This window comes from Cobetia sp. 3AK (assembly GCF_029846335.1).
In the GTDB taxonomy this organism is placed as follows: domain Bacteria; phylum Pseudomonadota; class Gammaproteobacteria; order Pseudomonadales; family Halomonadaceae; genus Cobetia; species Cobetia marina.
The window spans coordinates 115,343-230,685 of the sequence record NZ_JARWKR010000005.1; the positions used below are offsets into that span (position 1 = coordinate 115,343).

Below are 115,343 nucleotides of genomic sequence, written 5' to 3' on the forward strand. Positions count from 1 at the left end.
GAAGCCTATCGTGAACGACTTGAACTCCAGTCCTGGATAGAGCGTAATCGTTGGCATAGCCTCGAGTCGCATCAAGAAAATCATTATGATTATGTCAAGTCTATTCCCAACAAGATGTTGGTGCTGATAGGCTCTGACACTCTGGCCAAACAGGCTGCCCTGGCTGAGCTTGACAAGCTCGACAGCACCGTGGTCTATGGCGACCTCTTTGATGATAATGAGGTGGGTGCTGGCTACCGCAGCAAGTCATCGCTGCCAGTGGCCGCCGATGACACGACGTTGATGCAACACAAATGGCATCAGCAGTTAGGAGATATCGCTTACCAGCATCCAGACAAGATCATCGTCTTCTCCTTGGGGGCCAATGCGCTCGATTATATCGAAGTCCTGCGCTGGCATTCCGGCTGTAACCTGTTGATGGTCGATCGCGACAATATTGATCACATCGACAAGCCGGTAACCAAGGACCTCTACTTGAAGAGCAAGGTGCTGCATCTTCTGGAAGACCGGGCCTGTGAGCTGAACCGGGTCTCTACCGGTATCATCAGGCGTGTCGTGGAAGAGTTTCTCGACAAGCCCTGGAGCGTGCGCTCTTTCAAACGTACATTGTCGCGTCATCAGGCGCGTGTCCGTTGGCCTGCACTGCTGACGGATAATTTCAATCATTGGGATTTCTTGAAGGCGATCTACTCAAAGATCATCATTCTGGTCTACGACAAGGCCGAACATGTCACTCCCATTGAGACCTACCTGAAGGATACCCACGGGATCGAGCTGTATCATGATGCCCTGGGCGTGATCCCTGAAGGGGATGACACACTTGATTGGCACTACTACCTGGCGGATCTGGCGCATCTGAACGCCAAGGTTGGCAATGGGGTCCTGGTCATGACCATGGACCATGCCACCATCAAGCGCCTCGATACGCTACGCTGGAAGCGCCATCTTCTGGTGCTGGCGCTGGAAAGTGAGGGGGATGACCAGGCAGACCACCTCAAGATTGAGTTCCAGCCTGAAGGGGCCAAGGTGGAAGGCCGTAGTTATTCTCATGGAGAAGTATTGCGTGAAGTGGACGCGATCATTTCCGATCGCCGTTGCAGTTACTCTGCCGTGCCCTATCACGATGACTTCTGGCTTGATGAAGTCATTACCGACTTTATCCAGATTACCCCTGTATCCAAGGCTTCATTGGCTTCTGCTCATGGCTTGAGAGCTGACAAGGGCGAGAAACCCATGCCGACGATGAAGTCGCAAAAGGCGAAGGCGCCAGCAACAGCTCTTGCTACCAAGCGGTTGTAGAAGGATTCTCCAGGCTCTTGTGTCATTTGCAGATGCAGTGGTGGAGAAGCACCTCACGAGATGTAAAGAGGCCATTTCATGTCGAGCCATCTCAAGACATTGTCTGCCAGTCTAGCGGTCCTGACAGGTGCCAAGTCCTTCGTGGCCAATCCAGTGCTGGGCAGTGCTGAGCTCAATCGGCGTGGTCTTCACCTGGCACGCCTGCGCGCTGCGCATTGGCTGATGCGTGTACGCCAGGCCTGGTTTGCCTATGGCGTTCCGCGAGAGCAGCGCAAGGCCTTTCAGCGTGATGGCTATCTGATGCTGGAAGATTTCCTGCCTGCGGAGCAGTATCAGCGGCTGCTCACTGAGGCTGAGGGGGCACGTGGCGAGATTCGTCAGTGTCGGCAGGCAGATACCTTGACCCGTCGCCGGGTGATGTCACCGGAAAATGTTGAAGCCTTGCCGGAAATGCAGGCCTTGATGCGTGACAGACGATTCCGCCGTCTCATGCGTTACTGCAGTGGTCATGCTCGCCAGCCCATCATGCATCTGGAGCGCATCCACAATGGTGTACTGGAAAGTCACGAGCGCGATCCTCAGAAATCACTGCACGTGGATACCTTCCAGCCCACCATGAAGTTCTGGCTATATCTGCAGGATGTGACGCCTGCACAGGGCCCCTTCATGTTCGTGCCTGGTTCCACTCGCCTGACGTCAGCCCGATTGACGTGGGAGAAGCACATGAGCCTGATCGCCCGTGATCATCCCAATCGCTATACCCAGCGAGGCTCGTTCCGGGTGGATGAGGGGGATCTGGAGCGCTTCGGGCTGGGCGAGGTCAAGCACTTTGCCGTGAAGGCCAACACCCTGTTGATCGCCAATACCTACGGCATGCATGGCCGAGGCGAGGCAGAGCAGGGCAGTACACGGTTCGCGCTGTGGGGAATGAGTCGTACGACTCCCTTCTCTCCGTTACCGGGACTGGGTTTCGAGTGGTTGAATCGCGTGCAGTACAAGGTACTGGAGGCTGAACGGCAGCGTGATGATCGCAAGGCCGCCGTCCGGGGAGAGCAGGCTTCCTGGTTCGTTCCTTCTGACAACGGTGAGCTGTGAGATAGGTCTACTGACGTGCCGGACGCCTGGGCAAGGTATCCGGCCATGGTTCCTGACAGACACGAGAAAGCCTCGTTCGCTTCGCGTTCGGGGCTTTCTTGTGTCTGTCATACCTCGGGAGGAGGTTTCTCCCTCGTCATATGAGAATTGCCTCATCATATTGAGGTGACATTCGGCGCAGGAATTTCAGCTGGGCGACGGCAAGTGAATCGGGCGAGGGCCAGCGATGGCGTGACGTATCATCTAGGGACAAGGAGGGTGGTGGCGCGATGCATTGTCAGCGCCAGCTGGTCGGCGTTGCCATGACTGACAGCACTCTCACATTTTCTTTCTGCGCCGAGTGCGTGGCCGAGGTGAAGCATGAAGTTCCTGATTACCGGTGGTGCCGGTTTCATTGGCTCAGCCGTGGTGCGTGAGTTGATCCATTCGACAACCCATGAAGTGGTCAATCTCGACAAGTTGACCTACGCGGGCAACCTTGACTCGCTGGAGTCCGTCAGTGATCACCCACGGTATGTCTTCGAGCAGGCGGATATCTGTGATGCCAAGGCATTGGCGCGCATCTTCCGTGAGCATCAGCCGGATATCGTCATGCACCTCGCCGCCGAGAGTCATGTGGACCGCTCCATCGATGGGCCGGAAGCCTTCATCGAGACCAATGTCATGGGCACCTGCCGTCTGCTGGAAGCCGCACGTCGTCATTGGAAGCAGCTGACGATGGTCAATCCGGAGAAGGCCGAGAGATTTCGTTTTCACCATATCTCGACCGATGAAGTGTTCGGGGATCTCGATGATGATGCCCCCGGTTTCCACGAGCAGACACCTTACGCACCGAGTTCTCCCTATTCGGCGAGCAAGGCGGGCTCGGATCATCTGGTCAGAGCCTGGCAGCGCACTTATGGCCTGCCCACGCTGATGACCAACTGCTCCAACAACTATGGCCCCTATCACTTCCCCGAGAAACTGATTCCCCTGACGATCCTGAATGCGCTGGAGGGCAAGGCATTGCCTGTCTATGGCAGCGGCCATCAGGTGAGGGACTGGTTGTACGTGGAGGATCACGCCCGCGCCTTGATCAAGGTGGCGTGTGAGGCAGAGGTGGGGCAGAGCTACAACATCGGGGGCCACAACGAGCAACGCAACATCGATGTCGTCCGCATGATCTGCGCTCTGCTGGAAGAGATGGTGCCGACACGGCCAGAAGGCGTCGCACATTACGCGGACTTGATCACTTTCGTCTCTGACCGGCCGGGGCACGATCTGCGCTACGCCATCGATGCCGCCAAGATTGACCGGGAGCTTGGGTGGCGCCCTCGGGAAACTTTCGAAAGTGGCCTGCGCAAGACAGTGCACTGGTACCTGGAGAACCCTGAATGGTGGCAGCGTATCCGTGATGGCCATTATCAAGGAGAGCGCCTGGGCGTCAGCGCCTGATCCGTCGTTCTCATGTGTCTGTAAGGCCTGGAGTATGGCGTCACGTCATGGTGGCATGGGGCGTCTGGATGAGCGGCATCATGCAAGGCATGACTGACACTTGATCCAAGTATGTTAATTAAATGATGTTGGTAACGTCAGCCAAACATGGGGTAAATGGGGATGAATATCGGTGAAAACCATGCTGCGTGACAGGTAAGGGGCACGTACTCTGTTCTGCGACACGGACTGATGAAGCAAGGCATTTTCAAAGCCATGATGCTCGATGCCCATTTGTCGGTCGGTGTTCGCTATCCGCGGTGACAGCGGAATGACGTCAAGGGACAGGGAGATCAGCATGGCACGGAAAGGCATTATTCTCGCGGGTGGTTCGGGTACACGGCTGCACCCGATCACGCTCGGCGTCTCCAAGCAGTTGTTGCCCATCTATGACAAGCCGATGATCTTCTATCCGGCCTCGGTACTGATGCTGGCGGGAATTCGCGACATTCTCATCATCTCGACGCCTGAAGATCTGCCGCAATATCAGCAACTGCTGGGGAGTGGAGAGCAGTATGGCGTGCACTTCGAATACGCCGTACAGCCCAGCCCGGATGGCCTTGCTCAGGCGTTCCTGATCGCCGAGGACTTCATCGGGGAAGACGATGTCTGCCTGGTGCTGGGCGACAATATCTTCCATGGCCCCAATTTTACCGGCCAGCTCAAGCACGCGGCGTCACGTGCTTCCGGGGCTACCGTATTCGGGTATCTGGTTCAGGATCCGGAACGCTTTGGTGTCGTGGAATTCGACGAAGAGGGCCGGGCGCTGTCCATCGAGGAGAAGCCAGCTCATCCTCGTTCTCCCTTCGCGGTGACGGGACTGTATTTCTACGACAACGATGTCGTGGAAATCGCCAAGCAGGTCAAGCCTTCTGCGCGCGGCGAACTGGAGATTACCTGCATCAACAATGCCTATCTGGAACGTGGGGATCTGCATGTCGAGCGCCTCGGCCGTGGCTTTGCGTGGCTGGATACCGGTACCCACGATAGCCTGTTGGATGCAGGGCAGTACGTGCAGACCATCGAGCATCGTCAGGGACTCAAGATTGCCTGTCTGGAAGAGATTGCCTGGGGCAATGGCTGGATCAGCGATGAGGAGTTGCAGGTGCTGGGCCAGCGTCTCAGCAAGACGGGCTATGGGCAGTACTTGCTCAAGCGTCTTGAGGATGTGAGAAGGGCGACCTCACAAGGAGAGGATCGACACGAGCTGATCAGGGTCGCATGAGGCAAGCCCCATGAGGGCCGGTCGATGAGTGATCGGCCGGTCATTTGAGGTATCGATGAGTCAAGGCCCACAGCTTACCCTGTGGGCCTTGTCGTTGCTGGAAGGGCTGTCAGCGGCCCTAACGCATGTAACACGTTGATTACCTCCGCTACATGTTGGCAGCATTCGGGTGGTGTCTGGCTCAGAATTCATTAAGCTCAGAGGAAGCGTCCCAGAGACAATGTGTGCTCTTTCGCGCGCTTGCCTCCCTTTTTGGCCTCCGTGCCAGACGCGCCGGGACCATGAATGCCTCGTGTAAAGGAGACTGTCATGACCGCCTTCCCGACAACCCCACGCTGGATCGTACTCAGCGATGATGCTCTGGCACTGGAAGACATCTATTTCTTCCTGCCTGCCATGGGCGCCTTGCGCAAGGAAGGCACTCGCGTCGAGCGTTTCGAGACGCGTCGCTGGAAGTTCTCGCCCAGGCTGGCTCAGGCGCGTCTCGGCGGTGCCTGTCTGCTGATCGCCCGCACCCTGGGAGAGGAGTGGATCGAGATGCTGGAGGCTCACCGCGAGCAGCATGGCCGCATCTGCTATCTGCTGGATCATGATCTCGTTACCGCGCAGCCTCAGGAGGAAAGCGAGAGGCAGGCTCGTGAGTTGCAGCAACGCCTGCTGGCGCTGGCGGATGAGGTGGTGGTGGTCAGCGAGCAGTTGCAGACTGCTCTGGCAGGCCTGCATCCCAAGGTCAGCCTGCTGACGCCGCCGCTGACAGGGGCGCTGCCGGACCTTCGCCATCTCGACAGTCAGGACTGGTGCATCGGCTTTCATGGCACTCTGGCGCATCGCGACGATATCGTGGCGCTGGCACCGGTACTGCGCGATATCCAGACGCGTCACGACGATACCGAGGTGGAGTTGATGATGGGGCGTCATCTGCCGCTGGCGCTGAGTGACATTCCGCGCCTCAAGTCCATGGAGGCGTTGGGCTGGGAGGCTTTCCAGGACTATTGCTCGCGGCGGCGGATCGCCATCGGTCTCGCGCCCTTGATGGCGGATTCGGTCAATCACGACATGTCGTGGCGGCGTTTTCTCGATATCACGCGCATGGGCGGGGTGGGGGTCTACAGTCGTCGCGCTCCCTATCATGAGCTGATCGAGGATGGCGTCGACGGCCTGCTGGTCGGGGATGACCCGGCAGAGTGGCTGGCGGCGCTGGAGCGTCTGTTGAGTGATCGGGATGCCACCCGCGCCATGGCGCACAACGCCCAGCACAAGGCCCATGAGGTAGGGGATCCCCTGCGGGTGCTGGATTTCTGGCGGGCCCGCAGCACGATGGCCCCGACACGCTGAGGCGTGCCATCGCGATCTCCCTGCATGTCGTCAAGCGCCGCGCCCCATGGGGTGCGGCGCTTTGGTATGATCACCAGCCTCAGTCTGTCAATGGAGCAGGGCATGACCTCGTCAGCATTACCGGAACACCCCAAGGACCCAGCACGCCACGCGGCCCAGAAGGATGTCGCACTGGAGAACTCCCGACGGCTGGCAAGCCCCGCGGTCGAGCGCAATCGTGACGTGATTCTCGATGTCTTGCGTGATGTCCTCGCCGAGCGTCGTCAGGTGCTGGAACTGGCCAGTGGCAGCGGCGAGCATGCCGTGCACTTCGCGCGTGGCCTGCCTCATCTTGAGTGGCAGCCCAGTGACGCCAGCCCACGTGCGCTGGCGTCGATCGCGGACTGGCGCGAAGAGACAGGATTGGCCAATCTCAAGGCCCCCATCACGCTGGATGTGCTGGCCGAGTGGCCTGAAGTGGCCTGCGATGCGCTGGTGGCGATCAACCTGATCCACATCTCTCCGTGGCGCGTCACGTCCGAGTTGATGGCACGGGCAGGGCGACGCCTCCCGGTGGGCGGCGTGCTGTATCTCTACGGCCCTTACAAGCGAGAAGGTCAGCACACGGCACCCAGCAACGAAGGCTTCGATATCCAGCTCAAGAGCCGCAACCCACTATGGGGCGTGCGCGATCTGGAAGCCGTGATCGAGGAAGCGAAGCGTAACGGCCTGACGCTCGACAGGGTGGTCGAGATGCCGGCCAATAATCTGAGTGTCGTCTTCCACATGAAAGGTTGAGTGAAACTGTGAGGGCGGCTTCATCTTCCTGCATTCAATGAGCCAAGCCATTTTCCTGGTCACGAAACGTCACGGGCCCCGTTATCTGATAGCAAGATAACGGGGCCCGTGACGCTCAGGAGGTACTGTGGCAGTTCAGACATCTCGTTCTATGAGAAGAGACCGATCTCCATGATTCGCCTCAGGATACCTTGTCGTCCTGATAACGGGTCAACAGCTCCCGGAAGCCTTCTCCAAACTTCGGGTGACGCTTGGCAAAGGAAAGCGTGGCTTCCAGATAGCCCAGTTGATGGCCACAGTCATAGGTATCACCCACCATGCGATAGGCCGCAACCGACTTGCCATTGCGCAAGGCATCGATGGCATCGGTCAGCTGAATTTCGCCACCGGCACCCGGAGGAGTCTGCTCAAGCAGCTCGAAGATATTACCAGGTAGCAGGTAACGTCCGATGACTGCCAGGGTAGAGGGTTCAGTTCCCGGTTTGGGCTTCTCGACCATGCCAGTGATCTGGGCAGACTTGCCAGGCTGAGGTGTATCACCTTCAAGCGCGACAATACCGTACTTGTACGCCATGTCTTGCGGTACGTTTTCCACCATGATCTGGGCAGCACCGGTATCCTCGAAGGCTTCCATCATGCGGGCCAGGTCATTTGTCTCAAGTCCTTCACCATCCACCAGTACGTCTGGAAGCATCACGACGAAAGGATCATCACCGACGATGGGTTTGGCGCATAGCACGGCATGGCCAAGGCCCAGTGGTTCCGGTTGACGCACACTGATTATCTTGACGTCATCAGGGATGAGATTGCGAAGTTCTTCGAGCAGTGCCAATTTGCCCTTGGCTTCCAGTGTGGTTTCCAGTTCGAAGTGCTTGTCGAAGTGGTTCTCGATGGCATTCTTGCTGGAATGCGTCACCAGGACGATTTCCTTGATACCTGCTGCCACCGCTTCTTCCACCACATATTGAATCACCGGTTTATCGACGATGGTGATCATTTCCTTGGGGATGGCCTTGGAGGCGGGGAGGCATCGAGTTCCCAGGCCTGCCACTGGCAGTACAGCCTTGCGTATCATGAATCGTCTTCCTTGTTGATATGTCTCGCTGGTACTTCGGATACCAGCTGGATGTCAATGTCACGAAAGTGATGTCAGCCCATCGCAACATGAGAAATGATTATGCCAGTCGACGGTGAGCGGGTGAAATCCTGCCCAATCTCCGATGAGGACCATGCTGGTATAGCGCGGAGAATAGCGATCTTTTGGCGCAGGCAGTTGACCCATATGCCTTCCCCCAGCGCCAATCATCGCCGTGACAGGCAATAGGGCAGCAATGTGGCTCTCGGATTGTCTTGAGGGCAGTAACTTGAGTCGCGATAACTTGAGGGGCAGTAACAGATACCCGAAGACTTTCAGCTGCCTTGCCTGTCAGGCCGTAGAGCTAGTGCGGGGGGCCGTGCCGATTGAGGCAGAATTGCCCCGGGAGCTTGCGGGCATTCCCCGGGAGCACAAGCGAGCTTACTAGCGCCCGCGAGCGTCGGGTTCGCGCTCGGTATCATTCCAGTCGATCACGTGACTGATGATCTTCCAGCCGGCCTTGCGGGCAGCCTTTTCGGCCTGAATGCGCGCTTCCACCCGGGAGATGCTGTCAGTCTGCACCGTGAAGGGTTCTTCCAGTGCCAGACGTTTCTGCTTGACGCCCAGCGTCACTCTGAGTCCCTTGAGCGGAGTGGTCGTCTTTCTGGCGCGTGGTGCCTCAGGGCGAACGCGCGGCGAGGTGCCGGGAGAGGTTGAGCTGGCGGGGACAGTAGAGGAGCGGACATATCGCTCCAGCTCACGCTTCATGTTTTCTTCGAATTGTTGGATAGTGGTATCACTCATATCAGCAGTCTCATTCACGTCCGTAGAGAAGTACGATGATGGCGAAATGGCTCAACACGCATGACGGGCAATGAGTCGTGAGATGTCGGTCAATGGCGTAGACCCGGTAAATTCAAATCTGACGGTGCCCAGGGCGGAGGAGAATATCGTGAGCTCAGAGTCGAGGTCGAAGGTACCGGAGGTTTCAATCGAGAAGGCGTCAATCTTCCTGTAAGGGAGCGAGGTGAAGTCCTTCTTGCTCCCGGTAAGGCCCTGCACATTCACCGCTATGACGCGCTTGGTGGTAAAGATGACCCCATCACGCATCGATTTGTAGGCCGCGACAATCTCTTCCCCTTCACACAACAACGCTTCCACCTTTTCTGCGTATTCGGCGTGTGGCTTGAGCTTGAACACGCCCTTGTTATGGAAGTCGATCATGGAATACTCCAGCCTGCTGCTCAAGTCTCTGACATGAGTCTCGCGAACAGGATATCGAGGGGGTGAGACGCCGTCAGTGAGTCAGTCGCTCATGAATCATGCATCGTGACACGTGGTATAGGCTCAAGGATAAGGGATTCCAGCGCCTGAGGATAGCGTCGTGCTCACGCCTGGCAAGGGGCGTCAGCGCACCCTGTTGCGGTGGTTGCCAACGAGCGTGCCATTGGCGAAACAGGATGCGCTTCTGACTTCTAAGCAGGGTGAGACTTTCACGAACCGGCTTTCACGGACACAAAGGCCGAGTGCGCCTTCAGCGTTCAGCCATTGACGACGGTGCCGCCATTGGGGTGCAGGGTCTGGCCGCTGATGAAAGAGGAATCCAGTGATGCCAGGAAAACATAGCAGGGCCCCAGCTCACAGGGTTGCGCGGCACGTCCCATCGGGGTGTCGGCACCGAAGTCTTCCAGCATCTGCGGGTCATGCGCGCCGAGTGTCGCCGGCTGCAGCGGTGTCCAGACCGGCCCTGGCGCGATGGCGTTGACGCGAATCCCGCGGCCGACCACCTGATTGGACAGTGAGCGGGTGAAGCTGACGATGGCGCCCTTGGTGGCGGTGTAATCGACCAGAAAGTCCGGGCCGATATAGGCATTGACCGAGGTGGTATTGATGATGGTGTCATCTTCTCCCAAGTGAGGCAGTGCCGCCTTGGTCAGGTAGAACATGCTGTGCATGTTGGTGGCGAAGGTCTGCTCCCACTGGACATCCTCCAGGGTGGTCAGGTCCTCGCTGACCCACTGGGTGCCGGCGTTATTGACCAGCACATTGAGCCCGCCGAAGGTCTCGACCACCTGCGCCACGGCGTCGCGGCAGAACTCGGCGTCGCGCAGGTCACCGGCGATCAACAGGCAATGGCGCCCCTCCGCTTCCACGAGTCGCTTCGTTTCCTGAGCGTCCTCTTCTTCGCTTAAATACATCACCGCCACATCGGCACCTTCGCGCGCGAAGTGAATGGCGGCGGAGCGGCCGATACCGCTGTCGGCACCGGTGATCAGCGCCACCTTGTTCTCGAGCTTGCCGCTGCCGCGATAGTCGTCGCGGATGAAGATCGCCTGTGGCTCCATCAGGCGCTCCGTGCCCGGCAGTGTCTGCTGTTGGGCATGAATCTCGGTCTTGGCCACCATCTCATCCTCCTTGACGACGCCGTACGCCGTAGCTGTGTAAGTCGTGTGAGCTGTGTAAGTCGTGTGAGCTGTGTGAGCTGCGTCAGTCGCGTGGGCGGTCGTGACCGGCATGACACACCGCGCAGTCTCGGGCACATCAGATATCACGCATGCCCTTGGATAACCTTGTGACAGTGGGCGCTGGAGAAAACGGGCGAGACAGGCAACGCTGCGTCCCGCTCAGAGCAATCCTGCCAGTGAGGGGAGGTGGAGAGGTCATGAGGATGCAAGGTGAGGAGAGAAGGGCAAAGAGCGTGGCGCTAAGCGCAGAGAAAAGAGGGAAGAAAGAAGAGAGAAGAGAGAAGAGAGAAGAGGCCGGCGTGACCCGCGAAGGGCGCAACCTGGCACGACACTGGTCACTCTACCGGCCAGACATTGGCCAGGCTCTGCAGTGCCGCCTGAACGCTGGGATCAGCGGCCTTGTCACGGCGCCATACCACGCTGAGTGCGCAGGGCAGGCGGGTGTCCGGTACGATATTGAGCCCACGCTCCTGACGCTCGGCCAGCGCCAGCACATCACGCGCCAGTGACAGCCCGACCCCCGCGCGTACCAGGTCCAGCATGCAGACTTCCTGATCCACCTGGGCGACGCGATGCAGCGTAGCTTCCACGCCGCGCATGGCATGTGCCAGCAGGCGGGAATGTACCGAGTTGGGGGGCGTGACGATCCACGGCAGGGCCGCCAACGAGGCCCAGTCGGTCGCGGTCAGCCGCGATGACCAGCCCGCCGGTGCCAGCACGTAGTACTCGAACAGCGCCAATTCCCGGTAGTCGAGGGCGCTGTCGCCCGGCCCTTCTCCCGGTGGGGCGAGATAGAAGCCGATTTCCAGCTCATCCTGCTTGAGTGCCTTGAGCACACATCCACTCATGCCATGTTGCAAAGACGTCTCGATCCCGGGTGCCTGTGCCAGCAGATGCCGCAGGAAACTGCCGAGACGAATGAATTCCGGGTCGATGATGGTGCCGATGCGCAGGGTGCCACGCAGGGTGCTGTGCAGGGCAGAGGCAGCCTGCTCGAACTGGCGGGCACTGGCCAGCGTGCTTTCGGCACTGGAGAGCAGGGCCTGTCCATCGGCGGTCAGCTGCAATCCGTGGGGGTGGCGATCAAACAGAGAGAGGCCCAGGCTTTCCTGAAGCTGTTTGAGCTTGAGGCTGACGGCAGGCTGGGTGAGGTGCAAGGCCTCAGCGGCTCGTGACACGCTACCGGTGCGCGCCACGGTGACGAAGGCGTGAAGACGGGACAAATCCTGCATCGAAGGCTCTCTGGGCAAGGGGGCGAAGGATCAACAGCGACATGGTTCATGTACCAGGCCGCCTGCATTCTTGTCTCAGTGTCCCGCCGATGACCTATTCCCCTTTGGTCTAGCGATGCCACCGAAAGCGCTGCCATGACGTTCGAACATTCCCTCCACCGTATCCCACCCCTCACTCTCACACGCCCGCAACCCCCGCCATGACTGGGCTGGTGAGCGATGGCGGCTGTCTGCGTTCGGGGGCGGTCGTGATATCAGTAATCGTTATATCGCACCCAAGAATAACTCAATTGAACGTTCCGGCCGGCGGGGTAGATTCAAGGTACAGCTTCATGAATTCAGCTCTCATGAGCAGCCCTCATGTCCAGCCCTTATGACCAGCCCCTATGGCTGAGCCGCCGGGATGCTCCCCGCGCACGCTTCAGTCACAACGCCAGCGGAGACGATTCACGCCATGACCACGCCCCAGCAGACCATCGCCCATTTCATCAATGGCCAGGTGACCCACGGTGACTCCAGTGCCACACAGGATGTCTTCAATCCCGCCACCGGCCAGGTGACCGGCCAGGTCGCGCTGGCACGCGACAGCGACATCGATGCTGCCGTGGCGGCCGCCGACGCCGCCTTCCCGGCCTGGGCCGACACCCCGCCGATTCGTCGTGCCCGGGTGATGTTCAAGTTCCTCGCGCTGCTCAACGAGCACAAGGACGCGCTGGCGGAGGCGATCACCCGCGAGCACGGCAAGGTGTTCACCGATGCCCAGGGCGAGGTGGCACGTGGCATCGATATCGTCGAATTCGCCTGCGGCATCCCGCAGCTGCTCAAGGGTGACTTCACCGACCAGGTCAGCACCGGCATCGACAACTGGACGATGCGCCAGCCGCTGGGCGTCGTCGCCGGTATCACGCCGTTCAACTTCCCGGTGATGGTGCCGATGTGGATGTTCCCGGTGGCCATCGCGGCAGGCAACTGCTTCGTGCTCAAGCCGAGCCCGCTGGACCCCAGCGCCTCGCTGATGATGGCGGACCTGCTCAAGCAGGCGGGCCTGCCGGATGGCGTCTTCAACGTGGTGCAGGGCGACAAGGATTCCGTCGAGGCGCTGATCGATCATCCCAAGGTGCGCGCCCTGTCCTTCGTGGGCTCGACCCCGATCGCCAATCTCATCTACGAGCGTGGCGCACGTCACGGCAAGCGCATTCAGGCACTGGGTGGCGCCAAGAACCATATGGTGGTGATGCCGGATGCCAACCTCGACAAGGCGGTGGATGCCCTGATCGGCGCGGCCTACGGCTCCGCCGGCGAGCGCTGCATGGCGATCAGTGTGGCGGTGCTGGTGGGCGATGTGGCGGACACCCTGATGCCGCGTCTGGCCGAGCGTGCCCGCGAGCTCAAGATCAAGGACGGCATGAATCTGGACGCCGAGATGGGGCCGATCGTCACCCGCCAGGCGCATGAGCGTATCTGCGGGTATATCGAAAAGGGCGTCGCGGAGGGCGCCGAGATGATCGTCGACGGGCGTGAGTTCACCGGCAACGACATCGGCGGCGACAGCACTGAAGGCTTCTGGATGGGCGGCACGCTGTTCGATCACGTCACCCCGGACATGACCATCTACAAGGAAGAGATCTTCGGCCCGGTGCTGGCCTGTGTCCGCGTGCCAGACGTCGCGACCGCCATCCAGCTGATCAATGATCATGAATTCGGCAACGGCGTGAGCTGCTTCACCGAGAGCGGCAGTGTCGCGCGTGAATTCGGGCGTCGCATCCAGGTGGGCATGGTCGGCATCAATGTGCCGATTCCGGTCCCGATGGCCTGGCACGGCTTCGGCGGCTGGAAGAGCTCCCTGTTCGGGGATACCCACGCCTACGGTGAAGAGGGGGTGCGCTTCTATACCAAGCAGAAGTCCATCATGCAGCGCTGGTCGGATTCCATCGATGCCGGTGCCGAATTCGCCATGCCGACGGCCAAGTAAGTCGCTCACACTTTCGGTCATCTGCACCGGCGTCATCAGCATCGTCGCCATCTGCATTCCTGTCATTGGAAAGTACACGCCAGCTGTCTGGAGAGGGACGCGCCATGTCAGACAACAAGAACAATCAGCATCGACCCCCGGGGGGCGAGCAGGACGCTCGCCCCGTCAAACCGGGAGACGATCTGTCGGAATTCGATTTCATCATCGTGGGGGCCGGTTCCGCCGGCTGTCTGATGGCCAATCGCCTCAGCGCCAACCCTGACCACCGCGTGCTGCTCATCGAGGCGGGTGGGCGCGACAACTATCACTGGATCCACATTCCGGTGGGCTACCTGTACTGCATCAACAATCCGCGCACCGACTGGCTGTACCGCACCGAGCCGGACAAGGGGCTCAACGGACGTTCGCTGATCTATCCGCGCGGCAAGACGCTGGGGGGATGTTCCAGCATCAACGGCATGATCTACATGCGCGGTCAGGCGCGGGATTATGACCACTGGGCCGAGGTGACCGGCGACAGCGAGTGGCGCTGGGAGCAATGTCTGCCGGCCTTCATGCGCCATGAGGATCACGCGCGCCTCGACGAGGGCGGGGATGCCGGCCCCGAGCATCGCCAGTTCCATGGTCACGGTGGCGAATGGCGAGTCGAGCGGCAGCGCCTCAACTGGGAGGTGCTGGACGATTTCGCCAGTGCCGCCGAACAGGCCGGCATCCCGCGCACCGAGGACTTCAATCGTGGTAGCAACGAGGGGGTGGCCTATTTCGAGGTCAACCAGCGTTCCGGCTGGCGCTGGAATACGGCCAAGGCCTTTCTGCGTCCGGCACTCAAGCGCGGCAACCTGACGCTGTGGCACTCCACCCAGGTCAATCGTCTGCTGTTCGCGGGCGGCGAGCAGGGCGCAGGGGATGGCACAGGAGCTGGCACAGGGGCGGATGCAGCGAAGGACGCCTCCAGTCTGCGCTGCACCGGGCTGCAGGTCGTGCGTGATGGCAAGCTCATCAACCTCTCGGCGAAGCGTGAGGTCGTGCTGTGTGCCGGCGCCATCGGCTCGCCACATCTGCTGCAGGTCTCGGGGGTCGGGCCCAAGGCATTGCTGGAGCAACATGGCGTCGAGGTGGTGAAGGACCTGCCCGGCGTTGGCGAGAATCTGCAGGACCACCTGCAGATCCGCTCGGTCTACAAGGTCACCAATGCCAAGACCCTGAACGCCATGGCCAGCACGCTGCTGGGCAAGATGGGCATCGGCATGCAGTACCTGTTCAAGCGTTCCGGACCGATGAGCATGGCGCCATCGCAGCTGGGGGCCTTCACGCGCAGCAGCGAGGACTACGCCCATCCCAATATCCAGTATCACGTCCAGCCGCTGAGTCTCGAGGCCTTCGGGCAGCCCTTGCATCCCTTCCCGGCGATCACGGCGAGTGTCTGCAATCTCAACCCCACCAGCCGTGGCTCGGTGCGTCTGCAGAGTGCCGACCCGCGCCAGGCCCCGGCGATCGCGCCCAACTACCTGAGCACGGAGGAAGACCGCAAGGTCGCGGCTGATTCCTTGCGGGTCACGCGGCGCATCGCCTCCCAACCGGCCTTTGCGCGCTACCAGCCCGAGGAGATCAAGCCGGGGGTCGAGTACCAGACTGATGACGAGCTCGCCAGGCTCGCCGGCGATATCGGCACCACCATCTTCCATCCGGTGGGCACCACGCGCATGGGGCGCGCGGATGACCCGATGGCGGTGGTCGACAGCCGCCTGCGAGTGCGTGGCATCCAGGGATTGCGAGTGGCGGATGCCGGCATCATGCCGACCATCGTCAGCGGCAATACCAACTCGCCGACCCTGATGATCGCGGAGAAGGCCGCTGGCTGGATTCTGGAGTCTGCTGTCAGTACCGATTTGGCCGAGCCACTGCCGAGATCGGCCTGACAACGGCCATCTTCCTCCACCCATATCACGGCCTTGCCGATACGCCATGCATGGAGACCTTGCGATACGCCAATCGCAGGGAACTCCCCGTGTCTCAACACCGAACCGCATAACCACAATAACGGTGATCAACATGAGCAGTTCTGCGCCCAAGGCGGCTTCCGGTAGCGAAAGCCAGCCACGCGATTCCCGCGCCTCCCACACGGCCCGCGACGAGATTGACTGGCGGGTATTCCTGCCCTCGGTGCTCGTCATCGCCGGCCTGATCATTCCCATCATCCTGTTTCCTGAGTCCGGTGAGGCTGCCGTCAATACGGCCTTCGCCTTCGCGACCGGCAATTTCGGCTGGCTTTACCTGCTGGCGGGCTTCTCCGTGGTCGTGTTCCTGATCGGTCTGGCGTTCAGCCGCTACGGCAATGTCCGTCTGGGTGGCCCGCAGGACACGCCGGAGTTCTCGTATTTCAGTTGGGTGGCGATGATCTTCGCCGGCGGGATCGGCATCGCCATCGTCAACTGGGCGTGGGTCGAGCCGATCTACTATTTCACCGGCCCTCCCTTCGACGTCAAGGCCGGCAGCGATGCGGCGGCCGAGTGGGCGCTGGCCTATGGGCAGTTTCACTGGGGGCTGACGCCCTGGGCGTTCTACTGCCTGCCGGCGATTCCCATCGCCTATTCCATGTATGTGCGCAACCGCCCGGGCGTGCGTCTTTCCGTGGCCTCAAGCGGCGTGCTCGGTAAGCGTGCCGAGGGGTGGTGGGGCGTGCTGCTGGATGCGGTGGTGGTATTCGGCATCGTCGGCGGTGTCGGCACCTCACTGGGACTGGCGGTGCCACTGGTTTCCCGGCTGGTCAGTGATCTGCTCGGCATCGAGCCGTCCTTCGCGCTCAATCTGGGGGTGCTGCTGATCTGGACGGCGATCTTCTCGGCCAGCGTGTGGTTCGGCTTGGCCAAGGGCATCAAGATTCTCTCCGACATCAACGTGATCCTGGCCATCGTGCTGCTGGCCTTCACCTTCATCGCCGGGCCATCGCTGTTCATGGTCGAGGGCTGGGTCAACAGTCTCGGCACCATGCTGTCGAACTTCGTGACCATGAGTCTGTGGACCGACCCGGTGGGCGATTCGACCTTCTGGAAGGATTGGACCGTCTTCTACTGGGCCTGGTGGATCGCCTACGCGCCGATGATGGGGCTGTTCGTCGCCCGTATCTCGCGGGGACGCACCATTCGTGAGCTGATCATCGCCGAGCTGGTGTTCGGCTCGCTGGGCTGCTGGGTGTTCTTCGCGGTCTGGGGTGGCTATGCGCTGGATTTGCAGGTCAGTGGCACCCTGGATGTCGCGGCCGTGCTCAGCGACGGCGGTATCCCCGGTGCGGTGTCCGCGATTCTCGCCACGCTGCCGTTCTCAGAGCTGATCACCGCAAGCTTCATCCTGCTGTGCTTCATCTTCCTCGCCACCACCCTGGACAGCTCGGCCTATGTGCTGGCGTCGGTGACCACGCGTGAGCTCTCTGGCTATCAGGAGCCCAGGCGCAGCGTGCGTCTGATCTGGGCCTTCCTGATCGCCGGTGTCGGGGTGGCATTGATCCAGCTGGGCGGCCTCAAGGCGGTTCAGACTTCCACCATCGTGGTCGCGCTGCCGATGATCCCGGTGCTGTTCATCCTGACCTGGTCGCTGGTGCGCTGGTTGCGCCAGGACTTCGCGCGCAAGGTGCTGGAACCGCATCTGGTGCTGGAGACCCCCAGCCCGCGCGATGACGCCAAGCCTCGCTGAGTGCACTTTTTCCTGTCTCTCTCAACACATGACGCTCACCGGGGCTGACGCAACCCGCATGCCCCCCGGACAGAAGGACCGCACCGATGACAATCCACTCCGAAACCCGCCTGCCGCTGACTGACGTCAAGGTCATCGATTTCGGTCAATACATGGCGGGCCCGGCCGTCGCCATGATCCTCGCCGACCTGGGCGCCACCGTGGTTCACGTCGACCCGCCCGGCGGGCCGATGTGGCAGTCGCCGGCCAACGCCACGCTCAATCGCAACAAGCTGATCGTCTCGCTGGACCTCAAGTCAGAGGAGGGCGTCGAGCAGGCGCTGGCGCTGATCGAGGAGGCCGACATCGTGATCGAGAGCTTCCGCCCCGGGGTCATGAAGCGGCTGGGCATCGATTTCCAGGCCCTGCGCGAGGAGCGCAATGAGCTGATCACGCTGTCGATTCCCGGCTTTGCCTCCAATGACACCCTGCGCCGCGACTGGCGTGCCTTCGAGAGCGTGATCGCGGCCAACTCCGGCGTCTTCACCGACATGGGCCTCAACCGCGTGCTGATGGGCATCAACCCGTCCTTCTCGCCGCTGCCGCTGGGCTCGGCCTACGGCACCATGCTGGCGGCTTCCTCGGTGGTGCTGGCGCTGCAGGCCCGCGAGCGCACCGGCATGGGCGACGAGATCGAGGTGCCGCTGGTCTGCGCGCTGATGGAAGGGCTCTGCTACAACTCGATCAAGATCGAGGGCCTGCCGGAACGCTACAAGACCCAGCGCGAGAAGGAGATCGAACGTCGGCGTATCGAGGGCCAGCCGATGAATCTCGACTACGACGAGCTGCAGGAGCTGCTCGATCCCTTCTATCGCAGCTACAAGTGCAAGGATGGCCGCATGTTCTATGTGGTCTGCCCGAGTCACCGCGAGCACGCCAAGCGCTGTCTGAAGGTACTGGGCCTCTACGATGAGCTGGTCGCCGAGGGCATGAGCGAGGAGCCGGATACCTATCGCCCGAGCAGCGAATGGCAATCCGACATGTCGCTGGGTGTCTACCCGTTGCCCAAGTCCTGGGCGGACCATATCGCGGCGCGCATGAAGGAAGTCTTCCTGACGCGCACCTCCAAGGAATGGGAGAAGATCTTCGGCAAGGGCAAGTTCCCCGGCGCGCCGCAGCGCTGGCTGCAGGAGTGGATCCACGATGACCACGCCGAGACGGCGGGCCTGATGGTCGAGGTCGAGGACCCGGAATTCGGACTGATGATCCAGCCCGGCCCGATGGTGTGGATGGCCGACAGCGGCCAGGAGATGCTGACGCCCAGACCGCGCCGCTGGGTGAGTGTCACTCATGCGCTGTCGGTGCTGACCCGCATCGAGACCAAGCTGCCGCGGGTGCGGGCACGCAATGCCCGCGATGGCTGGCTGGAAGGCGTCAAGATCCTGGACCTGTGCAATGTGATCGCCGGGCCGCACTCGGTGGCGTATCTGGCGCGCTTCGGTGCCGAGGTCATCAAGGTCGACCCGGCCAAGCCGTTCTATGACTGCTGGAATACCGTCATCTTCGGCCTGTCGCACATGCGCTCCAAGCGTTCGCTGCTGACCGACGTCAGACAGCCCCGCGGGCGCGCCATCCTGGATGAGCTGATTCGTCAGAGTGATGTGGTGGTCTGGAATGCCACCGACCGGCAGGTGGCCTCCATGGGCCTGAGCGAGGAGGCCATGCGCGAGCTCAACCCGGACGCCGTCTTCTGCCAGTTGGACTGCTTCAGCGGCGTGCTGCCCGGGCCGCGCACCAACTACCTCGGCTATGACGACCTGGTGCAGGCCACTACCGGCATCATGCTGCGCTTCGGCGGCAGCATGGATACCCCCGAAGAGCACGCCCACGTCGGCACCATCGATGTCATGTGCGGCTTTGGCGCGTCGCTGGGGATTGCCACCGCGCTGTATCGCAAGCTCAAGACCGGCCGCACCTCGCGCATCAAGACCTCGCTGTCGGCGCTGAGCGGTCTGGCCCAGCTGCCGTTCTGCTATGACTATGAGCGCCGTGGCCTGTTCGACGAGCCGTCCGGTCGTGAGGCGACCGGCTACGATGACCTGGCGCGTTTCTATTCGGCCTCCGATGGCATCCTGCTGGTCAGTGCCTATGAGTCGGAGCTGGAGAAATTCCGCAAGGTCGAGGGATTGGAAGAATTGCCGGAAATCCCGCGTGAGGAGCGTGCCGCCTACCTGGCACCGCGTTTCATCAGCGCGCGAGCCAATGACTGGGTCGAGCGACTGCAGGCGGCGGATATCGCCGCGGCCGTGTGCGAGAACCTGGAGACATTGCGCTCCTACAACGTCCACCCGGCTGGCGAGCGGGCCGGGATCGATGCCGGCAGCTATTCGTTCTCGGTCTACTCGGACCACCCCAGCGGTCACGAGATCACCCAGCTTGACCCCTACGCCATCCGTCCGCGGCGTGGGCGCATCTACCCGCTGTCACCGGCCGAGAAATACGGCGCTTCGACTCGCTCGGTGCTCAGGGAGCTTGATCACAGTGATGAAGAGATCGATCAGTTGATCGAGGAGGGCGTGGTGTCCGAAAGCTGGAGTGAGGAGTACCTGCCGAGCTGAACCCGCCATGCGGTGCTTGTTCACTGAGGGCCGCCGGCTGCAGGCAATCGATGGCGCCCTGGATGTTCAAACGCCCCATCTCGTGATTCACGAGGTGGGGCGTTCTTGTGACTCAGCACGTCAGCCATTGCTGATCGCTCAAGGCCGACTCATCTGACTCTGAGCTTGCATGGGTCAGCTCGAGCCAGGCGCATGAGAAGTGATCAAGCGCTGAGCGTCTTGTGACACGAGGTCAACGTCGAGGCTTCTGCGTGTGACGTTGGCGCATCGGCTGGCGTGATCCTCGCGATGCAAGGGACGGAAAGACTGCCGCGTCAGGTATTGGCTTCTGCGGGACAGTCGCCGCCCATGAGCGTTTGAGACCCACAGGCCGCCGACATTGACGTGTCGGCGGCCTGTTCGCATCTGGCGGAAACATTGTCGAAGAGGGCACAAGGAAGGCGCGAGAAGAGTGCAGGAGGGGGAGTGTGCAGCGCAAGCTTGATGAATGAAATTCATGTATGCATGAGAAAATACTGTGTCGTGATTCGTGCTCCCCGCGGTTGCCGGGAAAGTATAATGCGCGTGGAATAAAAAAATGTATAATACCGCGCTCTTTTCATTACGAAAAATTATTGAACACAGCGAACTGCCCGAGCAAGAGCGACGTCTCGCCCCTCTTGCTCGGGCTTTCTCACTAAGGTGGTAGCCGTGCAAGAAGCCGTTCCCCCCGCCAGTGATGGCGATCATCTGGACCCCCGTGTCTTCATCCCCGCCGTATTGGTCATCCTGGCCTTCATCGGCCCGGTCATCCTGTTCCCGGAGGCCAGCACCGCGCTGATCAATGCCGCTTTCTCCTTCGCCACCGGCAAGTTCGGCTGGCTGTATCTGGTGGCCGGCCTGAGCGTCGTCGGCTTCCTCATCTGGTTGGCCTTCAGCCGCTACGGCAACGTCCGTCTGGGCGGGGCAGAGGATACGCCCGATTTCTCCTACTTCAGCTGGGTGGCGATGATCTTCACCTGCGGGATGGGGATCGCGATCGTCAACTGGGCGTGGGTCGAGCCGATCTACTACTACACCTCGCCGGCCTACCACGTGGCGGCCAAGAGTCGTGAGGCTGCGGAGTGGGCGCTGGCCTTCGGTCAGTTCCACTGGGGGCTCACGCCGTGGGCTTTCTACTGCCTGCCGGGCCTGCCGATCGCCTACTCCATGTACGTCAAGAAACGTGATGGCGTGCGTCTTTCCGTCGCCTCGCGCGGTGTACTGGGCCGTCATGCGGATGGTGCCTGGGGCGTGTTGCTGGATTCCATCGTCGTGTTCGGGATCGTCGGCGGCGTCGGCACCTCGCTGGGGCTGGCGGTACCGCTGGTCTCGCAGCTGGTCAGCGGCATCCTCGGCATGGAGGCCAACTTCGGGCTGGAAGTCGCGGTGCTGTGCATCTGGACGGCGATGTTCTCGGCCAGTGTCTGGTTCGGCCTGGCCAAGGGCATCAAGATTCTCTCCGACGTCAACGTGATCCTGGCGATCTTCCTGCTGGCCTTCACCTTCATCGTCGGTGACTCGCAGTTCATGGTCGAAGGTTTCGTCAACAGCCTCGGCAAGACCCTGGGCAACTTCATCCCGATGAGCCTGTGGACCGATCCGGCAGGGGATTCCACCTTCTGGAAGGACTGGACCGTCTTCTACTGGGCCTGGTGGATCGCCTACGCGCCGATGGTGGGGCTGTTCGTGGCGCGTATCTCACGCGGTCGTACCATCCGTGAGCTGATCATCGCCGAGCTGGTATTCGGTTCGCTGGGCACCTGGGTGTTCTTCGCGGTGTGGGGCGGTTACGCGCTGGATCTGCAGATCAGCGGCGCGCTGGATATCAAGGCGCTGTTGGACAGTGGCGGTATCCCGCTGGCGGTGGAAGGCATCCTGCAGACCCTGCCGTACGCCAAGCTGGTCACGGTGGCCTTCATCCTGCTGTGCTTCATCTTCCTGGCAACCACGCTGGACAGCTCGGCCTACGTGCTGGCCTCAGTGACCTCACGCAAGCTGTCCGGGTATCAGGAACCCAAACGCTCGTTCCGTTTGATCTGGGCCTTCCTGATCGCGGCCGTCGGCGTTGCGCTGATCCAGTTGGGTGGCCTGCAGACCGTGCAGACCTCGACCATCGTGGTGGCGCTGCCGATGATTCCGGTGATGCTGATACTGGCACTCTCCATGCTGCGCTGGCTCAAGAATGACTTCCCCAAGGAAGAGCTGAATCCGGTGCTGGTCATCGATGACATGCCGGCGTTCCAGCGCAAGTCGAAGAAGGCGAAGCGCCAGGCGTAGTGGCTGGATGCGCTGAAAGATCTGTCGCAAGACTTGATGACAACGGCTCCTCACTTACGGCTCCTCAACATGAGGGGCCGTTGTCGTTTCTGGCAGTGGAGCGAATCAGGGTGCCTCCGGGGTGTTGATGGGCCATGACCTGAGACTACGCGATGCCTGGATTGCATGCCTGGATTGCATGACGGGTTTGTATGACAGGAATGTATGCCTGGATTGTATGACTGGATTGTATGACTGGGTGCAACAATCGTGGCCTGCTCTGCTGGCGTTCAGGCCATGGGAAAGCTCTCGCTCAAGGCAGACGATTCTCACCTCTGGCGTGAAAGCCTCGTCATCGGGACATCTGGCTCAAGGCACACGCGGCAAGCTTGGCCCGCGAACAGGAAACCACGCCACAGTCCTTGCTTGAGAGTGGAAGTAATTGGTGCTGATTCTGCATCATGTTAGTTTTTCGCTATTTCAGGGTTAGCTATTATTTATTTTTGCTATGGGAACTTCTCGCGAATACTCCTCGCCTCGTTACTCCCTGATTTGACGAGGAATTTCCGAGATGCTGAGCGTACGTTTTCCCATGAAGACCCTGACAGCCGTGATGGCGCTGGGGCTTTCTGCAAGCAGTCTGGCGCAGCAGGAAGTGATGACACGTTCCAATGGTGCGCCGATCGGCAACAACCAGGACTCCCTGACCGCTGGTCCGAATGGCCCGACATTGCTGCAGGATCACCACCTGCTGGAAAAGCTGGGGCACTTCGAGCGTGAGCGCATTCCGGAGCGCGTAGTTCACGCGCGCGGTATCGGGGCCTACGGTGAGTTCCGTGCCACCGCGGATCTGACCGACCTGACCGTCGCGGCACCTTTCCAGGACAAGGGCCAGGTGACGCCGGTCTTCGTGCGTTTCTCCAGCGTGATCAACAGCAAGGGCTCGCCCGAGACTCTGCGCGACCCGCGTGGCTTCGCCGTCAAGTTCTATACCGACCAGGGCAACTGGGACATGGTCGGCATCAACTTCCCGGTGTTCTTCATCCGCGATGCGATGAAGTTCCCGGACATGATCCATGCCCTGAAACCGGACCCGCGCACCAACCTGCAGGACCCGAATCGCTACTTCGATTTCTTCAGCCATATCCCGGAAAGCACCAACATGCTGACCTATCTGTACTCACCGCTGGGCGTGCCTGCCAGCCTGCGTGAGATGGATGGCTCCGGGGTCCACGCCTTCAAGTTCGTCAATGACGAAGGCGACTGGAAATACGTGAAGTTCACCTGGAAGTCGCGCCAGGGCAACCATGGCATGTCGCCGGAAGAGATCGCCAAGGTGCAGTCCACCGACTTCAATCACCTGACGGATGATCTCTACACCCATCTCGACGAAGGCGATGACCCGGTCTGGGATCTCTATATCCAGACGCTGGACCCCAGCCAGCTGAACAGCTTCGACTTCAACCCGCTGGATACCACCAAGCTGTGGCCGCAAGACCTGATCCCGGCACGCAAGGTCGGTGAGCTGACGCTGAATCGCGTCCCGGACAACTTCTTCCAGGAAACCGAGCAGGCGGCCATGTCGCCGGCCAACCTGGTGCCGGGCATCGAGCCGTCGGAAGACCGTATGCTGCAGGGGCGTCTGTTCGCCTACGCCGATGCCCAGCGTTATCGCCTGGGGGCCAACTACTCTCAGCTGCCGGTCAACGCCCCCAAGGTGGCGGTCCACAACAATCATCAGGATGGCGCGGGCTACTCCGCTCCGCGTTCCGGCTCCATCAACTACCAGCCGAGCCGCAACGCCGACTCGCTGGTGGATGACAGCCAGTACGAATACAAGCGTTACACCCTCAATGGCACTACCCAGCAGCAGCCCATCGGCAAGGAGCAGAATTTCGCTCAGGCCGGGGAGCTGTACCGCTCCTTCTCCGAGGAAGATCAGGATGACCTGATCGAGGTGCTGGGTGGGGATCTGGGCAAGGTCAAGAACGACGAGATCCGCAACATCATGGTCAGCTACTTCTATCAGGCCGACCACGAATACGGCGAGCGTCTGGCCAAGGTCGCTCACGTGGACATGGACGATGTCGAGGAGCTGATCGAGGACTGAGGCATCTGAGGCAGCGGGCTGACAGTAGAGCTCAGGAAGCTGAGCCCAGAAAGCTGAGCTCAGAAAGCAGAGCTCAGAAAGCAGAGCTCAGAAAGCAGAGCTCAGGAAGATAAGCGTGATGCGATCGCGATCAACCGCTGCCCGGAAGTCCCGGGCCTGTTTCACTCGGCAGGGGAGCTTGCGCTCCTCTGCCGGCCGCAACACGAGAGCAACATCAGAGCATTATCAGAGAGGAGCGCAAGATGCACCATGCGATGCGAGCCACAGACCACAGCGGGCCGCAACACGGCCTGGGCAGAAGATGGCTGGCGGTGTTGGCCAGTCTGCTGCTGATGGTCATGGCGGGTCAGGCTGTCGCGGCTGACGACATCGATATCTTCGATGCCGCACGCGACGGCGACAATGCCGCGATCCAGGAATATGTTCAGCAGGGCGGTGACCTTTCCGTCACCAACTCGCGAAGCTATACACCGTTCATTCTCGCGGCCTACTACGGGCATACCGACACCCTGGCGCTGCTGAAGTCCGCTGGTGCTGATGCCTGTGCTCTGGATGAGAAGGGCAGCAATGCCTTCATGGGCGTAGCGTTTCGTGGCTTTGACGAGACAGCCAAGTGGCTGCTCGCCAATACCGACTGTGATGTGAATCATCGCAATTACAGTGGCCAGACGGCACTGATGATGGCGTCCCTGTTCGGCAACGAAGACATCATCAAGCAGCTGCTGCAAGCCGGTGCGGACCCTTCGCTCAAGGATGCGCGTGGCAATACTGCGCAGTCATTGGCAGCGGCCCAGGGCCTGTCACGTATCGTGACGCTGGTGAAGTTCAATATGTGAGGCAAGGCGTGGCCAGGGCTGGCCGGTGAAGTCTGTTCGGGGAATCTATCGGCTGACAACGCAACTGGCTCACAGGCCTTGAGTGCCACGAACCTGACGTATCAATTCCGTATTCCATCAATTTTACGTTCTATCAATTTTACGCTCTATCCATCTTGCGTTGCATCAATCTGACGTTTGGAAAATCGCAAGTTTGATAGATCTTATCTACCCATCGAAAAGACGAGAAGTGACATCATGAAAGCCATGAAAGTACTGTGTGTGACAGCTGCCCTGTGTGCTGCGAGCAATGCAGCGCTTGCCGACAATGGCGAAAGCGACACCCGTGTCCGTGAGGCATTGAGCGAGAGCCGTATCATGGGGCAGGCGCAGCCAGCCGAGCGTAGCACGCAATTTTATGTGGAAAGCGGCATGAGCGTGGCGGCAGGCAGAGTGCAGCATGCCTTGAGTGAGGAAGGCAGCCGCGGACATGCTCGCAAGTGGGCCATTGAAGACAAGAATCACGCGACGGATTTCGTGAATGATGCCGGCAAGAGTGTCCCTGCTACCCGCATCGAACATGCCTTGAGCGAGAGCGCCTGATAGCCGATATCACCTCCGGGATGGAGGTGCGTGACACCCCGGTCGAGTCTTTCTGAGCGCTAGCTGCCAGCCTGCAATGATCAGCACGATACAATAACGTGAAGCCCGCCATTTGCGGAAAGACGCTTGACCATGACGATGTCATCTTGCTCCCGGAACCGGCAGGAACCCTTCAGCAAGGACTTTCATTGAATCACGCTTGCAATCGCTGATGCCCGAATGTCTTCAATCAGCGTGACTCAGCGGCCCAGAGTCCTTGCTCAAGCGCTCCTTGCGCCTATCTCGCTACCGGCTGTGCCCCTCCACCTACCCCCAGTATTGTGACCTGATCACTCCTTTACGCATCTCACCGAGAACATGCCATCCTTGCCCAGTGTCGCTCGGCGGATCTCGCCCTTGTGGGTATTCCACCAGGAGTAGGCCAATGTTCTGGCAAACGCTTTCGCCGGTGTGGCCTCCGTGCGGGTCCAGAATTCCGTGTACGCCCCTTGGGTGATATACCAGCCCTTCCACTTGACGCCCGCCGGCCTGGCAGAAAAGCCGGTGAGGTTGATGCGTGCCTGATCAAAGGACCTCAACAGGGAGTCAGGTTGAGCCGCCTTGAGCGTGATGGCGATATCGTCATCGCCACGCCATCCCGTCGACTCGATATCCTTCTCCGCAATGCCAATGGTGCGTTCCAGTGTCTTCCAGTCTTCATCCGAGGCGACTCTCCAGCCCACCGGGCATAGATTGCGTTCATCACTGACATCGTGCCAGTCATATAGACGGCCATATGGCAGCAGATTGTCGGGATCATCCTCGGGGATGAAGGCCGTCCTGATGAGAGAGCCATCCTGGTAGCGAGTCGTTTTGAGGTTGTCGGCAAGCCAGGTCTGATCGCCGATCTTCACGGTGCGATAGAGATTGCCTTCACTGTCCTGAATGGACGTCTCCGGGGCATGCATTTCCTCGTAAAGGCTGTCGGCAAGCGAGAGGTTCGTGTGCAACATGAGGGCTCCTGCCAAGAATATTGCCGCGGTCATCGTTTCGACTCCCAGGGTGTCACTTCCCATAGGTACACAGCTTATGACTACGCGTCCCTGAAGATGGGCGGGAAGGGCGATGGTCAGCAAAAGATCAGATTGACCAGCGAAACCGCGTTGCCTGCTCAGAGACTTGCCAGAGCCGGGTCATGGTGCGCTTATCGAGAACGAATTCCCCCAATTCACACTCGCCCACCGGACCGCCAAAATTCATGAGCCCTGTCGGGCCGTAGTAGGCTCGCTGCTTGAGGGGCTCCTCGGTGGCGCACATGACCTCCGGGTAAGCGCCTTTCTCTGCCGTCTGCGCCATCCCTGTCTTCACCATCAATGCCCAGCTGAGTCGAGTCGCCAGGTTGGCGTTGTCTCGAATCAATGAGGTGTTGGACGCGCCTGGATGGCAGACAAGGACGTTTACCTGGCGGTCGGCCGCCTCAATCCTGTCCTGCAATTCATAGGCGAACATCATCTGTGCCAGCTTGCTGTGGCTATAGACCTTGTTCGGGTGATAGTTGTGCTCCCAGTTCATGTCGTCGAACTGGATGGTTTTGAGGCCCATCTTGTGGCCTTCACTGGAGACCACGACGATTCGCCCGTGGGAGGCATCGATGCGCTCGAACAGCAGCCCGCACAGCAGGAAATGCCCGTAATGATTCACGCCCAGCTGACTTTCGAAACCATCGACGGTGAGTTGCTGTCGGGAGACCTGAGCGATGGCGCCATTGCAGATGAGGGCATCGATCTGCGGAACCTTCTCCAGCACTTCCGCGGCCGCGCTGCGTACGCAGGCCAGTTCCGCCAGATCCATGCGGATATGTTTGACATTCGCCGCGGGGCCAAACTCCTCTTGCAGCGCCGCGATGGCGACCTCTGATCTGGTCGGGTTGCGATTCAACATCACGACGCCCGCCCCCTTGCTCAGCAATATGCGCGTTGCCTGAAAACCCGCGCCGCTATTGGCGCCGGTGATGACATAGGTCTTGCCGACAAGCGAGCCGATTCTGTCCGGGGTCCAGCCCTGGGGGCCAAAGGGAGTATTGCGAGTCATGGTCATGATCCTGATATCAGGTGTGCGGCGGTTGCGCTCTGATCACGTCAGGGACGCGCATGACAGCTGCGTCTGGCTGTCCGTGCGGTCGTGTCCTGCGAGCCTTGCGTGTCTTGCGCGGGTTTGCTGTAGAGGCACTATAGATATCGGGAAGGGTGATATATAGGCGCTTTAGTCGCTAAAAATTGCCTATTTGTATCAGGAGGGCGGGTTGCGATATTCGCGAACGGGCGTATTGGTAGCTGCGACAGGCAAGGCGAGTCACACCATGAGCAGCAGGCATGAAAATCCCGCCTCGAGGGACGGGATTTTCATGGAGCGGGATTTGAGGGAGAAGGCGCGACGACGACTAGTACTGCGCAGCGAGCCGTTGTGAGATCTGCGCTACCAGCCTCGGCAGCTCGCGCGCGTGGTGCATGCGCAATGCACCATGCGGCGTTTCATGGCCGTCGTCGTGGTGGGCGAAGTGGATGACCTGCATGCCGGCATCCAATCCTGCCTGTACCCCGACGATGGCGTCATCGATCACCACGCAATGTGAGGGCGCAAAGCCCATCTGCTCGGCGGCGAGCCGATAGATTCGCGGGTCCGGTTTCCACACTCCCAGGGTATAGGCACTGAAGATATGCCCATCGAAGAAGCGTGCCAGCCGCGTCGTGTCCAACGCCAGACGCACCTTGCGCTCGGGCCCATTGGACACCACGCCACAGGGATAGCCTTCAAGTTCCATCAAGGCGGCTGACATGCCGGGCATCGCTGTCAGGCGCGCCCTCATCAACTCTTCCAGCAGCGCTCGCATCTCCCGCTCCATGCGCAGTGTGGGCTCTTCTTCCAGAACGCCATGAGCTGCCTCCAGCGTGCGCACGATACTCATGAAACGCATGCCGCGAAACTCGTTCATATAGCGGTCGCTGGTAAACGGCAGACCATAGCGGGGCAGGGTGCTGGACATGGCCTCGGCGAGGAGGACTTCGCTGTCTACCAGAGTCCCGTCGGAGTCAAACAGCAGGCAGAGTTCGGCCATTGATGCCTCGTGGAGTGTCGGAAGTGATAGTCACGACATTAGCAGTTTCCTGAGGGTGGCGGCCATGGGGCAAGTCGTTGAATTCACGCCTCTCATGGCGCATGAAATGCGTCCGGGTGGCGGAGTTGCCAGGCGGGACTGAGTTGGGCGACTGAGTTGGGCGAGCCAATGAGAATACGTCCTCTTTGGATATTTGTTGACAGTGTCAACCAACCGCCCATATAGTTGCCCTTTAGCAACCAACTGATGGAAGACCATGGCAACGACCGCTTTGCATGAAGTGCTGCATCGTCTGATGCACGTCTATCGCAAGCAGCTGCGCGATGGCATCCAGCAGCACGGCATCGACTTGCCTGTCCTGCACATCCGGATGTTGAAGAGCATTGTCCGGGTTCCCGAATGCACCGCCCACAAGGTCGGGCAGCTGCTCGGGCAGGACAAGGGGCGTGTCACTCGCGTCCTGAACGAGCTGGAGACCCGCGGGCTGGTGTCACGACACCAGAATCCGCAGGACCGGCGCAGTCAGCTGCTGCAGGTATCCGCGGCGGGGAGTGACATGCTGGAGCGAGTCAAGGTGCTGGAACAGGAGACGGCCCAGCGCATGGCCGGTGATCTCGGTGATGAGGAGATCGCGGCCTTTCTGAACACGGCGACTCGCATGATGGACAACGTCTCCGCATGCGGGGATTTCAGTGCTGATGTGCCCAATGGCAACGACGACAGGAGTGCGTGAGATGGCCAAGCCCGCGATGCGAGACCTCGAGGTGATTCGTACCCAGCGTGTCACCGAACACATGTTGCGCGTGACGCTGGGGGGCGAGAATATCGGCTCCCTTCCCGAAGGCCAGGAGAGTGCCTACATCAAGCTGGTCTTCGCGCGTGGGGAAGGTGAGCGACCGATGATGCGCACCTACACCATTCGTCATCAGCGCGCGACCGAGATCGATGTCGATTTCGTGCTGCATGAAGAGGCAGGCCCGGCGTCTGTCTGGGCGGCCAGCGCCAGGCCGGGTGACAGCATCACCATCGGCGGCCCGGGGCCCAGGAAGTTGATCAACATGGCGGCCGACAGCTTCCTGCTGGCGGGTGACATGACGGCGTTGCCGGCGATCAGCGTCAATCTGGCCGAGCTGCCGGCGGATGCCCGAGGACACGCCATCATTGAAGTGCCGGATGCGGCTGACATCCAGACGCTTGAGCACCCGCCGGGAATCGAGCTGCACTGGCTGATCAACCCGCAGCCAGACCCGGAAGGCCAGCCGCTGCTGGAGAAGGTAGCCTCGTTGCCGAGACTGGAAGGTCAGATCTCTGTCTGGGCTGCCTGTGAATTCGGCAGCATGCGTGCGCTACGTGCTCACCTCAAGCAGGCCTACGAGATTCCCAAGTCCCACTTCTATGTCTCGAGCTACTGGAAGATCGGTCAGTCAGAAGATGGTCACAAGCTGGCCAAGCAACAGGACGCCGAGACCGAGCAGGCGGGCTGACACCGGCGCGTCAGGTGCAAGGCGGGTGGTCCGGACACGAAAAAGCCCCACAGGCAGGCCTGTGGGGCAATCTGACAGTCAACGCATCGCGAGCATCGGCTGACTGACCCGCAAACAGCGGATGAACTCAGAAGCGGTAGCTGGCACCCAGCCGGATGTCACGACCTGGCTCCAGCATGCTGTCGCCACTGCTGAGCAGGTAGCTGCTGTGATCGCTATAGCGCTTGTCGAACAGATTGTTGACTGCCAAGGTCAGAGTCAGATCCTGCCAGGCGGCCGGTGTCCACTGGGCGCGGATGTCGTGCGTCACGTAGCCCGGCTTTTCCTCATCGCCTTGTGCCACGCGCTCCAGGCGCTCCACCGCATTGAGGGTGTAGCCCAGCGTGATGTCGTGGTGCGCAAGACGGTACTGGTGATCCCAGGTCCACTTGTCGCCGGTGGAGGCACCGATGTTCATCTCGTCACCCAGCGGGTCGCCGTCGTTGTTCTTCATGACGACCTTGGCGTAGCCCAGGCGGGTGTCATAGCCACCGACTCCCCAGTTCAGGCTGGCTTCATAGCCACGACTCTCGACGTCGCCATCCAGGTTGTAGAGCACCGCCGGATCACTGCCGCGATCATAGGCCTGGTAGTTCTCGATATCGGTATGAAAGCCGGTCAGCGCGAAGCCGAGGCGATCGCCCTGGGTCAACGCATCCTGCTGGTGCCAATCGAGACCGATCTCGCGCTGGCGAGCGCGTTCCGGCTCAAGCCCTTCCGCGATGGTGACATCATCCCCGATCAGGATCACTTCCCGCGCCTTGGCACCCCGGATGGCCTCGCCGTAACCGGCATGCAGGGTCAGGTTGTCAGTGGCATCGACACTCAGAATCGCGTTGGGGGAGACCTCGCTGCCACTGACGCTACCCGCCTCGCCGTAATCGCTGTCGTAATCATCCAGGCGCGCGCCAACGGACAGAGCCCACGGGCCCAGTGTCATGCGGTTCTGGGCGTAGACTCCCAGGTTGCGTGAGGTGTCTTCGTTGTTGGGGCCAGAGCTGCCTGCGTCATCGGAGCGACGGGTGTCCTGATCATAGAAGTCCACGCCAGTCGTCAGGGCATGCGCCACATCACCCGTCTTCAGACGGAAGGTGTTGCGAACATCCGCGCCGAATTCGCGGGAGCGGCTGGTGCTGCCACTTTCGACACGATCCAGTTCTTGGGTGGTGTGATAGAGGGTGGTCTTCGTATCGATCAGGTCATTGCCCGGGTGCCAGGCGTGATTGACAGTAAAGGTCTCACGCTCCATTTCCTGATAGGTCGGCTGCTGGCTGCTGAAGCTCGGCATGTGAGGGCGTGTGAAGTAGGTGCCGTGATCGGTCGTGCGCTCGGCACTGATGCGCAGGTCCTGATCATTGACGTCAAGCAGAGACATCTTGAGCAGGTAGCCGCGCTGCTGGCCTGCGGTCTGTTCCTGCTCACCGCCACCGCCGACCTCATAATCATCGCTGTTGCGACCACTGACATATCCCATCAGACCGAGATTCTCTCCCAGACGACCATAGAACGCCGTGGTGCCGGAGGTGGCGTCCGCCGCGCTCTCGGTACCGACGGAGACGCGTGCCCCCATATCCTGACCGGGCTTGAGCAGATCCTGCGCATCCTTGGTCTCGAAGCGGAGGCTGCCGCCAAGCGCCCCCGGGCCATCATCCGCCGTCGCAGGGCCGGTATCGACTTCCGCCTGCCTGAGCAGGGCAGGGTCAATGGTCAGTCGGCCGGTATGGTGGAAGAGATAGCCACCCTGACGCGCGCCATCGATGGTGACGTTCAGGTTGGTGTCTTCCAGTCCACGAACATAGACCTTCTGGCCGATGGCGATGCCGCCACCGACACTGACCCCCGGTTCGGCACGGAAGAGGTCTTCCAGGTCACGAGCCTGGCGTTCTTCGATCTCTTCGGCGCTGATCACGACATTCTGTTCAAGACGGTCTTCGCTGACGACAAGCGTGGACATGTCGCCGGCGAGCGCATGGCTCGTGGCGCCGAGAGTCAATGCGCTGGCGGAAAGGACGGCGGCGGTAAGCGGATGGAGACGGAGATGCACGTGGATTCCCTTGCTTGAATAGTTATATCTAACGGTTGGCAATGCTAATCGTTCTCACTAACTGGTTGCAAGATCCTTGCACAATTTATCGTCAGACGCCTCTCCTGAGTCGTCACGAGCCTGTCAGGCGCGAGCGGATTGCGCTGTGGTAGGTGAGCCGGGGCGGTAGAGGGTGAGAATCAACCGATGCCTCTGGCGATAAGCGGTGCCAGAGGCATGTACTGAGTCGCGTTATTTCAGACCGAACAGACGGAAGGCTTTCTGGCGAAGTTGCTCGCGATGATAATCATTGATCAACGGCAGATCGTAGCAGGTCACGCCTTCCACATAGGTGCCGACGATTCGTTTGCGTCCATTATTGCTACCGAGAGTAATGGATATTGCACAATCAGGCGCTAAATGTGGAAGCATGCTGGTATCTGGCACTAGATCCTGAAAACGACCATCAGAGAATTTGTATTGAATCTTGTGTCTACCCTGGAACGTGTAGCCATCGGTATCGGTTTCTTCAAGGTAGCGCGATCCAATGGTCAGCTTGAAAGCTGCAACTGTCATTACCGCGGTGTTATCTTCCGTGGTATTCCAAGCGACAGCCTGCATATTCTCGTTTGCTTGCCCATCCGCAGCGGTAGCTGTGTAGTCCTTGACTTCGCTGCTTGAATCAATGGCGACAACATTGAACCCTTCAGGCTTGTTGACGCGTTCCATCGGGAAGCCAGGAGCCAGGAAAGCGTTCTGTTTATTGTCGTAGTGAGCGGGTTCTGACTGCAGAGCGGCACACCCTGAAAACAATCCAAACGATATGGCAATGCCAGCGAAATATTTCATATGATGTTCCCTATCATTCAATTCAATATTGTTATGAGAGGACTGATTTCATCGAGTCTTCGCCGGCCAGTATGCGATGTGATACTTGTCACGTAAATATATCGTAGTCACGGAAAGAGAATCACTCGGGTCCGGTTTATTTGCGATAACGCATAAAAGCCCGCCATCATGGATGGCGGGCTGTCTTGTCTTTCACCGACGTCTAGCGTTTCAGGCGACTCTTGCCTGGATCACTCAGCGCCTCGCAGGTGCGAGACGCGAAGGAGCGTTCAGCCCGTCGAGCCTGACTTCTCGGGGGTCGTCTGCTTGAGCTGCACCGGCTTGCGGATACCGAGGAAGTAGACGAAGACCACCGTCAACACGACGAAGAACAGACTGTCCGGCGTGGTGATGAAGGTCATCGGGTTGCCGTTGGAGAGCGTCAGCGCGCGGCGCAGGAACTCTTCCAGATTCGGGCCGAGAATGAAGCCGAGCAGCAGCGTGATCACCGGGTAATCATGCTTGCGCATCAGGTAGGCGACGATGCCCAGCACCAGCGTCATCATCATCTGGAACACGGAGTAGGTGGCCACGAAGCTGCCGACGACGGCCAGCAATGCGATGGCGCCGTAGAGCACGTCCTTGCGGATGGTGACGATGCGCAGGAAGTAGGGGCCCATCAGATAGAGCGTCAGGGGAATCAGGATCAGGGCGCTGAACAGCAGCGAGGCCAGCATCGGCGCGATCAGTCCGGATTGTGACGCCATCAGTTGCGGCCCCGGCTGGATGCCGTTGATCACCAGTACGCCCAGCACGATGGCCGTGACCGGATCGCCCGGAATCCCGAAGGTCAGCATCGGCACCAGAGCGCCACCACAGACGGCATTGTTGGCACTTTCGGCGGCGGCGATGCCCTGGGGATTGCCCTTGCCGAAGCTCTCGGGCTTCTTCGAGGTGCGCACGGTTTCCACGTAGGCGAGAAAGCCGCCCATCGAACCGCCCGCGCCGGGCAGGGTGCCGACCATGTAGCCGATCAGCGTCGACTTCAGATAGCAGCCGATGCCGATCTCGCGAATGGCGCTCAGCGGCGGAATGAAATCACGACGCTTGAGCTGTTGGCTGGCCTTGAGCTGCTGGCGGATGGCGGCGTCCTTCTTGCGATTGCCGACCTGGATCAGCAGCTCGCTGATGGCGAAGGTGCCGATGATGACCGGCATCAGGTCGATCCCGGCAGTCAGCTCACTGATGCCGAAGGTGAAGCGCGCCAGTGGCTGCATGGCGTCCAGCCCGATCGTCGCCAGCATCAGGCCCAGGCAGGCGGTGATGCCGGCCTTGCGGATGTTGCCGCGCTGGGCGACCACGATCACGATCAGCGCGAAGGCGATCAGCGCGCACTTGCCGGTGGTCTTGACCAGCAGTGAGGCTTCGGCGATGAACGGTGCCAGCACGATCAACAGCAATGCGCCGAGACTACCGCCGACCATCGAACCGAAGGAGGCGTGACCCAGTGCCAGGGCACCTTCGCCACGCTGTTGCATGGGATAGCCTTCCAGTGCCGTCATCATCGAGGAGGGCGCGCCGGGGATGTTGATGGTGGTGGCGGTGATGCTGCCGCCGCACATGCCGGCCATGTAGATGCTGGCACACGCCATCAGGGCGGTAGTCACGTCCAGGCTATAGGTCAGCGGCAACAGCAGGGCGAGCGCCAGGGTGGCGGTCAGGCCCGGGATGGCCGAGAAGATGGTGCCGATGACGAAGCCGGCGACCACGTAGAACAGGATGACCGGGTCCAGCAGCAGGGCGAAGCTTGAAAATACCTGAGCGATGAATTCCATGCGTCATCCTCCACTCGTGGCGACGAGAGCGGACAGCTCGAAGGTCGGCAGGTGGACATTGAAGAGTTGTTCGAAGAGCAGATAGCCCAGTGCGGAGATGGCGCAGGCGATCAATGCCTTGCTGATCCATTTCTCACGCCCCGAGAACAGCAGCATCACGCTGAAGACATAGAGCGCGGACGCTAGCAGGTACCCCAGGTGCGAAAACGCCAGGATATAGAGGGCGGTCACCAGCATCAGGCGCAGCGCCGGTGAGAACAGCGGTGCGCTGGCGTCGCCGTCGGTCGTGGAAGACTCCTTGCCGTCATCCGCTGCAGCGCCGCGGCTGGCGCGGTGCTGGCTGATTAGCTGAGCCACGCAGAGCACGAGCGCGATGCACCCGATGAGGGCAGGGAAGAACGAGGCCGTCAGGCGGCCATTGTCCAATGGCGGCGCCATCTGGAAGGCGCTGATCAGATAGAGCGCACTGACGGCCGTCATGACCAGCGTCAGCGGTGTCGCCCCGCTGATCAACCAGTGGCGTCGGGGAGGGGAAGCGGATGAGGACATGACAGAATTCCTTGACGGCGCCCGTTGCCGGACGCCGCTTGACGATGGAAGTGAAGGAGGACGGGTAGACGTCGAGTGGCATCGACACTCAGCGGTGCCGCTTGCCGGCGCGTCTACAGGCCGAGTTCATCCATGGCGGTGAAGGTCTTCTGTTGGTAATCCTCGATCCAGGCATTGACCTCATCGCCGCCCAGCCAGCTGGGCGTGACGCCGACGCCCGTGATCCACTTCTGGAATTCCGGTGTCTCGTAGGCCGTGTGGTAGGCATTCTCCAGCGTGCTGACTACCTCATCCGGCGTGCCCTTGGGCACGGCCAGCACGATGAAGCTGCCGGTTTCCAGATTGCCACCCAGTTCACTCATCGGCGGCACTTCCGGGTAGGCGGGGTTCTGCTCTGACGAGAATTCGACGATGCCCTGGGCATCCCCGGATTCCAGAATGCCGGAGAAGTCTCCCAGGCTCGAGATGGCACCGTCGATCTCGCCGGACAGCAGGGCCTCGGCTTCGGCGGTGGAAGAGCCCGGATAGGTGATGACATTGAATTCGACACCGGCTGCGGCTTCCAGGCGGCGAACTGCCAGGTAGGGGCCGGAACCTCGCGGGGCGACACCGATACGCACGGTACCGGGGTTGGCGCGTGCCGCCTCGATCAGCTGCTCATAATTCTCGTAACCGGATTGCTTGGACACCACGATGGCGTCCGCTTCCTTGGTGATGCGAGCGAAGGGAATCATGCGGTCCAGCGAGTAGCCGGGCACCAGGTTGCCGCGAGGCAGGGTGATGATGCTGTCATAGGTCATCACGCCGACGGTATGGCCATCCGGACGGGCCTTGCTGAGTTGCATCAGGCCGGTGGCGGTGATGGCACCACCGATGTTCTCGACGTAGATCGATTTCGGCAGGTCCTGCTCGGCCAGGTTGCTGATCTTGCGGCTGATGGCATCGGCGCCGCCGCCGGCGGGCCACGGCACGATCAGTCGGATGTCACGCACCGGATAGTCAGCCTGCACACCGGTGCTGACGAAGGGCGAGGCCGCGACCATGCCGGACAGGGCAATCGGGGCGAGCAACGCCAGCAGTGAACGGGAGCGGGTCCTTGAGCGAGCGCTCGGCGTGAGACGACGTGAGTTGGCTTGACGGGTGTCTTGGCGATTGTCTTGACAGAGCATGGCACGACTCCAGTGTTGTTATGGTTGTGGTCACTCGATACGCATTGATGCAGGAGGGGCGGTGGACGACAGGCCGGCGTGACCTGTCGTCCGGGGCTACCGTGGACAAGACGGTATGGGCGACATGCAGATTACTGCTTGGCTGCCATGTAGCGTTCGAATTCAGCGCGGGCCTCGTCCGTCGGCGGATACAGGCCGATCACGGGCGTGCCGTTACGGACTTTCTCCAGCACGTAATCCTCGAAATCTTCCATCTGACTGGCTTCCTCGGCGATTTCGTCGGCCAGCTCAAGCGGGATGACCATCACGCCATCGGCGTCGCCCACCAGCACGTCGCCCGGGAAGACCGGCACGCCGCCGCAACCGATCGGCACCTGCAACTCTACTGCATGGTGCTTGGTCAGGTTGGTCGGGGCGCTGGGCTTGGCGCAGAAGATCGGCAGGTTCATCTCGGCGGCGGCGCCGGAATCCCGGATGCCGGCGTCGGAGACGAAACCGGCGCACTGACGATACTCCAGGCGGGTCAGCAGGATGCTGCCAGCACTGGCGGCCGAGGCATCCTGACGGCAGTCAGACACCATGACATGCCCGGACGGGACGGTTTCCACCGCCAGGCGTTGCGGGTGCTTGGGGTCGCGGAAGGCGGCGACGGTGTCGATGTCTTCGCGTGCCGGGATATACCGCAGTGTGAAGGCCTGGCCCACCATGTGGGTCGTCTTGCGGTTCATCTGCACCACGTTCTGGATGAAGGTATTTCGCAGGCCACGCTTGAAGAGCAGGGTGTGCAGAGAGGCGGTGGAAGCGCGCATCAAACGCTCACGGGTCACGGAGGAGAGCTCGGCGTAGCTGGCGTGCTCGGTAGAAGTAATGGCAGTCATATGGCGTCCGTCGTCAGTCTATGGGTAAGGAGGCTCGGCTCTCGGCAACGTGCCTGGCCAGAGTGATCAGTCGACACGTGCGTCTGATGGGGTTTCCGAGATCACTATAGGGGGCTTGAGATGACTTATCAAACAAATATTGACAACTTTGGATGATCAATAAGTCTAGTGTCGGCAGCGAAAATGGCACTCATCACCATGGCTGACCGGCATGGCGCGCGAAGGACGTCGTGGGGCACGCGAGCGTAACGTTCTGCACTCGTTACTCGTCATGTCGCTCAATATGTTGATATTAATGGATTTATTTTGTGGATCTCAGGCCGGTAGGGGGTCTCGCCCAGTCCCACGATACGGCTTTACGGTGAGGAGCCGTGTCGGTGGCAGGAAGCAACATGAGTTGGCTCGTCATCGCCAGCGACATAGGTCGCATGGCAGCACCTGACACAAGTTGTCATATTTTGTCGGTGGGTGTTGTCCGCCCCTTTTTTGACCGTCAAGGAGATGACATGGAAGCGACATGGCGCTGGTTCGGTCCCGAGGATCCCATCACGCTCGAGGAAATTCGTCAGACTGGCGCGACAGGTATCGTCACGGCGCTGCATGAGATACCCAATGGCGAGGTCTGGCCGTTGGCCGCCATTCGCGAGCGCAAGGCGCAGATCGAGGCGGCCGGTCTCAGGTGGTCGGTGGTCGAGAGCATTCCCGTCCATGAGAGCATCAAGCAGGCAGCGCCCGGCAGTGATCGCCATATCGCCAATTACCAGCAGTCGCTGCGCCATCTGGCGGAGTGTGGCATCACCACGGTGTGCTACAACTTCATGCCGGTACTGGACTGGACGCGCACCGATCTCGCCTGGCAGCTGCCGGAAGGTGGCACGGCCCTGCGCTTCGATCAGGATGCCTTTGCGGCCTTTGATCTCTATCTGCTGGAGCGCCCCGGCGCCGAGCGCGAATACACCAGCGAGGAGCAGCAGGCCGCGCGGCAGCATCTCGAGACGCTGGATGAGGCCAGTCGCGAGAGGCTGATCCGCACTATCATTGCAGGACTGCCCGGTGCAGAAGAGGGCTACAGCCTGGCGGAATTCCGCGCCGCGCTGGCGGCCTATGACGGAATTGACGCCGCGCGCCTGCGCCAGCATCTGGCCACCTTCCTCAAGGCTATCGTGCCGGTGGCGGAAGAGGTCGGCATTCGACTGGCCATTCACCCCGATGATCCGCCGCGGCCGATGTTTGGCCTGCCGCGCGTGGTCTCGAGCATGGTGGATGCCGACTGGCTGCTGGGTGTCGTGCCCAGCCCGGCCAATGGCCTGACATTCTGTACCGGCTCCTACGGTGCCAATCCGGATATTGATCTCAGCATCATGGCGCGCCGCTTTGCCTCTCACATCCACTTCGCTCATCTCAGAGCCACCGGGCGTGACAGCGAGGACAAGCGCTCCTTCCATGAAGCACAGCATCTCGAGGGGGATCTGGACATGGTGGAGATCATCCGTGTGCTGGTGGCAGAAGAGCGCCGCCGCCTGGCGTCTGGTGGAGCCCCCCTGCCGATGCGCCCGGACCATGGCCACCACATCCTGGACGATGCACGCCGCGAGACCCGCCCGGGGTACCCGCTGTATGGGCGCATGAAAGGGCTGGCGGAAATCCGTGGCCTCGAGATGGCGATCCAGCGGCTGGCGCCCCAAAGACTGGCCTGACGGCGGGTACGCCACTCAAACAAGAACGGCCACCCCGGTGTCTAGACCGGGGTGGCCGTTCTTGTTCATGAGGCCAGACAGACAGGTCTGTCTGGCCAGGGGGCTGCTAGACGAAATCGGGAGCGATCAGGCGCGGGATCGCCAGCACGAATTCCGGGAACAGGATCATCAACACGATCACGGCCAGCATCACGCCCAGGTACAGCATGGTGGTCGCCATGGCCTTGAGCAGGGGGATGCCGCCGATCTTGGCGGAAATCATCAGACATAGGCCGTAGGGCGGCGTGATCAGCCCCAGGCCCAGCGCCATGACGCCGATGACACCGAACTGCACGGGGTGCACGCCTGCCGCCATCGCCAGCGGGTAGAAGATGGGTGCCATGATCGCCATGGCGGGCAGGGCGTCCATGAAGGTGCCGATCACCAGCAGCACGATGGTCATCACGATGAGCAGCACGGTCGGGTCCGTGATGCTGACGCCTGCCATCAGCTTCGGCGGAATCTGATAGAAGCTGATCAGATACCCGAAGATGGCCGCGCCCACCAGACTGAACAGCGACAGCGAGCACAGCCTGACGGTGTCGGTGGAGGCATTGAGCAGCTTGGTGAGATCCAGCTCGCGATAGATCACGAAGCCCAGCACCAGCGCATAGACCACCGCGATTACCGCGGCCTCGGTCGGCGTCACGATGCCCAGGGTGATGCCGCCGATGATCACGATCGGAATCCCCGAGGCCAGCAGACCATCCTTGCCGGAGCTTGCCAGCTCCTTGAGGGTGGCACGCTTGCGTACCGGCACGTTGTAGCGGCGCACGTAGCGGGTATTGAGCAGCAGCTGAGCCACGCCGATCATCACGCCGGGCAGAATGCCGCCGAGAAACAGGCCGGCGATCGAGGTGTTGGTCAGCGCACCCCAGACGATCATGTTGATCGACGGCGGGATGATGGTGCCCATCACGGAGGACGCGGCGGTGACCGCGACGGCGAAGCTGACCGGATAGCCTTCGCGCTTCATGGCCGGTATCAGTACCGTGCCCACGCCGGCACTGTCAGCGGTGGAGGAGCCGGAGACCCCGGCGAACAGCATGCTGACCAGCACATTGACGTGGGCCAGCGCACCACGGAAGTGGCCGACCAGTCGCATGCACAGCGTGATCAGGCGGTCGGTGATCCTCGCGGCATTCATCAGGTTGCCGGCGAGCAGGAACAGCGGCACGGCCAGCAGCACGAAGGAATCCATGCCGTTGTACATGCGCTGGAACATGATCCAGTAGGTCAGACGCGGGTCCAGCAGGATCAGCGTGGTCGCCGTCAGCACCAATGCCATGGCGATGGGAATGCCGATCACGATCAGGATGCCCAGCACGCCGAACAGCAGCCAGGGCATCAGGTAGAGCCAGTCCATTGGCATCATGGCAGTGTTCTCCGGTCAGTGGCGTCATGCGCATGGCCGGCGATGACGGGGGACAGGACGGCCTGCGTCTCCTCCGGCGTCGCCAGTTCTTCCGCCTCGTTGGGCGTATTGAGTGCCGCCTCCATGGCGGTCATGCCGTACAGCCAGGCATGCAAGAGTCGCTGCAGACTGAACAGCACGATGAAGACGCCACTGACGGTGAACACCGAATAGACGTAGATCATCGACAGCCCCGAGGCCATGGCACTGCGGCGCAGGCCCGACAGCGCGAAGTCCTTGCCGTGGACGATGAACAGTACCCCCAGCAGCAGGCAGGCGAGATCACGGATCCAGCGCGTGACGAGGTCGGCGCGACTGCCGCGAGGGAAGGCTTCGAGCACGAAGTGATCGGCATGCAGCACCCCGACGGCGGTGCCCAGCATCACCATCCACTGGAAGGCGAAGCGGCTGAATTCCTCGGTCCAGAACAGGCGAGGCAGGAAGGCCAGGTTGCGACTGGCGATCTGATAGATGATGAAGACGATGAAGCTTGCCAGCAGCACCAGCAAGACGAGATAGAGCAGACGTTCGAGCGTCCGGTTCAGGCGTGAGAGCCCTGCGAGCACAGAAGGCATGGCACTGTCCTCTCAAGAAGAGTGCGAGGGAAGGAGAGCGACGACACGAGAGTGATGACACGCGAGGTGACGTGCGCCAGGGGCAGAGGAAGGTGGCGGGGCGCCTGTCCTGAGGCCAGAGTTGGCTGCAGGTGAGGCGCCCCGCCTGACATGCCTTATCTGACGGCGCGTACCTTGTCGTAGATGTCCTGCAGGCCCATCTCGGCGATCACTTCCTTGAGCGGCTCGGCGACGATCTCCTGCATGCGCTCACGGTCGATCTCATGCAGCTTGGCACCCTGCTTCTCCAGCTCCGCGAGGGCTGCCGCATCCTGTTCCAGCTGCACCTTGCGGGCGTAGGCCGCCGCTTCGTGCGCGGATTCCATCAATGTCTTCTGCTGCTGCTCATCCAGGTTGTCCCAGGACATCTTGGACATGGTCAGCAGGCGCACGGTGATGTCGTGCTCGGACAGCGCGATGTTGGGGGCGACTTCGTGGAAGCGCATGCGCAATGTCCATTCCGGCTCATTGAGCAGGCCGTGGATCGCGCCCAGCTGGATGGCGGTGTAGATCTCCTTCCAGGCCACCACGCTCGGTTCGACCCCGAGTGCCTGCCAGGCGACGATCAACGGCTTGGTCGGATTGGTGCGCAGCTTGAGGCCCTCAAGGTCATCGAGTGAGGTAACCTCGCGCGAGCTGACGATGTGGCGCTTGCCGCCACCGAAATAGGCCAGCACCTTCACGTCGGTCTCGTCACTGATCTTCTGGGCGATTTCTTCCCCGACCTCGCCATCCAGCACCTTCTGCCAGTGGTCGACATCGCGATACAGGAACGGGATGGTGAACACGTTGGCGGTGGGCGAGAAATCCGTGATCAGCCCGGGGCTGACGATGGACATGTCCAGCGCGCCGGCCATCTGCTGCTCGAACATCTCGGTTTCATGGCCCAGTACCGAGTTGCCCATGATGGTCATGGTGATGTCGCCATCGGTCTTCTCGGCGAGCAGGTCGCGCAGGCGCTCGGCGCCGAGCTGGTAGGCGGTATCTTCGGTGCCGGCGTGGCCGAAGCGCAGCTCCATTGCCTGGGCGCTGGCCGAGAAGCCGAGCGTGGCGCCCAGCAGGGTGCCGGTGGTGGCCGCGACGGCCAGCCCCTTGCTCAGCCCTCTGGACAGTCGGGCGCCCACAGGTGAGCGCTGGGAAATGGCAGGGGTGGACGTGGTTGGATTGATCCAATTCAGCATGATGGCGTTTTCCTTGGCGTTGTTTGTTGTTGTGCCTTGCGTCTTTCTGTCTTTCCGTCTTGCAGTCTTGCAGTCTTGCGGCTTGCCAGACCGGCAGTCTCCAGACGGCCGGTCCATGCTCGGGGGTTGCGCGGCCAGCCGATGCTCTCCAGGCATGACCCGCCGTTCAGAGAAAGCGTTGGCGTCAGTCCGGGCGAGGCGTCTCGACGATGGCGTCGTCAGGACTCCCGCAGGAGCGGCGTATCTTGAGTTCCGGCGGCATGATGACGCTTTCTCGCTCGCCGCCGGGATTGGCGATCCGTCGCAATGCCAGTCGCGCCGCCTGCTCCCCGATGGCGTAGGGGTGCGTGGCGATACTGGTCAGGGGCGGGTCGCCCAGTTCGGCTTCCTCGACATCATCGGTGCCGATCACGGCACAGTCGCGACCGGGTTCCAGCCCCATCTGGCGCAGGCCCAGCATGGCACCGAAGGCCACGAGGTCGTTGTGGCAGACCACGGCCGTCGGGCGAGGGCTTTCCTGCATCAGGGTCTTGATCAGCTCATGGCCGACGCGCCGCGTCACGCCATTGCCGCGCACCAGGCGGCGATAGCTCAGGCCGTGATGATCCAGCGCGGCCTGATAACCCAGCCAGCGGTCGTGACTGACCGAGTGGTCCGCGCCGCCGATGAAGGCGATGCGCTGATGGCCCAGGCTGACGAGGTGATTGACGGCCATCTCGGCCACGCGCCGGAAATCGGTGCCGGCGTAATCGAAGGGCGGGGCGTCCAGATAGCGCATCACCTGGATGCAGGGCATGCCCCAGTCGGCCAGTTGATGGATCAGGTTCGGGTCTGAGTGTTCGGCGGGGCACAGCAACAGGCCATCGACACGATGTTCACGCATGCGCTCGATGAAGCGCTGCTGACGCTCAGGGGAATCCTCGCTGTTGGCGAGAAATGATACATAGCCTTCCTGATGCAGGGCGGCATCGATCCCCGCGACCATGGAGCCGAAGAAGGGGTTGGCGATGTCATAGACCACCACGCCAAGGGTCGCGGTGCGGCTGCCGCGCATGGCGGCGGCGCCACGGTTGTAGACGTAGCCCAGTGTCTTGATGGAGTCCTGTACCTTCTCGCGGGTGCGTTTCGCCACCAGCGGGCTTTCGCGCAGCACCAGCGAGACCGTGCTGCGCGAGACCTTGGCATGTGCCGCGATATCCTGAAGCGTGATGCTGCTCGAGGCGCCCTGTGATGATGGGGCCTGCGATGACGGGACCTGTGATGACGGGGCCTGCGATGACACCGTGGCATCTGCCTTGGCCGGCGGTGTCGTGATGGGATCTTTCATGGCGTCTTCCCTGGGCGTTTTCTTGTTGTCATCCCGAACTCATGGCCGGGGTGGAGACGTTTTTGGATGGTTCCAAATCCATGTCCAGAGCATAGAGCAATTCGCCCGCGCTCCCCTCAGCACTTTGGTCTGGCAGCCAAGTGTCGAATGGGCGGCGTCACAGGTCTGCCGGCCACCGGACTGCCGGCCACCGGTCTGCCGGCCACCGGTCTACCGGCGCGTCCAGTTGGCTTCATTGACCGCACTCAGCGGTGATTTCCCCGCCAGTGCCAACAGCAGGTTGTCCAGCGCCCGCTGCGCCATGGCGCGGCGTGTCTCATGGGTGGCAGAGCCGATGTGCGGCAGTGCCACGACCTGTGGCAGGCGCGTCAGCGGTGAACTTGCCGGAAGCGGCTCCTGCTCGAAGACATCCAGCCCGGCGCCGCGGATACCGTCACGCTCGAGACACTCGATCAAGGCCGCTTCATCGATGACACGCCCGCGGGCGATGTTGATCAGGATGGCGCTGGCGGGCATCAGTTCCAGCTCACGCCTGCCGATCAGGCGTTCGGTCTGCTCGCTGAGCGGGACGGTGACGCAGACGAAATCGCTGGTCTTTAGCAAGGTGTCCAGCTCGACGCGGCTCGCGCCCAGTTCGCTCTCCAGCGCAGGCTTGGGGGAGGCATTCGAGTACTGGACCCGCATGCCGAAGCCGAGTGCACCGCGCCGCGCGATCGCCGCGCCGATGCGGCCCATGCCCACCATGCCGAGTGTCTTGCCGTGCACGTCCGTACCGAAGTGAGGCGGTGTGAGGCCATGTGTCCATTGGCCGTCGCGCACCATGTTGGCCAGCTCCACCGCGCGTCGTGCCGTGGCCATGATCAACAGGAAGCCGACATCGGCAGTGGTCCCGGTCAGCACGTCCGGGGTGTTGCACAGCAGGATGCCGCGCGCGTCCATCGCTTCAAGCGGGTAGTTGTCATAGCCCACGGAGACCGTGCAGATCACCCGCAGTGCGGGGGCGGCATCCAGCAGCGCTTCCGTGATCCTGTGTCCAGAGCAGATGAGTCCATGGGCATCGTGCAGGGTGTCGTGCAGTGCCGCATCCAGCGCCTCGGCGCTGTCATGCCCCTCCAGCAGCACGACGTCATGCCGCTCGCGCAGGGTGGCCATCTGCTCATCATCCAGCGCCTTGAGCACCACGACCTTGCGGCGGGTCACGCACTCGTCAGCGTCACTTGTCATATGGCTGCTACCTCGGGCCGAGTAGTGCTGTGCATGCATCCTTGCCTCCTTGAGAGCGTGGGCGATGAACTGACCGGCAGGCTGTCGTCAGGGGCGTGTCACCCCTGGTCGTGTCACCCTTGGTCGTGTCGCTACTGGTTGTGTCACCACTGGGTGTATCACCACTGGTTGTCATTGGAAATCGGCCGCGAACTCAGGACACGCTGACGGCATCACCCGCTTCGAGCGCCTTGAGCGTCGCGCGATCCGGCAGGCCCTCCATGTCCCCCCGCACCTGAACGGCACGGCTGCCGAGCAGATTGGCGCGATGCATGGCGTCTTTCGGGGAGAGCCCTTCAAGCAGTGCGCTGACGACACCTACCGCAAAGGCGTCGCCTGCCCCCACGGTATCGACGACCTTGTCGACCCGCAGGCCCGGGACGCTGAAGGCGGCTTCCTGGCCGCCGATCATCCCGCGGTAATAGCTGCCCTCAGGGCCCAGCTTGATGATGACGGCCTTGGCACCTTGCTCGAGATAGTGGCCGGCGATGGCCTCAGGCGTCTTCTGGCCGGTCAGTCGCTCGCCTTCCGCAAGCCCCGGCAACACCCAGTCGGCGCGGCTTGCCAGCTGATTGAGGGTGTCGCGCATCTCCTGCTCGCTTGACCACAGGGTAGGGCGCAGATTGGGATCGAAGGAAATGCTGGCACCGGACTGGCGGGCCTGTTCGAAGAGATGGAACGATAGTTCACGACAGCTGGGGGAGATGGCCGGCGGAATGCCGGTGGCATGCAGGTGGCGCAGGGCGCTGAAGTCGATGCCATCGGCGTCACTGGCATTCATGCGGCTGGCGGCGCTGCCCTGACGGAAATACTCGACATGCGGATCTTCCCCCTGGCTGGCGCGTGCCTTGAACATCAGGCCGGTAGGGGCATGGCCGTCGCGGGTCAGATGGCGACAGTCCAGCCCGTTGTCTTCCAGGGTCTGGCGCAGATAGCGTCCGAGGCTGTCGTCGCCCACGCGGCTCAGCCAGCCGACATGAAATCCCAGCCGGGCGAGGCCGATGGCCACGTTGGTATCGGCGCCGGCGATGCGTCGCTCGTAGTGCGAGACCTGTGCAAGATCGCCCTCGCTTTCGGCGACCAGCAGCGCCATGGCTTCGCCAAAGGCGAGGATTTCCAGTGGCGAGGAAGAAGAGAATGAGGATGGCGTCGATGACGCGTTGGCTTGCTCAGACATCATGGCGTGTCCTGTGTAGTTGGAGCCGTTCCTTGTGCTTGTCCTGCATGACGACACGGCTGGCGAAGCCGCGCCGTCATGGAAATTGCCGTACTGCGTATTGTCGGTCAGACGTCACTCACTGCACGTCACTTGGGCAATGACTCAGAGCTGGCGCTTGCCGTCCACCAGACGCGGCAGGCCCTGGGTGCTGTCACGCAGGGTCGGGCTCAGCAGTGCCTCGGGCAGATCCTGATAGCAGACCGGACGCAGGAAGCGTTCGATGGCCGCGCTGCCCACCGAGGTGGTGCGGCTGTCAGAGGTTGCCGGCCAGGGGCCACCGTGGACCATCGCCTGACAGACTTCGACACCCGTCGGCCAGCCATTGGCGAGAATGCGACCGGCGCGACGCTCGAGCACCGGCATCAGGGTGCGGGCGGCGTCGATGTCGGCATCATCCAGGTGCAGGGTCGCGGTCAGCTGGCCTTCCAGGTGCTCGCAGACTGCACGCATCTCGTCCAGATCGCGACAGGCGATGACCAGCGAGCTGGCACCGAAGACTTCTTCCTGCAATGCGGCTTCACTCAGGAAGTCGCTGCCGGTGGTGCGGAACAGCGCGGTCTGACACGGACTTGCGTTGTCGCCATCCAGTGCGCCGCGCGCGACTTCCTGTACCTGGGGCAGGGCGGAGAGCTTCTCAACGCCACCCCGGTAGGCGTCGTGGATGCCCGGCGTCAGCATCGTCTGGCAGGCACTGGCCGCGACATTGTCGGCGGCGGTCTTGAGGAAACGCTCCAGCGCTTCGCCTTCGAGGGCCAGCACCAGTCCCGGGTTGGTGCAGAACTGGCCGGCGCCCATGTTGAGCGAGGCGATGAAGGCCTGTCCCAGCCCTTCGGCACGGGCTTCCAGCGCGGCCGGCATCAGCAGTACCGGGTTGATGCTGCTCATCTCGGCGTAGACCGGGATCGGCTGAGGACGTGCCTGGGCGGTCTTGAGCAGTGCGGTACCGCCACTGCGTGATCCGGTGAAGCCCACGGCCTGAATGCGCGGATCATTGACCAGTGCCTGACCCAGGGTGTTGCCGCTGCCGTAGAGCAGCGAGAAGACGCCTTCCGGCAGGTTGCAACGTGTCACGGCGCGCTGGATGGCGCCGCCGACCAGCTCGGACGTCCCCGGGTGAGCGGAGTGTGCCTTGACGATGACCGGGCAGCCAGCCGCCAGTGCCGAGGCGGTATCGCCACCGGCCACCGAGAAGGCCAGCGGGAAGTTGCTGGCCCCGAAGACGGCGACAGGGCCAAGGCCGATGCGACGCTGGCGCAGGTCGGCGCGCGGCATCGGGCTGCGTTCCGGCATGGCCGGGTCGATGCGCACATCCAGCCACTCACCGGCGCGCACGACGCCGGCGAACAGGCGCAGCTGACCGCAGGTACGGCCACGCTCCCCTTCCAGACGAGCCCGCGGCAGGCCGGTTTCCTGAAGGGCGCGCTCGGTGATCTGCTCGCCGATGGCCTCGATTTCCTCGGCGATGGTCTCGAGGAAGCCGGCGCGGGTTTCAGCATCCGTTTCCCGGAAGCTGTCAAAGGCGTCGTGTGCCAGCTGGCAGGCCAGCTCCACCTCACGGGCACCACCGGCCGGATAGCCCGGCGCCAGGCGCTCACCGTTGGCAGGATTGATGGCGTGTACCGGCTTGCCGTCGGCCAGCAGACTCTGCTGTCCGATGATCTGGTGGCCGCGCAGTGTCGTCTGATCGGAAGGTGACATAAGGCGTCTCTCTTTTCGTGGGGCGTTCTTTTCGTGGGCGCAGTCCGCAATGTCCCGCCTCCATCGCCCTCATGGGGCGCGACGCGGGACAAAGGAATGCTCGTCTCGACTGACGGTGCATGGCGGGACTGTTGCGTGCCGACATGTCATGAGGCCGAGGGCGAGACATTCAGGCTGCTGGGGCGCGTCTCATGGGCGCGATGCCGTCGTGGGCGGTATGCCTCACGGGCACATCTGGCCGCCATTGATGTCGATCACCTGGCCCGTGATGTAGCCACTGGTGGCGTGGGAGGCGAGGAACAGGAAGGTCGGTGCACATTCCTCGGAGGTACCGAAGCGGCCCATGGCGATGCTGCCGGCGATCTTGGCACGCAGCTCTTCGCTCTTGTCGGCGTGGAAGACGGTATCGATGGTGCCCGGCGACACGATGTTGAAGCGCACGTTGTCCTTGGTGAATTCCTTCACCCAGTTGCGGTGCAGGTTGTGCAGCATGGCCTTGGTGCCACCGTACAGGGAGGCGCCGAGACCACCGCCCTCGCGACCCGCGATGGAGCCGGTGCTGATGACGCTGGCGGTGGTGCCGGAATCCTTGGCGGAGGCCTTCAGATGCGGCATGGCATATTTGGTCGTCATGATCGCGGAGCGCAGGTTCAGGTCCATCACCAGGTCGAAGGCGGCATCGTCCAGGCTCTCGAGTCCGGCACGCACACCCAGGCCACCGGCATTGTTGACGAGCACGTCCATGCCGCCGAAGGCCTTGGTGAAGTCCTCGACCAGGGCGGCGCAGCCTTCGCTGGTGGACAGGTCGCGCGCGAAATATTCAAAGCGGGCACCGGTGGCTTCCATCTGGGCGATGGCGTCGCGAGCGGCGTCATCCTGCTGGCGGCTGTTGATGCCGACCACTGCCCCTTCACGGGCGAAGGCCACGGCGGCTGCCAGACCAATACCCTTGGTGGAGCCGGTGATGAGGACTTTCTTCTGCTTGAGATCGGTGAACATGTGGGATTCCTGACGGTGGAAAGCCGTACGCTCTTGGAGGCGGCATGGCGAATGAAAGGTGGAGGAAGTTGCGGCGAGCATTGGCTCCCTCTCGGCACGAGTCACCTTAGCCCAGGCAGACACGATCGACAAACAAATAATGACAACTGGCGAGTAGTGCTTTAGTGCAGTTCGCCGTTGGGTATCTCTGGATCACCCGCCAATGGCACCTGGCAGGACGCGGGCTGGTTTCGGGGCAGGGCAGGCGAGATTTCCTGGAATGAAGGAAAGGGTGATTTGTCGTGGATTGACAGATAAATAAGTAAAATCAATAAGTTATCAAGGTTAGTCGTGGTCGGCCATGCGCAGGATACGCCGTGGATTGCGGCCATTGGATAAGGGTCTCGCTGGCCCGGTTCGGCTATCCTAGAGGTAGATCCCGTCAGACCCCTACGACAGCCAACCCTTACCTCCCTCCTGATGCTCATTTTTGGATTGGTCTAAAGTTCAAGTTGTCATAACTTGTAAAATTCGTGCATCCCGCTGACACTGATCTCAGTGCCTGGGGCAGCCAACGCCAACCTTCATGACGCTGTCCCACGCTGCAATGCTGCAACAGACATAGCCACGCAACGCCTCCATAACAAGACAACGAGAGAGTCTTCGCCATGCGTAAATTGTCACAAGTCCTCTGTGCCTCCGTGCTGACCCTGTCCGCCTCCGCGGTGATGGCAGCTGACTACCCCTACAAGCCCATCACGCTGATCGTGCCATGGTCTGCCGGTGGTGGCAGCGATGCGGTCGGCCGTCAGCTGGCGGCGGGTCTTCAGGAAGAGCTCGGTCAGCCTGTCAATGTGGTCAACAAGACCGGCGGTTCCGGGGTGGTGGGTCACATGTCCATGAAGATGGCGCGCCCCGACGGTTACACCCTGGGGCTTGGCACCGCAGAGATTGCCACCTACCAGCATATCGGTACCGCGCAGCTGTCCTATGAGGACTTCACGCCCATCGCGCTGCTGAATCTGGATTACGCCTCCTTCACGGTGAACGCCGATTCCGAGTGGAAGACCCTGGATGATGCGCTGTCGGCGCTGAAGGCCAATCCGAGCGATTACACCGTCTCCGGCTCCGCGCCCGGGGCTGCCTATCATCTGTCCTTCGCCGGCTTCCTGGATCAGCAGGGCATCAATCCGAATGACGTGACACTGGTGCCCAGTGAAGGTGCCGCGCCGGGTCTGCAGGAGCTGGCAGCCGGTGGTGTGGATATCGTGTTCTCCTCGCTTCCGGAAATCGAGTCCATGCGCAAGTCCGGACGCGTCAAGGCGCTGGCGGTGCTGGCCAATGATCGCGTCGATTCCTTCGAGGATGTGCCTTCTGCCAAGGAGCTGACCGGCTCCGAGTGGAGCCAGGGCTCCTGGCGTGGCCTGGTCGGGCCCAAGGGGCTGCCGGAAGAGGTGACCGCACGCCTGTCGGAAGCCACCGAGAAGGTCTGGAAGTCCGAGCAGTTCCAGGACTTCATGTCCGGTCGCGGTTACGGCACCGTCTGGGAAGATGCCGAAGGTTTCCGTGCCTTCATGAAAGATCAGGATGAGAAGAACGCTGCCACCATCGAAAAGCTGGGCCTGGCCAACTGAACGCGCGGGTCGCCGTGAGCGTCTGCCATTCAGCGTGTTCGACCGTTTCTTCCTGAGTCTTCATGAGTAACCGCACATGCGTACCAACGACAAGGTCACGGGTGTGGTGACGGCAGCCTTCGGGGCTGCCGTCATATATGCCTCCCTCGACTTGAAGAACCTGCCGCGCCAGGAATATGGGGCCGGTACCTTTCCCACGGTCATCGGCGCACTGCTGATGCTGTTCGGAGCCATCCTGCTCGTCCGTGGGCTGCGCAATCGTGAAGTCTGGTTTGCCTGGCAGCACCCTGTGCCGCTAATCACCTTCATCATGACATTGGCGGCCATCTGCGCCTCCATCGTGGCCTATATCTACCTGACGCCAGTCATCGGTTTCCCGGTGGTGTCCTTCGTGCTGCTCACGTTGCTGCTCTATGCCTTCCATCATCGTCGCTGGTTGCCTGCCGGTGGTATCGCGCTGGTGGCCACGGGAGTGATCTGGGAAGTCTTCGGCCAATTGCTGCACGTTCCGCTAGAGCTGGGCCTGCTGGAAAAGGTGATCTACTGATGAGTGACTTACTGCAAGCCGCCACGATGGTGTTCACGTGGGAAGTGATGCTGATCATTCTGGCAGCCTCCCTCTTCGGGCTCTTCATGGGCGCCATCCCTGGCCTGACGGCCACCATGGCCACGGCACTGCTGGTGCCGGTCACCTTCTTCATGGAACCGCTGCCGGCCATCGCCGCCATCGTGTCCGCGACTGCCATGGCCATCGTGGCCGGCGACATTCCCGGGGCGTTATTGAGGATTCCCGGCACACCGGCCTCGGCGGTCTATACCGAGGAAGCCTATGCGATGGGCAAGCAGGGCAAGGTCGGGCTGGCACTGGGGCTGAACGTGACCTGCTCGATGATCGGTGGGGTGATCGGGGTGATGATCCTGGCCTTCTTCGCGCCGCGCATTGCCGAGTTCGCCATCCAGTTCACCAGTGACGAATATTTCTGGCTGGCGCTGCTGGGGCTTTCCTGCGCGATCCTCGTCTCCGGCAGTGACCCGCTCAAGGGCGGAATCTCGATGCTGGCGGGTCTGGTCATCGCGATGGTGGGCATGGACAGCGTCTCGGGTCAGATGCGTTTCACCTTCGGCAACTATGACCTGCTGGCCGGTATCTCCATTCTGCCGGTGCTGATCGGACTGTTCGCGATTTCCGAGCTGATCCGTCGCATGCCGGAAACCCGCAATGCCGCGCCGCTGGTGCCGCCCGTCATCAAGCGTCCCTTCGAAGGCGTTGGCGCAGCGCTCTGGAAATACAAGGGCGGTGTCCTTCGCGGCGGTGCCCTGGGAACCGTGATCGGGGCCTTGCCGGGCGCCGGTGCCGATATCGCGTCCTGGATCAGCTACGCCGTGAGCCGCAAGCTCTCCAAGACACCGGAGAAGTTCGGCAAGGGGCATCCAGAAGGCCTGGTCTCGGCCAGTTCCGCCAACAATGCCTCGTTGTCCGGGGCCTATATTCCGGCACTGGTCTTCGGGATCCCGGGGGATACGGTCACGGCGATCATCATCGGCGTCCTGATGACCAAGGGCATCACGCCGGGTCCTGACGTCTTCGTCGACCAGGCACCGTTGGTCAATGCCATCTTCATGGTCTTCGTGCTGGCCAATCTGCTGCTGTTGCCGCTGGGCTTCATGGCGATCCGTGGGGCGCGACACATCCTGTCGATTCCCACCGGTATCCTGTTCCCGCTGATCCTGATGTTCTGCATCGTCGGGGCGTTCGCAGCCAACAATGCGATGTTCGATATCTGGATCATGCTCGGTATCGGCCTGGTGGGCTTCTTCATGGCCGAGAACGACTTCCCGGTCGGGCCGATGATTCTGGCGGTGATTCTGGGGCCGATCGTCGAGAGCAACTTCATGCGCTCGATTCTCAAGTCCAATGGGGATCTGACGGCCTTCGTGGATCGCCCCATCGCCATGGTACTGGCGATTGCCGCAGTGGCGGTCTGGACCATGATTATCGTCAACGGGGTGAAAGCAGGGCGTCGAGTACCGCAGACACCGGCATCGGAACTCCCTCAGGATGCCTGAGTGAGATGACGCGTCGGACCGAGAGGGACTTGCGGGGGAGCACCCATTGAGGGGGCTGCCCCGTAGCCTTTCCTCATGCGGCAGGGTTTCCGGTAGAATCGCACACCATCTGACATGCCTGAAGGTGGACCAAGAGTGATGAGAAAGGGCGACATGACACGATGAGTGACGCAGCCAAGCATTCACTGTCGTTGGTGGTCTACGAGAAGATACTCGCCGCCATCATCAGCGGTGACTATCCCGTCAACAAGAAGCTGCCGACCGAGGCGCGCCTCTGCGAGCTGTATGAGGTATCCCGCCCGGTACTGCGGGATGCCCTGGCGCGTCTGCGCGAGGACAATCTCGTCGTGTCGCGGCGAGGGTCTGGCAGTTTCGTCATCAATCGGCCTGACAGTGCCGTGCTCGAGTTCGCACGGATCTCCAGCATCGCCGACATACAACGCTGCTTCGAGTTTCGCACCAATGTCGAGGCCAGTGCGGCGGGCCTCGCCGCGCAGCGGCGCACGCCAGAGCAGCTGGAGCACATACGTCAGCGTTTCGAGGCCATCAATCAGGCCAACCTCAATCATGATCGCGCCTCCGAGGAAGACTTCGAGTTCCACCTCGCGATTACCGAAGCCGCCAGCAATCACTACTACGCCACCGTGCTGCGTTCGCTGAATCAGAGCATCAAGGAAGGCATGAATCTGACGCGCGGTCTGTCGCTGCGTGCCTCCGAGGAGCGTCTGCGGATCGTCCAGGATGAGCATCAGGCGATCATCGATGCGATCGCCGGCAAGGATTCACCCGCCGCGGAAAGTGCCATGCGTGCCCATCTCGAGGGGGCGCGTCGGCGCATGTTCGAGGGAGTGCACACGCCCTAGCTACACAGGGGGCGGGCGCTTCACCTGCCATTTCAGCTCCACGACAATGCCTCTGATCATTCCCGGTCAGAGGCATTGTCGTCTCTGGAGCGCAATGCTGACCCCGTGATGGCTGCGCTCGTCACTCGTCACTTGTCTGCCAGCCAGCGCCGTGCAACCGCGAAGGCGCGTGGCAGGTTGCGGCACCAGGTCAGTTCTCCCGTGCGCTTGCGAATGCCGGCCCGGCGCAGCTTGACGATCAGATGGCTGGGGAGCCCCGACAGGACCAGCGCCACGTGCTGGTGGCGCATGTCATCGATCAGTGACTGCAGAGCGACGATGGCCGTGCCGTCCATGCTGGGTACATCGGCCATGTCGAGAATCACGATCTGGACCTTGTCATCGACCAGGCGCAGCGAGGTCAGTGCCTTTTCCGCCACGCCGAAGAATAGGGGGCCGTCGATGTCATAGAGCGCAATCGCTCGGGTGTCTTCTCCCCGGGCATGCGTCTGGCGTGGAGGATCGCTCTCTGGCGCATCGTTCTCTGGCGTGTCTGTCTCCGGCATGTCAATGATCTGACGGGTCTGGGTGAGCTGCATCATGCGGCGGATGAACAGCGCCGCCGCCAGGCCGATGCCAACCGCCACCGCCAGTACCATGTTGAACAGCACGGTAAGGCCGAAGCAGATCAACAGGATCGCCACGTCACCGCCGGGGGCAGAGCGCAAGGTATGCACGAAGTGACGAGCCTCGCTCATGTTCCAGGCGACGATGAACAGCAAGGCGGCCAGTGTGGCCATCGGCACTTTTCCCAGCAGTTCCGCCAGCGCGATCACCGCCAGTAGCACCACCGCGGAATGCACCACGGCGGCCAGCGGTGAGCGGGCACCACACCGGATGTTGGTGGCCGTGCGAGCGATGGCGGCGGTGGCGGTGATGCCTCCGAACAGCGGCGCCACCAGGTTGCCCAGCCCCTGGCCGATCAGTTCGGCATCCGGATCATGGCGTGTCCTGGTCAGTCCATCAGACACGACCGAGCACAGCAGGGATTCGATGGCGCCCAGCATGGCGATGGCGATGGCAGGCCCCAGCAATGCGCGGATCAGGGTGAAATCCAGTGGCAGTGGATATCCGTCCGCTCCGGGCAGGTGCCAGGGGGCCAGAAATGCCGGGGCAATCGGAGGGATGCCATTGCCACTGTCGTTCAGCGTTTCCCAGCTGAAGCGTGAGGCAATGGTCTGCACCAGCATTTCATGTGAGTCATCGCCCAGGCCGTGATTGACGGCGTAGGCGGCAAGTGCCCCGACGAACAGGCCCACCAGCGGCGCGGGAATCGGGAGGTGAAGTCGCGGCCATAGCAGCATGACCACCAGCGAAAAGACCCCGATGGACAGTTCGAAAGGATTCAGTGTCGGCAGGGCGGCCAGAATCTGACCGACGTTCTCCACGAAGTGCTCGCCGAGCTGACCGACACTCAGCCCCAGGAAGTCAGGCACCTGCAAGACAGCGATCACGACGGCGATACCCGCGGTAAAACCCAGCACGACGGGATAGGGCACGAACTGGATGAGTCGCCCCATGCGCGCCAGCCCCAGCATGACCAGTATGGCGCCCGCCATCATGGTGGCGATCAGCAGGCCACCGAGCCCGTACTGCTGAACGATGGGGAACAGGATCACCACGAAGGCCGCTGTCGGGCCGGAGACGTTGACGCGTGAGCCGCCCGTGATGGCAATGATCGCCCCCGCGACGATGGCCGTGTACAAGCCATGCTGTGGTGCGACGCCGGCGGCGATGGCCAGTGCCATGGACAGCGGCACCGCCACGGTGCCGATGGTCAGCCCGGCCAGGATATCCTGGCGGAGATCGGTGAGGCCGTAGCCTGAGTGCCAGGCGGAGCGCAGGCCGGTGGCGATGCGGGGGAGGCGCATGGGAGAGCGCTTGGGGGGCATGGTGGTGGGTCCTCGCGGAGGGAGACGCTACGCTGACTCTGGTGCTGGCGTGTCAGGGCATGGCGTGACATGTCCGAACACGACGAATGCATCAGGCAGCAGCAGGGCGGTCGTCCTGGACTGTCTGCCCTGTCATGACGATCTCATGATAAAGAGATGGTAAAAACATTAACATGTCATTGGCATGTTCGTCATCCGCCCCCCAGTGTCAGAGGGCTGGCCTGTCGGGATTGGCTTGTCTGTACCGGACCCTCGGTATTACCATCAGATGTTAATGGTTTCGGGAGAGCCGAGGATGGAAAAGAAGACCGCACGTTTGACCTTGATGATTGACCCCCACAAGAAGCAGGCCTTCGAGCAACTGTGTGCCACGCAGGACCAGACGCCCTCTCAGGTCGTTCGTCAGTTGATCCGCGAGTATCTGCAGGCACATGGTGTCGAGTACGCCTCCCAGCCCGGGCGTCCGCAACCGCCATCTTCCTGAAAGAACGGGTGTGAAGGGCGTTCTGGCAAGCCGTGACTTGGTCTTCGCTGAAGTGGCCTGTGCTGACAAGCTCTGCGCTGACGCAAGAGACAAGAAGCCCCTGACAGGCGAACCTGTCAGGGGCTTTCACGTTCATGGGCCAGGCCATTCACCCAGCTCTCTCAGATAGGCGAGATCATTGGCAGAACCTGACCGGTGACAGGCTGCGCGCGTAGCCCGGCAGGGGCTCGCCTGCCACCATCCGGGCCACGATATCCCCTGTCTCGGCCGAGAGTGTCAGGCCCAGATGGCCGTGCCCGTAAGCGAGAAGCAGGCCGGGGCAGCCAGGCATTTCGCCCACTACCGGCAGGCCATCGGGGGTGGAGTGGCGCACCCCCATCCAGTGGCGGGCGACGTCGAGGGGCTGACCGAAGAGTGTCTCGCCCCATTGTGTGAGGGCTTGCCAGCGCTGTGGCGAGGCGGGGCGCGAAGGCGCACAGAACTCGGTGGTGCCCGCCAGGCGAATGCCTTCCGCCATTGGCGAGGCGTAGAAGTGATGCGCCAGCCAGCCTACCGGGCGTGAGAGTGGCAGCTGGGTGGCGAGTTCGATGTGATAGCCGCGCTCACTGACCACCGGCAGACGCTTGCCGAGTCCCGCCAGTAGTGTGTTGCTCGCGATACCGGCACAGACCACGACATGCGGGACCTCGTGGGAGGTGGTGGCGGTGTCGATGCGCCAACCACCACTGGTCAGCGGCGTGAGGGCGTCGACCTGCTGCGCCGTCCACTCAAGGCCACCTTCTTCCAGCTGTACGAAGAGTTGGTGGCTGAGTGACAGCGGGCTGGTGAGGTGGCGGGTGTCAGGGAAGAACAGGCCGCCTGCCAGCCCCTTCGGGTTGAGCGACGGTTCCATGTCCCGCAGCTGGCTCGCGCCCAGCGCCTGACATTCGACCCCGTCACGGCGCTTGGCCTGGGCCATCTTCTCCAGCGCCGGCGGGGTGATGGCGGTGTCGCGCTGGATCTGCAGGCAGCCTGTCTGGCTGGCCAGCGCAGTGGTGGCTTTGGTCTGCAGGTCATCGATCAGGGCATGCTGACGTTCGACGGCATTGGCCAGCAAGGCAATCAGATCTGCCTTGTGGCGCTGGAAATTGGTGGGCGTTGCCGCCTTGAGGAAACGCCAGCCGAAGTCCGCCAGGGCGGGGGTGTGGCGCAGGGCGATGGCAAGGGAGGGCTGCCTGCTCAGCAGGTGGCCCGGCAGCTGGCGCAGGGTGTCGCCGCTGGCCATCGGCGAGGTGGCGTAGTTGGCGATCAGACCGGCGTTGCCGAAGGAGGTGCCTTCACCGACGGGATTCGGGTCATACAAATGAACGTGATAGCCACGTGCCTGCAAGGCGCGGCAGGTCGCCAGGCCGATGATGCCGGCGCCGATGACGGCAATGCTGTCGTGGCTCGACACTCGGGCGGCGGGGGATTGCGGGGTCATCGCGCGTACTCTCTTTGCCGGTCATGCCGGGCGGATTGCCCGACATGATCAGCGTGATGAAGACGGTGTGAGGGTCGTGACAGGGCCATGACAGAGCTTGGAAAGCCTTGGTCGAGCGGCACAGACCCTGCCGATGGCTCAGTTGTCGCGGTAGAACTTCCAGGAGGCGATGGCGATGACCACGGCGGTGAGGATGCTCAGCAGACAGATGGTGTAGAGAGTGAATCCGAACATGGTCAGGTCCTCAGGAGTGGGTGGGCTGGATCGGGGCGTTCTTGCCGTTGTGGTCTGGCGCCGCGTTCAAGAACTGGTAGACGAGAGTGAAGACCACGATATTGACGATGACGCCAGCAATCAGTGGGGTGAGCCCGGTGAGGGCTTCCAGTTCCAGGCCACTCCATTTCCACATGCTGGTGGCCAGGGCGCCGGCGATCATCGCGGCCACACCAGCACGCTTGCAGCGAATCCTGAACAGCACGGCGAAGATGAACGGCAGCAGGATGGTCGGCGCCCACAGGGCGTAGCTCAGCAGCAGCGCATCGATGATCGAGGTGGCGTAAAGCGCGAACACGATGGCGCCCAGGCCGATGGCCAGATTGACGCCGCGCTCGATCCACAGCTGTTGCTTGCCGGACATGGCGGGGTTGATGAAGGGCTTGTAGATGTCGGTGACGAAGATGACCGCTGCCGAGTTCAGATAGGAATCCGCCGTTGACATCACCACCGCCAGTAGTGAGGCCAGCACCAGCCCGGTCAGCCCCAGCGGCAGGGCGTCGCGAATCAGTTCCGGCATGGCCTGATCCGGCGAGATCTGCGGATAGAGCACCAGCGCGATCAAGCCGATGGTGGAGCTGACGGCATAGAACAGCAGACCGAAACCACCGGCCAGCGAGTAGCCGATTCTGGCATGACGGGAATCCGGTGCGGACAGGGCGCGCTGGGTGTAGGGCGGGACGAGGGTCTCGCCGAGCAGGAAGGCGATGAAGATGCTGAGGAACATCAGCGGCGTGTAATCGCCCATGAGGCTGAAGTGCTCGCTGGGGAGCGCGGCGATCAAGGCCTCGGGGCCACCGATCTTGTCGAGCCCGACGATCATGGTGATGGGCAGGAAGACCGCGAGCATCACGAACTGCACCACGTCAGTCTGGATCACGGCCCACATGCCGCCGGCCGTGGAGTACACCAGTACCACTGCCATGCCGATCAGGATGCCGGTGCTGATCTCGATGCCCAGGATGGCATTGAAGACGGTGCCGATGGCCAGCGCCTGGGCGCCGAGGATGCCGATGCAGAAGATCAGCGAGAAGATGCCGGTTAATAGGCGAGCGCTGCGACCATAGTGATGCGCCATGATGTCGCCGACCGTCTGTGCCCCTGCATAACGCTTGAGGCGTGGCGCGATGTAGAGGCCCGCGATGATGGTGGCGATGGGGAAGGCGGAGGCCGCGAACATGAAGGCGTAGCCTTCGTCGAAGGCCTTGCCGGCGCGACCCATCGAGGCACCCCCGCCGAGGAAGGAAGCGGCGAGCGTGGCGAACAGCACCGGCCAGATGATCTTGTTGCCGGCGACAGCGAAGTCGGCACTGCTGGATGTCTTCCTGGCACTGCGATAGCCGATATACAGCAAGATGGCGAAATACAGCAGTAGCCCCATGAGGTCGATCGTGTGCATTGTCTGTGGCCCTTTGTTGTTGGTTATGAGGGTCTGGTCAGCTTCCTCCCGCTGGGGGTATAAGCACAACTAAAGGCTGTCTATTAAGTCATAAGAACAATTTAGAGCCTATTCACGAGAGGCTAGTCTTGAGCATCCAGTCCCAAGCGTCCATTCTCGAACGCCAGGCACGAGGGCCTTGCCACGAGAGTCCCGTCACGAGAGCCCCGCCACAAGAGCCCAGTTGTCATGAAACTCAGACATAACCTGCGTCAGTTGCAGATCTTCCAGGAAGTGGTGCGCACGGGCAGTCTCTCCCAGGCAGCGCGTCGGCTTGGCTTGACGCAACCGGCGGTGAGCACGGCGATCGCCAATCTGGAGAGTGACGTCGGGTTTCTGCTCTTTCGGCGTAACCACTATGGCACCCAGTTGACACCGGAAGCCGTCCATCTGGCGGAGGGTGTCGACAAGGTGCTGGCATCGGTGGGGCATCTGGATGAACTGACGGATGGTCTGCGTGATGGTCACGCCGGCAAGCTCACCGTGGCCTCGATGCCGGGGCTTTCGCCGACGGTGATGCCTCGAGTGATGTCACGCTATCTTGCCGACTTCCCCAGGAGCCGTCTGTCGCTGCAGACGTTCAGTTCACGCAAGATCGCTGAGTGGGTCGCCGAGGGCCAGTTTGACCTCGGGGTCATCGAGGCAGACGCCGCGGTCGAGGAGCTGGTGCTGGAGGAGTATCAGCTCTGCATGGCACTGGCCGTGCCTGTCATGCATCCGCTGGCGCAACGCGAGGTCTTGTTCCCACAGGATCTGGCCGGGGAAACCATCATCACGCTGGATCAGCACCATCAGAGTACCTTGAAGCTAGCGCGTGCCTTTCAGCAGGCAGGCATGACGCTGCAGGCAAGCATCGAGACGCATCTGTTTCCCTCGGTCGCGATGCTTGTCAATGAAGGGATAGGCATTGCCTTGATCGATCCGGTGACGGCGGAGGCGATGCTGGCGCGGCGCGATTGCCAGCTGCGCGTGGTGCCATTCGCGCCGACCATCAACCTGGATGTCGCGCTGGTCACCTCGCGTTTTCATCCCGTCTCGCGTCAGGGGCAGCGCTTCATGCCCTATCTGACGGCGGAGCTTGCTGCCTGGCAGCAGCGCTCGAAGGAGCGTTATGCCGTGACGATGCCGGAGGATGGCGAGGATGCCGCCCCCATGGTGTGAAGCCACTCATGATGGGTCACCGTCACGGACCTGGTCATCTCCCTCGGCGATACTGCCGACAACAATACCCTCGCCAAATAAGCACCAAGGCCCCACCGCTGATGGGCGGTGGGGCCTTGGTTGTCGTTTCAGGCGTGACCGAAGGGTCAGGGTCGCAGAGCCCTCATTCCAGACTCGCCCCATAGCCGAAGCTGGCGGCCGGTTCGGCGGCGGTCTCGACCCACACGCTCTTCACTTCGCTGTATTCGCGCAGCGCATCCAGCCCGGAGGAGCGGCCATAGCCACTCTCGCCGTAGCCCCCGAAGGGGGAGCTGACGTGAATGGTCTTGTAGCCATTGACCCAGAAGGTACCCGCGCGCACCTGACGCGCCACGCGGTGGGCGCGCCCGACATCACGCGTCCAGACGGCACCGGCCAGCCCGAAGCGACTGTCATTGGCGATGCGGATGGCGTCGGCTTCCTCCTCGAACGGTATGGCGACCACGACCGGGCCGAAGATCTCCTCCTGCGCGCAGCTCATGGCGTTGTCGCCCAGCAGCACCGTCGGCGCGACATGATAGCCGCCGGTGTCCGGGATGGGGTCTGCTGAGCCATCCGCCAGGCGCGCGCCGTCTTCGATGGCCCCGGCAAGCATCGACGTCACATGCTGGTATTGCTTCGCGTTGTTGATCGGGCCGATCTGGGTCGCCGGGTCCTGCGGATCACCGAGCGTGAATTGCGTGGCAGCCTCGGCCAGCGCGCTGGTGAACTTCTCGTAGATAGAGGCCTGTACCAGCAGGCGCGAACCCGACACGCAGCTCTGACCCGCACCGGAGAAGATGGCCGCCTGAGCGCCGCGCAGTGCCACCTCGAGATCGGCATCCTCGAAGACGATATTGGCCGACTTGCCGCCCAGCTCCAGCACGCAGGGAATGCAGCGCTGCGCCGCGGCGGTGGCGATATGGCGGCCAGTCGCGGGGGAGCCGACGAACACTACCTTGCGGATATCGCCCTCGGAGATGAATGCCTGGCCAATGGTATGGCCGTAGCCTGCGATGACGTTGACCAGCCCACGCGGCACGCCGGCGCGCTCGATCAACACACCGAGTGCCAGCGAGGACAGCGCCGTCAGCTCCGAAGGCTTGAGAATCACTGCATTGCCGGCGGTGATGGCCGGGGCGATCTGCCAACCGGCGGTGAAGATCGGCGCGTTCCATGGCGTGATCTGCAGCACGGTGCCCAGCGGCTCATAGGTCACGTAGTTGAGGTGTGAGGTCGGGACCGGAATCACCTCGCCGTGCAGCTTGTCTGCCCAGCCCGCGTAGTACTCGAACATCTCGGCGACCTTGGCCACCTCGACACGCGCATCACGAATCGGCTTGTTGGCGCTCAGTGCTTCGAGTTCGGCCAGCGCCTCGGCCTGCTCACGAATCAGGCTGCCTATCTGGTAGATGACGCGCCCACGCGCCTGGGCGGTCATGGCAGCCCACTGCGGTTGCGCCTGGCGCGTGGCGGCATTGGCCAGCGCGACCTGAGCGCGATCGGCATCCGGGAAGGACAGCATCAGACTGTCATCATGGGCGTTGCGTACCTCGATGGCGTCACCCGTGCCAGTGACGAACTCACCACCGATCAGGCTGCTGACGACAAAACTGTCGTCAGGAGATTGGCTGCTGCTCTGAAACGCCTGCATCAACTCGGCGATGCGCTGAGCAATCGGGGAGGTCGGGGTCATGTCCTGGGTCAGCATGGCTTATTCTCCGTGGCCAAAGAGGGTCGGGTCGGTGCGTTGCACGATGGCGCAGAAGTCTTCGTTGTCATCCAGCGTCGCACTGCTCTCGTCCCAGAGCTTTGCGACGGTACTGGAGAGCGGAAGCGCCAGCCCCAGTTCTGCCGTCAGATCACTGGCCAGTCCGACATCCTTGCGCATCAGGCCCATGGTGAAGCCGGAATCGTAGGCCTTGTTGATCACCCAGCTGGGGAACATCACCTGACTCGCGCCGCTGCGTCCCGAGCCCGCATTCACGCCTTCCAGCAATTTCTCTGGGGAGACACCCGCCCTGGCGGCCATGGAGACGGCTTCCGCCGTGCTGATCAGATGGCAGGCCGCCAGCATGTTGTTGGCGATCTTGGCGACGTTGCCCGCCCCGCAACCGCCGACGTGCACGCGGCTGCCGCTCATGGCTTCCAGCACCGGCATGGCGCGTGCCAGCACTTCCTCCTCGGCACCGATCACCATCGACATGCTGCCACTCGCCGCGCCCTTGGGGCCGCCGGATACCGGGGCGTCGATGAAGTCGATACCACGAGTCGCCAGCGCAGCCGCCACCTTGCGGCTGGTCTCGGGAGTCGAGGTGGTGGTGTCGATCACGATCAGGCCGGGCTTGCCCAGCGTCAGGATACGGGTGGTGTCTTGATTCTCTTCCTGTGTGCCTTCCTTGCCCAGGCATAGCTGCTCTACATGCTCTGCCTTGGGCAGCGAGAGGATCACGATATCGATCGTGTCCAGCAGCTCTGCCAGTGAACTGACCGGTGTGACACCTGCCGCGGCAGCCTTGTCACGCGCAGCCTGTGAGAGATCGAATCCGAAGACGGGGAAGTCATGGCGAGCAAGTGTGGCGGCCATGCCGCCACCCATGTTGCCCAGTCCGATGACACCGACGGTTGTTGTCATTGTGTGATTCCTGTCGTGGTGAAAGGGGGATGGTCATCCGGTGACTCGAGTATGGACAGCGCTTCTGTGTTCCAGCAATAATCCGAAATTCACTTTAATGTTGCCTTCAAGGCAATGCTGGGGGCGTGATGAGTCTGGTGCAGGAACGACGTATCAGTCATTTCCACGAGGCCGCCAGACTGGGCAGCGTGCGGGCAGCGGCGGATTTCCTGAATGTGGCACCGTCTGCGGTCAGCCGACAGATCACCCAGCTGGAGCATGAGCTGGGCATGCCGCTGCTTGAGCGTCATCGACGTGGGGTCAAGCCGACGGAAGCCGGCGAGCGGGTGCTGGAGTACTACCGTCAGCGTCTGGCGCAGCAGGAGGTGCTGCTGGAGTCGTTGCAGTCATTGAAGGGGCTGCAGAGTGGCTCATTGGTACTGGCCATCGGTGAGGGCTTCATCGAGGGACTGGCAGGGCCCTTGAGCCGTTTTTCCGCGCGTTATCCGGGCATCGAGCTCAAGGTGAATCTATGTGGCAGCAATGAGGTGATCCGTCAGGTCGTCGAGGACGAGGCGCATCTGGGGCTGGTGTTCCATCCGGCAAGTGATCCAAGGATTCGCGCGCACGTCTCGCGCCCTCAGCCGGTGTGCGCGGTGGTCAATCCGGCGCATCCTCTGGCGCGTCAGGCGACGGCGGCTGTGCCCGAGCCATTGTCGCTGGCGGCGCTCGACGGCCATGCCCTGGCGCTGCCGGAGGTGTCGTTCGGCATTCGCCAGATCGTCGCGCAGGCGGAGCATCAGGCCGGGGTGATGCTGAGCCCGACGCTCACCTGCAACGCGCTGGCGATGCTCAAGCAGTTCGCGCTGCAGGGCGGCGTGACCCTGCTGCCGGATTTCGTGGTCAGTGAAGAAGTGGCAGCGGGCAGGCTATCTCGACTGTCGCTTCAGGAAGCGCCTTTCATCACGCCGCATGTGCAACTGATCAGTCGACTGGGCCGGCAACTGAGCGTCGGTGCCGATCGACTGCTTGGCCTGCTGCGCGAGGACATGACGGCCTTTGCGGATACAGGGCTCACAGATGGCGCCTGAATCCACGGGCGTCGTGTCAGTTACTGGCAAGCAGGACTTCCCTTTCATTGCGGGTCAGTTGAGGTCGCGCGGCGTGGCTGACAAGCCTGATGGGAAACAATGAGATAGCGCCAGCGAGGTTCATGGTCCTGACAAGTGGTCAGCGGTATAGTGCGAGGCTTGTGTCATTTGTCCCGAGCCTCGTGCAGCCCGCGGCCTGCTCGGCATCACAGACAAGGATTCCCTCGATGGCTTCATTTCGTATTCTGACGCACCCCGAACACGGGACGCGTGCCGTCAAGATCGGCTGGTCCTGGCCTGCCTTCTTCTTCGGCCTGTTCTGGGCACTCTACAAGCGCATGTGGTTGCTGGCGGCGAGTCTGTTCGGCTTCATCGTGCTCAGCTCGGTCTTCATTCCCGCGACGATGGAAGGGCAGCTGATTTCCAATGTCCTGTTCCTGGGTCTGAATCTGACCATCAGCATGAAGGGCAATCAGTGGTACGCGAGCCTGCTGGAAACCCAGGGCTATCAAGAGCAGGCACAGGTCTCGGCGCGCAATCCCGATGATGCACTGGCCGTACATGCCAACTCGCAGAAAGCCTCTGCTGCCGATATCCGCGACCATGAACAACGCGGCACTCACGAGCAGGATCTCCCCGTGGATCACCGTGATGAGCAGGAAAACAGGCGCGACCGTAATGATGGCAGGGATGATGAGGATAACGGTGATGGTGGCGCCGGTGGCAAGGGCGGCGGCAACACCTCTGGTACCTTCATCGGCTAAGGGCCGGACCAGGAAGAGATGAGACGATGAACCTTCAAGGACGATTGACGCGCTGGAACGATGACAAGGGCTTCGGCTTCATTACCCCGGCGTCGGGTGGCAAGGATGTCTTTGCCCACATCAGTGCATATAAGGGGCGTGGGCGGCCGAAAGCCAGTGCGCAGGTGCAGTATCAGTTGGGCATGGATGAGAACGATCGCCCACGTGCCACACGCTTTCGCACGTTTGGGGCAGGGGCTTCCACTACTTCTGCTGGAGTGGGGCTTGCATGGTTGATGCTGCTGGCCGTGATGGTCGTGCTCGGGGCAGGCTGGCAGCAGGGGCGTCTGCCCTGGATGTTGCCAGTGGCGTATCTGGGCATGAGTCTGGTGACGTATCTGGCCTATCGAATCGACAAGCAGGCCGCGACATCAGGGGAGTGGCGCGTGTCCGAGGGGAAATTGCACTTCATGGAGCTGCTGTGTGGATGGCCGGGCGCGCTGATCGCCCAGCAGAGCCTGCGCCACAAGACGCGCAAGACAAGCTACCGGGTCGTGTTCTGGTTTGTGGTACTGCTCAATATCGCCGCCGTGAGCTGGCTGACGCTCTCGCCGGATGCCGCGGCCATTCGTGATCTGCTCGGCTTTCCTGTCATTCCCGGAGAGGCCATGATCCGCTGGTCATGAGCGGGTATCGTCAGTACCTATCAACGACAAAGGGGCCTTTCGAGGCCCCTTTGTCGTTGTTGCTCACTGGTGTGTGCCATCAGAACGGTGCGTAATCATCCTGTTTGACGCTTGAGGCGACCCAGCGGTCTCTGGCAGGTATCGCCCGGCGTTGCGCGCCCTGTGGCGGTATCTGGCCTCGCTCACCATACAGCCACAGCACCAGGTTGGAGCGCTGGCCGCTGGTGATCGGCTGCGCGGCATGCGGCACATTACCGCGATGCAGCATGGCCGAGCCGGGCGTGAACGAGAAGCGCACTGCGTCTCCGCTCGCGGCGTCCAGAACATCCAGTTCAGAGCCCTCGAAGGTCTCGTCGGGCAGGTTCATGTTGATGTTGAGGGTCACGGACGAGGCATCAGTATGCGGCCGAATCGAGGCGTCCGTGGTGGGCTGATAGTGGATCGAGAAGCCGAAGGACTGGCTGTCGTAGCCGATGATTTCCGGGAACAGCAGCCGCGAGATCGGACGCATGTAGGTATCCAGCAGCTGCTGATAGAACGCCTGGAAACTCGGTGCCGCCAGATAGCCCTGTGAGCGACGGTCGAGCATGGCGCCGCGCCGATTGAGAACGATGCCGTAGGGCGGGCGCAGCGGAATACCGGCATCCCATGCCTTTTCCAGCAGGTTGCGCAAATCAGCAATGCGCTCGACATCGAAGAGCTGGAACTGATAGACGTCAGTGGCGACTTCTGTCATCAGCGCCTTGACGTCCGTCTCGCGCTCGGGATTCTCCCACGCCTGCTTGACGGCAGTGCGCAGCGCCTTGTCGATCAATCCACTGTCGAGGATGGCGAGGTCGTCTTGCTCAACGGCTTCCCATTCACGCCAGGCGTCACTCAGCAGTTGACGGTGGCTGTCCCAGAATTGCTGGACGGAGGGGGCGCGCCGCAGCATGGCTTCGCGGGAAGGCAGTTCGAGCTCGCGGGCTTGCTGCAAGCGGGTCTGCTGTAATCGGGTGGGGTGCAATACAGAGTGGGTCATGGGGTGTCTGCTCCAGAAACTTGCGGCATGAAGGCTGCCGTTTCGGTGATATGGGGCAATTTATTACGCCGTGTCTTGTTGATAAACAGGCCCCTGGAGTAAACACATTCAATATTCTATTGATGATCTCCGTACGACAGCAGGCCCGCACACAATGCGGGCCTGCTGTCGTATGTCACAGTGATACGTGGCGCTCTGTCAGCGCATCAAGCCATCCACCACGCCCAGGCCATGGAAGGCGATCATGCCGATGATGCCGGCGAAGATCACGTAGTAGAGCGTCGGCAGGATCGTCTTGCGCAGGGTGATGCCTTCACGCCCCAGTAGCCCGACGGTCGCCGAGGCGGCGACCACGTTGTGGATGGCGATCATGTTGCCGGCAGCCGCGCCGACGGCCTGGAGGGCGACCATCATGGCGCTGGAGATGCCAAGCGCCTGGGCCACATTGAACTGGAAATCCGCCAGCATCAGATTGGAGACGGTGTTGGAGCCGGCGATGAAGGCCCCGAGGGCCCCGACGCTGGGGGCGAACAGCGGATAGATGTCGCCCACGCTGTCAGCGATGAACTGCGCCATGGCCACCGGCATCGATACCAGATCTGCCTCGTTCACGCCGGAGTTGATCAGGATGCGCACCATGGGGATCGTGAACAGCAGCACGAAGCCTGCGCCCAGAATCGTGCGGCTGGATTCCGTGACGGCGGCACTGACATCCTGCATGCGCATGCGGTGCAGCACGACGGTCAGCAGCACCACGATCACCAGGATACCGCCGGGCAGATACAGTGGTTGCAGACTGCCGGAAATATCACTCTCGCCCAGGATACCGCTCCAGCCGAAGCTCAAGGAGGTCAGCGCTTCCTTGAGCGGCTCGATGACGCGGGACATCACCAGCAGCACTGCCAGCAGTACGTAGGGCAGCCAGCCCATGCCGACCGAGAGCGGCGTGCGGCCCTCGACGGGCTCCAGCGTCATGTCCAGCTTGCCCACCCATTCCTCGGGCCAGTGGTCAGCGTTCGGGAAGTCCCAGGTCCTGCTGGGCAGCAGAAAGCCCTTGCGCGCCGCGGGTACCACGATGGCGAGGCCCACCATGGCGCCGATCATCGAGGGGAATTCCGGCCCGAGCAGCAGGCCGGCCAGTACATAGGGCACCACGAAGCAGATACCCGCGAACAGCGCGAAGGGAGCGACTTCGAGTCCCTCGCGCCAGGAGCGATTGGCCCCGAAGTAGCGCACCATCACCGCCACCATGATGAGTGGCATGCAGATACCGATGATGCCGTGGGTAATGGCGACTTCCGAGGTGATCAACTGGAAGTAGCTGTCCCAGCTTGACCCGTTCGCGGCCAGAGCGTCACTGACGCCAGCCTTGTCGAGTCCTCCCGAGACACCGACCACGATGGGGGTGCCGACAGCACCGAAGGAGACCGGAGTGGATTGCACCATCATGCCGACCACGACGGCGGCCAGTGCCGGGAAGCCCAGTGCCACCATCAAGGGGGCAGCGACGGCAGCGGGTGTGCCGAAGCCTGAGGCACCCTCGATGAAGCAACCGAACAGCCAGGCGACGATGATGGCCTGTACTCGCCGGTCCGGGCTGATGCCGGAGAAGCCATTGCGGATCGCGGCAATGCCGCCGGAGTGCTTGAGCGTATTGAGCAGCAGCAGGGCACCGAAGATGATCCACAGGATCGCCACCGTCAGTATCAAGCCCTGCAACGATGAGGCCATGACACGTGTGAAGGTCATGTCCCAGGCAAGCAGGGCGATCAGGGCCGTGACCACGAAGACGATGGGCATGGCAATGCGGGCAGGGATTCTGAACCCTATCAGCAAGATACCAGCCAGTATCAATGGCGTGAACGCCAGAAGCGCCATCCATGATGCATTCATGTCAATACTCTCCTTCGCATGAAAGGGTGATTGTCTTTTTGTTGGTTTTTGTCACTGCAATGTGAAGGTTGATCCAGAGTTTGGCGTTGAGTTTTCATCCACACTGCGGGAAATCACCGTAGGGCTCACCAGATCAAGGTAAGCGAGGAAAACATTCTTGGCGACGTCATGTTGACTGGTAATACCAGTGTCAAACACCGTTTTGAAGACGCGAATATTCGAAGTTTTTCATGAGGTTATGAAAGCCCTGGATAGGCAGTCATGGAGTTTCAGAGACTCTGGTTACGACCAATGAGGGATGGGTTTATGTGTCTTGAGGACTCTTGTTACGCTGCGATTGCGGCTGATAAATCATCGAAGATTTGATTTTCCTGAGACAAGGGAGCATGAATGGCAAAACTGGGTAGTGTGTTGGTCGTATTGGCCGCTTTTCAATGGGGGCTGACAGGTGGGATTGGCAGCTTGCTGATGTCCTGGGGCTGGGAGGCTGAAGTCATTTCCTTCTGGCGTGCCCTTGTCGGGTTCATCTGCATGCTGGCCTGGATGGTATTGCTGGGCTACCACAAGGTGCCGGCCAGGAAACCGCTCGCGTTGATGGGGTGGTCGCTGCTGGCGGGGGTAGGGGTCGCCGGCAACTTCATGTTCTATTTCACGAGTGTCAGCATGAGTGGTGTCGCCGTTGCCGCGACTCTCATGTATAGCGCGCCGATTTTCGTCTATATCACGTCATTCCTGGCCCGGGTGGAACGCCCGACACCAGTGAAGCTGATTTCCATCGTCGGTGTGATGATCGGCATCGTACTGCTGACGGGGGTGCTGCAATCCGGGAGTGGCAAGGTGACTCCCCTGGGTGTCCTGTTCGGACTTCTGGCGGGTGTGTCATACGCCATCTTCATCTTTGCCTTCAAGTCAGCCACGCGTCATGGCAGCACCCCTGGGGTATTGGCCATCGCGTTGGGCGTGAGCAGTCTGGTGATGTTGCCGTTGACGAATCTTTCACAGGCAGTGGCGGTCCCCTTCGCCGATGAACTGTGGCTGATTCTGGTATTCGGCCTGGTGGGGGGAGGGTTCTCCTTCTATTGCTATGTGATCGGCCTGAAGAATACCTTGCCGTCGGTGGCTTCCATCATCGCCATGATAGAACCGATCACGGCCACCTTGTTCGGGGTGTTCGTGTTGGGAGAAGGCATGGACATGATGCAACTGGCAGGGATGGCACTGATTCTCGTGGCGATCACGACCCTGAGCCTGGCGCAGAATGGCCCTGAGGTATTGCTTCGCCTGCCGTTGGGCCTGCGGGGCGGAAAGCCGCGCAACATGACAGCCTCCACCCGTGAGGAAGGTGGCGGTACTCAGGCCAGCAAGGGATGAGGCTGCAGACGACTGGTTTGGCCCGACGATGTCGGTTGCCAGGATGAAATGACCTGAAAGAAGCAACGAATGGCATGGCCATGCAAGAACGCCTCGACCACCATGTGGTCGAGGCGTTCTTGTACTAGGGGCGGACGGCAGGCGTCAGATGGCGGGTGGAGAAACGACCGCGACGTGCCTCAGTGAGGGTTGGCTGGCCTGGATGAAGAAGTCATTCATCGTCAGCTGAAGGTATTTCTTCATCATGTCGCGGGCAGGCATCAGCATGCGATCCCCGAGGTCAAAGTTGCCGGTCTGATGAGGTACGGAGTCCTTGACCGTGTAATTCTTGCGATAGAGGAGTTGCTCATCCTTGTCATAGAGGCAGTACACCACCTCGAAATCGGCAATCACATCGAAGTCTTCATTGGCGATGCCGAAGGTGAGCAGATTCATCGGCAGATTCTTTGCCATCAGATAGTCGAGATAGACGGGGCCACGGTTCTCGTGGGCCTGAATCTCGACCTTGAGGCGATAGTCCTTCTCGCGGGCATCATGCGTGATTACCGAGGTGCTGGGTAACTGTTCGCGCAGCAGCAGGTCGAAATTCTTCATGGGCGGTGAAGAGGCGCGCGGCAGTTTCACGCTGCCCAGTGGGCGCATGGCCTGGGTCGCGGCACCCGAGAACAGATTGGCCTGAGGCTGGCTGTAATAGATGTCGGGGTAGAACGTCTTGTGTTCATAGGCCAGAGACTGCACCGGCTGAATGTTGGGCATATCGATCTCGGCACGCGAGGCGCAGCCGGTCATCAGCAGCAGCGCGAGACCTGCCGTGGCGAATTTCAACATTGTCATGGAGGCATCCTGCGCTTTCGGGGGGCTCGTGGGCATGAAGATATGACTTCACGGTAACACGCACGGTGTCACCCGCTAAACGAGCGCTCTACACGGCATTCAACACTGTTGACACCCTGTTCATGGCGGGGAGGTCGTGGCCAGTGGGCCGTGTGCCGCCACGAGGGGGAGGCGCTGCCAGGCGCGTCGTCTGCCGTCAATCGAACCAGCGCTTGAGCACCTTGTCCGCGCGTGCGCGATGTTCCGGCTTGATATGGGCCGCCACGATGGCCACCGCGCCCGCCATCAAGGTGATGTCGTCGGTGTAACCCAGCAGGGGGGTGAAGTCCGGCAGGGCATCGATGGGGGAAATGAAGTAGCCCAGCGCGCCATAGATGGTGGTTCTGGCCCAGACAGGGGTATCAGAATCCTGCGCCGCGAAGTACATGCGCAGGGCGGGATTGAGTGCTGTCTGGCCGGCCTTGCGGGCGACCGACGAGACCTTGTGCCAGAAACCTTCCTCGCTGTACTCGGAGGCGTGGGCCGTGAGGGGCTGTGCATCCGGTGCCGGCAATCTGGGTGTCTCGGGTGGAGTGGACGTGATGGTCGTGTCCTTGCTCATGGGGTGTCCTCCGTCAGCTCACGAGGATGGCGATGACGGCCAGCCTCGCGCTTGATCGTATCATGCCTCCCTATGACAGATGTCGCCCAGCCACGTTCCCTGCCAGGTGTCCTCCCATGTGGACGTGCCATAACGACGCCTCCCCGCCGACAGTGATATGGGCGGGGAGGCGTCGTGGATCTAAAGCCACTCATGGCCAGAGGCCATCGGAGGCCAGCTCAAGCGGGCAGGTCGAACAGCAGCGCATGCAGACCTCGCGCCTCAGCGAGAGTGGCCTCGGGTTCATGATCCAGCGTGACGGCATCCCCCGCGGACAGGGGCAGGCTCTGCTGATCCTTGCCCTTCAGTGTTGCCGTCCCGTCGATGACGTGCAGGTAGTAGCGGCGCTTTGCGTCCAGTGGCAGTTCCAGTGCTGTGGGCTGCTCGTCATCCCCTTGCAGGCCGATGCGATACATCCGGGAATCCTGATTGATGGACAGGATGCCGTCCACGGCCTCTTGTGGCGGGGCGATCAACAGGTCGAGTCCCTCGCGTGCCGTGAAGGGTTGCTGCTGATAGCGCGGCGTCAGGCCCCTGGCATCCGGGGTGATCCAGATCTGCAGGAAATGCAGTGGCTGGCGAGTCGAGGGATTGTACTCGCTGTGCTCGATGCCGCTGCCGGCACTCATCAGCTGGACTTCGCCCACTCCCAGGGTGCGATGTGAGCCCATGGTGTCACGATGCTCGATGCTGCCTTCCAGCACATAGCTGATGATTTCCATGTCACGGTGCGGATGCGTCTCGAAGCCTGCGCCGGGTGCCACGGTGTCATCATTGAGCACGCGCAGTACGGAGACGCCCATGTGATTCGGGTCATAGTAGCTGGCGAAGGAAAAGCTGTGGCGGCTCTCCAGCCAGCCAAATCGAGCATGACCGCGTTCTGCCGCTGGACGTAACGTGAACATGGCAACCTCCTCAGAGTGTCGTGGTGTCTGCCGGTGAGTGAAGCAGGCTTCAGTCTTCGCGCACGGCGTTGCTGCCCGGTTGCAGTACTCGATCAAGGGACAGCTTGCCGCCGCCGGTGATCATGAGGCTGGCCGCGATGGTCAACAGGGCCAGCGCGTACTCGAAGCCGTTGTTGCTCATGAACAGGCCATTGCCGATATGCACGGTCAGGATGGCGATCAGCATCGTGAAGACCAGCACGGCAGCTGCCGGGCGCGTCAGCAGGCCGATGAGAATGGCCAGTCCGCCGAAGAATTCACCGCTGCCGGACAACAGTGCCATCAGGTAGCCGGGCTCGATGCCCATGGAGGCCATCCACTGTCCTGTGCCTTCCAGACCGTAGCCGCCGAAGGCGCCGAACAGTTTCTGTGACCCGTGGGCCATGAAGATGATGCCGGTGGGCACGCGCAGCACCAGGCTTGCGAGGCTCGTGTCAGTGGACATCAGGCGAGAGAGGGCGGATTTGAACATGAGTGGCTCCAGGGATCAGGTAAGGGGTGGATTTTCAAATCAGTGTGTCTGATCGATGGCGCTACTATAAAATGTGGTGTCGCAGAAAAATAACGGAGGATTCTGGTCTGATTGATCAGAATTTTTGAACCATGGTCTCACCCATCACGCTGGACGCGCTGCGCGTACTGGATGCCATTGACCGACGTGGCAGTTTCGCCGCCGCCGCCGAGACACTGCACCGCGTGCCCTCGGCGATTTCCTACTCGGTGCAGAAGCTGGAGGAAGAGCTGGGCGTGCCGCTGTTCGACCGTTCGCGCCGCAAGGCCGAACTGACCGATGCCGGACGCCTGGTGCTGGAGCATGGGCGACGCATTCTGCTGGCCACCGATGAGATGACGGCGCTGGCGCGTCAGGCGGGGGCGGGCTGGGAGGTCGAGCTGCGTATCTGCGTCGATTCCATTCTTGAACCGGACGCGCTCTATCCGCTGTTGGAGGAATTTCAGGCCATCCAGCCGCGTACCCGGGTGGTACTCGGTGAGGAGGTGATGGGGGGCGCCTGGGAAGCGTTGCATGACAACCGCTGTGATCTGGTGATCGGAGCGCCCGGCGAGGCACCGGTATCGGGGTTGTCGAGCCGAGTGTTCGGGGCGATCGAGCCGGTCTTCGCCGTGGCGGCCGGCCATCCGCTGACGCATCTGCCGCAGCCGCTGTCCGCCGACGCCCTGCGTGACTATCCCACCGTCATCGTGGCCGACAGTTCGCGCAGCTTGCCCGGGCGCTCTTCGGGGCTGCTGGATGGTCGCAGTCAGATCATCGTCAAGACCACGGCGCAGAAGATAGACGTCCAGCGCAGGGGGCTTGGTGTCGGCTATCTGCCATTGCACCGGATTCGTCAATCACTGGAAGACGGCAGTCTCACGGTGCTGCCACTGGAGACGGATCGTGCGCCGATCGATCTCTCCCTTGCCTGGCGCAGTGGCCGTCAGGGCAAGGCGCTCAAATGGATTCTCCAGCGTCTCTCGGCTCCCGGCATGGGCGAGGCCTTCGGGCTGTTACCCCGCGAGGCGACGACTGACCGGCACGCGCTCTGACGATCGGGGGCAGACGATCGGGAGCTGACTGGCGTGGGGGAGCCATCGAGTAAAAGCCCTCAGCCCCAGTCGAGCACTACCTTGCCCGACTGACCGGAGCCCATGATCTCGAAGCCCTGCTGGAAGTCATCGACGCGCAATCGATGCGTGATGATGGGCGAGAGATCCAGCCCAGACTGGATCAGGCTGGCCATCTTGTACCAGGTCTCGAACATCTCACGGCCATAGATGCCCTTGATGGTCAGCCCCTTGAAGATGACCTTGGTCCAGTCGATGGCCATCTCGCCGGGGGGAATGCCCAGCATGGCGATCTTGCCGCCGTGGTTGATGACATCGAGCATCTGACTCACGGCTGACGGCACGCCGGACATCTCCAGCACTACATCGAAGCCCTCATGCATGTCGAGCTCCGCCATCACCTCCTTCAGGGATTCGCGGCTGACATTGACGGTGCGGGTCGCGCCCATCCGCTCGGCCAGTGCCAGTCGATAGTCATTCACGTCGGTGATCACCACGTGGCGAGCCCCGATATGGCGGATGACCGCCGCCGCCATGATGCCGATGGGCCCGGCACCGGTGATCAACACGTCCTCGCCGACCACATCGAAGGCCAGCGCCGTATGCACGGCATTGCCGAAGGGGTCGAAGATGGCCGCCAGGTCATCGCTGATCTCATCCGGCAGCTTGAAGAGGTTGTAGGCGGGCAGGGCGAGATATTCGGCGAAGGCGCCCGGACGGTTGACGCCCACGCCCTCGGTATTGCGACATAGATGGCGACGCCCCGCGCGGCAGTTGCGGCAATGGCCACAGGTGATGTGCCCTTCGCCGGAGACACGGTCGCCGATCTCGTAGCCGCGCACCTCGCTGCCCAGTGCGACGATTTCCCCCGCATACTCATGACCGGTGACCATCGGCACCGGCACGGTCGCCTGTGACCACTCATCCCACTGATAGATGTGCATGTCCGTGCCGCAGATCGCGGTCCTGCGGATCTTGATCAGCACATCGTTGTGGCCGATTTCCGGCACGGCCGTCTCGGTCATCCAGATCCCGGGTTCGGGCTTGAGCTTGGCCAGCGCCTTCATGCATCACCTCCCGTCGCAGACCCGATCACGCCCATCTCGCGGCCGATGCGCGTGAAGGCCGAGATGGCCGTGTCGATCTGCTCCGGGGTATGCGCCGCCGAGAGCTGGGTGCGAATGCGCGCCTGTCCCCTGGGCACCACCGGATAGGAAAAGCCGATCACGTAGATGCCGGCCTCCAGCAGGCGATTGGCGAAGTCACCTGCCAGGCGTGCATCGCCGATCATCACCGGAATGATGGCGTGGCCGGCGCCCGCGAGGGTGAAGCCGGCGGCCTGCATGCCGGTGCGAAAGCGTTCGACGTTCTCCCACAGCTTACGGCGCGCCTCGGCGCTGTCCTCGATTCTGTCCAGCGCCTTGAGGGTCGCCGCCACGATGGGCGGTGCCAGCGAGTTGGAGAACAGATAGGGGCGAGAGCGCTGGCGCAGCCACTCGACGATGGGCCCGCGTGCGGCCGTCACGCCTCCCGAGGCACCGCCCAGCGCCTTGCCGAAGGTGGTGGTGATGATGTCGATCTGATCCATCACGTCATGGTATTCGTGGCTGCCACGCCCGTTGTCGCCGACGAAGCCGGTGGCGTGGGAGTCATCCACCATCACCAGCGCGTCGTAGCGGCGGGCGAGTTCACAGATGCCCTTGAGATTGGCGATCACGCCATCCATTGAGAAGACACCATCGGTGGCGATCAGCTTGAAGCGTGCGCCAGCCGCGTCCGCCTCCTTGAGGCGGGCCTCGAGTTCGCGCATGTCATTGTTGGCATAGCGATAGCGGCTAGCCTTGCACAGCCGCACGCCATCGATGATGGAGGCGTGGTTGAGCGCATCGGAAATGATGGCGTCTTCAGGGCCGAAGAGTGTCTCGAACAGGCCACCATTGGCATCGAAGCACGAGGAATAGAGGATGGCATCGTCCATGCCCAGAAAGGCCGCGAGGCGCTTTTCCAGCACGCGATGCTGATGGTGAGTGCCGCAGATGAAGCGTACCGAGGCCATGCCGAAGCCATCACGCTCCAGCGCCTGTTGCGCGGCCGCGATCAGCTCGGGGCTATCGGCCAGGCCCAGATAGTTGTTGGCGCAGAAGTTGATGACCTGGGCGCCTTGTCCCTCGTCTTCATCACTGGCGGAAACCTGGATGCTGGCTCGCTGGGGCGAGGTGATCTCGCGCTCCTGCTTGTAGAGGCCTTCTTCATGCAGCGTATTGATCTGACGGCTGAGGTGGTCGTGGAAACTGGCTGGCATGCGTCGCTCCTGTCTGTCGTGATCCTGTCGCTTCCGATCGATGCTGTACGCCTTGGGGAAACGTGGTGACACACACTTCAGCCTAGTAGGTCGTTGTCAGCACAGCAGGGCTCTGTCGGCGTCGAGGGCGCAAGACCCGCCATTCCATTCCTGGCAGGTGATGAAAAAAGGCAGGCATCAGATGTGACACGGCCCTGCACCTCGTTAGAGGGCAGGGCCGTTGTGCTGGACAGATTGCGTTGCGACAGATTGCGTCGCGCCAGAACGTTGTCCTGGATTGCGTCGGCACGCGCTGCGGCGTACCTCACGCCATGGCGGTTCAGCGCTGGGTAAGTGGCACCGATGCCGGGATGGCCTGGGAGGCGCGATCACGGCGTACGCGGATCACGAAGGCGATCACCAGGGCGAAGATGCCGAAGGCGACCGGTATCGCGGCGACCGAGATCAGGCTCAGCAGGGTCTTGTAGACATCGCCGCCCAGCCAGCTGACCACGATGGCCAGGGCGGCCATGGCGATGATCCAGAAGGCGCGTGAGCGCTTGACGGTCAGCATCTCGCAGACCAGTCCTGCCGAGTCGGCACTGGTGATGAAGAACAGCAGGATGTTGAGCGTCAGTATCACCGAGAGGATGCCGGTGGTATCGATGGTATCGATCAGCTTGAACACGTCCTCGACGCCCAGACTGAGGCTGCCGAGACCGAATACCACGAACCACAGGCACGAGAACAGGGTCGGCACCAGCATCACCCCCAGCACCATGCCACGCAGGGTACGGCCCTTGGAGATGCGCGCCACGAAGACGCCGGTAAAGATGAACCAGCCGTACCAGGCAGCCTCGAAGGCATACAGCCAGTCGGCCAGCCACGCCTTGCGCTCCGGATCACCCAGGCCGATGTCGGTGGCCATCGCCGGGTACTTGAGCAGGTATTCCGGCACCAGACGCACGAAGGTGGAAAGGATGTCGCCGGGGACGGTCAGCACCAGCACGCCGATCATCAGAATGATGGCGAACAGGGTGTTGTAGTTGCTCAGCCACTTGATGCCGCGCTTGAGGCCAGAGGCGGAGGAGATGATGGCGCATACGGCCAGCACGCTGATGATCAGGGTCGGGCTGAACTCGATGCCGACCAGCTTGACCAGTCCCTGCTGGATCGGGGTGGTCGCGTAGGTGAAGGACAGCGACAGGCCGATGACGGTGGAAACGACGAGGCTGACCAGATTGAGCTTGCTCCACAGGCCATTGCCCAGCAGTTCTTCGGCGGGCTTGGTCATCTTCATGTTGTACATGGCATGCGCGAACAGCGCGCCGATGGCCAGATAGCCCGCCCAGGCAAGCAGGCCCCAATGATTGAAGGCATTGAGCAGTGCCATGTCGGTGCTCTGTCCGGCATCGGTGTGGTACTTGGGTTCCAGCACGCCCCAGGTGAGCAGGCCGATGCCCATGCCGGTGGCAAACAGCATGCCCATCCAGCTCAGGGTGTGGAATTCCGGTTCGCCTTCACCGAAGCGCAGCTTGCCCAGCGGCGTGAAGCACACCGCGACCATCACCAGCGAGATGGCGAAGGCCGGCCAGGTGAAGATGAAGCCGAGATTGCCGATCACCGAGGTCTTGACGGTGTCGAGGGCCGCGAGGAATCCCGTCGGGAAGAGGGCGGCGGCGCCGATCAGCAGCATGATGACCGCGACGGTGGCGAGCGAGGTGAGGTACTTGCCCTTGGCGGAGTCTGTGTCCCCCAGGCCGCAGACGGAATCCGTGGTGGCCTCGGGCTGGCGGGAGGAGGAAGTGTCGGTCGTCATGAGAGCGCGATTCCTGAAGTTGTTGTTGTCGAACTGGCAAGCTGACGGCAGCAAGAAGTCGTCAAGAGAGGGCAGATAACGATGGCTGACTCCTGTGGGTGGCAAGGACCTCATAAGCCTATCTTGCCCTCTGGTTAATTTTTGGTTATTGGCGACCAGCATTTGCCATAACACGACATTATGTGTCTCGTGGAACGCCTGACGTGAAAGACATGCCTCAAGGCCCGCCGTTGCCTGTTGGCACGACGGGTCCGGGTCGAGTGAGGGGCTTAGAGCGGGCTCAGGGGCCTGTGTGATGCTGGGCGGGTTTCTTGAATCTTTTCAGTGCATTGCCGGATTCCTGATAGAGCGCCACCAGGAGGCCCATCGTCATTGCCACGATCACGAAGCTCATCGGCAAGGCGGCGGCCATCAGGATGGTCTGCAGTGCCTTGAGGCCGCCTGCCATCAGCAAGGTACCGGCCACCAGTCCGATGCAGATGCCCCAGAAGATGCGGTGACGCGCCAGCGGCTCCTCATCGCCCAGCGACAGGATGGTGGTGACCACCAGAGTGCTGGAGTCGGAGCTGGTCACGAACCAGCTGATCAGCAGGAAGATCAACAGCGAGGAAAGGATGACTCCCAGCACGCCGTTGCCGGCCAGGGCATCGGCGGTGGCGAACAGGGCTTCCGGCAGATTCCAGTTGCGCACCAGCGTCATCAGCTCGCCGGTCCCCGGGCCCATGGCGGCCGTCAGCTCCTGATGCAGACCGGTACCGCCGAACAGCGCCTGCCAGAGGAAGATGATCAGCGGTGGGGCGATCAGCACGCCGAGGATGAACTCGCGCAGGGTGCGCCCCTTGGAGATACGCGCGATGAACAGGCCGATGAACGGGGCCCAGGCCAGCCACCAGGCCCAGTAGAAGATGGTCCAGCCTTCCTGCCAGCTGCTCTCGCCCGGGGTCTGGGCGACCCAGAGTCCCATCGGCACCACGTCGCGCAGATAGGCCAGCAACGTCTCGCCGAACAGCGAGATCAACCACAGGGTGGGGCCGCCGATCAGGAAGCTGCCGACCACGAGCACCGAGACGCCGATGTTGAGCTCGGAGATGAAGCGGATGCCGCGCTTCACGCCGGAGACGGCTGACACGATGGAGATCACGCTGATGGCGGCGATCAACGCCAGCTGAGTGCCGAGCCCGGCATCCAGTCCGGTGAGGCGGTTGAGCCCGACGGCGATCTGGCTGACGCCGAGACCCAGCGAGGTCGCGATTCCGAAGACACAGCCCAGTACGCCCATGATATCCACGGCGTGACCGATGGGACCGTAGATACGCTCGCCGATCAGCGGATAGAGCGCCGAGCGCAGCGCCAGGGGCAGGTGATGGCGGTAGGCGAAGTAGGCGAGTGTCATGCCGACGACGCCATACACCGCCCAGCCATGCAGGCCCCAATGGAAGAAGGCCACCTTGAGGGCCTCGACGGCGCGGGCATGGTCCATGCTGGTAGCGCCGGCCAGATCCGCGTGCGGGTTGTTGGGGTACCCGAAGCCCCCGGAGTCGTCGAAGTAGAACAGTGGCTCGGCGACCCCGAAGAACAGGATGCCGATCCCGACGCCTGCCGAGAGCAGCATCGAGATCCAGGTGAAACGCGAGAACTCGGGTCTGCTGTCCCTGGGGCCGAGTCGCAGGCTGCCCCAGGGAGACACCACCATGACCAGTGACAGGGCGATCATGCCCACGACCAGGATGAGGTAGTAGGTGCCGAAGGTGTTCTCGATCCAGGCGCGGGCGGCGCCGAACAGGGAAGAAGAGGCCTGCGGACTCAGGCCGGCACCGACCACGAAGGCCAGCAGCAGGCCGGCAGCGGTGAGTGTCATGCCCTTGTGCATGCCCTTGAGCGGGCCGCGGGTCTCAAGGCGCTGCGTCAAATCAGGGGGGATGCCGCGGTGAGCGGACTCTTGCGAGTCCTGTTGGGCGGGTGTCATGGGAACACTCCTTTATTGTTGTGATTGTTGTCTCGCACTACCTGTGTGGAACGTTCTGGACATCAGACATCGACACGTTCTAAGGCTAGAGCGTCGTCCCCGATCATTTTCTCCCCAAACGAAGTCCAGTTAGCTGAACGCGTCATGCGGCAAGCGTCAGGCCGGCTTTTCGGATATTTTCTCGCTGGAAGCCTGCATTGCCTCAGCGCTCAGGGGCCCTCCGAGAGAGGCTGGAAGAGGATGTCCGGGAGCCAGAAACGCCAATCCCCGCCGGGCCTTGTGGCCTCAAGCGGGGATTGGTGTCATGCGGGTGCCGGCATCAGGTCATGGCAGGAGCCGTGACCGGCATTGGTCAGACTGACCGGCGGATCAATTCAGGCCCGTGTCGGGGGAGGCGCGGCGACGTGCCTTGAGCGCCATGCGCGATTCCTCGATCAGGGCGATCAGAAGACCCAGTGTCATGAGCAGAATGACCAGGCTGACCGGCAATGCCGCCGCCATCAGCACGGTCTGAAGGGCTTTCAGGCCGCCGGCCATCAACAGGACGGCAGCGACCGAGCCGATGCAGACGCCCCAGAAGATCCGGTGGCGCGCCAGCGGCTCCTCATCGCCCATCGACAGGATGGTGGTGATGACCAGGGTGCTGGAGTCGGAGCTGGTCACGAACCAGCTGATCAGCAGGAAGATCAGCAGTGAGGACAGGATGACGCTCAGGGTGTCATTGGCCACCAGTGTATCCGCCGTGGCGAACAGCGCCTCCGGCAGGTTCCAGTCGCGGATCATGCCCATCAGTTCGCCGGTTCCCGGGCCCATGGCTGCGGTCAGTTCCTGGTGCAACGCGGTGCCACCGAACAGCGCCTGCCAGATGAAGATGATCAGCGGCGGTGCGATCAGTACGCCCAGCACGAATTCACGCACGGTGCGGCCCTTGGAGATACGGGCGATGAACAGGCCGATGAACGGCGCCCATGCCAGCCACCAGGCCCAGTAGAAGATGGTCCAGGCATCCTGCCAGTCGCGTTCCAGCGGCGTGCCCGCCACCCACAGACCCATGGGAATGACGTCACGCACATAGGAGACCAGCGTCTCGCCGAACATGCTGATCAACCACAGTGTCGGCCCCCCGATCAGGAAGCTGCCCACCACGATGACGGAGACGCCGACGTTGAGTTCGGAGATGATGCGGATACCCCGGCTGACCCCCGAGACGGCAGACGCGATGGAGATGGCGCAGATCACGGCAATCAGCACCACCTGGGTGTAGATGCCGGAATCCAGCCCGGTCAGACGATTGAGGCCGACGGCGATCTGGCTGACGCCCAGGCCCAGCGAGGTGGCGATACCGAACACGCAGCCCAGTACCCCCATGATGTCGACGGCGTGGCCGATGGGGCCATAGATGCGATTGCCGATCAGCGGATACAGTGCGGAGCGCAGGGCCAGCGGCAGGCCGCGGCGATAGGCGAAGTAGGCCAGGGTCATGCCGACGATCACATAGACCGCCCAGCCATGCAGGCCCCAGTGGAAGAAGGCCAGCTTGAGCGCATCCACGGCGCGCGCATGGGTCATGGCGGTGTGGCCGGCGAGGTCCGCGTGCGGGTTGTTCGGGTAGCCGAAGCCGCCGGAGTCATCGAAGTAGAACAGCGGCTCGGCGACCCCGAAGAACAGGATGCCGATGCCGACGCCTGCCGAGAGCAGCATCGAGACCCAGGTGAAGCGAGAGAATTCGGGACGGCTGTCCGGTGCGCCGAGGCGCAGGTTGCCCCAGGGAGAGAACACCAGGGCGATGCACAGCCCGATCAGTCCGACGATGGTGACGAGATAATAGGTGCCGAAGGTGGACTCGATCCAGGCGCGGGCGGCGCCGAACAGACTCGCGGACATGTCGGGTGCCAGGCCCGTGGCCAGGACGAAGAGCAGCAGCAGGCCCGCTGAGGTCAGGGTCATGCCCTTGTGCATGCCGGTCAGCCAGCCTGAGGTCTCGACCTGCACGCTGGAACTGGCGTCGGGGTAGGGCAGAGGGGCGGTATTCGTGGAATCGGGAGAGGACGCGGGGTCGGATTGGGAAGGGGTCACGCAGTAACTCCTGTTCGAGCTGGTCAAAGGGCCAGCGATCCCTGTCTCGGTCGAGGCATCGGGGATATCGACCGCTCATCCGGCACCATTATTGTTGTCGTGTTGGCAACGAGAAGAGAGGAGGAACGCATTTTGGAAAGAGCAGTTCTTGGCTAACTGCCTAAAAACATTACGATATATTATGGATGGAATTGTTTTTGATGGCTACAGCTTCTGGAAAAATCACGCTACGCCAGAAGCGGGTCGGGCAAGCGGGACGCGAATCACCACGACATGATCACCAGGCGCTCGCACTGAGGCCCTGGGGATGCCCGGGAGGCGGCATGGTGAAGTCTCGATGACAGGTAAATTTCAACAGTCTGTTTTGTCGTCAGGCGAATTATTGTTAACGTAATGCGTCATTTTTGGCGGTCTTCGTCATGTCACGCTCTCGGGTGATGACCCATGACATCTCTCTTTCCCTGTCACGGAGGCTCTCGCGTCATGCGTCTCGACTATTCCGGCCCCTTGCCCGAAACGATCGGTTTTCTGCTACTGCCGCGTTTTTCGATGATGGCCTTCTTCGCGGCGGTGGAGCCGTTGCGCATCGCGAATCGCATCAGCGGCAAGCCGCTGTTTCGCTGGTTGCTGATCAGTGAGGATGGCCAGCCGGTCACGGCATCGAGTGGCATGACGCTGGTGGCGGATCACAGCATTCTGGATATCCGCTCGCTGCCTTCGCTTGCGGTATGCAGTGGCTTCGAGCCGGAAGCTCACCTGAATCGCGCTCTCACTGGCTGGCTGAATCGCCTCGATGCCGGTGGCTGTGTGCTGGGCGGGCTGGATACCGGGTGCTTCCTGCTCGCCGCGGCCGGGCTGCTCAATGGTGAGCGCGTCACGCTGCACTGGGAGAGTCTGCCGGCGTTTCGCGAGCGTTTCCCTGCCATCAGCACCTCGGATGAATTGTTCGAGCTGGGCGCACGGCGTTTCTCGTGTGCCGGGGGAGCGGCGGCGATGGACATGGCATTGGACGTGATTGCCCGGCGGCACGGCACGGCCCTGGCAGTCGATGTCTCCGAGCAGCTTGTCCATGACCGCATGCGGACGCGAACCGATCAGCAGCGCATGACGCTGGCGCGGCGACTCGGCACTCACAAGCGCCAGCTGGTCGATGCCGTCGCCTTGATGGAGCAGCATCTGGACACCCCCCTGTCGCTGGAGGAGCTGGCCCGACGCTGTCGCATCTCGCTCAGACAGTTGCAGCGTCTGTTCGAGCAGGAACTCGCCACGTCGCCGCGAGCCTGGTACCTGAGGCTGCGGCTGGAGCGTGCTCGGCATCTGCTCAAGGAGACGGATCTCGATATTCTCTCCATCGGACTGTCCAGTGGCTTCACGTCGAGCTCAAGCTTCTCGCGGGCCTATCGCAATCACTTCGGGCATTCCCCGCGAGCCGAGCGCTAGGGCTTCGGTAGGGCAGTTCTCGTGAAAAAGTCAGTTCTCATGAAAAAGGCAGCTTTGTGCAAATGAGCGGCGCGTCTTTCCTTATGGAACGTGTTTTCCATAGGCTTGGCCTCGCGATGGGTGGGCCGTTCAGGTGAAGTGCAGATGACGTGCTGATGCCCTGGTGATCACAAGAGGAAACATGATGAAGCGAATGGCACTGGCCTCGTTGTTCAGCGCGGGGGTCGCCAGCCTGATCCCCGTGTCCGCGATGGCCCACGAGGGGGATGTCTCGGAGCGACTGGCGCAGATCGCCTCCCTGTTCGATGCCCGGAGCATCGTGGCTGGCCCTGAGGTGGTGGATTGCACGCTGTCCGGTGGGACCGAGACCCAGTGCTTCAGCATCACGCTGAAGAACTCGCTGGAGTCCAGCGAGATGGGCCCCTGGTGTCCCGGCAAGCTCTCGGACGGTGCCGACAAGGGGGGTATCTGGGTGCGTGACGGCAAGCAGTACGACGTGGATGGTGCCTTCATCGAGAATCTGGCCACCTTCTATGATGACCCCGAGTGGCAGCTGTTCGACGAGGCCACCGGCAAGGTTCACGTCACGGATACCAGGACGGCCTGTGATCAGGCGGCGCGGCCGGATGTGGCCGAGGCGTACCACAACTACTGCGTGGAATGCCGCACGGAATACATGGATGAGGTCGTCGAGACCACCTATGTGCTGCCACTGGCTCCCGTTGCCCGTCAGGAAGCGGCATCAGGGCGCACTCCGCCAATTCCGCGGGGAATCGCCTTCAATGGCGTCAGATTCGATGCGGCAGCGCCTCAGGATGCGATTCTTGCCGCCCATACCCTGGCGCCTTTCGATGACTGCGGAGGGCATGTGAATCTGCATGTCGGCTATCACTATCACGGTGCCAATGGCTGCAGTCCCGCGAAGGAGAACGTCGCGGAGGATGCACCGATGATCGGCTTTGCCATGGATGGTTATCCGATCCTGGCCAGACTGACCGGTGACGAGGCCGAGGAGGCAGAACTCGACGCCTGCAGTGGCCATGTCGGTGCAGGCATCGGATACCATTATCATGGCAACAGCGCCGAAAAGAACGAGATTCTGGGATGTTTCCATGGCGAGATAGGCTGCGCACTCGACTCACCGGATGCCATCTGCACCGCAGATGACATGGGACATCGCGGGCCACCTCCCGGTGAGGAAGACCGTCCGCCGTCCGGGAAGGAGTGAGCCTGCAGGCACCTGAACACCTGTCGTTTTCTGACATATTCGTTGCACATTGCGCCAGCAAGCTTGTCGTCATTGAGTGATGACACAAGGAAATGCCGACATGAAAGCCTCTGAAACTCCTTCCGCTCGCGTGACCTTTCGTCGTCGCGGCAGCCTGGCCTTGATGGCGGGCGCACTGCTGGCCATCAGCGGGATGAGCATGGCGCAGCCTCCGGGTGGCAAGCCGCCGCAGGAAGCCTTCGATGCCTGTGCCAGCAAGCAGGTGGGAGACCAGTGCCAGATCGCGGTGCCTGAGGCAGACTCGCTGGTGCCGGGACATTGTGTCGCTCCGCCCCGGGGTGGCGAGACGGCCTGCTTGCCGGATGATGCCAAGCAGGGGCCCAAGCACTGAGGTCAGGGCCTGAGCCGAGCCTGAGACCAGGCCGAGCTTGAGTCCAGGCCGAGCTTGACCCTCACGGCTGTCCCGCCCATCGACACCCGCCACGCTGATCACTCGAGAGAGCAACAGCGTGGCGGGTGTTCTCTCTTCGGAGCCTACTCATGAAGACGGCACGCCTTGTGCGAAAGACCGCATCGATCACGGCCTGGTTGCCGGCCTCCCTGTTGATGGCAGGGGTGGCCCATGCCGAAGTGGTGCCGGGCCAATTCTCCACGGCCGCGCTGGTCAAGGCGCCGGAAACCGTCAGCTGTACGCTGGAGAATGGCAGCGCTGCCCAGTGCACCCGACTTGTCGTGAAGTACCGGCCTGATGACCTGGAGATCGGCCCTTTCTGCCCACCGACGCTGGATGATCAAGGCGGTATCTGGCAGTGGGATGGCCAGCACCCCGGTCTATATCGGCTGGATCGTGCCTTCTTCGAGATGCTCGATACGCTCGGGTTTCATTTTCATGATGAGGACGAGACGCTTCACATCATGACGGACCTGAGCAAGCGTCAGGAAGAGGCCAACAACTGCCTCAACGTGGCGGAAGATGACAGCGTCGAGATGAGCATTCTGCTGCCTGTCGTCCCGGTGCCGGCCGACTCGCCGACGTCGCTTGGCACTGTCGCCAAGGTAGGCCTGGCACTGGATGGCGTGCCCATCTTCGCCGATGCTCCCTCGGTGCTGGATACCGGCAATCTGCCGGCATTGGATACCTGCGGCGGTCATGTGGATCCGGGTGGCTGGTATCACTGGCACGCGACGGCCACGGATATCGATAGCGTCTATGACACGCAAGGCGTGGATGCCCATTGTCAGCAACCGCAGAGCAAGAGCGCCCAGTTCGCCTATGCCTTCGATGGCTATCCGATGTTCGGCAGTGAAGACCCGACGGGCGAGGTGCCGACCGATCTCGACAGTTGCAATGGCCACTTCGGCCCGACCGAGCGTCACCCGGAAGGCGAGTATCACTATCACGCCACTCAGGAATTCCCCAACCTGCCCGCATGTCTGAAGGGTGTGGTGGCGAAGGACAACTTCACTACCAATGCCAGGATGGGGATCGGCTCTCCACGCAAGCCGGGTCAGGGCCCCATGCCCGGCCATGCAGGCGACGGACATCCGGGCGGGCCAATGCCGGGAAATGATGATGACAGCGCCGGGGGCGGGGCGCCGTGAACAGCGCCGGCGCTCCGGCACTGCGTGCCATGCCATACCCTGCTGTCTGCACGAATGTCATGGTCTTTGCCGAAACTTCCGCGTCTCGGTGCGTGTTTCACACTGCTGCTGTCTCCCCCCCCAACCGAGAGATCTCTTCACTGGATTTGCCTTCATGTCGCTTTCTCGCACCTCTTCATGCACCTCATCTCGCACCACATCTCACACCTCTTCTCGCGTTGCGCCTCTCGCGGCTCACTCCGCTCGGCGTCGTGACTCGCGGCCTTGCCGCTTGCCCCGTCTGACGGCTGCCCTTGTCGGCATGTTGACGGTGCTCTTCACCCAGACAGCCAGCGCGCACGTCGATACGGATAGCGTCGGCGGCTTTGCCGCGGGCTTCCTGCACCCCCTCACGGGCCTGGATCACTTTACCGCCATGGCAGCCGTGGGGCTGTGGGGGGTGATTCTGGGCCGTCCTGCTTCCTGGCTGTTGCCGGTGGTCTTCCCGATGATCATGGCGCTGGGCAGTGTGGTGGGCATCGTGGGGGTGGCATTGCCCGGAATCGAGATCGGCATTGCCTTGTCGGCTTTGGTGCTCGGCGGCTTCATCGCGGGGCGCGTGCGCCTGCCGCTGTGGATGGCCTGTGCGGTGATCTCCGTCTTTGCCGTCTGTCATGGCTACGCCCATGGGGCGGAGTTGCCCCTGGCGTCTGATCCCTTTGCCTTTGCGATGGGCTTCATGGTGGCCACCGGCAGTCTGCATGCCGCGGGTATCGGCGTTGGCATCATGGCGGAGCGCTTCCGTCAGGGCATGTTGCTGCGCGGATTGGGGATTCTGACGGCACTGCTGGGTGTCTACTTCCTGGTCGAGGCATTGTCATGATGTGGCCGGAACAGTGGATGATCGGCGTTCGCGCCGTCTGTGGCAGCCCGGTGATCCTGTATCTCATCGTCACGGCGGGTCTTGTCGGAGTCGCCAGTCAGGACACGCTCACCTGGAAGGCGGGCGGGCGAATTCTGCTGCGGCTCATCAATGGCCTGCTACTCGGGATCACCCTGTCACTCTTTGCGCCACAGAGGCTGGTAATGGCCGTGATGGGACTGGCCATGCTGGTGTCGTTGCTCGTCGCGATTCACGTACCGCTGCGCCATGCCTTCGGTCAGGGCATCTTCCAGCGGGTGCCGGCGCTGCTGGCCGGGCTGGTGGTGGCGCTGCTGTTTCTGGGCCATGAGGTGGCCTCGACACCCTTTGCCATCCTTCTCGGTGTCATGATGACGGTGATGTGGGGTGTCCTGCTTTGCTGGGCGATATTCGCGTTGATCGGTCGCCTTCTGCCTCGTGCGGCCTTCGTGATCGCGCAGCGAGTGCTGGGCGCCTGGATGGTCGCGATCGGTGCCATGTCACTGACCTTCATCGTGATGCAGTGGTAGCCGCCCCGGCATGACGAGAAGAACCCGGAGACCCTGTCGGCCTTCCTCCGTCCGCGTCTGACTGGCTGACACCTCAGGCCACCCGGCCATGCGCGAAAGCCTCATGAATTCATCGTCCGACACACAGGAAAGCTCATGCGCCCACATTCCCTGACGTCTCGGGAACGACCCCGTATCGTGAAGCCCGTCGTGGCACTGACGGTGGCATCCGTTCTCATGGTGCCAGTGTTCTTCCGTGTCGCGCAGTCAGTCGCGAATGATCAACCCTCGCTCGCGAAGGCCCAGTCCGGCTCAGAGAAGTCCACGTCGGAGGCAGCGGCACAGCGTACGGGCAGGTCCGCCGCCGAGGCGCATTGCGCCGCTGTGAAGGCTTCCGTGCAAGATGCCGGCTTCGCCGACTCGGTGTCTGTCACCTGCCAGAACGGCAAGGCGCTGATCACCTCGGATACCTACCCGGATCACGAGATGATGACCGGTATCGTGGGCACCAATGAGCAGGTGCCGGTGCCCGCCAGCGACTACATCTCTCCGATCGCACTTGAGTCCACGCTGGGGGACACACCGCAGACACGTGATGCGGCGCTGGGGGTGGCGGTCAATGGTGTGCCCATCTACGACTATACCGGGGGCGGAGAGATGTCCCCGGGGGATCTTTCCGTCTATCAGGCCAGTAACGATACCCTGGCGACGCAGCAGCTGGATGCCTGTGGCGGGCACGCCGGACGCGGCGATGATTACCACTATCATGTCAAACCCGTGTGCATGATCGACAAGATGAAGAATGCCGATGACAACCCCATCATTGGCTGGGCTTTCGATGGTTACCCCATCTATGGCGATGACAACCCGGATGGCTCCCATATCGCGATGGATGTGCTGGATGTCTGCAACGGACAGCCTGATGACACCTTCGGGTATCGCTATCACACCTCCGAACAGGCGCCCTACATCATTCAGTGTCTGATGGGCGAGGTGCCAGAGGCGAAAGACCTGCCGCGTGTTCCGCCGCTGAAGGCCGCGAGTGGCGATACGCAGGCCGACAGTCGTGGGCGGCCTGCCGGCACTCCGCCGCAAGGGGGCGTGGAAGACCTGGTCTTTACCCAGCAGGCAGACGGCAAGCGCAGCATGGATTACACCTATCACGGTGAAGCCTATTACATTCGCTATACGCCCACCGATACGCCCAATTGCTATGACTTCGAGACGCGTACCGTGACGGATGGTGGCGACGTCAAGACCGGGGAGTACTGCCGATGATTCGGGCATGGTCGAGCAAGTTATCGAGCAATCTGGCGGGCAAGTTCTCAAGTGCATGGCAGACGCGTCTAGCACGTGGCTTGGTCGTCGGGCTTGGTGCGATGGCCCTGGCCACACCGGCGCTGGCACAAGGCGACTTCACGCTCACCAGCCCTGCCTTCAATGATGATGGCTGGTTGCCGGATGACCTGAAATGCACTCGTGACGGCGGCGATGGCGTCACGCCGCCGCTGACATGGGGTGATGTGCCTGACGGCACACAGAGCCTCGCCCTCATCATGCATCACTATCCCAAAGGCACCGTCGAAGGTCGTGATGCTCCCAGCCAGTATTGGCTGCTGTGGAATCTTCCGGCAGACACCCACGCCTTGTCGCGCGGCAACCCGGCGTCGCTGGGGGATGAGGGCGCCGACAAGGACAAGAAACGTATCGGGTATACGCCGCCTTGTTCACCTCCCGGCCCTGAGGGCTCATATCACGAATACACGATCACGCTGTATGCCTTGAAGGCACCGCTGGAGGCGTTGCCGGATCATGACGACATGAGCGTGAACTGGGACACGATGACCGAGGCACTGCAGGGCAAGGTGCTGGATTCCTCCTCCATCATCTTCCGTAACTGAGCAGATGATGGACGCAAGCCCCCCCCTGCAAGCCAGGAAGCGCGATCGCCATTCACCACGAAAGGAATTTTTCCATGCGCACATTGCTGACCGCCGCCCTCATTCTGGCTGCCGCACCTGCCTTTGCCGATTCACATGCCAAGGATGAGCATGCGGCCAAGCCCAAGGCCGGCCCCCAGAGTGGCACCAGACTCAAGGCCGAGGTCTGGGTCGATAACTGGTTCGAGATGTACGTCAATGGCGAGAAGGCGATGCAAGACAGCGTGCCGATCACCACGGAGCGTTCCTTCAATTCAGAAACCGCCATCATCGAGACGCGATTCCCGGTGACGATTGCCATCAAGGCCAAGGACTTCAAGGAAAACGATTCCGGCCTTGAGTACATCGGCACGGACCGCCAGCAGATGGGCGATGGCGGCATGATTGCCCAGTTCCGTGATGCCAGAACAGGCGAGGTCATCGGGGTCACCAACCGCGACATGCATTGCCTGGTGGTGCAACACGCGCCTGTCGAGGCTTCCTGTGCCGATGAGAGCGACCCACAGGCAGGCGAGGGCGCCTGTGACTTCGAGGAAACCACGGTGGACGGTGACTGGACGGCCCCGGACTTCGATGACAGCGCCTGGCCGGCTGCCATCGAGCATCAGTACAGCGATGTCAGCCCGAAGGACGGCTACGACGATATCGACTGGGATGACAGTGCCAGGTTCGTGTGGGGGAAAAGCCTCAAGCAGGACAACACCCTGCTGTGCCGCATGACCCTCGACGGCTGAGAAGACACGCGAAAGGCGTGAGCGCCATGACATTGCATTGTGCCCGTTCCTCCCCCATCCCTGAGGGAGGGGCAGGGAGATCTCAAGGAATGGAGCACTTATGCAGTTCATGAAGAATGCCAAGGAACTGGCGCGCAATCCGCTCGGCATCATCGCGCTGTTCATCTCGTTGATCTACGGCTTCGCGAGCCTGTTGCTGAATTCATCCGCAGACAAGCTGACAGAGGTCGAGCGTTGGCCGCTGATCGCCTTCATCGTCATCTTTCCGCTATTGGTGCTGGGCGTGTTCTATCGTCTGGTGACCAGGCATCATGGCAAGCTCTATGCCCCCGGCGATTACCACAAGGACCGCTCCTTCATGCGCACCCTGTCGCCCGCCGAGCAGGAGGAGCGTCTGACGGCCGAGGTACAGGACTCACTGGGCGGAGAGCCTGGCATCGAGATGCCGCCAGCCAAGGCGTCGTCTTCCCAGCCACCCGTGGATGATGCCGACGTGGCGCAACTGCTCCATGACGACAGTGACGATACGTCGATGGCGTCACCCGCCGGTGGGGCGGTGACATCGCATGAGATATCGCGGGAGAAGATGACGCGAGAGCATCGCCATGAGCTGCGCGCATTGAAGACCGCACTGGTAGGACAGATCGTCCGCGAGTCCGGGGCAGAGCCGTCCGGCGAGGTACGTCATGATGTCCAGGTAGGGGATACGCGGGCATGCTTCGATGCGGTGTTTGCCGGCAAGGCCTCCACGACTACCTTCGTGGATGTCAGAGTGCTCAAGCATCACGCCAGGGCCGAGCGTATTCTCGACAGCATTCTCTATGAAGCTCTCATCGCACAGCGGGCGCTGGAGGATGATTTTCGTCTGGTGGTCGTGGTCGTGATCTACGGCGACGCGGACCTGCGTGAGCGACTACAGGCCCGCTGGCAGCCGCGGGTCTCACACTGCCCGGCGGATGTCGAACTGCGTGTCCTTCGACGCGATGACGTGCGCTGTGAGGCAGCGTGATGTGCTGAGGCGTGATCCACCGTAGCCATGAGAATGTCTCGTCCAGACACGGCAGATGAGGGTGCACCTCGGGCCGGCCAGTGCTTGAGGTGGATCACGACGAAAAGAGGCCCGTACCGATGCCATCGGTACGGGCCTCTTTTCATGGCACGACCGCCCGGGGCGGCATCATGCCTCGCCAAGACGGCGCGTCAAGGCGTCACAGAAATCACGCCAGGCGATGCCCATCTCAGGCAATTCATGATGGGCGTGCAGGGCGGCGTGGACCATCCCCGTCGCGCAGTGATAGCCGACTTCCGCCCCCTGGGCTTTCCAGGTGGCGACGGCCGCCTCCAGCGGCGCCGTGAGAGGGTCATGTTCGACCGAGAGCACTTCGATGACCTGCGCCGGTGCCTGCCGTGAATGGGGTGGCGTCATGGCGTAACTGTGCGAGGGGTCACCCTCGGCCACCAGCTGCCACATGGCGACGATTTCTTCACGGCTGAGCAATGGCGCCGTCGGCCCCAGTGTGGCGAGGTCCTCATTGTCGAGGCTCAGTACCGGGTCCATCGGCGGGTAGATGAGGCCCAGCACATAGGGGGAGTGTGTCTCGTGATGCAGGCGTGAGACATCCATGACCAGGCGACCGCCAGCACTGTCGCCGACGACTGCGACAGGGGTCAGTTCACGCACGGCAACCTCACAATCCATCAGCGCCTGTTGATAGGACGCTTCCGGCAACAGCCGGTAATCCACGCTGATGACCTCACGATTGAGCCGTGACGCCAGGCTTGAGGCCACGCCCTGATGGCTATCCAGCGAGCCGACCTGCCAGCTGCCGCCGTGCAGATAGACGACACAGCCGTCCTTGCGTGGCGCCTCACGCGTCGGGCGGAAACGTCGCAGGGCAATGACGTGGCCATCATCGGAATGCAGTGTCTCGTCGCTTGGCGTGACGCCGTCTGCGAGTGGTGCGGCCAGGCGCGCGTAGAGGGCTTCGCACTGAGGCCGGCTCTCGGCGACTGACAGGCCTGCCAATTCGGCCATGCCGTCGGCGAAGGCCTCGATGAAGGCCTGGCAACGCAGCGGTGAAGATGTCTCGTGTGTCATGGTCTCTGGCCCGAAAGGAAAAATGTCATGCATACGATAACACCCCGCCAGAAACTGACGGGGTGTCGGTCCATCCTTCGAAAGGACGATCTACCTCTTGATGCTGTCGGTGCGCGTATCAGGCCGTCTTGCGACGGATACCGATACGCCGGCCGGCGGCCTTGGGCCAGTCATCGTCGCCTGCCGGCTGGGGTAGGGCGGCGATGCGCTCCGCCACCGCTTCCGGGCAGGGGGTCGGACGACCGCCACTGATGCTCATCGCCATCAACATCTGCTCGCTGGTGGCAATCTCGCCGCCGTCGGCATCGGTCAGAGTGAACAGCACGTGCTGACGCTTGGGGTCGTGATCCAGCAGCAGGACCTTGACCTTGAGTGTCTGGCCTTCGTGCGCCTCCGCCAGGTAGCACAGGTGTGTCTCCAGAGTGTAGATGGTCAGGTCGTGTTCGCGACGACCGTCGGCATCCAGGCCCACGTGTTCCATCAGCGCCTCGACTGCCATCGAGAAGGCGCGCGCGTATTCGGCATCATTCATGTGGCCGTTGTAGTCGACCCATTCATGCGGCACCGTGATCTCGAGCAGGTCCATCAGATACGCCCCTCGAGACCTTCGGCTTCCGGCCAGTACTTGCGCGTCAGCGTCAGCAGCTCGACCAGGAAGTCATCGCGACGACGATCCAGCTCGGCAACCGGGCGACCCGCTGCCTGGTATTCGCAGCCTTCCACGACCTTGTCGATCAGCTCGTCGGTCAGCTCAGGCGCTTCGAGCTTGGTCCACGGCAGTTTCAGGGCCGGGCCGAACTGTTCGAGCATGTGACGCATGCCCGGCTCGCCGCCGGCGAGGTGGAAGGTCAGGAAGGTGCCCATCAGCGACCAGCGCAGACCACAGCCATAGACGACGGCCGCGTCGATCTCTTCGGTGGTGGCGACGCCGTCGTTGACCAGGTGCAGGGCTTCACGCCACAGCGCTTCCATCAGACGATCCGCGATGTGACCTTCGATCTCGCGACGCACGATCAGCGGACGCATGGCCAGTGCTTGATAGTCTTCGCGTGCGCCTTCCAGCAGGGCCGGAGAGGTGTGCTCGCCACCCACCAGCTCGACCAGCGGCAGCAGATAGACCGGGTTGAAGGGGTGGGCGACGATGACGCGGCCCGGCGCCTTCTTGCAGTCCTGTTGCAGATCGGTCGGCTTGAAACCGGAGGTGGAAGAGCCGATCACCACGTGCTCTTCGGCCGCGGCATCGATGGCGCTGAGGATTTCCTGCTTGAGCGGCAGACGCTCCGGCACGTTTTCCTGGATCAGGTCAGCACCGACGACAGCTTCCTCGAGGGTCGCGGCGAAGCGCAGGCGCTCGACGGAGGCGCCTTCCGCCAGGCCATCCTTCTCCAGTGCATGCCAGGCATTCTCGACGAAGGCGCGAGTGCGGGCTTCGGCGTCCGGGGCCGGATCAAAGGCGACCACATCCCAGCCATTGGCCAATGCACGGGAGATCCAGCCATTGCCGATGACACCGGTTCCTACGACAGATAACTGGCTCATGCGACACCTCCAGCGGTTTCGAGGGCTGCCACGTCGCCGGCGGTCTTGCCGGTGGACGGATCACGCAGCTTGAGGAAGGCGCGCGTCTCGGCCGGCGTCATCACGCTGGAGCCCAGGTTCTCGATGATGCCAGAGGACTTCTCGACCAGCTGTGCATTGGTCGCCATCACGCCCTTGGACAGATAGAGGTTGTCTTCCAGACCGACGCGAGCGTGACCGCCCAGCAGCACGGCCTGTGCGACCATCGGCATCTGCATGCGGCCGATACCGAAGGCTGCCCAGTTGGAGTTGGCCGGCAGCTTGTTCTTCATGGTCAGCATGGTTTCGGTGTCGGCTTCCGCGCCCCACGGAATGCCCAGGCACAGCTGGAACAGCAGGTCGTCGTCGAGCAGGCCTTCCTGCTGCAGCTGGCGAGCGAACCAGACGTGGCCCAGATCGAAGCACTCGAGCTCCGGCTTGACGCCAGCGGCCTGCACCAGACGAGCGTGCTCACGCAGCCAGTCAGCGGTGTTGATGTAGACCATGTCGCCGAAGTTCAGGCTGCCGCAGTCCAGGGTGCACAGTTCCGGCAGCAGTTCCTGGATCGGCGCGTGACGCTCGGCCGGGGTCTGGATATCGGTGCCCGGGCCACCACGAGTCGGGTCGTTGACGTCCGGAATCCAGTCGCCGCCACCACCGGCGGTGATGTTCATGACGATGTCGGTGTCGGCGGAACGCACACGGTCCATGACTTCACGGAAGTGCTCGGTGGAGTGGCTGATGCCGCCGGTCTCCGGATCACGCACGTGAATGTGGGCCACGCTGGCGCCGGCCTTGGCCGCCGCGATGCAGTCATCGGCGATCTGCTTCGGTGTCACCGGGACATTCGGGTTCTTGCTGGCGGTATCACCCGCGCCAGTGATGGCGCATGTCAGGATTGTCTTGCGATTCATCGTCGAGCCTCACGTGTCAGGACACTTGTCTGCGGTAAGTCGCAGCGGCCATGTCACCAGACGTCAACCTGCACGTCCCGGTCGCATCGCCTCTGCGCCTTTGTTGAACACAGTGTCGTGAAGTTGGGGGCAGCGAGATGATCAGAACGCGCCGGATACTGTGCGTTTTACGTCAACCTGCCGCTCGCAGCAGATTGAGGGTGATCACTGACCTCCCTTGCAGGCTTCTCGACGTCTTCTCCGGCAGGCAGGGCAAGGGTGGCGATACGCTCATTGCGTCGAGGAGGAGAGGGTCGAGATGAAGGAAGAGTGTAGGGATGAGAGAGGAGAGAGATGAGAGATGAGAGCGAGAAGAGATGAGAGAGGAAGTGAGAGGAGAGAGAAGAAAGGTGGAGTGAGAAGAGAGCGACAGGAAGGAGAGACAAGCCCGGAGGAAATGGACAGTCTCGAGTGCTCTGGTCATCGGCAACGCAACTCCCCCTGGATTGCCAGAGGTAGGGCTTCTGACAATCCAGGGGGAAGAGGACGACATGCCCCTGGCTGAAGAGACATGTCCCTGGCTGAAGAGACATGGCCTTGGCTGAAGAGACATGGCCTTGGCTCAAGAGTATGAGTGGCAATCCCTTGCCCCAGACTCGTGATCTCACGCGGGTCTCATCCCTTGGGCGTCTCAGCGCTTCAGCGTCTGATCAGTTCAATCTTTCATCACTGAATCTTGCCGCTTTTCAGCTCAGAGAAGACCACCTTGGCGTAGTCGCCGTTGGCCTTGTCGGTTTCCCATACGCCCGTACCTTCACAGGCATTGGAACTGGCCTTGGTGTTGCACTGGTTGTAGGAGCCCGCCTTGAAGTACATCCAGTCACCGGCGTAGCCCGCCGAAAGGTCATCTGCGTCCACCTTGCCGTTGGCATCGACATTGTCGGCAAGATTGATCTCGAAATTGCGTGTCGGATGGCCGTCCGAATTGAAGGTCAAATGCATGATGTCGCCCTTGACCTCGACCTTGTAGCTGAAGGTCTCTCCCAGCGAAATGCCTTCCTTGCCGGGATCAGCATTGCTGCTCCAGTCGTTGCCCCATACCGCATAGCTGACATCCGTGCGTTTGGGATCTTCCTTGGCGAGATTCTTCTCGTAGTTCCAGAACACCGAGCCAGTGTCCTGATCCGGCAGCTTCTTGTAGAAGATCTTGAGTGGCTCGTTGCCATGTCCAAAGCCTTCATTCGCCTCCATCAATGCCTGGTCCTTGCCAGCATGTATCTGGCCGATGACCACCGAATAGGCTGACTTCCTGTCTGGTTTCTTCGAACGCTCCGCGACATGTTCCACGCGCAACGTGGCCTCAAGGTAGCCGCCTATCTGAGCGAATTCATCGGCCTTTTCATGCGAGGCGAGTGCGAAGTTGTTCTTCGGATCATGGGTGCCGATGCTGGTGTCGGTACCGCGTAGCATCTGACGCAGTTCCGTGCGGGCATTGCTTGAATTTGGCGTCGTGAAGGCACTGTTGGGCGTCACGAAGACCATATGGGAATCATCGTCGAGATAGAAGTAGTCAGAGTGACGATAGCTCTGAAGGTCTGACACCTTGATTTCATCCACCTTGCCATTGCCGTCGGCGTCCATCGGCAGTGTCAGTTTCCAGGTGCCGAGATCGAATGTCTCTCCGGGGGGAGTGTCATTGGCAGCACTTGGCGATGAAATGATACCTGCACTGGCAGCGAGGAAAAATGCTGTCACCAAGGGGTGGCGTACCCGAGTATTACGCATGGTCTCAAGCCTTTTTTATGCTTATGGGGTGAGTGCCAAGATGGCAGTCGAAGGCTAGAGCCAGTTGATCATGACTGTCAAGACGATTGTTGATGAAAATGAAATAGCGTTTTGAAAACTGGATTTCCAATATTTTACAGAGGGTTATGTGGTGATCTGAGAGGTAGGATCGTGCTTTCAGCCATGAGAGAGGAAAGGTATCGCTGTTGGCATCTCAATGATTGATAAGGAAAAAATCATATCAATGCGTTTTCTTGAATTTCCATGTCATCCATTGGTCATGCATGGCGGTTTCGCCATGGTGGACGCTGAATGAAGACAAGGCTTGACCGCCTCATGCAAGAAGAGAGTGAGTAGTTGCCTGAAGAGAATGGAGAAGGGGTGGCACGGCGTGTCGACGCAATTGCTGACATGGAGTGCTGGCATGCGGACAACGGTGTGACAGCAGAGATTCTTTCACGCTGTGACATCCATCCATGGATGTCTGGCGATTGGCGAGCAATGACTTGCACGCTGCGTGTCGGATAGCGAAGCGCTACCTGACGTCGTTCAGGGGTGATGCGTGTCTCAATCCGTTTCCTTCCAGCCAAGTTGGCGGGAAATATTGCGCCCGGATTCGCACAGGTTGGCCTTGTAGGCCAGGGTGATGTCCTGGTGATAGCGAATGGTGGGGATGGACATGCTCAAGGCGGCAATGGCCTTGCCGGTGTGATCAAGAATCGGTGTCGCGAAACAGCACACTCCGGCGTCCATTTCCTCGAGATCTTCTGCCAGACCCGACTGACGCGCCTGTGCGAGCTGCTCATCCAGCGCCTGACGCGAGGTCAGCGTGCGCTCGGTACGCGGTTCCAGTGGTTGCAGTGTCAGCAGGTGCTCAAGCTGGGCTTCGGTCATGCGTGACATCAGCGCCTTGCCCATGGCAGTGGTGTGCGCGGGGCAACGGTCACCGATGCGGGTATTCATGCACAGATTGAAGTGCGAGTTGTACTTGTGGACATAGACGATCTCCCCGGTGCTGGCATCCAGAGTGCCCAGGTGAACCGCTTCACGGGTCAATTGCGACAGGGCGGCCATGTCGGGGTCCGCCATCTTGATCAGGTCCATGTTGCCCAGGGCTGAACTGCCCAGCACGAAGGCTTTCATGGTCAGGCGGTATTTCTCGCTTTCGCTGTCCTGGGCGACATATCCGAGGTTCTTGAGTGTCTGAAGAAACCGATAAGCAGTGCTTTTCGACATCATGGCACGCTGCGAGAGTTCGGCGAGGCTGGACTCATGATCGATATCCAGCCCCTCCAGCACTGCCATCACCTTCATCACCGCGGTGACGTTGTCGACCTTGGCTTCGGCAGCCTTGGTTTCTGAAGACATGAGATCCCTTATTCTGAAATTAATGAAACTTGATTTTAGAACACCCATCTTCGCTTTTACACCCTCAGCCGCGCTACCACAACGCTTGCGGCCGGTGGTGGCATCGATGGATGCGCTGAGCGGCAGATCATCGTCCAGGGATTGGAGCGGTCTAAAAGTCTAAGATGGAATGAAATGCTGTTTCAAAAATAAAAATCCCCTGCTACGTTTTCAAAACGCCATTTCAGATTGATGTCTCAATCGACGGTGTCCCTCGCGAATCTGCTCGCGCTGCGAGTGCGGGGGAGCGTCTCAAGGATGGGACATGGTGCTCAGGATTCAGTACCCGGTACTCAGCAGGGAGCGACAGCGATGAACGCAGGCAGTTTCTTCATCAACGACGAACAGGATTGGCAGGATGTCGAGCCGGGCATCCAGCGCAAGATCGTCGCCCACACCCCGGACCTGATGGCCGTATGCGTCAAGTTCGACCTCGGTGCCGTCGGTACGCCCCATCAGCACGAGATTCATGACCAGATCGGCTACGTCGTGCAGGGCGCATTCGAGGTCGAGCTTGACGGCGAGAAGCGCCGGCTCGGGCCGGGCGATGCCTTCGTCGCACCGCATCACACCCTGCATGGCGCCGTGGCGCTGGAGTCAGAGAGTGTGGTGATCGATCTCTTCTCACCGCGCCGCGATGACATGCTGACACCGTGACGTTGTGCCGCTCTCGGGCTCTGGCCCGGGTCGGCACTCTGGCGCACCAAATGATGCGGTTTATCTAAATAAGACTTTATTGATTGATGGGTGATGGCCGTTGTGCCGGGGCCACTGACGCCCGCCATTCCCCCAATTTCATTCCACAATTTCAGGAGTGTCGTGATGTTTGAAGATCTCAAGGACAGACGTGTATTGGTGACCGGTTCCACTGCAGGCATCGGGCTTGAGGTGGCGCGAGCCTTCCTGGCGGCAGGTGCCAAGGTCGTGCTGCACGGCAGCCGGAGCCCGTCTCAGGCGGAATCGCTGCTGAGCGAGCTTTCCGCGCCGGGACGCGTGTTCTATCTGCAGGCGGACGTGCGCGAGACGGCTCAGTGCGAGGCGCTGGTGAAGCAGGCCGTCGAGGCCATGGGCGGACTGGACGTGCTGGTCAACAATGCCGGCGGTCTTGGCGGGCGCCAGGGGCTCGAGAGCATTGACGATGACTTCTTCGACAATGTCATCGACCTCAACATTCGCTCGGTGGTGATGGTGACGCGCTTCGCGATTGAGCCGCTGCGCGCCTCGGCCCGCCAGTCCGGACAGAGCAGCAGCGTGATCACGACCGGGTCGATCGCGGGGCGTGAAGGCGGTGGCCTGGGCGCGTGCCTCTACGGTGGCAGCAAGGCGATGGTGCACAACCTGCATCGCAACTGGGTCAAGGAATTCACCAAGGACAGTATCCGCTTCAATACCGTGGCGCCGGGCACCATCGATACGGCCTTCCATGCCGACAAGAGCGATGCGCTCAAGCAGACCATCGCCGGCAGCATCGCCATGGGGCGCTTCGGCGAGTGCCAGGAAATGGCGCCGACCTACCTCTATCTCGCCTCGCATGCGGCCAGTGGCTATGTCACCGGCCAGGTGATCGACGTCAATGGTGGGCAGATGTGTCCGTGAGTTCGTCAATCCGTGCTCAGGCAATCTCTGCGCCCTCTGGTGTCGCGGGGCCGGGCGAGACTGAGCCAACCCGGGCCGCCCGACGAGCTGTCGGGCATCAAGACGACACGCCAACCATCATCACGAGTGGCCACGCCATGGAACAGACATTGCTATTGGATCGCGCAGCACTGACGGCGCTGCGCCAGGCCCATGAATCGCAGGACAGGAGCGGACTGCTGGCACGCCGGCTGGCACATGCCGAGACGAGCCTGGCATCGGTCCTCTCGGCACCCCTGTGCATTCCCGGGCAGGGTGAGGCGGGCGGAGAAGAGCATGCACGCCACAAGCTCAACTATCAGCACGTCAATCTGGCCTCTCAGCTGTGGCTGGTGACACATGATGAGCGCTATCTCGAATTCGTGCGTGGCCTGTTGCTGGGATATGCCGAGATCTATGAAGCGCTGCCCGCCCATGTCTCCAGGGACAGCAATCCGCCGGGCAAGCTGTTTCACCAGTGTCTGAACGAGGGGATGTGGCTGCTGTACGCCGCGGATGCCTACGGCAATATCCGCTCCGAATTGCCTGAGGCGGAGCGTGAGCAGATCGAAGCGCATCTGTTGCGTCCGATGATCGACCTGCTGGTGGTGCAGAACGCCCATGACTTCGATGTGGTGCACAACCATGGCATCTGGTCCGTGGCGGCGGCGGGGATTGCCGGGCTGGTACTGGGAGACGAGGCGCTGGTGGAGCAGTCATTGCTCGGCAATGCCCGTGATGGCGTCAGCGGTGGCTTTCTCGCCCAGCTGGACCAGCTGTTCTCGCCGGATGGCTATTACCTGGAAGGCCCCTATTACCATCGCTTCGCCCTCAGACCGATGGTGCTCTTCGCCGAGGCATTGGTGAACAGTGGCGTGCGGCCGGACATCCATGATCATCGCGATCAGATCATTCGCAAGGCGATTCTGTGTCTGCAGGAGGTCGCGTTCCCCGATGGCCGTTTCCTGGCGCTCAATGACAGCTCAAGAACCATGGGACTGATCGATGAGGGCGCGATGCTGGGCGCGGCCACGCTGCTCAAGCGCTATCAGGATACGCGGCTCAATCCGGCGGTGGCCGGGCTGGTGCGCGACAAGGTCGAACGCCTGCCGCTGTGTGGTGGCAGTCAGTCGCTGGCGGAATTCGCCGAGACGGCGTCACGGGCCCCCGGCGCACGCGCCAGTCAATTCATTTCCGATGGTCGCGAGGGCAATGCGGGCGGTCTGGCCATCCTGCGTGCGCCTTCGGCGAGCGGTGCGGAAACCATGGTGTATCTGGCGTTCGGCCAGCATGGCAGTGACCCCACGCTGCACTCGGCGCTCGATCATGGTCACTTCGATGGCCTGCACTTCGGTTATCACAACGGCCAGCACGAAGTCCTGACCGACTATGGCTTCAGTCGCTGGGTCAATATCGAACCGAAATTCGGTGGCCGCTACACCCCGGAGAACCGTTCCTACGCGAAGCAGAGCGTGGCGCACAACACCCTGGTCGTGGATGAAACCTCGCACCATGGACTGGACACCGCGCGCGCCTGTGAACATCACGGGGAACTCGACGCCTTTGACACGACTGACCCGCGTCTGCAGATGGTTCGGGCGCGGCTTCGGGATTACGTGCCGGGCGTGATGCTCACCCGCAGCCTGCTGCTGGTCTCGCTGCCGGAGATGGCCGAGCCGCTGGTCGTGGACCTGATGCAGGCACGCAGTGATGGCACGCATCGCTATGACTACCCCTTGCATTATCAGGGGCAACTGATGATGGCAGAGCCGGCGCTCGAGCAGCAGGCCTCACCCACGGCATTGGGTGCAGCCAATGGTTACCAGCACCTGTGGAAGATGGCGTCCGGCGCGGAGCAGGCGGCGGGCGTCTCGCAGGCGGTCACCTGGTTGCAGGAGAACCACTTCGTCACCGCGCGCATGGTGTGTACCGCGCCTGCCACGCTGGTCCAGGGCGTCATCGGGGCGAATGATCCCGAGCGCAATCTGCGCGATGAGCCCTACCTGTTGCTGCGCTCTCAGGCCTCTTCGCAGACGGTGGCCTGTGTCATCGAGACACACGGTGTCTTTGAGGAAGCGCGTGAGATCGCCAGTGAGGCGCGTCCCCGTGTCCTCAAGCTTCAGCTGCTTCAGGAGAGTGACGAGGCCTGTGTGCTGGCGCTTGAGCTGCGCGATGGCACTCGACACCGTCTCGCCGTCGCGCTGACGCCCGGCGAGCAGCATGCGGTGAGCGTGGCAGGCGAACGCCTCGAATGGCAAGGCGGGTGCGCCTTGCTGTGATGCACCGCCACCTGCCTCGTGAGGCCATCCGTGTCGGTCGCTGCGAGGCAGGACCCGGGCAACAGGCAGGATCAGTGAACGCTTCATTCAGTGAGAATTCTATCTATGTCGGCACAAGGTGATTACCTGCTCTGGACCCGTGAGGAGCTTGACGAGCTTCGCAGGCAGCAGGGGCAGGACAATGCGATGGGGCGCAGCCTCGCCGCGCTGGAGGCCAGAGTGGCGGCCAGCATGGCGCGCGGTATCGTGATTCCGGGGCAGGGCGAGGCGGGTAGCTTCGAGCACAATACCCACAAGGAGAATGCCCGCGTGATCGAGGGGGCGGCTCTGTGGGGACGGCTCAGTGACAACGCGCAGGCCCTGGCGCACGCCGAGGAGCTGCTGGCGGGCTACGCGGCCTGCTACCGCGACATGCCGTATCAGGTCGCGCGCAATACCAATCCGCCCGGCAGGCTGTTCCATCAGATTCTCAACGAGCATATCTGGCTGCTGCATGCCTCGCTGGGGCTGGCGTTGCTCAAGCCGTCCCTGAGCGAGGCGCGGTATCAGTCGCTGCTGGATGGGCTTTTCCAGCCGATGCTCGAGATGTTCACCGAGACCTACCGCCACGATTTCGACCGCATTCACAATCACGGCCTGTGGGCCGTGGCGGCGGTCGGGATCTGCGCGATGGTGATCGAGAGTCCTGAGCATCTGGCGATCTCCATCGATGGCCTGGATGGCAGCGGCGAGACCGGCGGCTTTCTCGCCCAGATCGCGCTGCTGTTCTCCCCGCAGGGCTATTACGTCGAGGGCCCCTATTACCACCGCTTCGCCATCCATCCGCTGTGTCTGTTCGCGGAGGCGATCGAGCGTCACCACCCTGAACGCAGGGTGCTGACACATGCCGACGGACGCATCGAGAAATCGCTGCACGTGCTGCTGTCCACGGCCTATCCGGATGGACGCTTTCCGGCGCTCAATGACGCCTCGCGCAGCATGGATCTCGATGATGAGGGCGCGCGCTGCGCCATGTCGCTGCTGGCGGCACGCTATGAGGCACCCCGGGAGCTGCTGGCCCTGGCGCGTCAGCAGCAGGGCTGCTGGATCCATGCCAATGGGCTGGCGCTGCTGAACGCGGTGCAGGGTGTCGACACGCAGGTGGAAGCGACCAGCCAGCTCTTCCGCGATGGCCCGGATGGCCAGTCTGGCGGGCATGCACACCTCAAGCGTGGGCAGGGGCTTGCGGCACAGCATGTCGTGCTGACGGCCGGTCAGCACGGCATGGGGCATGGCCACTTCGATGAGCTGGGGCTGAGCTTCTTCTCGCGCGGCAAGGAAGTGCTCAAGGAATATGGCTTCGCACGCTGGGTCAATGTGGAGACCAAGTTCGGTGGACGCTACCTCAAGGAAAACGAGGGCTATGCCAAGCAGAGTGTCGCCCACAACCTGGTCGTGGTGGACATGCAGTCGCAGCACGCGGCGAATCACGCGCTGGCGGACGAGCGACATGGCGAGATCTCACTGCTGACTGGTTGCGCGGCGGGTGCGCGTGCCCGATGTGACAACGCGCATGACGGCGTGGCCATGCAGCGTGAGGTGCTGCTGGTGGAAAGCCGCCATACCGAGACGCCGATTCTGCTGGATGTCTTCACGCTGACCTCGGAGCAGCCGCACGTCTATGACTACACCTTCCATCATGGTGGCCATGTCGTGCGCTGGTGGGGAAGTGAATTCACCGCGCTGGATGCCCTGGAAGTGATGGGGGATCGCCACGGCTATCAGCACCTCTGGAAGCAGGGGCAGTGCCGACCCGCCACCGGACACAGCATGACCTGGCTTGAGGGTGACAGTTTCCATAGCTGGCATCAGATCACCCAGGCGCCTGCTGAAGCCTTCCAGCTGCGTGTCGGTGCCAATGACCCTGATCACAACCTGCGGCCTGACGCCAAGGTGATGACGCGCCTGACCGCCACCTCGCAGACCTTCTATTCCCTGTTCGAGAGTCACGGGCATTTCGATGAAGCTCTGGAGCAGTGTGGTGGGGCGCGTCCGCAGGTGATCCATTTCCGGGTGCTGCCGAGTGCGGATGGCGTGACGATTCTCGAGTTGACCTTTGCAACCGGACGACTGCTGGTGGTGCTGGCCGAGCCAGCCCGGCAAGGGGAAAGCCTGACGCTCGAGGCCGGGGAGCGCCCCCTGCGAATCGAGCAGGATGTCACGCTCATTGATCTTCCAGACAAGGCGCGGGTGTCACACAACGCCTGACCCGCCGTCAGTGTCCGAGGTCTGGATGGCGTCGTCCGGGAGTCGAGTCAGGATGTGAATTGGACCGATCCAAACAACGGCCGGGATCTCTCCCGGAGATAGAAGACGCTGCCAGAGTCAGATGAGACAGCGGCCCCCGTGGTCAGGGAATGGCGGCGGGGAAACGTGCACTGCCGGGTGCGCAACAACAATGACAAGACAGATAAAGACAAGAGTGCATTGCCATGAACCTAGATCTGGATACTGCCGTCATCGGCATCTATTTCCTCTTTCTGATCGCCATAGGCTGGCTGTTCAGAACCTTTACCTCAAGCACCAGTGATTACTTCCGCGGTGGCGGCAAGATGCTGTGGTGGATGGTCGGTGCGACCTCCTTCATGACCCAGTTCAGTGCCTGGACCTTCACCGGTGCGGCAGGCAAGGCCTACAACGATGGCTTTGCCGTGGCGATCATCTTCATGGCCAATGCCTTCGGCTATCTGATGAACTATCTGTATTTCGCACCACGCTTCCGGCAGCTGCGGGTCATCACCGTGATCCAGGCGATCCGGCAGCGCTTCGGGGCCGTCAACGAGCAGGTCTTCACCTGGTCCTCCATGCCCACCAGCATCATCAATGCGGGCATCTGGCTCAATGGTCTGGCCATCGTGACCTCCGGCCTGTTCGGCTATGACATGGAAACCACCATCATCGTGACCGGTCTGGTCGTGCTGGTGATGTCGGTGACCGGCGGTTCCTGGGCGGTCATCGCGTCCGATTACATGCAGATGGTCATCATCATGGCCGTCACCATCACCTGTGCCATCGTGGCCGTGATCCATGCCGGCGGCCCGAGCCATGTCGTGGAAGACTTCCCGGTGAACTTCCTGATCGGGGGAGACATGAACTACCTGTCGCTGTTCGCGCTATGGGGGTTCTTCATCTTCATCAAGCAATTCAGCATCACCAACAACCTGCTCAACTCCTATCGCTACCTGGCGGCCAAGGATTCGAAGAATGCGCGCAAGGCGGGCCTGCTGGCCTGCGTACTGATGACCATGGGTCCGTTCATCTGGTTCATGCCCAGCTGGTTCATGGCCAGTGAAGGGGTGGATCTGTTCGCGATGTATCCCGAGGCAGGTGCCAAGGCGGCCGACTTTGCCTACATGAGCTTCGTCAGCCTCTACATGCCTGCCGGGATGCTGGGGCTGCTGGTGGCGGCAATGTTCGCCGCGACCATGTCCTCGATGGACTCCGGCCTGAATCGCAATTCCGGGATCTTCGTGAAGAACTTCTATGAGGTCGTGCTGCGTCCCAAGGCGTCTGAAGGTGAACTGCTGCTGATGTCGCGCCTGTCCTCCACCGTCTTCGGCCTGGCGATCATCGGGTTTGCCCTGTTCATCAACTCACTGAAGGGCCTGAGCCTGTTCGACGCCATGATGTATGTCGGTGCTCTTATCGGTCTGCCGATGACCATACCCGGCCTGCTCGGCTTCTTCATCCGCAAGACGCCTGACTGGGCGGCCTGGGCGACGCTGGTGGTCGGTGGTCTGGTGTCCTATGTGGTCGGCTTCTTGATGACGCCGGACTTCATCGTCAACACCTTCGGTCTCGACGCGGACCTGACCTCGCGTGAATGGAGTGACATGAAGGTGGCGGTCGGTATCATGGCGCACACCGTGATCACGGCAGGCTTCTTCGTGCTGACCACGCTGTTCTATCGCGGTCTTTCCGCCGAGCGCGAAGCGGAAGTCGCGACCTTCTTCACCAACCGTGACACGCCCGTCATCAGCGATGACGAGGAACATCGCAGCGTCGACAACCGCCAGCGCAACATTCTCGGCTATCTGATCCTGGTTGCCGGCCTGGGCGTGATGCTGATGTTCCTGGTCCCCAATCCCTTCTGGGGACGCATGGTCTTCGTACTGTGTGGCGGCATCATCGTGGCGATCGGTCTGCTGCTGGTGACCTCCATCGACAAGACGTCACATTCCAGGGAAGAGCGCCTGGTCAGCGATGGCAGTACGCGCTGACGCGGCGTGATGGTGAGCGGCGCTGGCACCTTGTGCCTCGTCGCTCACTTGGCTCGCCATTCGTGCGCGCCACTCGCTCCGTGACCCTCTGATACCCCGAACCCGAATCCCCGCTCCTGACCCGGTCAACGCCAATGACCACATCAGCAGGAGAGTCGATGCGCCTTTGCGCCATCGGCAGGGGATTCTGCGGCCTGCATCTGGCGTCTGGATCGATCCAGTACGCCGATGCCAACACAAGGCAACCCACGCGCTAGCCAATGCCGGGCACGCGACAGGACGCAGGTTGCCTGCAAGTCAATTGACTGACTCCCCATAAAAACAATGAGGTACGCCATGAAACACTACAACAAGATCTCCCTTTCGATTGCCGCACTGGTATTCACTACCAGCGCCCAGGCCGTGACACTGGATATACGTCATGAATACAAGCATCACGCCAAGCAACATGCCACCCGAGTCAAGGTGAGCGATTCCATCGACAACTTCTATTATGGGCTGGAATCCAAGTTTGCCTCGGAAAAGCGCGATGATGGTTCGCAACCCGCGATGGGAAATCTTCAGCGCGGCGACAGCGAGATTGATTGGGGCTTCAAGTTCAAGCTGGACAAGAACTGGTATATCCAACCAGGCATGCCCATTGCCTTCGGGGACGGCAAGTACACGATCAAGCCTCAGCTACGCATCGGCTACAAGGCCAGCAGCATCCCGCTGACCACGGCGCTGCGCTACCGTCGTGAATATGCCAACTACAGTGAAGACTTCAATGATGATTATGAACAGAACAAGATTACTTTCACCATGTCATACAATCATGGCAAGAATAAATATTGGCTAGAGGCCAATTATTATCGTAATGAAGACAAGGATATCTACAACAATACTCGCGAGAACTACGACTATATCCTGAGTGCTGGGCGGCGCATGGGATCATGGTTCCCATATATGGAGTTGGCGGATGTCAGTTCCAGCTCCAGCTCCGATACGCGTCAGCTCAAGACGCGTGTCGGCTTGAAATATTATTACTGATCATGAAGTGCTAGACAGATGAGCGCGCAAGTCTTGCGCGTCCGGCGTCAGTATCACGCATCATGACGAGGAAGGGCACTCTCGAGCCTTTGAATACTCGGGTTCGAGAGTGCAGGAATGTGCGTTGGCACGGGAATGATCGGCAGGGAGCCACATGACACAGCTGGATAAAGTCGCACTGTTCTTCTCCATCATCCTGATCGTGCTGACGATCCTGGTCTATCGTCGTCGCAGCCAGACCCCGGACAGCTTCATCCGGGGGAGCGGCAACGTGCCCTGGTGGATGGCGGGGAGTACGGCGTTCATGACGCAGTTCTCCGCCTGGACCTTCACCGGGGCCGCCCAGAAGGCCTACGAGGATGGCTTTGCCGTGCTGGTGATCTTCTGGGGCAATGCGCTGGGCTTTCTGCTGGCGGCGCTGTATTTCGCGCCGCGTTTCCGCCGGCTGAGAGTCAGCACCTATTCCGACATTCTCGAGTTGCGCTACGGCAAGACGACACAACTCGTGTATGTCATCAGTCAGATCTTCCTGACGCTGATGACCGCCTCGATCGGTCTCTATGGCGTCTCGCTTTTCCTGAGCGCGGTCTTCGGCTTCCCGGTGGTCGGCATTGCCGTGCTCATCGGCAGTCTCATCATCGCCATCACGCTGGTGGGCGGCGTGTGGATCGTCTCGGCCAACAACTTCATCCAGATGATGCAGCTGGCGATTCTCACCCTGGTCATCGGGGGCTTCTGTCTCGCGCTGCTATGGACCGGCACGCTGAGCTTTCCGGAGCCGAACAAGGACTTCTGGGTCGGCAGTTCTCACAACAGTCTGCTCATCATGGGAATCTGGTCGCTGGCCATGCTGGTCAAGCAATGCATCAGCATCAACAACGCCACTTCCAGTTATCGCTTTCTGACCACGGCGGATGACAGCGAAGCACGCAAGGCGGCAGGGCTCGCCTCGATCCTGTTCGTCATCGGCCCCATCACCTGGTTTCTGCCCCCCTGGTTGCTGGGCACGGCTGGCATCGACCTGGCGGCACGTTATCCCGCGCTCGGCAACGATGCGGCCAACGTGGCCTATGTGCATTTCATCATTCACTACCTGCCGTCCGGCGTGCTGGGGCTGGTGATTTCCGCCATGCTGGCGGTCACCATCGCGCCCATCACTACGGCCTTCAATCGTGATGCCGGCGTGATGATGCGACTCGTGATGCCACTGCTCGAGCAGACCTCCGGCATGGCGACGCGACTGGTGAGCCTGGGGCGGATGTTCGGTGTCGTGCAGGGCGTCATCGTCGTCCTGTTCGTCATTGTCCTGAGTCGCATTGAACTGGTCAGCCTGTTCGACATCATGATCATGTTCGGGGTGCTGCTGCAGATGCCACTGGCACTTCCCGCACTGATGGTGCTCTTCAGGACGGGGGCGCCTGACTGGGCGGGGTGGGGCAGTGTACTGGTCGGAGTGTCGGTCACGCTTGGCAGCTATCTCTGGCTCGACATGGCGACACTGCAGCGTATGCCGTGGATAGCGGGCTTCCCGGAATCCCAGCTGGTCGACATCAAGCTGGCGATATCGCTGGTCATCCAGATCGTCACTGTCGTCGGCTTCCTGTTCCTCGCCCGTTATCTGTACGCGCCAAGACGTCCGTTCTCACGCGCGCGACGGCTGGCGGAATTCTTCGCCAACCTCAAGCATCCTGTCATTGCCCGCCGTGAATCCCTTGAGCCTCGACGCATGTTCAGCCTGCCATCGCGTCTGCTGTGCGTCGCGGCACTGCTGTCCGTGGCGCTGGCCAGTTTCTCCTCCACGCTGGCCGGCCTGAGTGTCTTCGTGTGTGTCGCGCTGGGCCAGCTGTTGATGGCGTGGGTGATGCGCTGAGCTTGTGTGTGCTCAGGCTGTGTTCAGGTGCTATCACCGACCCGCAGCGTGAACCCCAGGTCGTGGCTCAGTTCTCCGACGGGTTCACCGTTGATGCGTGCCAGCAGCTTGCGCGCTGCCATGCGACCGATCTGCTCCCGCGGTGAGACGATGGTGGTGAGACGCGGGGTGACGTGCTCTCCAATTGGCAGGCCATTGAAGCCGGCGATGGCGATATCCTCCGGGATGCGCACCCCAAGCCGCGCGGCGGCGAGAATCGCGCCACAGGCCATGTCATCGTTGGCGAAGTGGATGGCGTCGCAGTCAGGGTGGCGCTCGCGGATGCGCTCGAGCGCCTGCGCACCGCTGGTCATCTGCTGACGCACGGGCAGGTCGAGCAGGGGAGCCTCCTCGATACCGGCGGCGGCCAGCGCCTCACGGTGCCCGGCGTAGCGCATCGCCGCACGATAGTCGCGATCGAGTTCGGCACCGGCGAAGTGGATCGTGCGATACCCGCGTGCCAGCAGGTGCTCGGTCATGGCGCGTCCGGCGGCGACATGATCCATCCCCACGTTCAGATCCAACCCTTCCCCCAGCTCCATGATCTCCACGATCGGCTGATTCCAGTTCTCCAGTATCTGGCGCGTCGCCTCGTCATGGCGCAGTCCCGTCACCACCAGGCCCGCGGCCGACCAGCCCAGAAAGGTACGGATCAGCAGGGTTTCGCGAGCCAGATCGTAGTCCGTCTTGCCCAGCAGCAGCTGATAGCCGTGTGCCTCGAATTCCTCCTGCAGGCCCTTGATCACGTCGATGAACACCACGTTGGACAACGAGGGCACGATGACCGGAATCACGCGACTGGAGGCCGAGGCCAGGCTGCCGGCAATCAGGTTGCGCACGTAGCCGACCTTCTCGATGGCCGCTTCGACCTTGATGCGTGTCGCTTCACGTAGGCTGTCGGGGCTATTGAAGTAGCGCGAGACGGTGATCGACGAGACCCCGGATTCTCGGGCCACGTCATTCAGGGTCGGCTGCATGGCGCCCTTGCGGCTGCGGCGAGGAGATGATGGTGGATTAGACATATGTCGCGTTTTCTCATTTGCCGCTTGTCGTGGCTTGGAGCCTAATCTATTAATGATGTTAGCGCTAACATGGTAGCGCTAACATTCAGGAGAGTGCTGATTGGCGTGCCGCATGAGGTCGCCTTGATCATCACTTGAAACAGCTTCCGCGGGAGATGCGAGATGACAGCAGCAACGACTTCACCAGTGATCGGCCTTGTCGGCCTCGGCGCGATGGGAATGGGCAGTGCGCGCGCCATGCTGGAAGCAGGCCTGGACGTGATCGGCTGTGATATCTCGCCCGCCGCCTGTCAGGCCTTCGAAGCGGCGGGTGGCCGCGCCGTTGCCTCGCCGCTGGAACTGGCAGCCGAGTGTCAGGTGGTGGTGCTGGTCGTGGTGAATGCCGATCAGGTCGAGCAGGTGCTGTTCGGGGCACAGGGAGAGGGCGGCCTGGCCGAGCGACTCGCGCCGGGTAGCCTGGTGATCCAGTGCGCCACCGTGGCGCCGAGCTTCGCGCGCGATCTCGAAACCCGTCTGAACGGCATGCAGCTTGAGCTGCTCGACGCCCCGATCAGCGGCGGCGCCGTCAAGGCACGCAGTGGTGAGCTGTCCGTGATGTCCTCCGGCAGTGAAGCGGCTTACGTCAAGGCGGAACGCGTGCTGGCGGCGATGGCAGCCAATGTCTATCGGCTGGGCGACTGCGCCGGCCCGGGCTCGAGCGTCAAGCTGGTCAACCAGCATCTCGCCGGCGTTCACATCGCGGCGGCGGCAGAAGCCATGGCGCTGGGCATGAGCATGGGGATCGACCCCGACACCCTCTATGACGTCATCACCCATTCCGCGGGCAATTCCTGGATGTTCGAGAATCGCGTGCCGCACATCCTCAAGGGCGATTACACGCCGCTGTCGGCCGTCGACATCTTCGTCAAGGACCTGAACATCGTGCACAGCACCGGGCGTGAACTGAAGCTTGCCATGCCGGTGGCGGGCAGTGCCCTGCAGCAGTTCACCGCTGCCAGCGGCGCCGGCTTCGGGCGTGAGGACGACTCGGCCGTCATCAAGGTCTATCAGCGTCTCGGCAGCTTCAGCCTGCCGGCCGCGAATGATGAAGGAGCGCAGTGATGCCGATCGTACTGGGCGGAATCGCCGATGACTTCACCGGCGCGACGGATCTTGCCAACAACCTGGTACGGGCCGGCATGCGCACCGTGCAGGTGATCGGGGTCCCCCAGGGCGCGCCGCAGGAAGGGACGGGGAGCGGGTTGGATCTCAGCGAGGTGGACGCCGTGGTCATCGCGCTCAAATCGCGCAGCTGCCCGGTGGATCAGGCGATCAGTGAATCGCTGGCGGCGCTTGAATGGCTGAAAGCCCAGGGCGCGCGCCAGCTGTTCTTCAAGTACTGCTCGACGTTCGATTCCACGCCGGAGGGCAATATCGGCCCGGTCGCCGATGCGCTGCTGGAGGCGCTGGACAGCACTCAGACCGCCTTCGTGCCGGCGTTCCCGATCAACGGGCGCAGTGTCTATCAGGGGCATCTGTTCGTGGGTGACCGCCTGCTCAATGACAGCGGCATGCAGCATCACCCCCTCAACCCGATGACCGATGCCGACATCGTGCGCGTGCTGTCACGCCAGACGCCCCATGGCGTGGGGCTGCTCAACCACGCCACGCTGAGTGAGGGAGCGCAGGCTGCTGGTGAGCGACTTGCCACGCTGAAGGCGCAAGGAGTGCGTCATGTGGTCTGCGACAGTCTCGACGAGCGTGATCTCGAGGTATTGGCCGAGGCGCTGGTGGAGCACGCGCTGGTCACCGGCGGCTCTGGCCTCGCGCAGGCCTTGCCTGCCCAGTACCGCCGCAAGGGCTGGCTTGCGCAGATCGATGATGCGGCGGTGCTGGCCCCGGCGCAGGGCGCCGCGATGGTGCTGTCCGGCAGTTGCTCGCGCATGACGCTCAAGCAGGTGGCGCACTTCACGCAACAGCATGCCGCCTTCGCGCTGGACCCCGTCAAGCTCAACGCGAGCGATGCCCACTTCGAGGCGGCACTCGACTTCGCCCGTGAGCAACTGGCGGCGACGGACCCCAAGCCATTTCTGATCTACGCCTCGGCCGAGCCGGAAAGCGTCAAGGCGGCGCAGGCGTCACTGGGCGTCAAGCAGGCCGGTGAACTCATCGAGTGCGCCCTGGCCAGTCTGGCCAGCACGCTGGTCGCGGAAGGGGTCGGGCGCCTGCTGGTGGCGGGGGGAGAAACCTCCGGCGCGGTGGTCTCGGCACTCGACATCCGTGAGCTGCGCATCGGCGGTCAGATCGACCCCGGCGTGCCGTGGACACAGGCACCGCACCCGGCCGCCGGCCCCTCGCGGCCGGAGGCGATGCTCTCGCTGACCCTCAAGTCCGGCAACTTCGGCGGCGAAGACTTCTTTACTCGGGCATTCGATGTCCTCGATGCCATGAATCCCCGCGAGGAGACCGCATGAGTCAGTCACGGCACGACATCAACGTGTTGCGCGAGCAGATCACCACCTACGGCAAGTCACTGTTCGACCGCGGCCTGACCATGGGCTCCAGCGGCAACATCAGCCAGCGGCTGGACGATGGCGGCTGGTTGATGACGCCGACCAATGCCTGTCTGGGGCGCCTGGACCCGGCGCGCATCTCGCGTCTCGACGCCCAGGGCGTATTGATCGATGGCGATGCCCCGACCAAGGAGCACTTCCTGCATCGCGCCATGTATGACGAGCGCCCGCAGTCGGGTGCCATCGTTCACCTGCATTCGACCCACTCGGTGGCGGTGTCTTGTCTGCCAGACGTCAACCCTTGCGAGTGCATTCCGCCGCTGACGGCCTATTACGTGATGCGGGTCGGCAAGCTGCCGCTGGTGCCTTACTACATGCCGGGCGACCCCGCGCTGGGCGATGCCGTGCGTGGCCTGGCCGGCAAGCATTGTGCCGTGCTGCTGGCCAATCATGGCCCGGTGGTGGCCGGCAAGACCCTGGAAGCGGCGGTCTATGCCACCGAGGAGCTTGAGGAAACCGCCAAGCTGTTCCTGCTGCTGCAGGGCAAGAACCCGCGTGGGATGACCCCGGAACAGGTGGCGGAACTCGAAGCCAGATTCGGCCGCCCCTGAGTGATGACCTCTTCGTCTGTGACATCCAAGGATCTGACATGACCCGATTGGCCGCCAATCTCAGCATGCTGTTCACCGAGCATGACTTTCTTGATCGCTTCGCGGCTGCGGCCGACAGCGGTTTTCGCGGGGTCGAATATCTCTTCCCCTATGCCTATTCCCCGGAAGAACTGCGCGCAAGGCTCGATGAACACCAGTTGTCGCAGGTGCTGTTCAATCTGCCCCCGGGCGACTGGGAGGCCGGTGAGCGCGGCCTGACCTGTCTGCCGGGCCGCGAGGAGGAGTTTCGGGCCTCGGTGGCAGAGGCGATTCGCTATGCCGAAGCGCTCGACTGTCCCCGCGTGCATGCCATGGCGGGGCTGGTGCCGGAGGGTGCGGATGACGCCATGCGCGCGCGCTGCACCGAGACCTACCTCAGCAACCTGCGTTACGCCGCCGCAGAGCTTGAGAAGGTCGGCAAGACACTGCTGATCGAACCGATCAACCCGCGCGACATGCCCGGCTTCTATCTGAGTGGCCAGGCGCAGGCACGCGAGATTCTCGCTCAGGTCGGCGCCACCAACCTCAAGGTGCAGTTCGATCTCTATCACTGCCAGATCGTCGAGGGGGACCTGATCCGCAATCTGGAGGCGCAGTTCGCGCACATGGGCCATGTGCAGATCGCCGGCGTGCCGGACCGTCACGAGCCGGATGTGGGGGAGGTGCATTATCCGGCGCTGTTCGCCCGGCTGGAAAGCCTGGGCTACAACGGCTGGATCGGCTGTGAATATCGTCCACGCGGTGAGACGCGCGCAGGCCTGGGGTGGGGACAGGCTTTCGGGCTCAACGACGGCCTGTCCGGCACCGCCTGATCATCAGACAAGCCAGCAACAACGCCGATAACGCCAACAACCATAACAACGACAACACGCCATGGGCCGTCATGCCGACGGCTGGCAAGGAGTCCACACGATGCACGTCATGATTACCGGCGCCGCCGGATTCCTCGGTCAGCGCCTGACCGAGGCCCTGATCGACAAGGGCAGCCTGAACGGCCAGCCATTGTCACGCCTGACCCTGCTGGATCAGATCGAGGCGCCACGTCCCGAGGCGGCGTCATGTCTGGCAGCCGAACCGGCCACCTCGCTGGATGTCGCGATCGTCGCCGGCGACATCGCTGATGCCGAGGTGCTTGATCGCTGCCTGGCCGGTGAGCCTGCGGTGATCTATCACCTGGCAGCCGTGGTCAGCTCGGCGGCCGAGGCGGATCTGGCACTCGGCATGCGCGTCAATTTCGACGCGACTCGCCTGCTGCTGGAAGGCTGCGCTGCACGCGGGTTGAGCGATACCCGACTGGTGATGGCCAGTTCGGTCGCCGCCTATGGCGGTGATCTCCCCGAGACGCTGAGCGACATGACTGCCCTGGTGCCGCAGAACTCCTACGGCACCCAGAAGGCGATGTCGGAGCTGCTGATCAATGACTACAGCCGTCGCGGGCTGGTGGATGGCTGCGTGCTGCGCCTGCCCACCATCATCGTGCGCCCGGGGCGTCCCAACGCGGCAGCCTCGAGCTTCGCCTCCTCCCTCCTGCGCGAACCGCTCAATGGCGAAACCGCCATCTGCCCGGTACCGACCGAGCTTGAGATGTTCGTGATGTCGCCGCGTCGCGTGGTCGCGGCCTTGATCCAGGGCGCGGAAGTGCCGGCGGCTGATTTTGGCCTATCGCGCTGCTTCATGCTGCCGGGCATCACCGTCAGCGTCGCCGAGATGCTCAAGGCGCTGGCAGACATCGCCGGCGAGCAGGCGCTGGCACTCGTCAAGCATGAGCCTGACC

At 61.7% G+C, this 115,343-nt stretch carries 95 protein-coding genes (2 of these 95 running past the window's edge); 50 read left to right on the forward strand and 45 right to left on the reverse strand.

Annotated features, from left to right (window positions below):
• The 6 genes from QD228_RS08720 to QD228_RS08745 all read left to right on the forward strand — a co-directional run.
• Positions 1-1,299 carry the 3' portion of a beta-1,6-N-acetylglucosaminyltransferase gene (locus QD228_RS08720; protein ID WP_279875215.1) on the forward strand. Its footprint begins 915 nt before the window's first position, so 1,299 of the gene's 2,214 nt are visible here — the last part of the coding sequence; its start codon lies off the left edge, out of view; its stop codon occupies positions 1,297-1,299.
• A 78-nt stretch (positions 1,300-1,377) separates the two neighbouring features.
• The gene (locus QD228_RS08725; RefSeq protein ID WP_279875216.1) at positions 1,378-2,394 is read left to right on the forward strand and encodes a phytanoyl-CoA dioxygenase family protein; all 1,017 of its coding nucleotides are present in this window, start codon (positions 1,378-1,380) and stop codon (positions 2,392-2,394) included.
• Between the two features lie 360 nt (positions 2,395-2,754).
• A complete protein-coding gene (gene rfbB, locus QD228_RS08730) occupies positions 2,755-3,828 on the forward strand; it encodes a dTDP-glucose 4,6-dehydratase (protein WP_271302800.1) in 1,074 nt (357 codons plus the stop codon).
• Positions 3,829-4,165: 337 nt separating this feature from the next.
• Entirely contained in the window at positions 4,166-5,092 is a 927-nt protein-coding gene (gene rfbA / locus QD228_RS08735) for a glucose-1-phosphate thymidylyltransferase RfbA (RefSeq protein ID WP_084208351.1), read from the forward strand.
• Between the two features lie 309 nt (positions 5,093-5,401).
• Positions 5,402-6,427, forward strand: coding sequence for a glycosyltransferase (locus QD228_RS08740; protein ID WP_167592989.1), 1,026 nt, complete (start codon positions 5,402-5,404; stop codon positions 6,425-6,427).
• 102 nt (positions 6,428-6,529) lie between these two features.
• On the forward strand, positions 6,530-7,204 hold the full coding sequence (locus tag QD228_RS08745; protein ID WP_279875219.1) for a DUF938 domain-containing protein: 675 nt from the start codon (positions 6,530-6,532) through the stop codon (positions 7,202-7,204).
• Positions 7,205-7,385: 181 nt separating this feature from the next.
• Here QD228_RS08745 and galU read toward each other — a convergent pair whose 3' ends face one another.
• The 5 genes from galU to QD228_RS08770 all read right to left on the reverse strand — a co-directional run bounded on the left by galU (position 7,386) and on the right by QD228_RS08770 (position 11,976).
• Entirely contained in the window at positions 7,386-8,279 is an 894-nt protein-coding gene (galU, locus tag QD228_RS08750; RefSeq protein ID WP_279875220.1) for a UTP--glucose-1-phosphate uridylyltransferase GalU, read from the reverse strand.
• 444 nt (positions 8,280-8,723) lie between these two features.
• Positions 8,724-9,083: a hypothetical protein gene (locus QD228_RS08755; RefSeq protein ID WP_279875222.1), complete on the reverse strand. Its 360-nt coding sequence runs from the start codon at positions 9,081-9,083 to the stop codon at positions 8,724-8,726.
• Positions 9,084-9,134: 51 nt separating this feature from the next.
• Complete coding sequence (locus tag QD228_RS08760; RefSeq protein ID WP_176503785.1) at positions 9,135-9,503, reverse strand: PH domain-containing protein; 369 nt, start codon at positions 9,501-9,503, stop codon at positions 9,135-9,137.
• A 317-nt stretch (positions 9,504-9,820) separates the two neighbouring features.
• Positions 9,821-10,684, reverse strand: coding sequence for an SDR family oxidoreductase (locus QD228_RS08765; protein WP_271302807.1), 864 nt, complete (start codon positions 10,682-10,684; stop codon positions 9,821-9,823).
• 395 nt (positions 10,685-11,079) lie between these two features.
• Positions 11,080-11,976, reverse strand: coding sequence for a LysR family transcriptional regulator (locus tag QD228_RS08770; protein ID WP_084208357.1), 897 nt, complete (start codon positions 11,974-11,976; stop codon positions 11,080-11,082).
• A 454-nt stretch (positions 11,977-12,430) separates the two neighbouring features.
• Here QD228_RS08770 and QD228_RS08775 point away from each other — a divergent pair, with 454 nt between their 5' ends.
• The 8 genes from QD228_RS08775 to QD228_RS08810 all read left to right on the forward strand — a co-directional run bounded on the left by QD228_RS08775 (position 12,431) and on the right by QD228_RS08810 (position 26,040).
• Positions 12,431-13,948 carry a CoA-acylating methylmalonate-semialdehyde dehydrogenase gene (locus tag QD228_RS08775; RefSeq protein WP_279875223.1) on the forward strand — a complete coding sequence of 506 codons (1,518 nt, stop codon included), beginning with the start codon at positions 12,431-12,433 and terminating at the stop codon, positions 13,946-13,948.
• Positions 13,949-14,052: 104 nt separating this feature from the next.
• On the forward strand, positions 14,053-15,867 hold the full coding sequence (locus tag QD228_RS08780) for a GMC family oxidoreductase N-terminal domain-containing protein (RefSeq protein ID WP_279875225.1): 1,815 nt from the start codon (positions 14,053-14,055) through the stop codon (positions 15,865-15,867).
• Between the two features lie 133 nt (positions 15,868-16,000).
• Positions 16,001-17,638: a BCCT family transporter gene (locus QD228_RS08785; RefSeq protein ID WP_084208360.1), complete on the forward strand. Its 1,638-nt coding sequence runs from the start codon at positions 16,001-16,003 to the stop codon at positions 17,636-17,638.
• Between the two features lie 86 nt (positions 17,639-17,724).
• Positions 17,725-20,235 (forward strand): CoA transferase, encoded by a 2,511-nt coding sequence (locus tag QD228_RS08790; protein ID WP_279875227.1) that lies wholly within the window; start codon positions 17,725-17,727, stop codon positions 20,233-20,235.
• Positions 20,236-20,925: 690 nt separating this feature from the next.
• Positions 20,926-22,533 carry a BCCT family transporter gene (locus QD228_RS08795; protein ID WP_279875229.1) on the forward strand — a complete coding sequence of 536 codons (1,608 nt, stop codon included), beginning with the start codon at positions 20,926-20,928 and terminating at the stop codon, positions 22,531-22,533.
• A 550-nt stretch (positions 22,534-23,083) separates the two neighbouring features.
• Positions 23,084-24,622, forward strand: coding sequence for a catalase (locus tag QD228_RS08800; protein ID WP_279875231.1), 1,539 nt, complete (start codon positions 23,084-23,086; stop codon positions 24,620-24,622).
• Between the two features lie 242 nt (positions 24,623-24,864).
• Entirely contained in the window at positions 24,865-25,458 is a 594-nt protein-coding gene (locus QD228_RS08805) for an ankyrin repeat domain-containing protein (protein WP_279875232.1), read from the forward strand.
• A 237-nt stretch (positions 25,459-25,695) separates the two neighbouring features.
• The gene (locus QD228_RS08810) at positions 25,696-26,040 is read left to right on the forward strand and encodes a hypothetical protein (protein WP_191237272.1); all 345 of its coding nucleotides are present in this window, start codon (positions 25,696-25,698) and stop codon (positions 26,038-26,040) included.
• 329 nt (positions 26,041-26,369) lie between these two features.
• Here the strand turns inward: QD228_RS08810 and QD228_RS08815 are convergent, their stop codons facing one another.
• From QD228_RS08815 to QD228_RS08825, 3 genes are all read right to left on the reverse strand, one after another.
• Entirely contained in the window at positions 26,370-27,032 is a 663-nt protein-coding gene (locus tag QD228_RS08815; protein ID WP_279875233.1) for a fibrobacter succinogenes major paralogous domain-containing protein, read from the reverse strand.
• 127 nt (positions 27,033-27,159) lie between these two features.
• A complete protein-coding gene (locus QD228_RS08820; RefSeq protein WP_279875234.1) occupies positions 27,160-28,110 on the reverse strand; it encodes an SDR family oxidoreductase in 951 nt (316 codons plus the stop codon).
• A 349-nt stretch (positions 28,111-28,459) separates the two neighbouring features.
• Positions 28,460-29,134: an HAD-IA family hydrolase gene (locus QD228_RS08825; RefSeq protein WP_279875235.1), complete on the reverse strand. Its 675-nt coding sequence runs from the start codon at positions 29,132-29,134 to the stop codon at positions 28,460-28,462.
• Between the two features lie 256 nt (positions 29,135-29,390).
• On the opposite strand from QD228_RS08825, the gene QD228_RS08830 reads away from it, so the two are divergent.
• Positions 29,391-29,867, forward strand: coding sequence for a MarR family winged helix-turn-helix transcriptional regulator (locus QD228_RS08830; RefSeq protein ID WP_279875236.1), 477 nt, complete (start codon positions 29,391-29,393; stop codon positions 29,865-29,867).
• Between the two features lies 1 nt (position 29,868).
• On the forward strand, positions 29,869-30,618 hold the full coding sequence (locus tag QD228_RS08835; RefSeq protein ID WP_279875238.1) for a siderophore-interacting protein: 750 nt from the start codon (positions 29,869-29,871) through the stop codon (positions 30,616-30,618).
• Between the two features lie 127 nt (positions 30,619-30,745).
• Here QD228_RS08835 and QD228_RS08840 read toward each other — a convergent pair whose 3' ends face one another.
• The 6 genes from QD228_RS08840 to QD228_RS08865 all read right to left on the reverse strand — a co-directional run bounded on the left by QD228_RS08840 (position 30,746) and on the right by QD228_RS08865 (position 37,939).
• Entirely contained in the window at positions 30,746-32,701 is a 1,956-nt protein-coding gene (locus QD228_RS08840) for a TonB-dependent receptor (protein WP_279875239.1), read from the reverse strand.
• Between the two features lie 231 nt (positions 32,702-32,932).
• Entirely contained in the window at positions 32,933-33,529 is a 597-nt protein-coding gene (locus QD228_RS08845; RefSeq protein WP_084208369.1) for a hypothetical protein, read from the reverse strand.
• Positions 33,530-33,798: 269 nt separating this feature from the next.
• Positions 33,799-35,343 carry a tripartite tricarboxylate transporter permease gene (locus QD228_RS08850; protein WP_279875241.1) on the reverse strand — a complete coding sequence of 515 codons (1,545 nt, stop codon included), beginning with the start codon at positions 35,341-35,343 and terminating at the stop codon, positions 33,799-33,801.
• Positions 35,344-35,346: 3 nt separating this feature from the next.
• Entirely contained in the window at positions 35,347-35,892 is a 546-nt protein-coding gene (locus QD228_RS08855; protein WP_279875242.1) for a tripartite tricarboxylate transporter TctB family protein, read from the reverse strand.
• A 113-nt stretch (positions 35,893-36,005) separates the two neighbouring features.
• Positions 36,006-37,061, reverse strand: coding sequence for a tripartite tricarboxylate transporter substrate binding protein (locus tag QD228_RS08860; protein ID WP_240499698.1), 1,056 nt, complete (start codon positions 37,059-37,061; stop codon positions 36,006-36,008).
• A gap of 131 nt (positions 37,062-37,192) precedes the next feature.
• Complete coding sequence (locus QD228_RS08865; RefSeq protein WP_077377604.1) at positions 37,193-37,939, reverse strand: ribonuclease activity regulator RraA; 747 nt, start codon at positions 37,937-37,939, stop codon at positions 37,193-37,195.
• Positions 37,940-38,445: 506 nt separating this feature from the next.
• Between QD228_RS08865 and uxuA the strand changes: the two genes are divergently transcribed.
• Positions 38,446-39,636 carry a mannonate dehydratase gene (gene uxuA / locus QD228_RS08870; RefSeq protein ID WP_279875244.1) on the forward strand — a complete coding sequence of 397 codons (1,191 nt, stop codon included), beginning with the start codon at positions 38,446-38,448 and terminating at the stop codon, positions 39,634-39,636.
• A gap of 106 nt (positions 39,637-39,742) precedes the next feature.
• Here the strand turns inward: uxuA and QD228_RS08875 are convergent, their stop codons facing one another.
• The 8 genes from QD228_RS08875 to QD228_RS08910 all read right to left on the reverse strand — a co-directional run bounded on the left by QD228_RS08875 (position 39,743) and on the right by QD228_RS08910 (position 49,390).
• A complete protein-coding gene (locus QD228_RS08875; RefSeq protein ID WP_084208372.1) occupies positions 39,743-41,050 on the reverse strand; it encodes a TRAP transporter large permease in 1,308 nt (435 codons plus the stop codon).
• The gene (locus tag QD228_RS08880) at positions 41,047-41,664 is read right to left on the reverse strand and encodes a TRAP transporter small permease subunit (RefSeq protein WP_077377595.1); all 618 of its coding nucleotides are present in this window, start codon (positions 41,662-41,664) and stop codon (positions 41,047-41,049) included. The genes QD228_RS08875 and QD228_RS08880 overlap by 4 nt, the downstream gene beginning before the upstream one ends.
• A gap of 155 nt (positions 41,665-41,819) precedes the next feature.
• Positions 41,820-42,884: a TRAP transporter substrate-binding protein gene (locus QD228_RS08885; RefSeq protein WP_279875246.1), complete on the reverse strand. Its 1,065-nt coding sequence runs from the start codon at positions 42,882-42,884 to the stop codon at positions 41,820-41,822.
• A 184-nt stretch (positions 42,885-43,068) separates the two neighbouring features.
• A complete protein-coding gene (locus QD228_RS08890) occupies positions 43,069-44,211 on the reverse strand; it encodes a LacI family DNA-binding transcriptional regulator (RefSeq protein ID WP_279875248.1) in 1,143 nt (380 codons plus the stop codon).
• A 210-nt stretch (positions 44,212-44,421) separates the two neighbouring features.
• Positions 44,422-45,435 (reverse strand): D-glycerate dehydrogenase, encoded by a 1,014-nt coding sequence (locus QD228_RS08895; RefSeq protein WP_279875251.1) that lies wholly within the window; start codon positions 45,433-45,435, stop codon positions 44,422-44,424.
• A 193-nt stretch (positions 45,436-45,628) separates the two neighbouring features.
• The gene (locus QD228_RS08900; protein ID WP_279875253.1) at positions 45,629-46,651 is read right to left on the reverse strand and encodes a sugar kinase; all 1,023 of its coding nucleotides are present in this window, start codon (positions 46,649-46,651) and stop codon (positions 45,629-45,631) included.
• Between the two features lie 144 nt (positions 46,652-46,795).
• Complete coding sequence (locus QD228_RS08905) at positions 46,796-48,391, reverse strand: aldehyde dehydrogenase (NADP(+)) (RefSeq protein ID WP_176503800.1); 1,596 nt, start codon at positions 48,389-48,391, stop codon at positions 46,796-46,798.
• 222 nt (positions 48,392-48,613) lie between these two features.
• Positions 48,614-49,390: an SDR family oxidoreductase gene (locus tag QD228_RS08910; protein ID WP_054557138.1), complete on the reverse strand. Its 777-nt coding sequence runs from the start codon at positions 49,388-49,390 to the stop codon at positions 48,614-48,616.
• A 647-nt stretch (positions 49,391-50,037) separates the two neighbouring features.
• Here QD228_RS08910 and QD228_RS08915 point away from each other — a divergent pair.
• From QD228_RS08915 to QD228_RS08930, 4 genes are all read left to right on the forward strand, one after another.
• The gene (locus tag QD228_RS08915; protein WP_084208376.1) at positions 50,038-51,003 is read left to right on the forward strand and encodes a tripartite tricarboxylate transporter substrate binding protein; all 966 of its coding nucleotides are present in this window, start codon (positions 50,038-50,040) and stop codon (positions 51,001-51,003) included.
• A 76-nt stretch (positions 51,004-51,079) separates the two neighbouring features.
• Positions 51,080-51,550, forward strand: a complete 471-nt coding sequence (locus QD228_RS08920) for a tripartite tricarboxylate transporter TctB family protein (RefSeq protein ID WP_084208377.1) — start codon at positions 51,080-51,082, stop codon at positions 51,548-51,550.
• The gene (locus QD228_RS08925; protein WP_279875258.1) at positions 51,550-53,070 is read left to right on the forward strand and encodes a tripartite tricarboxylate transporter permease; all 1,521 of its coding nucleotides are present in this window, start codon (positions 51,550-51,552) and stop codon (positions 53,068-53,070) included. Before QD228_RS08920 ends, QD228_RS08925 begins: the two co-directional genes overlap by 1 nt.
• Before the next feature lie 161 nt (positions 53,071-53,231).
• On the forward strand, positions 53,232-53,933 hold the full coding sequence (locus QD228_RS08930; RefSeq protein WP_077377578.1) for a FadR/GntR family transcriptional regulator: 702 nt from the start codon (positions 53,232-53,234) through the stop codon (positions 53,931-53,933).
• A 128-nt stretch (positions 53,934-54,061) separates the two neighbouring features.
• Here QD228_RS08930 and dauA read toward each other — a convergent pair whose 3' ends face one another.
• Positions 54,062-55,864, reverse strand: a complete 1,803-nt coding sequence (dauA, locus tag QD228_RS08935; RefSeq protein ID WP_279875259.1) for a C4-dicarboxylic acid transporter DauA — start codon at positions 55,862-55,864, stop codon at positions 54,062-54,064.
• 295 nt (positions 55,865-56,159) lie between these two features.
• Here dauA and QD228_RS08940 point away from each other — a divergent pair, with 295 nt between their 5' ends.
• Positions 56,160-56,348 (forward strand): CopG family transcriptional regulator, encoded by a 189-nt coding sequence (locus tag QD228_RS08940; RefSeq protein WP_084208379.1) that lies wholly within the window; start codon positions 56,160-56,162, stop codon positions 56,346-56,348.
• 175 nt (positions 56,349-56,523) lie between these two features.
• Here the strand turns inward: QD228_RS08940 and QD228_RS08945 are convergent, their stop codons facing one another.
• The gene (locus QD228_RS08945; protein ID WP_279854819.1) at positions 56,524-57,810 is read right to left on the reverse strand and encodes an FAD-binding oxidoreductase; all 1,287 of its coding nucleotides are present in this window, start codon (positions 57,808-57,810) and stop codon (positions 56,524-56,526) included.
• Between the two features lie 244 nt (positions 57,811-58,054).
• On the reverse strand, positions 58,055-59,464 hold the full coding sequence (locus QD228_RS08950; RefSeq protein WP_279875260.1) for a sodium:solute symporter family protein: 1,410 nt from the start codon (positions 59,462-59,464) through the stop codon (positions 58,055-58,057).
• A gap of 246 nt (positions 59,465-59,710) precedes the next feature.
• On the opposite strand from QD228_RS08950, the gene QD228_RS08955 reads away from it, so the two are divergent.
• Positions 59,711-60,682 carry a LysR family transcriptional regulator gene (locus tag QD228_RS08955; RefSeq protein WP_176503805.1) on the forward strand — a complete coding sequence of 324 codons (972 nt, stop codon included), beginning with the start codon at positions 59,711-59,713 and terminating at the stop codon, positions 60,680-60,682.
• A gap of 163 nt (positions 60,683-60,845) precedes the next feature.
• Here the strand turns inward: QD228_RS08955 and QD228_RS08960 are convergent, their stop codons facing one another.
• Positions 60,846-62,411, reverse strand: a complete 1,566-nt coding sequence (locus tag QD228_RS08960; RefSeq protein WP_279875261.1) for an aldehyde dehydrogenase family protein — start codon at positions 62,409-62,411, stop codon at positions 60,846-60,848.
• Positions 62,412-62,414: 3 nt separating this feature from the next.
• Positions 62,415-63,335 carry an NAD(P)-dependent oxidoreductase gene (locus QD228_RS08965; protein ID WP_279875263.1) on the reverse strand — a complete coding sequence of 307 codons (921 nt, stop codon included), beginning with the start codon at positions 63,333-63,335 and terminating at the stop codon, positions 62,415-62,417.
• A gap of 128 nt (positions 63,336-63,463) precedes the next feature.
• Between QD228_RS08965 and QD228_RS08970 the strand changes: the two genes are divergently transcribed.
• The 3 genes from QD228_RS08970 to QD228_RS08980 all read left to right on the forward strand — a co-directional run bounded on the left by QD228_RS08970 (position 63,464) and on the right by QD228_RS08980 (position 65,834).
• The gene (locus QD228_RS08970; RefSeq protein ID WP_279875264.1) at positions 63,464-64,405 is read left to right on the forward strand and encodes a LysR family transcriptional regulator; all 942 of its coding nucleotides are present in this window, start codon (positions 63,464-63,466) and stop codon (positions 64,403-64,405) included.
• A gap of 227 nt (positions 64,406-64,632) precedes the next feature.
• Entirely contained in the window at positions 64,633-65,169 is a 537-nt protein-coding gene (locus QD228_RS08975) for a DUF2628 domain-containing protein (protein WP_279875266.1), read from the forward strand.
• A 26-nt stretch (positions 65,170-65,195) separates the two neighbouring features.
• Positions 65,196-65,834: a cold shock and DUF1294 domain-containing protein gene (locus QD228_RS08980; protein WP_279875267.1), complete on the forward strand. Its 639-nt coding sequence runs from the start codon at positions 65,196-65,198 to the stop codon at positions 65,832-65,834.
• Positions 65,835-65,913: 79 nt separating this feature from the next.
• Here QD228_RS08980 and QD228_RS08985 read toward each other — a convergent pair whose 3' ends face one another.
• Entirely contained in the window at positions 65,914-66,855 is a 942-nt protein-coding gene (locus QD228_RS08985; protein WP_176494154.1) for a 2OG-Fe(II) oxygenase, read from the reverse strand.
• Positions 66,856-67,053: 198 nt separating this feature from the next.
• The gene (locus QD228_RS08990; RefSeq protein WP_279875270.1) at positions 67,054-68,748 is read right to left on the reverse strand and encodes an L-lactate permease; all 1,695 of its coding nucleotides are present in this window, start codon (positions 68,746-68,748) and stop codon (positions 67,054-67,056) included.
• 390 nt (positions 68,749-69,138) lie between these two features.
• On the opposite strand from QD228_RS08990, the gene QD228_RS08995 reads away from it, so the two are divergent.
• On the forward strand, positions 69,139-70,119 hold the full coding sequence (locus QD228_RS08995) for a DMT family transporter (RefSeq protein WP_176503810.1): 981 nt from the start codon (positions 69,139-69,141) through the stop codon (positions 70,117-70,119).
• Positions 70,120-70,263: 144 nt separating this feature from the next.
• Here QD228_RS08995 and QD228_RS09000 read toward each other — a convergent pair whose 3' ends face one another.
• From QD228_RS09000 to QD228_RS09015, 4 genes are all read right to left on the reverse strand, one after another.
• Positions 70,264-70,953, reverse strand: a complete 690-nt coding sequence (locus QD228_RS09000) for a hypothetical protein (RefSeq protein WP_157109451.1) — start codon at positions 70,951-70,953, stop codon at positions 70,264-70,266.
• A gap of 196 nt (positions 70,954-71,149) precedes the next feature.
• Positions 71,150-71,554, reverse strand: a complete 405-nt coding sequence (locus tag QD228_RS09005) for a YkvA family protein (protein ID WP_077377519.1) — start codon at positions 71,552-71,554, stop codon at positions 71,150-71,152.
• Between the two features lie 218 nt (positions 71,555-71,772).
• Positions 71,773-72,498 carry a pirin family protein gene (locus QD228_RS09010; protein WP_279875272.1) on the reverse strand — a complete coding sequence of 242 codons (726 nt, stop codon included), beginning with the start codon at positions 72,496-72,498 and terminating at the stop codon, positions 71,773-71,775.
• Between the two features lie 49 nt (positions 72,499-72,547).
• Complete coding sequence (locus QD228_RS09015) at positions 72,548-73,009, reverse strand: DoxX family protein (protein ID WP_084208395.1); 462 nt, start codon at positions 73,007-73,009, stop codon at positions 72,548-72,550.
• 131 nt (positions 73,010-73,140) lie between these two features.
• On the opposite strand from QD228_RS09015, the gene QD228_RS09020 reads away from it, so the two are divergent.
• Positions 73,141-74,082, forward strand: coding sequence for a LysR family transcriptional regulator (locus tag QD228_RS09020; RefSeq protein WP_077377508.1), 942 nt, complete (start codon positions 73,141-73,143; stop codon positions 74,080-74,082).
• A 59-nt stretch (positions 74,083-74,141) separates the two neighbouring features.
• On the opposite strand, the gene tdh is transcribed toward QD228_RS09020, so the two are convergent.
• The 5 genes from tdh to QD228_RS09045 all read right to left on the reverse strand — a co-directional run bounded on the left by tdh (position 74,142) and on the right by QD228_RS09045 (position 82,242).
• Positions 74,142-75,167: an L-threonine 3-dehydrogenase gene (tdh, locus tag QD228_RS09025; protein WP_279875273.1), complete on the reverse strand. Its 1,026-nt coding sequence runs from the start codon at positions 75,165-75,167 to the stop codon at positions 74,142-74,144.
• Positions 75,164-76,402, reverse strand: a complete 1,239-nt coding sequence (locus QD228_RS09030) for a glycine C-acetyltransferase (protein ID WP_279875274.1) — start codon at positions 76,400-76,402, stop codon at positions 75,164-75,166. Before QD228_RS09030 ends, tdh begins: the two co-directional genes overlap by 4 nt.
• A gap of 319 nt (positions 76,403-76,721) precedes the next feature.
• Positions 76,722-78,200 (reverse strand): BCCT family transporter, encoded by a 1,479-nt coding sequence (locus QD228_RS09035; protein WP_279875275.1) that lies wholly within the window; start codon positions 78,198-78,200, stop codon positions 76,722-76,724.
• A gap of 280 nt (positions 78,201-78,480) precedes the next feature.
• Entirely contained in the window at positions 78,481-80,166 is a 1,686-nt protein-coding gene (locus QD228_RS09040; RefSeq protein ID WP_279875276.1) for a BCCT family transporter, read from the reverse strand.
• Positions 80,167-80,535: 369 nt separating this feature from the next.
• Positions 80,536-82,242 carry a BCCT family transporter gene (locus QD228_RS09045; RefSeq protein ID WP_240499701.1) on the reverse strand — a complete coding sequence of 569 codons (1,707 nt, stop codon included), beginning with the start codon at positions 82,240-82,242 and terminating at the stop codon, positions 80,536-80,538.
• A gap of 483 nt (positions 82,243-82,725) precedes the next feature.
• On the opposite strand from QD228_RS09045, the gene QD228_RS09050 reads away from it, so the two are divergent.
• The 10 genes from QD228_RS09050 (at position 82,726) to QD228_RS09095 (ending at position 91,584) form a co-directional block, all read left to right on the forward strand.
• Positions 82,726-83,682, forward strand: a complete 957-nt coding sequence (locus QD228_RS09050) for a GlxA family transcriptional regulator (RefSeq protein WP_176494141.1) — start codon at positions 82,726-82,728, stop codon at positions 83,680-83,682.
• Positions 83,683-83,863: 181 nt separating this feature from the next.
• On the forward strand, positions 83,864-84,910 hold the full coding sequence (locus tag QD228_RS09055; protein ID WP_279875278.1) for a YHYH protein: 1,047 nt from the start codon (positions 83,864-83,866) through the stop codon (positions 84,908-84,910).
• 100 nt (positions 84,911-85,010) lie between these two features.
• Entirely contained in the window at positions 85,011-85,301 is a 291-nt protein-coding gene (locus tag QD228_RS09060) for a hypothetical protein (protein WP_084208406.1), read from the forward strand.
• Positions 85,302-85,450: 149 nt separating this feature from the next.
• Positions 85,451-86,512: a YHYH protein gene (locus QD228_RS09065; protein ID WP_279875280.1), complete on the forward strand. Its 1,062-nt coding sequence runs from the start codon at positions 85,451-85,453 to the stop codon at positions 86,510-86,512.
• Positions 86,513-86,813: 301 nt separating this feature from the next.
• A complete protein-coding gene (locus QD228_RS09070) occupies positions 86,814-87,374 on the forward strand; it encodes a HupE/UreJ family protein (protein WP_176494138.1) in 561 nt (186 codons plus the stop codon).
• The gene (locus tag QD228_RS09075) at positions 87,371-87,922 is read left to right on the forward strand and encodes a hypothetical protein (RefSeq protein WP_176503826.1); all 552 of its coding nucleotides are present in this window, start codon (positions 87,371-87,373) and stop codon (positions 87,920-87,922) included. Before QD228_RS09070 ends, QD228_RS09075 begins: the two co-directional genes overlap by 4 nt.
• A gap of 135 nt (positions 87,923-88,057) precedes the next feature.
• Positions 88,058-89,179: a YHYH protein gene (locus tag QD228_RS09080; protein ID WP_279875281.1), complete on the forward strand. Its 1,122-nt coding sequence runs from the start codon at positions 88,058-88,060 to the stop codon at positions 89,177-89,179.
• Entirely contained in the window at positions 89,176-89,802 is a 627-nt protein-coding gene (locus QD228_RS09085) for a YbhB/YbcL family Raf kinase inhibitor-like protein (protein ID WP_279875283.1), read from the forward strand. The genes QD228_RS09080 and QD228_RS09085 overlap by 4 nt, the downstream gene beginning before the upstream one ends.
• 74 nt (positions 89,803-89,876) lie before the next feature.
• Positions 89,877-90,575, forward strand: coding sequence for a PEBP family protein (locus QD228_RS09090; RefSeq protein WP_279875284.1), 699 nt, complete (start codon positions 89,877-89,879; stop codon positions 90,573-90,575).
• 100 nt (positions 90,576-90,675) lie between these two features.
• The gene (locus tag QD228_RS09095; RefSeq protein ID WP_279875285.1) at positions 90,676-91,584 is read left to right on the forward strand and encodes a hypothetical protein; all 909 of its coding nucleotides are present in this window, start codon (positions 90,676-90,678) and stop codon (positions 91,582-91,584) included.
• Between the two features lie 168 nt (positions 91,585-91,752).
• Here the strand turns inward: QD228_RS09095 and QD228_RS09100 are convergent, their stop codons facing one another.
• The 6 genes from QD228_RS09100 to kdgR all read right to left on the reverse strand — a co-directional run bounded on the left by QD228_RS09100 (position 91,753) and on the right by kdgR (position 98,276).
• Positions 91,753-92,673, reverse strand: a complete 921-nt coding sequence (locus QD228_RS09100; RefSeq protein ID WP_279875286.1) for an alpha/beta hydrolase fold domain-containing protein — start codon at positions 92,671-92,673, stop codon at positions 91,753-91,755.
• A gap of 118 nt (positions 92,674-92,791) precedes the next feature.
• Positions 92,792-93,259: a thioesterase family protein gene (locus QD228_RS09105; RefSeq protein ID WP_279875288.1), complete on the reverse strand. Its 468-nt coding sequence runs from the start codon at positions 93,257-93,259 to the stop codon at positions 92,792-92,794.
• On the reverse strand, positions 93,259-94,212 hold the full coding sequence (locus QD228_RS09110; RefSeq protein WP_136939245.1) for an L-carnitine dehydrogenase: 954 nt from the start codon (positions 94,210-94,212) through the stop codon (positions 93,259-93,261). Before QD228_RS09110 ends, QD228_RS09105 begins: the two co-directional genes overlap by 1 nt.
• On the reverse strand, positions 94,209-95,144 hold the full coding sequence (locus QD228_RS09115; RefSeq protein WP_279875289.1) for a 3-keto-5-aminohexanoate cleavage protein: 936 nt from the start codon (positions 95,142-95,144) through the stop codon (positions 94,209-94,211). The genes QD228_RS09110 and QD228_RS09115 overlap by 4 nt, the downstream gene beginning before the upstream one ends.
• A 705-nt stretch (positions 95,145-95,849) precedes the next feature.
• A complete protein-coding gene (locus tag QD228_RS09120; RefSeq protein WP_279875435.1) occupies positions 95,850-96,878 on the reverse strand; it encodes a polysaccharide lyase family 7 protein in 1,029 nt (342 codons plus the stop codon).
• A gap of 597 nt (positions 96,879-97,475) precedes the next feature.
• Positions 97,476-98,276: a DNA-binding transcriptional regulator KdgR gene (gene kdgR / locus QD228_RS09125; protein ID WP_077371163.1), complete on the reverse strand. Its 801-nt coding sequence runs from the start codon at positions 98,274-98,276 to the stop codon at positions 97,476-97,478.
• Positions 98,277-98,627: 351 nt separating this feature from the next.
• On the opposite strand from kdgR, the gene QD228_RS09130 reads away from it, so the two are divergent.
• From QD228_RS09130 to QD228_RS09160, 7 genes are all read left to right on the forward strand, one after another.
• A complete protein-coding gene (locus tag QD228_RS09130) occupies positions 98,628-98,972 on the forward strand; it encodes a cupin domain-containing protein (RefSeq protein WP_084208419.1) in 345 nt (114 codons plus the stop codon).
• A gap of 165 nt (positions 98,973-99,137) precedes the next feature.
• Positions 99,138-99,911, forward strand: coding sequence for an SDR family NAD(P)-dependent oxidoreductase (locus QD228_RS09135; RefSeq protein ID WP_279875291.1), 774 nt, complete (start codon positions 99,138-99,140; stop codon positions 99,909-99,911).
• Positions 99,912-100,048: 137 nt separating this feature from the next.
• Entirely contained in the window at positions 100,049-102,208 is a 2,160-nt protein-coding gene (locus QD228_RS09140) for a heparinase II/III family protein (RefSeq protein ID WP_279875293.1), read from the forward strand.
• A gap of 105 nt (positions 102,209-102,313) precedes the next feature.
• Positions 102,314-104,455: a heparinase II/III family protein gene (locus QD228_RS09145; RefSeq protein ID WP_279875294.1), complete on the forward strand. Its 2,142-nt coding sequence runs from the start codon at positions 102,314-102,316 to the stop codon at positions 104,453-104,455.
• A gap of 224 nt (positions 104,456-104,679) precedes the next feature.
• Positions 104,680-106,467: a transporter gene (locus tag QD228_RS09150; protein WP_077371173.1), complete on the forward strand. Its 1,788-nt coding sequence runs from the start codon at positions 104,680-104,682 to the stop codon at positions 106,465-106,467.
• Positions 106,468-106,803: 336 nt separating this feature from the next.
• Positions 106,804-107,496, forward strand: coding sequence for an oligogalacturonate-specific porin KdgM family protein (locus tag QD228_RS09155; RefSeq protein WP_279875296.1), 693 nt, complete (start codon positions 106,804-106,806; stop codon positions 107,494-107,496).
• 154 nt (positions 107,497-107,650) lie between these two features.
• A complete protein-coding gene (locus tag QD228_RS09160) occupies positions 107,651-109,366 on the forward strand; it encodes a hypothetical protein (RefSeq protein ID WP_279875297.1) in 1,716 nt (571 codons plus the stop codon).
• A 23-nt stretch (positions 109,367-109,389) separates the two neighbouring features.
• Here the strand turns inward: QD228_RS09160 and QD228_RS09165 are convergent, their stop codons facing one another.
• The gene (locus QD228_RS09165; protein ID WP_279875299.1) at positions 109,390-110,427 is read right to left on the reverse strand and encodes a LacI family DNA-binding transcriptional regulator; all 1,038 of its coding nucleotides are present in this window, start codon (positions 110,425-110,427) and stop codon (positions 109,390-109,392) included.
• A gap of 162 nt (positions 110,428-110,589) precedes the next feature.
• On the opposite strand from QD228_RS09165, the gene ltnD reads away from it, so the two are divergent.
• The 5 genes from ltnD to denD all read left to right on the forward strand — a co-directional run.
• Entirely contained in the window at positions 110,590-111,528 is a 939-nt protein-coding gene (ltnD, locus tag QD228_RS09170; RefSeq protein WP_279875303.1) for an L-threonate dehydrogenase, read from the forward strand.
• Positions 111,528-112,880, forward strand: a complete 1,353-nt coding sequence (gene otnK, locus QD228_RS09175; protein ID WP_279875305.1) for a 3-oxo-tetronate kinase — start codon at positions 111,528-111,530, stop codon at positions 112,878-112,880. Before ltnD ends, otnK begins: the two co-directional genes overlap by 1 nt.
• Entirely contained in the window at positions 112,877-113,530 is a 654-nt protein-coding gene (otnC, locus tag QD228_RS09180) for a 3-oxo-tetronate 4-phosphate decarboxylase (protein ID WP_279875307.1), read from the forward strand. The genes otnK and otnC overlap by 4 nt, the downstream gene beginning before the upstream one ends.
• Positions 113,531-113,568: 38 nt before the next feature.
• The gene (otnI, locus tag QD228_RS09185) at positions 113,569-114,381 is read left to right on the forward strand and encodes a 2-oxo-tetronate isomerase (protein ID WP_279875308.1); all 813 of its coding nucleotides are present in this window, start codon (positions 113,569-113,571) and stop codon (positions 114,379-114,381) included.
• 100 nt (positions 114,382-114,481) lie between these two features.
• Positions 114,482-115,343 carry the 5' portion of a D-erythronate dehydrogenase gene (denD, locus tag QD228_RS09190; protein ID WP_279875310.1) on the forward strand. Its footprint extends 134 nt past the window's final position, so 862 of the gene's 996 nt are visible here — the first part of the coding sequence; its start codon is at positions 114,482-114,484; the stop codon falls past the right edge of the window.

Excerpts from the sequence above, each read along its gene's own strand:
- QD228_RS09085 (WP_279875283.1), top strand. The coding sequence starts at position 89,176 with ATGATTCGGGCATGGTCGAGCAAGTTATCGAGCAATCTGGCGGGCAAG.
- otnI (WP_279875308.1), top strand. The coding sequence starts at position 113,569 with ATGACCCGATTGGCCGCCAATCTCAGCATGCTGTTCACCGAGCATGAC.
- QD228_RS09105 (WP_279875288.1), bottom strand. The coding sequence starts at position 93,259 with ATGGACCTGCTCGAGATCACGGTGCCGCATGAATGGGTCGACTACAAC.
- QD228_RS08775 (WP_279875223.1), top strand. The coding sequence starts at position 12,431 with ATGACCACGCCCCAGCAGACCATCGCCCATTTCATCAATGGCCAGGTG.
- QD228_RS08815 (WP_279875233.1), bottom strand. The coding sequence starts at position 27,032 with ATGTTGCACACGAACCTCTCGCTTGCCGACAGCCTTTACGAGGAAATG.
- QD228_RS09130 (WP_084208419.1), top strand. The coding sequence starts at position 98,628 with ATGAACGCAGGCAGTTTCTTCATCAACGACGAACAGGATTGGCAGGAT.
- QD228_RS08980 (WP_279875267.1), top strand. The coding sequence starts at position 65,196 with ATGAACCTTCAAGGACGATTGACGCGCTGGAACGATGACAAGGGCTTC.
- galU (WP_279875220.1), bottom strand. The coding sequence starts at position 8,279 with ATGATACGCAAGGCTGTACTGCCAGTGGCAGGCCTGGGAACTCGATGC.
- QD228_RS09095 (WP_279875285.1), top strand. The coding sequence starts at position 90,676 with ATGCAGTTCATGAAGAATGCCAAGGAACTGGCGCGCAATCCGCTCGGC.
- QD228_RS08800 (WP_279875231.1), top strand. The coding sequence starts at position 23,084 with ATGCTGAGCGTACGTTTTCCCATGAAGACCCTGACAGCCGTGATGGCG.
- QD228_RS08920 (WP_084208377.1), top strand. The coding sequence starts at position 51,080 with ATGCGTACCAACGACAAGGTCACGGGTGTGGTGACGGCAGCCTTCGGG.
- QD228_RS08965 (WP_279875263.1), bottom strand. The coding sequence starts at position 63,335 with ATGACAACAACCGTCGGTGTCATCGGACTGGGCAACATGGGTGGCGGC.
- QD228_RS09075 (WP_176503826.1), top strand. The coding sequence starts at position 87,371 with ATGATGTGGCCGGAACAGTGGATGATCGGCGTTCGCGCCGTCTGTGGC.
- QD228_RS08740 (WP_167592989.1), top strand. The coding sequence starts at position 5,402 with ATGACCGCCTTCCCGACAACCCCACGCTGGATCGTACTCAGCGATGAT.
- QD228_RS08835 (WP_279875238.1), top strand. The coding sequence starts at position 29,869 with ATGGCCAAGCCCGCGATGCGAGACCTCGAGGTGATTCGTACCCAGCGT.
- kdgR (WP_077371163.1), bottom strand. The coding sequence starts at position 98,276 with ATGTCTTCAGAAACCAAGGCTGCCGAAGCCAAGGTCGACAACGTCACC.
- QD228_RS08725 (WP_279875216.1), top strand. The coding sequence starts at position 1,378 with ATGTCGAGCCATCTCAAGACATTGTCTGCCAGTCTAGCGGTCCTGACA.
- QD228_RS08890 (WP_279875248.1), bottom strand. The coding sequence starts at position 44,211 with ATGAAAGATCCCATCACGACACCGCCGGCCAAGGCAGATGCCACGGTG.
- otnK (WP_279875305.1), top strand. The coding sequence starts at position 111,528 with ATGCCGATCGTACTGGGCGGAATCGCCGATGACTTCACCGGCGCGACG.
- QD228_RS08945 (WP_279854819.1), bottom strand. The coding sequence starts at position 57,810 with ATGACCCCGCAATCCCCCGCCGCCCGAGTGTCGAGCCACGACAGCATT.
- QD228_RS08895 (WP_279875251.1), bottom strand. The coding sequence starts at position 45,435 with ATGACAAGTGACGCTGACGAGTGCGTGACCCGCCGCAAGGTCGTGGTG.
- QD228_RS08910 (WP_054557138.1), bottom strand. The coding sequence starts at position 49,390 with ATGTTCACCGATCTCAAGCAGAAGAAAGTCCTCATCACCGGCTCCACC.
- QD228_RS09165 (WP_279875299.1), bottom strand. The coding sequence starts at position 110,427 with ATGTCTAATCCACCATCATCTCCTCGCCGCAGCCGCAAGGGCGCCATG.
- QD228_RS09000 (WP_157109451.1), bottom strand. The coding sequence starts at position 70,953 with ATGACAATGTTGAAATTCGCCACGGCAGGTCTCGCGCTGCTGCTGATG.
- otnC (WP_279875307.1), top strand. The coding sequence starts at position 112,877 with ATGAGTCAGTCACGGCACGACATCAACGTGTTGCGCGAGCAGATCACC.
- QD228_RS09060 (WP_084208406.1), top strand. The coding sequence starts at position 85,011 with ATGAAAGCCTCTGAAACTCCTTCCGCTCGCGTGACCTTTCGTCGTCGC.
- QD228_RS09100 (WP_279875286.1), bottom strand. The coding sequence starts at position 92,673 with ATGACACACGAGACATCTTCACCGCTGCGTTGCCAGGCCTTCATCGAG.
- QD228_RS08765 (WP_271302807.1), bottom strand. The coding sequence starts at position 10,684 with ATGGTGGCCAAGACCGAGATTCATGCCCAACAGCAGACACTGCCGGGC.
- QD228_RS08970 (WP_279875264.1), top strand. The coding sequence starts at position 63,464 with ATGAGTCTGGTGCAGGAACGACGTATCAGTCATTTCCACGAGGCCGCC.
- QD228_RS08770 (WP_084208357.1), bottom strand. The coding sequence starts at position 11,976 with ATGCAGGATTTGTCCCGTCTTCACGCCTTCGTCACCGTGGCGCGCACC.
- QD228_RS08850 (WP_279875241.1), bottom strand. The coding sequence starts at position 35,343 with ATGGAATTCATCGCTCAGGTATTTTCAAGCTTCGCCCTGCTGCTGGAC.
- QD228_RS08820 (WP_279875234.1), bottom strand. The coding sequence starts at position 28,110 with ATGACTCGCAATACTCCCTTTGGCCCCCAGGGCTGGACCCCGGACAGA.
- QD228_RS08905 (WP_176503800.1), bottom strand. The coding sequence starts at position 48,391 with ATGTCACCTTCCGATCAGACGACACTGCGCGGCCACCAGATCATCGGA.
- QD228_RS08960 (WP_279875261.1), bottom strand. The coding sequence starts at position 62,411 with ATGCTGACCCAGGACATGACCCCGACCTCCCCGATTGCTCAGCGCATC.
- QD228_RS08855 (WP_279875242.1), bottom strand. The coding sequence starts at position 35,892 with ATGTCCTCATCCGCTTCCCCTCCCCGACGCCACTGGTTGATCAGCGGG.
- QD228_RS08830 (WP_279875236.1), top strand. The coding sequence starts at position 29,391 with ATGGCAACGACCGCTTTGCATGAAGTGCTGCATCGTCTGATGCACGTC.
- QD228_RS09070 (WP_176494138.1), top strand. The coding sequence starts at position 86,814 with ATGTTGACGGTGCTCTTCACCCAGACAGCCAGCGCGCACGTCGATACG.
- tdh (WP_279875273.1), bottom strand. The coding sequence starts at position 75,167 with ATGAAGGCGCTGGCCAAGCTCAAGCCCGAACCCGGGATCTGGATGACC.
- QD228_RS08885 (WP_279875246.1), bottom strand. The coding sequence starts at position 42,884 with ATGCTGAATTGGATCAATCCAACCACGTCCACCCCTGCCATTTCCCAG.
- QD228_RS08950 (WP_279875260.1), bottom strand. The coding sequence starts at position 59,464 with ATGGGGCTACTGCTGTATTTCGCCATCTTGCTGTATATCGGCTATCGC.
- QD228_RS09020 (WP_077377508.1), top strand. The coding sequence starts at position 73,141 with ATGGTCTCACCCATCACGCTGGACGCGCTGCGCGTACTGGATGCCATT.
- rfbA (WP_084208351.1), top strand. The coding sequence starts at position 4,166 with ATGGCACGGAAAGGCATTATTCTCGCGGGTGGTTCGGGTACACGGCTG.
- QD228_RS09115 (WP_279875289.1), bottom strand. The coding sequence starts at position 95,144 with ATGAATCGCAAGACAATCCTGACATGCGCCATCACTGGCGCGGGTGAT.
- QD228_RS08985 (WP_176494154.1), bottom strand. The coding sequence starts at position 66,855 with ATGACCCACTCTGTATTGCACCCCACCCGATTACAGCAGACCCGCTTG.
- QD228_RS09005 (WP_077377519.1), bottom strand. The coding sequence starts at position 71,554 with ATGAGCAAGGACACGACCATCACGTCCACTCCACCCGAGACACCCAGA.
- QD228_RS08900 (WP_279875253.1), bottom strand. The coding sequence starts at position 46,651 with ATGTCTGAGCAAGCCAACGCGTCATCGACGCCATCCTCATTCTCTTCT.
- QD228_RS08780 (WP_279875225.1), top strand. The coding sequence starts at position 14,053 with ATGTCAGACAACAAGAACAATCAGCATCGACCCCCGGGGGGCGAGCAG.
- QD228_RS08915 (WP_084208376.1), top strand. The coding sequence starts at position 50,038 with ATGCGTAAATTGTCACAAGTCCTCTGTGCCTCCGTGCTGACCCTGTCC.
- uxuA (WP_279875244.1), top strand. The coding sequence starts at position 38,446 with ATGGAAGCGACATGGCGCTGGTTCGGTCCCGAGGATCCCATCACGCTC.
- QD228_RS09040 (WP_279875276.1), bottom strand. The coding sequence starts at position 80,166 with ATGACACCCGCCCAACAGGACTCGCAAGAGTCCGCTCACCGCGGCATC.
- ltnD (WP_279875303.1), top strand. The coding sequence starts at position 110,590 with ATGACAGCAGCAACGACTTCACCAGTGATCGGCCTTGTCGGCCTCGGC.
- QD228_RS08930 (WP_077377578.1), top strand. The coding sequence starts at position 53,232 with ATGAGTGACGCAGCCAAGCATTCACTGTCGTTGGTGGTCTACGAGAAG.
- QD228_RS09050 (WP_176494141.1), top strand. The coding sequence starts at position 82,726 with ATGCGTCTCGACTATTCCGGCCCCTTGCCCGAAACGATCGGTTTTCTG.
- QD228_RS08790 (WP_279875227.1), top strand. The coding sequence starts at position 17,725 with ATGACAATCCACTCCGAAACCCGCCTGCCGCTGACTGACGTCAAGGTC.
- QD228_RS08805 (WP_279875232.1), top strand. The coding sequence starts at position 24,865 with ATGCACCATGCGATGCGAGCCACAGACCACAGCGGGCCGCAACACGGC.
- QD228_RS08990 (WP_279875270.1), bottom strand. The coding sequence starts at position 68,748 with ATGAATGCATCATGGATGGCGCTTCTGGCGTTCACGCCATTGATACTG.
- QD228_RS09160 (WP_279875297.1), top strand. The coding sequence starts at position 107,651 with ATGACACAGCTGGATAAAGTCGCACTGTTCTTCTCCATCATCCTGATC.
- QD228_RS09010 (WP_279875272.1), bottom strand. The coding sequence starts at position 72,498 with ATGTTCACGTTACGTCCAGCGGCAGAACGCGGTCATGCTCGATTTGGC.
- QD228_RS08995 (WP_176503810.1), top strand. The coding sequence starts at position 69,139 with ATGGCAAAACTGGGTAGTGTGTTGGTCGTATTGGCCGCTTTTCAATGG.
- QD228_RS09030 (WP_279875274.1), bottom strand. The coding sequence starts at position 76,402 with ATGCCAGCCAGTTTCCACGACCACCTCAGCCGTCAGATCAATACGCTG.
- QD228_RS08845 (WP_084208369.1), bottom strand. The coding sequence starts at position 33,529 with ATGAAATATTTCGCTGGCATTGCCATATCGTTTGGATTGTTTTCAGGG.
- QD228_RS08745 (WP_279875219.1), top strand. The coding sequence starts at position 6,530 with ATGACCTCGTCAGCATTACCGGAACACCCCAAGGACCCAGCACGCCAC.
- QD228_RS08955 (WP_176503805.1), top strand. The coding sequence starts at position 59,711 with ATGAAACTCAGACATAACCTGCGTCAGTTGCAGATCTTCCAGGAAGTG.
- rfbB (WP_271302800.1), top strand. The coding sequence starts at position 2,755 with ATGAAGTTCCTGATTACCGGTGGTGCCGGTTTCATTGGCTCAGCCGTG.
- QD228_RS08860 (WP_240499698.1), bottom strand. The coding sequence starts at position 37,061 with ATGCTCTGTCAAGACAATCGCCAAGACACCCGTCAAGCCAACTCACGT.
- QD228_RS08760 (WP_176503785.1), bottom strand. The coding sequence starts at position 9,503 with ATGATCGACTTCCATAACAAGGGCGTGTTCAAGCTCAAGCCACACGCC.
- QD228_RS09035 (WP_279875275.1), bottom strand. The coding sequence starts at position 78,200 with ATGACGACCGACACTTCCTCCTCCCGCCAGCCCGAGGCCACCACGGAT.
- QD228_RS09140 (WP_279875293.1), top strand. The coding sequence starts at position 100,049 with ATGGAACAGACATTGCTATTGGATCGCGCAGCACTGACGGCGCTGCGC.
- QD228_RS09090 (WP_279875284.1), top strand. The coding sequence starts at position 89,877 with ATGCGCACATTGCTGACCGCCGCCCTCATTCTGGCTGCCGCACCTGCC.
- QD228_RS09145 (WP_279875294.1), top strand. The coding sequence starts at position 102,314 with ATGTCGGCACAAGGTGATTACCTGCTCTGGACCCGTGAGGAGCTTGAC.
- QD228_RS08785 (WP_084208360.1), top strand. The coding sequence starts at position 16,001 with ATGAGCAGTTCTGCGCCCAAGGCGGCTTCCGGTAGCGAAAGCCAGCCA.
- QD228_RS08880 (WP_077377595.1), bottom strand. The coding sequence starts at position 41,664 with ATGCCTTCTGTGCTCGCAGGGCTCTCACGCCTGAACCGGACGCTCGAA.
- QD228_RS08875 (WP_084208372.1), bottom strand. The coding sequence starts at position 41,050 with ATGATGCCAATGGACTGGCTCTACCTGATGCCCTGGCTGCTGTTCGGC.
- QD228_RS09155 (WP_279875296.1), top strand. The coding sequence starts at position 106,804 with ATGAAACACTACAACAAGATCTCCCTTTCGATTGCCGCACTGGTATTC.
- QD228_RS09135 (WP_279875291.1), top strand. The coding sequence starts at position 99,138 with ATGTTTGAAGATCTCAAGGACAGACGTGTATTGGTGACCGGTTCCACT.
- QD228_RS08865 (WP_077377604.1), bottom strand. The coding sequence starts at position 37,939 with ATGACTGCCATTACTTCTACCGAGCACGCCAGCTACGCCGAGCTCTCC.
- QD228_RS09150 (WP_077371173.1), top strand. The coding sequence starts at position 104,680 with ATGAACCTAGATCTGGATACTGCCGTCATCGGCATCTATTTCCTCTTT.
- QD228_RS08755 (WP_279875222.1), bottom strand. The coding sequence starts at position 9,083 with ATGAGTGATACCACTATCCAACAATTCGAAGAAAACATGAAGCGTGAG.
- QD228_RS08810 (WP_191237272.1), top strand. The coding sequence starts at position 25,696 with ATGAAAGCCATGAAAGTACTGTGTGTGACAGCTGCCCTGTGTGCTGCG.
- QD228_RS08925 (WP_279875258.1), top strand. The coding sequence starts at position 51,550 with ATGAGTGACTTACTGCAAGCCGCCACGATGGTGTTCACGTGGGAAGTG.
- dauA (WP_279875259.1), bottom strand. The coding sequence starts at position 55,864 with ATGCCCCCCAAGCGCTCTCCCATGCGCCTCCCCCGCATCGCCACCGGC.
- QD228_RS09080 (WP_279875281.1), top strand. The coding sequence starts at position 88,058 with ATGCGCCCACATTCCCTGACGTCTCGGGAACGACCCCGTATCGTGAAG.
- QD228_RS08940 (WP_084208379.1), top strand. The coding sequence starts at position 56,160 with ATGGAAAAGAAGACCGCACGTTTGACCTTGATGATTGACCCCCACAAG.
- QD228_RS09055 (WP_279875278.1), top strand. The coding sequence starts at position 83,864 with ATGATGAAGCGAATGGCACTGGCCTCGTTGTTCAGCGCGGGGGTCGCC.
- QD228_RS09065 (WP_279875280.1), top strand. The coding sequence starts at position 85,451 with ATGAAGACGGCACGCCTTGTGCGAAAGACCGCATCGATCACGGCCTGG.
- QD228_RS09015 (WP_084208395.1), bottom strand. The coding sequence starts at position 73,009 with ATGTTCAAATCCGCCCTCTCTCGCCTGATGTCCACTGACACGAGCCTC.
- QD228_RS08825 (WP_279875235.1), bottom strand. The coding sequence starts at position 29,134 with ATGGCCGAACTCTGCCTGCTGTTTGACTCCGACGGGACTCTGGTAGAC.
- QD228_RS09110 (WP_136939245.1), bottom strand. The coding sequence starts at position 94,212 with ATGAGCCAGTTATCTGTCGTAGGAACCGGTGTCATCGGCAATGGCTGG.
- QD228_RS08975 (WP_279875266.1), top strand. The coding sequence starts at position 64,633 with ATGGCTTCATTTCGTATTCTGACGCACCCCGAACACGGGACGCGTGCC.